This window comes from Croceicoccus naphthovorans (genome assembly GCF_001028705.1).
Lineage (GTDB): Bacteria > Pseudomonadota > Alphaproteobacteria > Sphingomonadales > Sphingomonadaceae > Croceicoccus > Croceicoccus naphthovorans.
Genome location: NZ_CP011770.1, coordinates 127,501 through 240,751, shown reverse-complemented (window position 1 = coordinate 240,751; position 113,251 = coordinate 127,501). Strand labels below are relative to the sequence as shown.

At 61.8% G+C, this 113,251-nt stretch carries 119 protein-coding genes, 4 tRNA genes, 2 rRNA genes and 1 pseudogene (1 of these 126 cut by a window edge); 50 read left to right on the top strand and 76 right to left on the bottom strand.

The window, feature by feature from the left end:
• From AB433_RS01230 to cobA, 18 genes are all read left to right on the top strand, one after another.
• Positions 1–576: the final stretch of an ABC transporter substrate-binding protein gene (locus tag AB433_RS01230; protein WP_053058924.1), read on the top strand. The gene continues 735 nt to the left of window position 1, outside the view; the window shows 576 of its 1,311 coding nt (coding positions 736–1,311); the start codon falls outside the window, past its left edge; it ends in the stop codon at positions 574–576.
• On the top strand, positions 573–1,496 hold the full coding sequence (locus tag AB433_RS01225; RefSeq protein ID WP_047819606.1) for a carbohydrate ABC transporter permease: 924 nt from the start codon (positions 573–575) through the stop codon (positions 1,494–1,496). The genes AB433_RS01230 and AB433_RS01225 overlap by 4 nt, the downstream gene beginning before the upstream one ends.
• Entirely contained in the window at positions 1,493–2,326 is an 834-nt protein-coding gene (locus AB433_RS01220) for a carbohydrate ABC transporter permease (RefSeq protein WP_047819605.1), read from the top strand. The genes AB433_RS01225 and AB433_RS01220 overlap by 4 nt, the downstream gene beginning before the upstream one ends.
• A 3-nt stretch (positions 2,327–2,329) precedes the next feature.
• Complete coding sequence (locus AB433_RS01215) at positions 2,330–3,367, top strand: ABC transporter ATP-binding protein (protein ID WP_047819604.1); 1,038 nt, start codon at positions 2,330–2,332, stop codon at positions 3,365–3,367.
• On the top strand, positions 3,345–3,584 hold the full coding sequence (locus AB433_RS01210) for a hypothetical protein (protein WP_156170635.1): 240 nt from the start codon (positions 3,345–3,347) through the stop codon (positions 3,582–3,584). The genes AB433_RS01215 and AB433_RS01210 overlap by 23 nt, the downstream gene beginning before the upstream one ends.
• A 176-nt stretch (positions 3,585–3,760) precedes the next feature.
• Complete coding sequence (locus tag AB433_RS01205) at positions 3,761–4,336, top strand: ANTAR domain-containing response regulator (protein ID WP_047819602.1); 576 nt, start codon at positions 3,761–3,763, stop codon at positions 4,334–4,336.
• 1 nt (position 4,337) lies between these two features.
• A complete protein-coding gene (locus AB433_RS01200) occupies positions 4,338–5,546 on the top strand; it encodes an ABC transporter substrate-binding protein (RefSeq protein ID WP_047819601.1) in 1,209 nt (402 codons plus the stop codon).
• A gap of 228 nt (positions 5,547–5,774) precedes the next feature.
• Positions 5,775–7,205, top strand: a complete 1,431-nt coding sequence (locus AB433_RS01195; RefSeq protein ID WP_047819600.1) for a CmpA/NrtA family ABC transporter substrate-binding protein — start codon at positions 5,775–5,777, stop codon at positions 7,203–7,205.
• Between the two features lie 44 nt (positions 7,206–7,249).
• Positions 7,250–8,323, top strand: coding sequence for an ABC transporter permease (locus AB433_RS01190; RefSeq protein ID WP_047819599.1), 1,074 nt, complete (start codon positions 7,250–7,252; stop codon positions 8,321–8,323).
• 22 nt (positions 8,324–8,345) lie between these two features.
• The gene (locus AB433_RS01185; RefSeq protein WP_047819598.1) at positions 8,346–10,028 is read left to right on the top strand and encodes an ABC transporter ATP-binding protein; all 1,683 of its coding nucleotides are present in this window, start codon (positions 8,346–8,348) and stop codon (positions 10,026–10,028) included.
• Positions 10,029–10,277: 249 nt separating this feature from the next.
• Positions 10,278–11,504, top strand: a complete 1,227-nt coding sequence (locus AB433_RS01180) for a hypothetical protein (protein WP_047819597.1) — start codon at positions 10,278–10,280, stop codon at positions 11,502–11,504.
• 25 nt (positions 11,505–11,529) lie between these two features.
• Positions 11,530–12,360 carry a formate/nitrite transporter family protein gene (locus AB433_RS01175; RefSeq protein WP_047819596.1) on the top strand — a complete coding sequence of 277 codons (831 nt, stop codon included), beginning with the start codon at positions 11,530–11,532 and terminating at the stop codon, positions 12,358–12,360.
• 48 nt (positions 12,361–12,408) lie between these two features.
• Positions 12,409–14,220: a bifunctional protein-serine/threonine kinase/phosphatase gene (locus AB433_RS01170; RefSeq protein WP_082134730.1), complete on the top strand. Its 1,812-nt coding sequence runs from the start codon at positions 12,409–12,411 to the stop codon at positions 14,218–14,220.
• Positions 14,221–14,246: 26 nt separating this feature from the next.
• Complete coding sequence (gene cynS, locus AB433_RS01165) at positions 14,247–14,690, top strand: cyanase (RefSeq protein ID WP_218916907.1); 444 nt, start codon at positions 14,247–14,249, stop codon at positions 14,688–14,690.
• Positions 14,691–14,927: 237 nt separating this feature from the next.
• Complete coding sequence (nirB, locus tag AB433_RS01160; protein ID WP_047822997.1) at positions 14,928–17,432, top strand: nitrite reductase large subunit NirB; 2,505 nt, start codon at positions 14,928–14,930, stop codon at positions 17,430–17,432.
• A complete protein-coding gene (gene nirD / locus AB433_RS01155) occupies positions 17,432–17,791 on the top strand; it encodes a nitrite reductase small subunit NirD (protein WP_047822996.1) in 360 nt (119 codons plus the stop codon). The genes nirB and nirD overlap by 1 nt, the downstream gene beginning before the upstream one ends.
• An 8-nt stretch (positions 17,792–17,799) precedes the next feature.
• The gene (locus AB433_RS01150; RefSeq protein ID WP_047819594.1) at positions 17,800–20,379 is read left to right on the top strand and encodes a nitrate reductase; all 2,580 of its coding nucleotides are present in this window, start codon (positions 17,800–17,802) and stop codon (positions 20,377–20,379) included.
• Complete coding sequence (gene cobA, locus AB433_RS01145; RefSeq protein ID WP_047819593.1) at positions 20,376–21,164, top strand: uroporphyrinogen-III C-methyltransferase; 789 nt, start codon at positions 20,376–20,378, stop codon at positions 21,162–21,164. Before AB433_RS01150 ends, cobA begins: the two co-directional genes overlap by 4 nt.
• Before the next feature lie 286 nt (positions 21,165–21,450).
• Here the strand turns inward: cobA and AB433_RS01140 are convergent, their stop codons facing one another.
• From AB433_RS01140 to AB433_RS01130, 3 genes are read right to left on the bottom strand one after another with little or no spacing between them, the layout of a single operon-like run.
• A complete protein-coding gene (locus AB433_RS01140; protein ID WP_047819592.1) occupies positions 21,451–22,344 on the bottom strand; it encodes a plasmid partitioning protein RepB C-terminal domain-containing protein in 894 nt (297 codons plus the stop codon).
• The gene (locus AB433_RS01135) at positions 22,341–23,234 is read right to left on the bottom strand and encodes a plasmid partitioning protein RepB C-terminal domain-containing protein (protein WP_245626547.1); all 894 of its coding nucleotides are present in this window, start codon (positions 23,232–23,234) and stop codon (positions 22,341–22,343) included. Before AB433_RS01135 ends, AB433_RS01140 begins: the two co-directional genes overlap by 4 nt.
• Positions 23,235–23,236: 2 nt before the next feature.
• Entirely contained in the window at positions 23,237–24,808 is a 1,572-nt protein-coding gene (locus tag AB433_RS01130) for a recombinase family protein (protein WP_047819591.1), read from the bottom strand.
• A gap of 65 nt (positions 24,809–24,873) precedes the next feature.
• Here AB433_RS01130 and AB433_RS01125 point away from each other — a divergent pair, with 65 nt between their 5' ends.
• Positions 24,874–25,236, top strand: coding sequence for a hypothetical protein (locus AB433_RS01125; protein ID WP_082134729.1), 363 nt, complete (start codon positions 24,874–24,876; stop codon positions 25,234–25,236).
• Positions 25,237–25,351: 115 nt separating this feature from the next.
• On the opposite strand, the gene AB433_RS01120 is transcribed toward AB433_RS01125, so the two are convergent.
• The 3 genes and pseudogenes from AB433_RS01120 to AB433_RS20290 form a co-directional block, all read right to left on the bottom strand.
• Positions 25,352–26,254, bottom strand: coding sequence for an ArdC family protein (locus tag AB433_RS01120; RefSeq protein ID WP_047822989.1), 903 nt, complete (start codon positions 26,252–26,254; stop codon positions 25,352–25,354).
• Positions 26,255–26,615: 361 nt separating this feature from the next.
• Positions 26,616–27,725 (bottom strand): Fic family protein, encoded by a 1,110-nt coding sequence (locus tag AB433_RS01115; RefSeq protein WP_047819590.1) that lies wholly within the window; start codon positions 27,723–27,725, stop codon positions 26,616–26,618.
• Positions 27,726–27,868: 143 nt separating this feature from the next.
• Positions 27,869–28,689 (bottom strand): annotated as a pseudogene (locus AB433_RS20290) (IS5 family transposase).
• Between the two features lie 72 nt (positions 28,690–28,761).
• Here AB433_RS20290 and AB433_RS01100 point away from each other — a divergent pair.
• Complete coding sequence (locus AB433_RS01100) at positions 28,762–29,031, top strand: hypothetical protein (RefSeq protein WP_047819589.1); 270 nt, start codon at positions 28,762–28,764, stop codon at positions 29,029–29,031.
• 15 nt (positions 29,032–29,046) lie between these two features.
• On the opposite strand, the gene AB433_RS01095 is transcribed toward AB433_RS01100, so the two are convergent.
• From AB433_RS01095 to AB433_RS01030, 14 genes are all read right to left on the bottom strand, one after another.
• Positions 29,047–31,641, bottom strand: coding sequence for an AAA family ATPase (locus tag AB433_RS01095; protein ID WP_047822983.1), 2,595 nt, complete (start codon positions 31,639–31,641; stop codon positions 29,047–29,049).
• An 18-nt stretch (positions 31,642–31,659) separates the two neighbouring features.
• Entirely contained in the window at positions 31,660–34,182 is a 2,523-nt protein-coding gene (locus AB433_RS01090) for a GIY-YIG nuclease family protein (RefSeq protein ID WP_232468697.1), read from the bottom strand.
• Between the two features lie 19 nt (positions 34,183–34,201).
• The gene (locus AB433_RS01085) at positions 34,202–35,782 is read right to left on the bottom strand and encodes an Eco57I restriction-modification methylase domain-containing protein (protein ID WP_047819587.1); all 1,581 of its coding nucleotides are present in this window, start codon (positions 35,780–35,782) and stop codon (positions 34,202–34,204) included.
• A complete protein-coding gene (locus AB433_RS01080; protein ID WP_047819586.1) occupies positions 35,779–36,429 on the bottom strand; it encodes an N-6 DNA methylase in 651 nt (216 codons plus the stop codon). The genes AB433_RS01085 and AB433_RS01080 overlap by 4 nt, the downstream gene beginning before the upstream one ends.
• Before the next feature lie 6 nt (positions 36,430–36,435).
• Positions 36,436–36,765, bottom strand: a complete 330-nt coding sequence (locus tag AB433_RS01075; protein ID WP_047819585.1) for a HigA family addiction module antitoxin — start codon at positions 36,763–36,765, stop codon at positions 36,436–36,438.
• Between the two features lie 9 nt (positions 36,766–36,774).
• Positions 36,775–37,065, bottom strand: a complete 291-nt coding sequence (locus tag AB433_RS01070; protein ID WP_047819584.1) for a type II toxin-antitoxin system RelE/ParE family toxin — start codon at positions 37,063–37,065, stop codon at positions 36,775–36,777.
• A 50-nt stretch (positions 37,066–37,115) separates the two neighbouring features.
• A complete protein-coding gene (mobF, locus tag AB433_RS01065; protein WP_047819583.1) occupies positions 37,116–39,881 on the bottom strand; it encodes a MobF family relaxase in 2,766 nt (921 codons plus the stop codon).
• The gene (locus AB433_RS01060) at positions 39,881–41,716 is read right to left on the bottom strand and encodes a type IV secretion system DNA-binding domain-containing protein (protein ID WP_047819582.1); all 1,836 of its coding nucleotides are present in this window, start codon (positions 41,714–41,716) and stop codon (positions 39,881–39,883) included. Before AB433_RS01060 ends, mobF begins: the two co-directional genes overlap by 1 nt.
• Positions 41,713–42,084 (bottom strand): hypothetical protein, encoded by a 372-nt coding sequence (locus tag AB433_RS01055; RefSeq protein WP_047822980.1) that lies wholly within the window; start codon positions 42,082–42,084, stop codon positions 41,713–41,715. The genes AB433_RS01060 and AB433_RS01055 overlap by 4 nt, the downstream gene beginning before the upstream one ends.
• Positions 42,085–42,291: 207 nt before the next feature.
• A complete protein-coding gene (locus AB433_RS01050; RefSeq protein WP_179944949.1) occupies positions 42,292–42,897 on the bottom strand; it encodes a hypothetical protein in 606 nt (201 codons plus the stop codon).
• Positions 42,898–43,009: 112 nt separating this feature from the next.
• Positions 43,010–43,216 (bottom strand): helix-turn-helix transcriptional regulator, encoded by a 207-nt coding sequence (locus AB433_RS01045; protein WP_047819581.1) that lies wholly within the window; start codon positions 43,214–43,216, stop codon positions 43,010–43,012.
• Between the two features lie 127 nt (positions 43,217–43,343).
• Entirely contained in the window at positions 43,344–44,294 is a 951-nt protein-coding gene (locus tag AB433_RS01040; RefSeq protein WP_047819580.1) for a hypothetical protein, read from the bottom strand.
• The gene (locus AB433_RS01035) at positions 44,291–45,454 is read right to left on the bottom strand and encodes a tyrosine-type recombinase/integrase (RefSeq protein WP_047819579.1); all 1,164 of its coding nucleotides are present in this window, start codon (positions 45,452–45,454) and stop codon (positions 44,291–44,293) included. The genes AB433_RS01040 and AB433_RS01035 overlap by 4 nt, the downstream gene beginning before the upstream one ends.
• 140 nt (positions 45,455–45,594) lie before the next feature.
• Positions 45,595–45,684 (bottom strand) — tRNA-Ser (locus AB433_RS01030).
• A 170-nt stretch (positions 45,685–45,854) separates the two neighbouring features.
• Between AB433_RS01030 and hspQ the strand changes: the two genes are divergently transcribed.
• Positions 45,855–46,298 carry a heat shock protein HspQ gene (gene hspQ, locus AB433_RS01025; protein WP_082135005.1) on the top strand — a complete coding sequence of 148 codons (444 nt, stop codon included), beginning with the start codon at positions 45,855–45,857 and terminating at the stop codon, positions 46,296–46,298.
• A 42-nt stretch (positions 46,299–46,340) separates the two neighbouring features.
• Positions 46,341–46,991, top strand: coding sequence for a hypothetical protein (locus AB433_RS19270; protein WP_053058923.1), 651 nt, complete (start codon positions 46,341–46,343; stop codon positions 46,989–46,991).
• Here the strand turns inward: AB433_RS19270 and AB433_RS01015 are convergent.
• Complete coding sequence (locus AB433_RS01015) at positions 46,948–47,802, bottom strand: ABC transporter permease (protein WP_047819578.1); 855 nt, start codon at positions 47,800–47,802, stop codon at positions 46,948–46,950. The genes AB433_RS19270 and AB433_RS01015 overlap by 44 nt on opposite strands.
• A gap of 101 nt (positions 47,803–47,903) precedes the next feature.
• Between AB433_RS01015 and AB433_RS01010 the strand changes: the two genes are divergently transcribed.
• The 3 genes from AB433_RS01010 (at position 47,904) to AB433_RS01000 (ending at position 49,179) form a co-directional block, all read left to right on the top strand.
• Complete coding sequence (locus AB433_RS01010; RefSeq protein WP_047819577.1) at positions 47,904–48,566, top strand: GcrA family cell cycle regulator; 663 nt, start codon at positions 47,904–47,906, stop codon at positions 48,564–48,566.
• A gap of 92 nt (positions 48,567–48,658) precedes the next feature.
• Positions 48,659–48,928: a hypothetical protein gene (locus AB433_RS01005; RefSeq protein ID WP_047819576.1), complete on the top strand. Its 270-nt coding sequence runs from the start codon at positions 48,659–48,661 to the stop codon at positions 48,926–48,928.
• A complete protein-coding gene (locus AB433_RS01000) occupies positions 48,925–49,179 on the top strand; it encodes a hypothetical protein (protein WP_047819575.1) in 255 nt (84 codons plus the stop codon). Before AB433_RS01005 ends, AB433_RS01000 begins: the two co-directional genes overlap by 4 nt.
• Positions 49,180–49,194: 15 nt before the next feature.
• Here the strand turns inward: AB433_RS01000 and AB433_RS00995 are convergent, their stop codons facing one another.
• The 7 genes from AB433_RS00995 to rbfA all read right to left on the bottom strand — a co-directional run bounded on the left by AB433_RS00995 (position 49,195) and on the right by rbfA (position 55,359).
• The gene (locus tag AB433_RS00995; RefSeq protein ID WP_047819574.1) at positions 49,195–49,863 is read right to left on the bottom strand and encodes a spermidine synthase; all 669 of its coding nucleotides are present in this window, start codon (positions 49,861–49,863) and stop codon (positions 49,195–49,197) included.
• Positions 49,864–49,937: 74 nt separating this feature from the next.
• Positions 49,938–52,247, bottom strand: coding sequence for a polyribonucleotide nucleotidyltransferase (gene pnp / locus AB433_RS00990; protein ID WP_047819573.1), 2,310 nt, complete (start codon positions 52,245–52,247; stop codon positions 49,938–49,940).
• Positions 52,248–52,474: 227 nt separating this feature from the next.
• Positions 52,475–52,744: a 30S ribosomal protein S15 gene (gene rpsO / locus AB433_RS00985; protein ID WP_047819572.1), complete on the bottom strand. Its 270-nt coding sequence runs from the start codon at positions 52,742–52,744 to the stop codon at positions 52,475–52,477.
• 23 nt (positions 52,745–52,767) lie between these two features.
• Complete coding sequence (gene truB, locus AB433_RS00980; protein WP_047819571.1) at positions 52,768–53,652, bottom strand: tRNA pseudouridine(55) synthase TruB; 885 nt, start codon at positions 53,650–53,652, stop codon at positions 52,768–52,770.
• A complete protein-coding gene (locus tag AB433_RS00975; RefSeq protein ID WP_047819570.1) occupies positions 53,652–54,335 on the bottom strand; it encodes a site-2 protease family protein in 684 nt (227 codons plus the stop codon). Before AB433_RS00975 ends, truB begins: the two co-directional genes overlap by 1 nt.
• A 24-nt stretch (positions 54,336–54,359) precedes the next feature.
• Positions 54,360–54,938, bottom strand: a complete 579-nt coding sequence (locus tag AB433_RS00970) for a thymidine kinase (protein WP_047819569.1) — start codon at positions 54,936–54,938, stop codon at positions 54,360–54,362.
• 22 nt (positions 54,939–54,960) lie between these two features.
• Positions 54,961–55,359, bottom strand: a complete 399-nt coding sequence (gene rbfA, locus AB433_RS00965) for a 30S ribosome-binding factor RbfA (RefSeq protein ID WP_047822972.1) — start codon at positions 55,357–55,359, stop codon at positions 54,961–54,963.
• Positions 55,360–55,581: 222 nt separating this feature from the next.
• On the opposite strand from rbfA, the gene AB433_RS00960 reads away from it, so the two are divergent.
• A complete protein-coding gene (locus AB433_RS00960; protein ID WP_245626546.1) occupies positions 55,582–55,980 on the top strand; it encodes an RcnB family protein in 399 nt (132 codons plus the stop codon).
• Positions 55,981–56,198: 218 nt separating this feature from the next.
• Positions 56,199–56,645 (top strand): RcnB family protein, encoded by a 447-nt coding sequence (locus tag AB433_RS00955; protein ID WP_047819568.1) that lies wholly within the window; start codon positions 56,199–56,201, stop codon positions 56,643–56,645.
• 42 nt (positions 56,646–56,687) lie between these two features.
• On the opposite strand, the gene AB433_RS00950 is transcribed toward AB433_RS00955, so the two are convergent.
• From AB433_RS00950 to dinB, 6 genes are all read right to left on the bottom strand, one after another.
• Positions 56,688–57,224, bottom strand: coding sequence for a DUF1697 domain-containing protein (locus AB433_RS00950; RefSeq protein WP_047819567.1), 537 nt, complete (start codon positions 57,222–57,224; stop codon positions 56,688–56,690).
• A gap of 77 nt (positions 57,225–57,301) precedes the next feature.
• On the bottom strand, positions 57,302–59,860 hold the full coding sequence (gene infB / locus AB433_RS00945) for a translation initiation factor IF-2 (protein WP_047819566.1): 2,559 nt from the start codon (positions 59,858–59,860) through the stop codon (positions 57,302–57,304).
• A 74-nt stretch (positions 59,861–59,934) separates the two neighbouring features.
• Positions 59,935–60,654 carry a DUF448 domain-containing protein gene (locus tag AB433_RS00940; RefSeq protein ID WP_047819565.1) on the bottom strand — a complete coding sequence of 240 codons (720 nt, stop codon included), beginning with the start codon at positions 60,652–60,654 and terminating at the stop codon, positions 59,935–59,937.
• Entirely contained in the window at positions 60,635–62,284 is a 1,650-nt protein-coding gene (gene nusA, locus AB433_RS00935) for a transcription termination factor NusA (protein WP_047819564.1), read from the bottom strand. Before nusA ends, AB433_RS00940 begins: the two co-directional genes overlap by 20 nt.
• Before the next feature lie 2 nt (positions 62,285–62,286).
• A complete protein-coding gene (rimP, locus tag AB433_RS00930; protein ID WP_047819563.1) occupies positions 62,287–62,862 on the bottom strand; it encodes a ribosome maturation protein RimP in 576 nt (191 codons plus the stop codon).
• A gap of 137 nt (positions 62,863–62,999) precedes the next feature.
• Positions 63,000–64,133: a DNA polymerase IV gene (dinB, locus tag AB433_RS00925; RefSeq protein ID WP_082134727.1), complete on the bottom strand. Its 1,134-nt coding sequence runs from the start codon at positions 64,131–64,133 to the stop codon at positions 63,000–63,002.
• A 180-nt stretch (positions 64,134–64,313) separates the two neighbouring features.
• On the opposite strand from dinB, the gene AB433_RS00920 reads away from it, so the two are divergent.
• The gene (locus AB433_RS00920) at positions 64,314–65,504 is read left to right on the top strand and encodes a multidrug effflux MFS transporter (protein WP_245626545.1); all 1,191 of its coding nucleotides are present in this window, start codon (positions 64,314–64,316) and stop codon (positions 65,502–65,504) included.
• Positions 65,505–65,508: 4 nt separating this feature from the next.
• Here the strand turns inward: AB433_RS00920 and AB433_RS00915 are convergent, their stop codons facing one another.
• Positions 65,509–66,921: a helix-turn-helix domain-containing protein gene (locus AB433_RS00915; RefSeq protein ID WP_221403490.1), complete on the bottom strand. Its 1,413-nt coding sequence runs from the start codon at positions 66,919–66,921 to the stop codon at positions 65,509–65,511.
• Positions 66,922–67,105: 184 nt separating this feature from the next.
• Between AB433_RS00915 and AB433_RS00910 the strand changes: the two genes are divergently transcribed.
• Positions 67,106–68,704, top strand: coding sequence for an isocitrate lyase (locus AB433_RS00910; protein ID WP_047819560.1), 1,599 nt, complete (start codon positions 67,106–67,108; stop codon positions 68,702–68,704).
• A 78-nt stretch (positions 68,705–68,782) separates the two neighbouring features.
• Positions 68,783–68,953, top strand: coding sequence for a hypothetical protein (locus AB433_RS20750; RefSeq protein WP_169749285.1), 171 nt, complete (start codon positions 68,783–68,785; stop codon positions 68,951–68,953).
• Between the two features lie 121 nt (positions 68,954–69,074).
• Here AB433_RS20750 and AB433_RS00905 read toward each other — a convergent pair whose 3' ends face one another.
• The 9 genes from AB433_RS00905 to leuC form a co-directional block, all read right to left on the bottom strand.
• Positions 69,075–69,812 (bottom strand): NUDIX hydrolase, encoded by a 738-nt coding sequence (locus AB433_RS00905; protein WP_047819559.1) that lies wholly within the window; start codon positions 69,810–69,812, stop codon positions 69,075–69,077.
• A 189-nt stretch (positions 69,813–70,001) separates the two neighbouring features.
• Positions 70,002–70,334, bottom strand: a complete 333-nt coding sequence (gene grxD / locus AB433_RS00900) for a Grx4 family monothiol glutaredoxin (protein ID WP_047819558.1) — start codon at positions 70,332–70,334, stop codon at positions 70,002–70,004.
• Between the two features lie 33 nt (positions 70,335–70,367).
• Entirely contained in the window at positions 70,368–70,601 is a 234-nt protein-coding gene (locus tag AB433_RS00895; RefSeq protein ID WP_047819557.1) for a BolA family protein, read from the bottom strand.
• A gap of 50 nt (positions 70,602–70,651) precedes the next feature.
• Positions 70,652–70,969 carry a DUF1476 domain-containing protein gene (locus AB433_RS00890; protein ID WP_047819556.1) on the bottom strand — a complete coding sequence of 106 codons (318 nt, stop codon included), beginning with the start codon at positions 70,967–70,969 and terminating at the stop codon, positions 70,652–70,654.
• Between the two features lie 24 nt (positions 70,970–70,993).
• Positions 70,994–71,590, bottom strand: coding sequence for a 3-isopropylmalate dehydratase small subunit (gene leuD, locus AB433_RS00885; protein ID WP_047819555.1), 597 nt, complete (start codon positions 71,588–71,590; stop codon positions 70,994–70,996).
• An 83-nt stretch (positions 71,591–71,673) separates the two neighbouring features.
• Positions 71,674–71,838: a hypothetical protein gene (locus tag AB433_RS20285; protein ID WP_156170633.1), complete on the bottom strand. Its 165-nt coding sequence runs from the start codon at positions 71,836–71,838 to the stop codon at positions 71,674–71,676.
• Positions 71,839–71,876: 38 nt separating this feature from the next.
• On the bottom strand, positions 71,877–72,353 hold the full coding sequence (locus AB433_RS00880) for a DNA-deoxyinosine glycosylase (RefSeq protein ID WP_342670056.1): 477 nt from the start codon (positions 72,351–72,353) through the stop codon (positions 71,877–71,879).
• A 23-nt stretch (positions 72,354–72,376) separates the two neighbouring features.
• On the bottom strand, positions 72,377–72,784 hold the full coding sequence (locus AB433_RS19780) for a GFA family protein (protein WP_082134724.1): 408 nt from the start codon (positions 72,782–72,784) through the stop codon (positions 72,377–72,379).
• Complete coding sequence (leuC, locus tag AB433_RS00870; protein ID WP_047819554.1) at positions 72,781–74,205, bottom strand: 3-isopropylmalate dehydratase large subunit; 1,425 nt, start codon at positions 74,203–74,205, stop codon at positions 72,781–72,783. Before leuC ends, AB433_RS19780 begins: the two co-directional genes overlap by 4 nt.
• Before the next feature lie 65 nt (positions 74,206–74,270).
• On the opposite strand from leuC, the gene AB433_RS00865 reads away from it, so the two are divergent.
• A complete protein-coding gene (locus AB433_RS00865; RefSeq protein WP_047819553.1) occupies positions 74,271–74,795 on the top strand; it encodes a sterol desaturase family protein in 525 nt (174 codons plus the stop codon).
• 13 nt (positions 74,796–74,808) lie between these two features.
• Here the strand turns inward: AB433_RS00865 and AB433_RS00860 are convergent, their stop codons facing one another.
• The 9 genes from AB433_RS00860 to AB433_RS20280 form a co-directional block, all read right to left on the bottom strand.
• A complete protein-coding gene (locus AB433_RS00860; protein WP_047819552.1) occupies positions 74,809–75,060 on the bottom strand; it encodes a hypothetical protein in 252 nt (83 codons plus the stop codon).
• Between the two features lie 164 nt (positions 75,061–75,224).
• Complete coding sequence (locus tag AB433_RS00855; protein ID WP_047822965.1) at positions 75,225–75,635, bottom strand: SufE family protein; 411 nt, start codon at positions 75,633–75,635, stop codon at positions 75,225–75,227.
• A gap of 53 nt (positions 75,636–75,688) precedes the next feature.
• Positions 75,689–75,934, bottom strand: coding sequence for a hypothetical protein (locus AB433_RS00850; protein WP_047819551.1), 246 nt, complete (start codon positions 75,932–75,934; stop codon positions 75,689–75,691).
• Positions 75,935–75,956: 22 nt separating this feature from the next.
• Complete coding sequence (locus AB433_RS00845; RefSeq protein ID WP_047819550.1) at positions 75,957–76,217, bottom strand: coiled-coil domain-containing protein; 261 nt, start codon at positions 76,215–76,217, stop codon at positions 75,957–75,959.
• A 12-nt stretch (positions 76,218–76,229) separates the two neighbouring features.
• Positions 76,230–76,520 (bottom strand): hypothetical protein, encoded by a 291-nt coding sequence (locus tag AB433_RS00840; protein ID WP_047819549.1) that lies wholly within the window; start codon positions 76,518–76,520, stop codon positions 76,230–76,232.
• 23 nt (positions 76,521–76,543) lie between these two features.
• Positions 76,544–76,924 (bottom strand): envelope stress response membrane protein PspC, encoded by a 381-nt coding sequence (gene pspC / locus AB433_RS00835; protein WP_047819548.1) that lies wholly within the window; start codon positions 76,922–76,924, stop codon positions 76,544–76,546.
• On the bottom strand, positions 76,921–77,217 hold the full coding sequence (gene pspB / locus AB433_RS00830; protein WP_047819547.1) for an envelope stress response membrane protein PspB: 297 nt from the start codon (positions 77,215–77,217) through the stop codon (positions 76,921–76,923). Before pspB ends, pspC begins: the two co-directional genes overlap by 4 nt.
• Positions 77,218–77,222: 5 nt before the next feature.
• Positions 77,223–78,095 (bottom strand): phage shock protein PspA, encoded by an 873-nt coding sequence (pspA, locus tag AB433_RS00825; protein WP_082134723.1) that lies wholly within the window; start codon positions 78,093–78,095, stop codon positions 77,223–77,225.
• Positions 78,092–78,250 (bottom strand): hypothetical protein, encoded by a 159-nt coding sequence (locus AB433_RS20280; protein ID WP_156170632.1) that lies wholly within the window; start codon positions 78,248–78,250, stop codon positions 78,092–78,094. Before AB433_RS20280 ends, pspA begins: the two co-directional genes overlap by 4 nt.
• A 155-nt stretch (positions 78,251–78,405) precedes the next feature.
• Here AB433_RS20280 and pspF point away from each other — a divergent pair, with 155 nt between their 5' ends.
• From pspF to AB433_RS00805, 4 genes are all read left to right on the top strand, one after another.
• Positions 78,406–79,431, top strand: coding sequence for a phage shock protein operon transcriptional activator (gene pspF / locus AB433_RS00820; protein ID WP_047819546.1), 1,026 nt, complete (start codon positions 78,406–78,408; stop codon positions 79,429–79,431).
• Positions 79,432–79,800: 369 nt separating this feature from the next.
• Positions 79,801–80,607: a DUF1883 domain-containing protein gene (locus AB433_RS00815; RefSeq protein ID WP_218916905.1), complete on the top strand. Its 807-nt coding sequence runs from the start codon at positions 79,801–79,803 to the stop codon at positions 80,605–80,607.
• A gap of 26 nt (positions 80,608–80,633) precedes the next feature.
• Positions 80,634–80,831 (top strand): hypothetical protein, encoded by a 198-nt coding sequence (locus AB433_RS00810; RefSeq protein WP_156170631.1) that lies wholly within the window; start codon positions 80,634–80,636, stop codon positions 80,829–80,831.
• Positions 80,832–80,843: 12 nt separating this feature from the next.
• On the top strand, positions 80,844–81,041 hold the full coding sequence (locus AB433_RS00805) for a hypothetical protein (RefSeq protein WP_047819544.1): 198 nt from the start codon (positions 80,844–80,846) through the stop codon (positions 81,039–81,041).
• An 86-nt stretch (positions 81,042–81,127) separates the two neighbouring features.
• Here the strand turns inward: AB433_RS00805 and AB433_RS00800 are convergent, their stop codons facing one another.
• On the bottom strand, positions 81,128–82,276 hold the full coding sequence (locus AB433_RS00800; protein ID WP_082134722.1) for an McrC family protein: 1,149 nt from the start codon (positions 82,274–82,276) through the stop codon (positions 81,128–81,130).
• Positions 82,277–82,348: 72 nt separating this feature from the next.
• Here AB433_RS00800 and AB433_RS00795 point away from each other — a divergent pair, with 72 nt between their 5' ends.
• Positions 82,349–83,281: an IS5 family transposase gene (locus AB433_RS00795; protein WP_047822938.1), complete on the top strand. Its 933-nt coding sequence runs from the start codon at positions 82,349–82,351 to the stop codon at positions 83,279–83,281.
• Between the two features lie 223 nt (positions 83,282–83,504).
• Here AB433_RS00795 and AB433_RS00790 read toward each other — a convergent pair whose 3' ends face one another.
• Positions 83,505–84,434: a LysR family transcriptional regulator gene (locus tag AB433_RS00790; RefSeq protein ID WP_169749284.1), complete on the bottom strand. Its 930-nt coding sequence runs from the start codon at positions 84,432–84,434 to the stop codon at positions 83,505–83,507.
• A 110-nt stretch (positions 84,435–84,544) separates the two neighbouring features.
• Here AB433_RS00790 and AB433_RS20960 point away from each other — a divergent pair, with 110 nt between their 5' ends.
• The 8 genes from AB433_RS20960 to AB433_RS00755 all read left to right on the top strand — a co-directional run bounded on the left by AB433_RS20960 (position 84,545) and on the right by AB433_RS00755 (position 90,630).
• On the top strand, positions 84,545–84,835 hold the full coding sequence (locus tag AB433_RS20960; protein WP_218916904.1) for a carboxymuconolactone decarboxylase family protein: 291 nt from the start codon (positions 84,545–84,547) through the stop codon (positions 84,833–84,835).
• Positions 84,836–84,919: 84 nt separating this feature from the next.
• The gene (locus tag AB433_RS20955; protein WP_218916903.1) at positions 84,920–85,102 is read left to right on the top strand and encodes a hypothetical protein; all 183 of its coding nucleotides are present in this window, start codon (positions 84,920–84,922) and stop codon (positions 85,100–85,102) included.
• A complete protein-coding gene (locus tag AB433_RS20275; RefSeq protein ID WP_047819543.1) occupies positions 85,099–86,088 on the top strand; it encodes an ornithine cyclodeaminase family protein in 990 nt (329 codons plus the stop codon). The genes AB433_RS20955 and AB433_RS20275 overlap by 4 nt, the downstream gene beginning before the upstream one ends.
• A 24-nt stretch (positions 86,089–86,112) precedes the next feature.
• A complete protein-coding gene (locus tag AB433_RS20270) occupies positions 86,113–87,210 on the top strand; it encodes a cupin domain-containing protein (protein ID WP_053058921.1) in 1,098 nt (365 codons plus the stop codon).
• Positions 87,210–88,052: a 2-oxo-hept-4-ene-1,7-dioate hydratase gene (hpaH, locus tag AB433_RS00770; protein ID WP_082134721.1), complete on the top strand. Its 843-nt coding sequence runs from the start codon at positions 87,210–87,212 to the stop codon at positions 88,050–88,052. Before AB433_RS20270 ends, hpaH begins: the two co-directional genes overlap by 1 nt.
• Positions 88,053–88,076: 24 nt before the next feature.
• Positions 88,077–88,874, top strand: coding sequence for a 4-hydroxy-2-oxoheptanedioate aldolase (hpaI, locus tag AB433_RS00765; protein ID WP_281177783.1), 798 nt, complete (start codon positions 88,077–88,079; stop codon positions 88,872–88,874).
• A 2-nt stretch (positions 88,875–88,876) separates the two neighbouring features.
• The gene (locus AB433_RS00760) at positions 88,877–90,280 is read left to right on the top strand and encodes an NAD-dependent succinate-semialdehyde dehydrogenase (protein WP_047819541.1); all 1,404 of its coding nucleotides are present in this window, start codon (positions 88,877–88,879) and stop codon (positions 90,278–90,280) included.
• Complete coding sequence (locus AB433_RS00755; RefSeq protein WP_047819540.1) at positions 90,277–90,630, top strand: hypothetical protein; 354 nt, start codon at positions 90,277–90,279, stop codon at positions 90,628–90,630. Before AB433_RS00760 ends, AB433_RS00755 begins: the two co-directional genes overlap by 4 nt.
• A gap of 5 nt (positions 90,631–90,635) precedes the next feature.
• Here the strand turns inward: AB433_RS00755 and AB433_RS00750 are convergent, their stop codons facing one another.
• The 12 genes from AB433_RS00750 to AB433_RS00695 form a co-directional block, all read right to left on the bottom strand.
• Positions 90,636–91,568, bottom strand: coding sequence for an IS5 family transposase (locus AB433_RS00750; protein ID WP_037486851.1), 933 nt, complete (start codon positions 91,566–91,568; stop codon positions 90,636–90,638).
• The gene (locus AB433_RS19265; protein WP_156170630.1) at positions 91,516–91,800 is read right to left on the bottom strand and encodes a VOC family protein; all 285 of its coding nucleotides are present in this window, start codon (positions 91,798–91,800) and stop codon (positions 91,516–91,518) included. Before AB433_RS19265 ends, AB433_RS00750 begins: the two co-directional genes overlap by 53 nt.
• Before the next feature lie 11 nt (positions 91,801–91,811).
• Positions 91,812–93,269 (bottom strand): aldehyde dehydrogenase family protein, encoded by a 1,458-nt coding sequence (locus AB433_RS00740; protein WP_047819539.1) that lies wholly within the window; start codon positions 93,267–93,269, stop codon positions 91,812–91,814.
• Between the two features lie 66 nt (positions 93,270–93,335).
• On the bottom strand, positions 93,336–94,214 hold the full coding sequence (locus tag AB433_RS00735) for a VOC family protein (RefSeq protein ID WP_051585687.1): 879 nt from the start codon (positions 94,212–94,214) through the stop codon (positions 93,336–93,338).
• Positions 94,215–94,471: 257 nt separating this feature from the next.
• Entirely contained in the window at positions 94,472–95,269 is a 798-nt protein-coding gene (locus AB433_RS19260; protein ID WP_169749283.1) for a TetR/AcrR family transcriptional regulator, read from the bottom strand.
• Between the two features lie 209 nt (positions 95,270–95,478).
• The gene (locus AB433_RS00725; protein ID WP_245626708.1) at positions 95,479–96,177 is read right to left on the bottom strand and encodes an SDR family NAD(P)-dependent oxidoreductase; all 699 of its coding nucleotides are present in this window, start codon (positions 96,175–96,177) and stop codon (positions 95,479–95,481) included.
• Between the two features lie 159 nt (positions 96,178–96,336).
• A complete protein-coding gene (locus AB433_RS19255) occupies positions 96,337–96,783 on the bottom strand; it encodes a nuclear transport factor 2 family protein (protein WP_053058918.1) in 447 nt (148 codons plus the stop codon).
• Positions 96,780–97,760 (bottom strand): dihydrodipicolinate synthase family protein, encoded by a 981-nt coding sequence (locus AB433_RS00715; RefSeq protein WP_047819538.1) that lies wholly within the window; start codon positions 97,758–97,760, stop codon positions 96,780–96,782. The genes AB433_RS19255 and AB433_RS00715 overlap by 4 nt, the downstream gene beginning before the upstream one ends.
• 38 nt (positions 97,761–97,798) lie before the next feature.
• Complete coding sequence (locus tag AB433_RS00710; protein WP_047819537.1) at positions 97,799–99,004, bottom strand: Gfo/Idh/MocA family protein; 1,206 nt, start codon at positions 99,002–99,004, stop codon at positions 97,799–97,801.
• An 11-nt stretch (positions 99,005–99,015) separates the two neighbouring features.
• Positions 99,016–100,005: an ABC transporter substrate-binding protein gene (locus AB433_RS00705; protein WP_047819536.1), complete on the bottom strand. Its 990-nt coding sequence runs from the start codon at positions 100,003–100,005 to the stop codon at positions 99,016–99,018.
• A gap of 13 nt (positions 100,006–100,018) precedes the next feature.
• On the bottom strand, positions 100,019–100,540 hold the full coding sequence (locus tag AB433_RS00700; RefSeq protein ID WP_047822943.1) for an aromatic-ring-hydroxylating dioxygenase subunit beta: 522 nt from the start codon (positions 100,538–100,540) through the stop codon (positions 100,019–100,021).
• A gap of 25 nt (positions 100,541–100,565) precedes the next feature.
• Positions 100,566–101,762 (bottom strand): aromatic ring-hydroxylating dioxygenase subunit alpha, encoded by a 1,197-nt coding sequence (locus AB433_RS00695; RefSeq protein WP_245626707.1) that lies wholly within the window; start codon positions 101,760–101,762, stop codon positions 100,566–100,568.
• Here AB433_RS00695 and AB433_RS21145 point away from each other — a divergent pair.
• The gene (locus AB433_RS21145; protein WP_245626739.1) at positions 101,655–101,954 is read left to right on the top strand and encodes an ATP-binding protein; all 300 of its coding nucleotides are present in this window, start codon (positions 101,655–101,657) and stop codon (positions 101,952–101,954) included. The genes AB433_RS00695 and AB433_RS21145 overlap by 108 nt on opposite strands.
• A gap of 315 nt (positions 101,955–102,269) precedes the next feature.
• Here AB433_RS21145 and AB433_RS00690 read toward each other — a convergent pair whose 3' ends face one another.
• Positions 102,270–102,872, bottom strand: a complete 603-nt coding sequence (locus AB433_RS00690) for a TetR/AcrR family transcriptional regulator (protein ID WP_047819535.1) — start codon at positions 102,870–102,872, stop codon at positions 102,270–102,272.
• Between the two features lie 162 nt (positions 102,873–103,034).
• Between AB433_RS00690 and AB433_RS00685 the strand changes: the two genes are divergently transcribed.
• The 3 genes from AB433_RS00685 to AB433_RS00675 all read left to right on the top strand — a co-directional run bounded on the left by AB433_RS00685 (position 103,035) and on the right by AB433_RS00675 (position 106,215).
• Positions 103,035–103,841 (top strand): SDR family NAD(P)-dependent oxidoreductase, encoded by an 807-nt coding sequence (locus tag AB433_RS00685; protein WP_047819534.1) that lies wholly within the window; start codon positions 103,035–103,037, stop codon positions 103,839–103,841.
• A 68-nt stretch (positions 103,842–103,909) separates the two neighbouring features.
• Positions 103,910–105,154 carry a dienelactone hydrolase family protein gene (locus tag AB433_RS00680; protein WP_218916901.1) on the top strand — a complete coding sequence of 415 codons (1,245 nt, stop codon included), beginning with the start codon at positions 103,910–103,912 and terminating at the stop codon, positions 105,152–105,154.
• A 128-nt stretch (positions 105,155–105,282) separates the two neighbouring features.
• Positions 105,283–106,215, top strand: coding sequence for an IS5 family transposase (locus AB433_RS00675; RefSeq protein WP_047822938.1), 933 nt, complete (start codon positions 105,283–105,285; stop codon positions 106,213–106,215).
• A gap of 5 nt (positions 106,216–106,220) precedes the next feature.
• Here the strand turns inward: AB433_RS00675 and AB433_RS00670 are convergent, their stop codons facing one another.
• From AB433_RS00670 to AB433_RS00660, 3 genes are all read right to left on the bottom strand, one after another.
• The gene (locus tag AB433_RS00670) at positions 106,221–106,505 is read right to left on the bottom strand and encodes a hypothetical protein (RefSeq protein WP_047822936.1); all 285 of its coding nucleotides are present in this window, start codon (positions 106,503–106,505) and stop codon (positions 106,221–106,223) included.
• Positions 106,506–106,573: 68 nt separating this feature from the next.
• A complete protein-coding gene (locus AB433_RS00665) occupies positions 106,574–107,041 on the bottom strand; it encodes a GNAT family N-acetyltransferase (protein WP_245626542.1) in 468 nt (155 codons plus the stop codon).
• A 46-nt stretch (positions 107,042–107,087) separates the two neighbouring features.
• Positions 107,088–107,387, bottom strand: a complete 300-nt coding sequence (locus AB433_RS00660; protein WP_047819531.1) for a type II toxin-antitoxin system TacA family antitoxin — start codon at positions 107,385–107,387, stop codon at positions 107,088–107,090.
• A gap of 302 nt (positions 107,388–107,689) precedes the next feature.
• Here AB433_RS00660 and AB433_RS00655 point away from each other — a divergent pair, with 302 nt between their 5' ends.
• Positions 107,690–107,881, top strand: a complete 192-nt coding sequence (locus tag AB433_RS00655; RefSeq protein WP_245626541.1) for a hypothetical protein — start codon at positions 107,690–107,692, stop codon at positions 107,879–107,881.
• A gap of 19 nt (positions 107,882–107,900) precedes the next feature.
• Positions 107,901–109,553, top strand: coding sequence for a recombinase family protein (locus tag AB433_RS19770; protein WP_082135001.1), 1,653 nt, complete (start codon positions 107,901–107,903; stop codon positions 109,551–109,553).
• Here the strand turns inward: AB433_RS19770 and AB433_RS00640 are convergent.
• From AB433_RS00640 to AB433_RS00620, 5 genes are all read right to left on the bottom strand, one after another.
• A tRNA-Met gene (locus tag AB433_RS00640) sits at positions 109,510–109,586 on the bottom strand. The genes AB433_RS19770 and AB433_RS00640 overlap by 44 nt on opposite strands.
• Before the next feature lie 114 nt (positions 109,587–109,700).
• A 5S ribosomal RNA gene (gene rrf, locus AB433_RS00635) occupies positions 109,701–109,815 on the bottom strand.
• A gap of 116 nt (positions 109,816–109,931) precedes the next feature.
• A 23S ribosomal RNA gene (locus AB433_RS00630) occupies positions 109,932–112,722 on the bottom strand.
• Positions 112,723–112,997: 275 nt separating this feature from the next.
• A tRNA-Ala gene (locus tag AB433_RS00625) sits at positions 112,998–113,073 on the bottom strand.
• Between the two features lie 18 nt (positions 113,074–113,091).
• A tRNA-Ile gene (locus AB433_RS00620) sits at positions 113,092–113,168 on the bottom strand.
• Positions 113,169–113,251: the final 83 nt, after the last annotated feature.

Genomic DNA, 113,251 nt, shown 5'->3' with positions numbered 1-113,251 from the left:
ATCGCCCCGCGCGGGGTGCTGAATTACGACGAGGAAGCCTCTCGCGGCGTTTTCCAGACCGGCAACGCGGTCTTCATGCGCAACTGGCCCTATGCCTGGGCGTTGGCGCAGGGCGCGGAAAGCCCGGTTCGCGGCAAGGTTGGCGTCGTCGCCCTGCCGAAAGGACCGGATGGCAAGAGCGCGGCGGCGCTGGGGGGCTGGCACCTTGCCGTATCGCGCTACTCGCGCCACCGCGAGGAAGCCATCGATCTCGTCCGCTATCTCACCCGCGCCGAAGAGCAGAAGCGCCGCGCCATCGTCGGCGCCTATAACCCGACGCTGACCGCGCTTTACGACGATCGCGAAGTCATCGCGGCGAACCCGTTCTTCGCCACGCTTTATCCCGCGTTCGAAAATGCCGTGGCCCGCCCCGCCCGTCCGGCAGGTGCCCGTTACAATCAGGTATCCGACGCGATCTGGCGGGCGAGTTACGACGTGCTGCAAGGCGACAGCAAGGCCGGCCCCGCGCTGACCCGGCTGGAGGACGAGATCGCGCGCATCGCCTATCGCGCGCGCTGGTCGGAGCAGGCCGAATGAGCCGCCGCTCCGCCATAGACGCCGCCCGCGCACGGTCTGCGTGGCTGTTCGTCACGCCGATGCTGGTGGTGCTAGCCGTTGTCGCCGCATGGCCGCTGGCGCGCACGATCTGGTTTTCGATGACCAACGCCACCCTGGTCGATCTCACCACTTACGACTTCATCTGGTTCGACAACTTCGTCGTCCATGCCGAAGGGCGCTGGTACGGTATTTTCACCGATCCGCAGTGGCTGCGGGCGTTGTGGAACACGCTGGTCTTTGCTGCGGTTTCGGTCAGTCTCGAACTCGTGCTGGGCGTGATCGTGGCGCTGATCGTCAATGCCTCGCTGCCGGGGCGGGGCCTGATGCGTGCGGCGATGCTGGTCCCGTGGGCGATCCCGACGGTGGTTTCGGCGAAGATCTGGCAGTGGATGCTGAACGACCAGTTCGGCGTGGTGAACGCGATGCTGGAAGGCGCTGGCTTCACCGACGGGCCGATCGCGTGGCTGGGCGGGTCGAGCCTTGCGATGGTCTCGATCATCATGGTCGACGTCTGGAAGACGACACCCTTTGTGGCGCTGCTGGTGCTGGCCGCGCTCCAAACCTTGCCGAAGGAAATCTACGAGGCCGCCAAGGTTGACGGCATCCACCCAGTAAAAGTGTTCTTCAAAGTTACACTGCCGCTGATCAAACCCGCGCTGGTCGTCGCAGTGATCTTCCGCCTGCTCGACGCGATGCGCATGTTCGACCTCGTCTACGTGATGACCGGATCGAGCGAAGAGACGATGACGCTCTCGGTCTTTGCACGGCAGGCTCTCGTGTCATTTCAGGACGTCGGTTACGGGTCCGCCGCATCGACCGGACTGTTCCTGATCATCGCGATGATCACCGTGATCTACATCATGACGCTGAAACCTCTGGGTCAGGAGAAGGCGGCATGAAATCGAACCGCCTGATCAAGAATGGCGCACTCGTCCTGCTGTGGATCGTCGTCGCGCTGTTCCTGCTGTTCCCGTTCTATTACGCGGTAGTCAGTTCTTTCCGCGAAGGTTCCGCCATATTCGAGGCTTCGCTGTGGCCCGGCGATCCGACTTTGGCGAATTATCGCGCGGTGATGACCGATCAGCCGTTTGCAAAGAACATCCTGAACTCGCTGATCGTCGCGTTCTCGGTCGTCGTGCTATCATTGGGGCTGGCGACCTTCGCGTCTTATGCTTTCGGGCGGGCGAAGTTCAAAGGGCGACGGCTGCTGCTCTACACCATCCTTGGCGTGTCGATGTTTCCGCAGGTCGCGGTGCTGTCGGGCCTGTTCGAGATCGTGCGCCTGTTCGGGCTCTACAACAACCTGCTCTCGCTCGTATTCAGCTACATGATCTTCACCCTGCCCTTCACGGTCTGGGTGCTGACCAGTTTCATGCGCGACCTGCCGGTGGAGATCGAGGAGGCCGCGATCATGGACGGCGCATCATCGTGGACCATCGTGACCAAGGTGTTCCTGCCCCTGCTCGCCCCCGCGCTGGTCACGACCGGCCTGCTCGCCTTCATCGCGGCGTGGAACGAGTTCCTCTTCGCGCTGTCGTTCACGCTGACCAACGAACAGCGCACCGTGCCCGTCGCCATCGCGCTGATCACCGGGGCCAGCCAGTACGAACTGCCTTGGGGCAACATCATGGCTGCGTCGGTCATCGTGACGGTGCCGATGATCGTGCTGGTGCTGATCTTCCAGAGAAAACTCGTGGCCGGGCTGACCGCAGGCGCGGTGAAAGGGTAACGCATGTCTTCCGTCCGCCTAGAGGGTATCGCCAAACGCTTCGGCCCGACCGAGGTGATCAAACAGGTCGACCTTGCCATCGAAAGCGGCGAATTCGTCGTCTTCGTCGGCGCGTCGGGGTCGGGCAAGTCCACCCTGCTGCGCATGATCGCCGGGCTGGAACAGCCGAGCGAAGGCACGATCCGCATCGGCAACCGCGACGTCACTGATGCGCCGCCATCCGAACGCGGCGTGTCGATGGTGTTCCAGTCCTACGCGCTCTACCCGCACATGACCGTGCGCGAAAATATCGCCTTTGGCCTAAAGCTGAAAAGGATCGGCAAGACCGCCACCGAAGAGGCCGTGCAACGGGCTGCGACGATGCTGGAGATCGAGGCGCTGCTGGATCGCAAACCCGGCCAGCTATCAGGCGGCCAGCGGCAGCGTGTCGCCATCGCTCGCGCCATCGTTCGCGAACCTGACGTGTTCCTGTTCGACGAACCGCTGTCCAACCTGGACGCCGCGCTGCGCACCCGCACCCGCATGGAGATCCGCCAGTTGCACAAGTCGCTGGGCGCAACGATGATCTATGTGACGCACGATCAGGTAGAGGCGATGAGCCTGGCCGACCGGATGGTCATCCTGCACGACGGGCATATCGAACAGGTCGGCCCACCCGCCGAACTCTATCACCGCCCCGCAACAGCCTATGTCGCGGGCTTTCTCGGCATGCCGACCATGAACTTCCTGGCAGTCGAACGCGTCGAAGGGGGCGATGCCGTACTGTCCGGGGGAGAGCGCATAGCCCTGCCGTCAGGCGCAAAGCCCAGCCAGATCGCAATCCGTCCGGAGGACCTCGAAATCGCCAACGAAGGCCTGCCCGCGACGTTGACGGGGATCGAGGAACTGGGCGAAACGCGCATCGTCCATGCCGAACTGGCGGACAAGACCGCCATCGCCATTCGCAGCAGCGGCTATTCCGGCAGCGAAGGCGATAAGCTGTCGGTCCGCGTCCCGACCGACAGGCTGCACCTGTTCGATGCCAGCGGCAAGCGGCTGTAAACGCCTACTGCCCGGCCAGCGGGCGGGCGGATCGGGCTTGTCGCGCGGGCAGGGCCGCTCGGTCGGCGGCACGCGGTTGCAGGACAAGATCCGCGCGTCGTTCGGTACACAATTCGTGGAGGTGCGGGTACACGCCGAATACCTGATTCCGGTGAACGCCGATATAAACTCGGTCGACGCGATGCCCGAACGCGATCCCGATCTCAGCGGGCTGTGAAACAAGGGCATTGGCGAGCCGGGCATTACGGGCATGAACGCGGCGGTGGCCAACGCGGTGATCCACGCCACCGGCACGCGCATTCGCAAGTAGCCGTGCACGACCGACGGCCTGATCTAGGTTTTCAGGACAGTCTCCCGCTTGTCAAAGCCGATGGTGCGCTGCACAAGACGCGCATGCGAATTGCCATCGTCGACGAAAGCGCCATGCGCGCCTCGATCATGGAAGATGGCCTGGCCGATCTTCCAGGGTGCGAGATATTCGTCGTTTCGCAGCGCAACGGGCTGCTGGCCCGCATTGCCGAGATCGAGCCCGATGTCGTCCTGATGGACCTCGGCAACCCTTCGCGCGACGTTCTGGAAGAATACTTCGCGGTCAGCCGCGCGCTGGCCAAGCCCATCGCGATGTTCGTCGACGAAAGCGACGACGATGCCATTGCCGCGTCCATCGATGCGGGGGTTTCCGCCTATGTTGTCGACGGGCTGGCGGCGGGGCGCATTCGCCCGCTGGTCGATGTTGCGATCAAGCGCTTCAACGCTTTCGCCCGGCTTCAGACCGATCTTGACGAAGCGCGCGGCAAACTGGCCGAGCGGGATACCATCGACAAGGCGAAGCGCATCCTGATGAACACCAAGGGCGTAACCGAGCCAGAGGCCTATGCCGAGCTTCGTCGCAAGGCGATGAGTTCGTCGCGCAAGATCGTGCACATAGCAGAAGCGGTGGTCACCGCTCACGAACTGATGGGAGACTGACGTGACCGAAACGCTGACCATCGGGTTCCTGCCACTTGTCGATGCCTGCCTGCCGATCCTTGCGCACGAACACGGATTCGCTGCCGACGAGGGGCTGGACCTGCAATTCGTGCGCGACGTGTCTTGGGCGACGGTGCTCGATCGTTTGCTGTACGGGCATACCGACGCGGCACATCTCGTCGCCCCGCTGGCCTTGGCGACGACGCTGGGGCGCGGGCGGCCTGCGCAAAAGCTGGCAGTACCCTTCGTGCTGGGCCTGAACGGCAATGCGGTCACGTTGTCGAGCGAGCTTGCAACGCGTATCGCCGAGCCGGGTGCGCTGGGCGATCCGCGCAAGGTGGGCGAGGCGCTGGCCAAAGTCGCCAAGGCGCGCGGCGAAGCCGGACGGCGGCTGCGCTTCGGGGTCGTCCATCGCTATTCCAGCCACAACTACATGTTGCGTTACTGGCTCTCGGCCTGCGGTATCCGCCCGGACGAAGATGTCGAGATCGTCACCGTCGCCCCGCCGTTTACCGCCGATGCGCTGGCCGGCGGAGAGATCGACGGGGCCTGCGTGGGTGAGCCGTGGAACAGCATCGCGGTCGACCGCGGGGTCGGCGTCATCGTGCTGGCCACCGCGCAGATCTGGCGGCGCGGGGTAGAAAAGGTGCTGGCCATGCGGGAGCCTGTGCTGGACGAGCGACGCGACGCGACAGAGGCGCTGATCCGCGCGATGCGCAAGGCTGGCAAGCACTTCGTCGATCCGGCAAACTGGGCGGAGAATGCCCGCATCCTCGCCCGCCCCGAATATTGCGACGCCGATGCAGAGGTGATCGGCCGCGCCATTTCGGACAAGCTGGTATTGAGCAAGGGCAGCGCGCCGATCCACTATGGCGATTTCATGTTTCAGCACAGTGAGGCGGCGAACTTCCCGTGGGTCAGTCAGGCGATGTGGCTCTACAGCCAGATGAGCCGCTGGGACCACCTGCCCTATACCGCCGCAGACGCCCTAGCCGCCGCCGGCGTGTTTCGCCCGGATGTTTACCGCAGCGCACTAATCGGCACCGGCGATCCGCTTCCCGGCGCCAGTTCGAAAGTTGAAGGCAGTGTTGCCGGACCGCTGGCTGTGGGCACACAGCAAGGTGATATCACCTTGTCCGCGAACACTTTTTTCGACGGCAAGGTGTTCGACCCCGACCGGGTTGAAGCCTATTTGGCCGAGGGCGGCTAAGCAATTGAAGTCGGGCAATTTCCTGCTGCAATGCAAAAAGGGCTTTACCGCGATGCCGCGAATCGCATAGAAAGATGGCCGAGCGATCGATAGCCACCACGGATGGTGGCCCTGATCATCGCCGCTCACCAATTTCATCACGCGTGGCACCGTAGCCGCCCGATACGATCCCGTTGGGGTCTGATCGAGGCGGCTTTTTCGTGTTTGCGTCAGGACGGGGAAGTAACAATGCGTTCAGCGAACGGTTTCGGTTTCAGCAGGCGGGTCGCCCTGGCAGGCATCGGTGCAATTACCGCCAGCCTTGCCCTTGCAGGCTGCGGGTCGAGCAGCGACGCCCCCGCCGCGCAGAATGTCACTGCGGCCAGTGTCGACGGCGCGATCGAAAAGCCGAACCTGAAGCTGGGCTTCATCAAGCTGACCGACATGGCCCCGCTCGCCATCGCCAAGGAAAAGGGCTTTTTCGCCGACGAAGGCCTGAACGTCGAACTCGAAGCGCAGGCGAACTGGAAAGTCCTGCTCGACGGCGTGATCGGCGGGCAGCTTGACGGCGCGCACATGCTGGCCGGTCAGCCAATTGCGGCGACAATCGGTTACGGCACCAAGGCCGACCTGATCGCCCCGCTGTCGATGGACCTCAACGGCAACGCCATAACCGTGTCAAACAAGGTCTGGGACGAGATCAAGGGCGACCTTCCGATGGAGGGTGGGAAGGTCAAGCACCCGATCAGCGCCAGCGCGCTGAAGCCGGTGGTCAAGGCCCGCAACGAACAGGGCAAGCCGTTCAAGATGGGCATGGTCTTCCCGGTCTCGACCCATAACTACGAGCTGCGCTACTGGCTTGCCGCCGGTGGCCTGAACCCCGGCTATTACACAGATGGCGATGTCGGCGGCACCGTCGATGCCGATGTCCAGCTTTCCGTCACCCCGCCGCCGCAGATGCCCGCCACGATGGAAGCGGGCACCATCGAAGGATATTGCGTCGGTGAGCCGTGGAATCAGGCCGCCGTCTTCAAGAAGATCGGCGTGCCCGTCATCACCGACGATGAAATCTGGAACGACAACCCGGAAAAGGTCTTCGGCATCCGCAAGGACTTTGCCGAGAAATACCCGGCCACCACCGCCGCGATCCTGCGTGCCATGATCCGCGCGCAACAGTGGCTGGATGCCGACGGCGGCGCGAACCGGCCCGAAGCGGTGAAGATCCTGTCACAGTCGAACTACGTCGGTGCCGATTACGACGTGATCGCCGCGTCGATGACCGGCAAGTTCACCTTTGCGCCGGGCGACACCCGCGACGCGCCGGGCTTCAACATCTTCTTCGACAAGTACGCAGGCTATCCCTATTATTCGGACGCGATCTGGTACCTGACCCAGATGCGCCGCTGGGGCCAGATTTCGCAGGACCAGACCGACCAGTGGTACGCCGATACCGCGAAGGCGGTCTATCGCCCCGATCTCTATCTTGCCGCCGCCAACAAGCTGGTTGAAGATGGCGTGATCCCGGCGGCCAGCGTGCCCGAAACGGACGGCTATCGCGGTGAGCAGAGCGGCTTCATCGACGGCATCACATTCGATGGCAAGACGCCGAACGCCTACCTTGCGAAGTTCCCGATCGGCCTGAAGCAGGGCCAGACCGTGACCGCGTCGGGCGTGAAGTAACAACCGGGACCGACACCCGGATATTGCCTCAGGAGTTATCGATCATGGCCACCGTATTCGCAGACAGGCACGACCCTGAAACCCCCACGATGGAAGGCGCTACCGGCTCCGGATCCGTCTCTGTCGGGGGCAAGGTCGCCGTGCCAGACGCGGAAACCGCAACGGCAGAGCCGAAGAAGCCGAACCCGGCGGTGGCGAAGGGTGCGGCCCTTGCCAAGGGCCTGATCGCCCCGGTGCTGGGCGTGCTCGCCTTCCTTGCGCTGTGGGGCGTGCTGGCGCCGCAGGTCGATACCTCTCTGGGGGCGCTTCCAGGGCCGGTCGAAGTCGCCGAACAGGGCGTTGCGCTCTATGACGAATGGGTCGCGGGCAAGGAAGCCGAGGCGCAGTTCTACGCCGATCAGAATGCCCGAAACACCGCCGCCATCGCCGCGGGCAACCCGGCGGGCGTGCGCGACTTTACCTATGCCGGTGCGCCGACCTTCCTCGACCAGATCTTCACCTCGCTGAAGACCGTGGCGCTGGGCTTTATCCTTGCCACGCTGGTTGCCGTGCCGATCGGACTGGCGGCAGGCCTGTCGCCACTGTTCAACGCTGCGATCAATCCGCTGATCCAGATCATGAAGCCGGTCAGCCCGCTGGCATGGCTGCCCATCGTGACGATGGTTATCTCGGCCATGATCACCAACGCTGATCCGCTGCTGCCCAAGGCGTTCGTGATTTCCGCGCTGGTCGTCATGCTCTGCTCCCTCTGGCCCACCCTGATCAACACCGCCGTCGGCACGGCCAGCATCGACAAGGATCTTCTGGCCGTGGGGCGCGTGTTGAAGCTGGGCACTTTTGCCAAGCTGACCAAGCTCGTCCTGCCTGCCTCGCTGCCCTACATCTTCACCGGGATGCGCCTGTCGCTGGGCGTGGGCTGGATGGTGCTGATCGCGGCGGAAATGCTCGCCCAGAACCCCGGCCTCGGCAAGTTCGTGTGGGATGAGTTCCAGAACGGGTCCAGCCAGTCGCTCGCCCGCATCATGTTCGCCGTCGTCGTCATTGGCTTCATCGGCTTCGGGCTCGACCGGATCATGATGGCGCTGCAGGCACTCGTTTCCAAGAACCGCACGATCTGATCGGGGGCGAAGGAGAACCGTGATGGAACAGCCGATCCTTTCGCTGCAGGGCGTGACAAAAAGCTATACCGGCAAAACCGGCACCACGACCAACGTGCTGGGCGGCATCGAGCTGGACGTCGCGGAGGGCGAATTCATCGCGATCCTCGGCTTTTCCGGCGCGGGCAAGACCACGCTTATCAGTACGGTCGCCGGTCTGGTCGAGCCTGACGATGGCCAGATCCTGCTACGCGGCGAGCCCATCGACGGGCCGGACAAGGAACGCGGCCTCGTGTTTCAGTCCTACTCGCTGTTCCCGTGGCTTTCGGTGCAGCAAAACGTCGCGCTGGCCGTCGATGCCGTGCACAAGGACAAGTCCAAGGTCGAGCGCGCCGCACTGGTAAAGCAGAAGGTCGAGCTCGTCGGCCTTGGCCACGCGATGGATCGCAAGCCCGCGCAGCTTTCGGGCGGCATGCGCCAGCGCGTTGCCGTGGCCCGTGCGCTGGCGATGGAGCCGGAAATCCTGCTGCTCGACGAGCCACTCTCTGCGCTCGACGCGCTGACCCGCGCCAAGCTGCAGGACGAGATAGAGCGCATTCGCGAGGAGGAGAAGCGCACGATCATCCTCGTTACCAACGACGTGGACGAGGCGCTTTTGCTCGCCGACCGTGTCGCGGTGCTGACCCCGGCCCCTGCGGCCCGGATCGGGAAGATCTTCGAAGTCGACGTGCCGCGCCCGCGCGACCGCGAAGGCGTGAACGACGATGAGCATTTCAAGGCCCTTCGAAATCGGATCGTCAACTATCTCTCGACGCTGAACGCCGAGAGTTCGACCGTGGGCGAGAGCGCCACCGCGCTTCCGGGCGTCGCCCCGCTCGACCTTGCACCTCCACCGAAGGCCTATCAGGAAGCCGGCAAGACCAATGTCGAGAACCGCTATCTGGAATTTTTCAAGCTCGACAAGGTCTACCCTACGCCGAACGGCCCGCTGAAGGTCGTCGACGATTTCAACCTGATCATGGACAAGGGCGAGTTCGTCTCGCTCATCGGCCACTCCGGTTGCGGCAAGTCGACCGTGCTGACCATGGCGGCCGGCCTGAACGAGATCAGCGGCGGCGGCATCGTGCTGGATAACCGAGAGATCAGCGCCGCCGGTCCCGACAAGGCCGTCGTTTTCCAGGCCCCCAGCCTGATGCCGTGGCTCACGGCCAGGCAGAACGTGGCGCTCGGCGTAGAGAGGGTGTACCCCCACGCATCCCGCGCCGAGCGCCGCGACATCGTCGACTATTATCTCGACCGGGTCGGGCTGATCGACGCGAAAGAGAAGATGGCGGCGGAAATGTCGAATGGCATGCGCCAGCGCGTCGGCATCGCCCGCGCCTTCGCGCTCAGCCCGCGCCTGCTGTTGCTCGACGAACCTTTCGGCATGCTGGACTCGCTCACCCGCTGGGATTTGCAGGATGTGCTGGTCGAAGTGTGGAACCGCACCAAGGTCACTGCGATCATGGTCACGCACGACGTGGATGAGGCGATCCTGCTGGCAGACCGCGTGGTGATGATGACCAACGGCCCCAATGCCACCATCGGCAAGGTGCTGAAGGTCGACCTGCCGCGTCCGCGCGACCGCAAGGCGCTGTTGGAGCATCCGCAGTTCTACCAATACCGGCAGGAGGTTCTGCATTTCCTTGCCGAATACGATCATGGTCCGGCGGCAAAGGCCGCCTGAACCGAACTCTCCACCCGGTCGGTGACGGTCGGGTCGCGGAGCCGCTAGACCCCTCGGCTCCGCCATATCACACCGCGCCCTGCGACCTGCGGGGCAAGGGACGGGCAATGGCGCCCCTTCTGATGCGGTCCTGAAACGGACGGGCGATGCCGCCCGATACCCCCGAAACAGCGGCGGGCAACGATGCCCTGCCATCATTTTCAGGACACCCGGGCATGAGGGACCGCCCGGTCAGATGGAGGCGAATACATGAGGAAAAGCATTCTCTTGCTTACGGCGGCGGCATCGGGCCTCGCCATGTCCGGGACGGCCTATGCCAAACCCGGCGACCCGATCGCCATTGGCGACGGCGTGACGATCGACCCGATCATCGAAGGCGTGCTGCGCTATGAAGCGGTCGATCAGGATGACATCGACCTCGATGCCGATGCGGTCACGGTGAGTGTCAGCGCCGGTGCGGAGATCAAGGCGAGCGGTTTTTCGGTTCTGGCCGAGGCCGAGGGCACTCTGGCTATCGTCGACAACTACAACGCCTATCCCTTTCCCATCGACGCCAGCCAGCGTCGCCCGGAATACTCGGTCATCGCCGACCCGGAGAATGTCGAGTTGAACCGCTTGCAGGTCGGCTATTTCGGCAAGTTCGGATCGGTGACCGTGGGCCGCCAGCGGATCGTGCTGGGCAACTCGCGCTTCGTCGGCAACGTCGGCTGGCGCCAGAACGAGCAGACCTTCGACGCGGCGCGCGCCACGGTAAAAATCGGCCCGGCCTATCTCGATGGCACTTACGCCATCTCGCAACGCTCTATCTTCGGCATGGACGCCGATGCCCGCCGCGCGATGGAGGGTGAGCACATCCTGCTGAACGCGGGCGTCAAGGTCGCGGGTGTCGACCTGACCGGCTTCGCCTACATCCTCGACTACGATGATGACGAACCCGCCCCTGCGCGCTCCAGCCAGACCTATGGCGCCATTGCAAGCGGCAAGATCCCGCTGGGCGACCCGATCGCCCTGACCTTCACGGCCAGCTATGCCAAGCAGTCCGACCTTGATGGCGACACCATCGATTACAGCGCCGATTACCTGAACGGCGAACTGGGCACCGTGATCTCCGGCGTCAAACTGCTCGCCGGATACGAAAAGCTGGGCAGCGACGACGGGCTGATCGGGTTCTCCACCCCGATGGCCACGTTGCACAAGTTCAACGGTTTCGCCGACCTGTTCCTCAACACCCCCGCCACGGGGATCGAGGATTACTATGGCTCGCTCGGATACGCCTTCAAGGGCGTGACCCTGGGCGTCACCTACCACAAGTTCGAAAGCGATGTCGGCGGGCTTGATTACGGCAGCGAATGGGACGCGACGGCGGGCTTCAAGCTTGGCGGTTATCCCTTCCTGATCAAGTACGCCAACTACGATGCCGAAGACTTCGGCACCGATACCGAGAAGCTCTGGGTGCAGGTGAGCTTCGCCTACTGAAAACTGAAGAAAAGGAGTAAGTGCAATGTCTTACCTTGCGCCTTCGGAATTCGTGCCGAAGCTGATCGATAGCGGCGAAACGAAGATCATGATGTCCACCAAGGACACGCTGGTCCGCGCCTATATGGCCGGTGCCACGCTGGCCCTGGCCGCCGCCTTTGCCGTCACCATCAACGTACAGACCGGCCAGCCGCTGGCCGGGGCCATCCTGTTCCCGGTCGGCTTCTGCATGCTCTACCTGCTGGGTTACGACCTGTTGACCGGCGTGATGGTCCTCTGCCCCCTCGCCGTCTGGGCCAAGCGTCCGGGCTGCACATGGGGCGGCGTGTTCCGCAACTGGGGGCTGGTGTTCACCGGCAACTTCGCCGGGGCGCTGACCACGGCGGTGATGATGGCGATCTACTGGACCTATGGCTTTGCCGCCGAAACCAACCCCGTCGGCATGATGTTCGCGACGATGGGTGAGGCGCGAACGGTCGGTTACGCCGAATACGGCCTTGCCGGTTGGATCACGATCTTCGTGCGCGCCATGCTGTGCAACTGGATGGTCGCGACCGGTGTCGTCGGTGCCACGATCTCTACCACGGTGTCGGGCAAGATCATCGCGATGTGGATGCCGATCATGCTGTTCTTCTACATGGTCTTCGAACACTCGATCGTGAACATGTTCCTGTTCCCGTCGGGCCTGATGATGGGCGGCGATTTCTCGATCGGCGACTACCTGCTGTGGAACGAGATTCCGGTCGTCCTCGGCAACCTTGTCGGCGGCCTGACCTTCGTCGGCCTGATGCTCTATTCGACGCACTATCGCACGTCGAAGAGCCGCACGCCGGCAGACCTGAAGATCGCGGCCTGACGGCTGGACGCCGCGATCGGGAATGAGCGGGGAGGATAGGCAATCCGAATGGGTCCTCCCCGTCATTCCTTCCTCGATGCGGACAGGGCTTTTGCCGTGACCCCCGGCAGCCGGGCCCTGTCCGTTTCGATCGGCCAGCATTCGACCGCTGGCAGCAAGCCTGAAAACCAGGATTTTCATGGGTGTTGGGCGCCCGACGGCGACGACCTGGTCACCAAGGGCGTGGCCGTCGCCATTGCCGACGGTATCTCCACCAGCGCGCTGGGCGCGGCGGCGGCAGAAACGGCGGTCAAAAGCTTCCTCTCCGACTATTATTCCACGTCCGGCGCATGGTCGGTGCGCCAATCGGGTGAGCGTGTCATCGCCGCCACGAACAGCTGGATGCACGCGCAGAATACGCGTCACGGCCCGACCAGCGACGAAAGCCGCGAGGCTGAAGGGCTGATCTGCACACTGTCGGCGATGGTGCTGAAATCGCGCAGTGCACACCTTTTCCACGTCGGCGATGCGCAGATTGCGCGGATCGTCGGCACTACGCTGGAACCCTTGACCCAGCCGCACCGCGTATCGGCGGGTGGGGGCAAGTTCTACCTCGCCCGCGCGATGGGCGTAACGCGAAACGTCCAGATCGATTACGTGAAAGTGGCGGTGCAACCGGGCGACCTGTTCGTGCTAACGACGGACGGCATTCACGAGGCATTGTCCGGCAACGAAATCGCGAAGATCATCATTGCGGCTGACACGCTGGACGACGCCGCGCGCGCACTGTGCGATGCGGCACTGGCGGCGGGCAGCGACGACAATCTGACCGCGCAACTCGTGCGGATCGAAACGCTGCCCAGCGGTGAAATTACGGACCTTGTCGGCGCCGACGCGGCGCTACCACCTGCGCCGCATCTGGAAGCGGGTGAGCAGTTCGAAGGCTATCGCGTGCTGCGACGGCTCTATACCGGGTCGCGCAGCCAGGTCTATCTGGTCCGCGACGAATTGACCGGCGCCAAGGCAGTGATGAAGGTGCCGTCGACCGAACACGGCAGCGACCCGGCCCAGCTATCGGCGCTGATGCTGGAAGAATGGGTGATGCGGCGCATGGCGCACCAGAACGTGCTCGCCCCGCCGCCGGGCCCGCAACGCGCGCGGCAGCATCTTTTCGCGGTGTCTTCGTTCGTCGAAGGGCAGTCGCTGGACGAATGGATCGCGGATCACCCCGCGCCAGAACTGAACACCGTACGCGACATCGTACGCCAGATCGCATCGGGCCTGCTGGCCATGCACCGCAAGGAAATGGTGCACCGCGACTTGCGGCCCAAGAACGTGATGATCGACGGCGACGGCACGGTGACGATCATCGACTTCGGATCGACATCGGTTGCGGGGATCGAGGAATTGGCCCCCGGCACGGCGGGCGAGGCGATCTTTGCCGGCACCGTGCAGTTTGCCGCACCAGAGGTTTGGTTAGGCGAAGATGCAAGCGCGCAAAGCGACATCTATTCGCTGGGCGTCATCGCCTATCACATGCTGACCGGCGGAGAACTGCCCTATGGCCCGCGCCTTGCCAACGCGACGACGCCAGCGGCGCAGAAAAAGCTGAAATACCGCCCGATCACGGAAACCGCGCCAGATGTGCCCGCGTGGATGGACGCCGCCATCGCCCGTGCCTGCGCCATCGATCCGACGCATCGCTACACCGAGCTGAGCGAGTTTACCTACGACCTTGCCCATCCCAACCGCGCGCTGGTGACCGACACCCGCACGCTGATGGAGCGCGGCACTGCGAACGACTGGCGCACCATCGCGATGCTGCTGGCCGTGGCGCTGGTGCTGGCGATCCTGACGCGGCCGGACCTCGCCCTGTCCTGACCTTATCGACGAAGGAGACCCGAACCATGATGACCAAGCCCGACGTAACGACGATGATCCGCGCGAAAATGCGCGAGAACAAGGTGAAATGGGCCGAGATCGCGGCGGCGGCAGGCCTTTCGGAAGTATTCTGCACTTCCGCATGCCTCGGTATGAATTCGCTGTTGCCCGATGCCGCGGGCAAAGTCGTCGACTTCCTCGGCCTTCCGGCAGAGGCCGCCGTGGTGCTGAGCGAGTATCCGACGAAACTTTTCGCCCAGAAAGTGCCGACCGATCCGTGCATCTATCGCTGGTACGAGATTACCGGCGTTTTCGGCGAGGCGTTCAAGGAACTGGTACAGGAAAAGTTCGGCGACGGCATCATGTCGGCAATCGATTTCGACATGCAAATCAACAAGATCGAACATGCGAAAGGCGACCGCGTAGAGGTGGTGATGAGCGGAAAGTTCCTGCCTTACAAGAGCTGGTGAGAGGGCGTGCGCGGCAGGCGGGGCAGGTCGCAAGGTCTGCTGCAATGCAAAAAACGGCTTGCCGCGCACGACGCGAATCGGATATAGTTAAGCCAACGCAGTGATTGCGCCGCCCATCGTAGGGTGCGCCGAAAGCGATCCGCTGCAATCCAACCAACATTGCGTGGCAACGTCGCCGCCCGAACCTCTCGCAGGATCGTGGCGGCTTTTTTGCGTGCGCATGGAACGAGGACCATGATGAACGTGACCGTAGCGCAGGACAGGATCGAGGCGACCGGGGCCCCTTCACGGGGGCGCAAGCTCGTCGTGATCGGCAACGGGATGGCAGGCTGCCGCGCGGTGGAGGAAATCCTCGCGCGCGACGGAACCCGCTTCGACGTGACGATCTTCGGCGCAGAGCCGCGAGTGAACTACAACCGCATCATGCTCTCGCCGGTGCTTGCGGGCGAAAAGACCTTCGAGGAAATCGTCATCAACGGCCAGGACTGGTACGACGATAACGAGATCCAGTTGATCTCGGGCGACCCGGTCGTCGGCATCGACCGTGCGCAAAAGCATGTCGTGACCCGTTCGGGCCGGATCGAGAATTACGACACGCTGCTGATCGCGACCGGTTCGGACCCCTTCATCATACCGGTTCCGGGCAAAGACCTGGACGGTGTCTTCACGTTCCGCGACCTCGACGATGTCGACAAGATGCTGGCCGCTGCCGAAATGGGTGGTTCGGCGGTGGTCATCGGCGGCGGGCTCTTGGGTCTGGAGGCCGCCCATGGCCTGTCGCTGCGCGGGATGGACGTCACCGTCATCCACCTGATGCCGACCCTGATGGAACGCCAGCTGGACGAGGCGGCGGGCTACCTGCTCAAGGCCGAGCTGGAAAGCCGCGGCCAGACAATCCTAACGAGCGCCAACACCAAGGAGATCGTCGGCAAGGACGGCAAGGTCAGCGCCGTATTGCTGGAAGACGGCACCGAGGTTCCGGCAGATATCGTGGTTATGGCTGCTGGCATCCGGCCCTCGACCGGGCTTGCCAAGGAAGCGGGCCTCGATGTCGAGCGCGGCATTCTGGTCGACGATCACATGGTCACATCGGACCCCGACGTGCTTGCCGTCGGCGAATGCGTCCAGCACCGGGGCCTGTGCTACGGCCTTGTCGCGCCGCTGTGGGAAATGTGCCGCTCTCTCGCCGACTATGCCACCGACAGCCCTACCGGATATGGCGGTTCGGTCACGTCGACCAAGCTCAAGGTATCGGGCATCGATCTGTTCTCGGCAGGCGATTTCTCTGGCGGTGACGATGCAGAGGACATCGTCCTGCGCGATGCCAGCCGCGGCGTCTACAAGCGTGTTGTCGTCAAGGACAACCGCATCGTCGGCGCCGTGCTCTACGGCGATACCGCCGACGGCAACTGGTACTTCGACCTGCTCCGCAAGCAAGAAGACGTTTCCGACATTCGCGAGGCGCTGATCTTCGGCCAGGCCTTCGCCAGCGGAGGAGCCGCGCTGGACCCTAGCGCCGCCGTTGCATCGCTTTCCGAAGACGCGGAGATCTGCGGGTGCAACGGCGTGTCGAAGGGGCAGGTCGTCGCGTGCATCGATGGCGGGGCGCACAGCCTCGACGCGGTCCGGTCCACTTGCAAGGCATCCGCATCGTGCGGCTCGTGCACCGGGTTGGTCGAAAGCCTGCTGGCCCTGACGCTGGGGGCCGACGCGGTCGACAGCGGGCCGAAGACGATGTGCAAATGTACCAGCTTTACCCACGACGATGTGCGGGGGCTGATCGTCGAGAAAGAATTGAAGGTCATCCCGCAGGTCATGCAGGAACTGCACTGGACCACGCCCGACGGCTGCTCCAGCTGTCGCCCGGCGCTGAACTACTACCTGCTATGCGCATGGCCCGGCGAATATGTCGATGACGAGAAGAGCCGCTTCGTCAACGAGCGACTTCACGCCAACATCCAGAAGGACGGCACCTATTCGGTCGTGCCGCGCATGTGGGGCGGCGTGACCAGCCCCAAGGAACTGCGCGCGATCGCCGACGTGGTCGAAAAGTACGAGGCACGCATGGTCAAGGTGACCGGCGGCCAGCGGCTCGACATCTTCGGCATCCGCAAGGAAGACCTGCCCCATGTCTGGGGAGACCTGAACGCGGCGGGCATGGTTTCCGGCCATGCCTATGGCAAGGCGCTGCGCACGGTGAAGACTTGCGTCGGGTCCGAATGGTGCCGCTTTGGCACGCAGGATTCGACCGGCCTTGGCATTCAGATCGAGAAGATGACCTGGGGCAGCTATATGCCGCACAAATTCAAGATCGCGGTCAGCGGCTGCCCGCGCAATTGCGCAGAGGCGACTATCAAGGACTTCGGCGTGGTCTGCGTCGATTCCGGATACGAACTTCATGTCGGGGGCAACGGCGGCATCCACGTCCGCGCCACCGACCTGCTCTGCAAGGTAGAGACCGAGAAGGAGGCGATGGATGTCTGCGCCGGTTTCATTCAGCTCTATCGTGAGGATGCCCGCTATCTCGAACGCACCGCCCCGTGGGTGGAGCGTAAGGGCCTCGACTGGCTCAAGGCCGCGCTGTTCGAAGACCCACAGACGGTAAAGACCCTCGCCGCGCGGTTCCGGTATTCGCAGAAGTTCTGGCAGGACGACCCTTGGGAAAAGCGGGCCGGCGGCCACAACGAGAAACTGCATCAGCACCTTGCCGAAGTGCGCCCCCTTGCGCTGGAGAAAGCATGATGCCCAAGATTAACGACGTGGGCACCTGGCTCGATATCGGCCCCGCCACGCAGATCGACCCCGGCACCGCGCGCACCATCCCTGTACAGGGCGGTGACGAAATCGCGGTGTTCCACACGATGCGCGGCGAATTCTACGCCCTCGTCAACAAATGCCCACATAAACAGGGGCCGCTGTCCGAAGGAATCATCCATGGCGACAGCGTCTCGTGCCCGCTCCACAACTGGCGCATCTCGCTGCGCAGCGGCGAGGCGCAGGGCGATGACGTGGGCTGCACGCCGACGATCCCGATGAAGGTCGACGGCGGTCGCCTGTTCCTGCTGCGCGAAGCCGTGATCCCGGCACCGAAGGCCGCCTGAGCCGCCCCGTGCGCGCCGTCCGTACCACGTGTGCCTATTGCGGTGTCGGTTGCGGCATTACGGCGCGCGTGGGCGACGGGCGCGAAGTAGAGATCGGTGGCGATACCGCGCACCCGGCCAATCGCGGCGGGCTGTGCTCCAAGGGCACGCATCTTGGTGAAACCGTCGGTCTTGGGGGCCGTCTGCTGTACCCGATGATCGGCGATGCGCAGGCCGATTGGGACGAGGCGCTACGGCTGGTTGCGGCGCAATTCCGCCAAGCCATCGCCGAGCACGGACCGGATTCTGTGGCCTTCTACGTTTCCGGCCAGCTGCTGACCGAAGACTATTACGCCGCCAACAAGCTGATGAAGGGCTTCATCGGCAGCGGCAATATCGACACCAATTCGCGCCTCTGCATGGCTAGCGCGGTCGCCGCGCACAACCGCGCCTTTGGCGAGGATTTCGTGCCATGCAGTTATGACGACCTCGACAAGGCCGACCTCATCGTGCTGGTCGGATCGAACACCGCGTGGTGCCATCCGGTAATCTGGCAAAGGATCGAGGCCGCGCGCGAGGCGAAGGGCACGAAACTTGTCGTCATCGATCCGCGCCGCACAGAAACGGCGGAGCGGGCCGATTTGCACATTGCGATTAAGCCGGACGGCGATGTCGCACTGTTCAACGCGATGCTGCTGGATATGCACCGCCGGGGCATGACCGACGATGCCTTCATGGCGCGGCACGTCACCACGCCGGACCGGTTCTGGGACGATCTGTCTGCGGGCGAAACCGTCCTGCCCGATGGTTTCGACGAATTCTGCGACCTGTTCGCCGCACACCCGCGCACCGTCACCCTGTTCAGCCAAGGTGCAAACCAATCGGCCTGCGGCACCGACAAGGGCAATGCGATCACCAACCTGCATCTTTCCACCGGACGCATCGGTGTGCCCGGCGGGGGGCCGTTCTCGATCACCGGTCAGCCCAATGCCATGGGCGGGCGCGAAGTCGGCGGGCTGGCCAACCAACTGGCCTGCCATCTCGGCTTTTCCGAACAGGAACGCGCAGCTGTCGGCACCTTCTGGAATACCGATACGGTCGCGCAAGGCCCCGGCCTGAAAGCGGTGGACCTGTTCAACGCGGTTCACGACGGACGGATCAAGGCGTTGTGGATCATGGCGACCAATCCCGCCGTATCGCTGCCCGATGCGGGCTTCGTGCGAGAGGCGCTGCAACGTTGCCCCTTCGTCGTCGTCTCCGATTGCATTACCGACACCGACACGGCGCTTATGGCCGACGTGCGCCTGCCCGCTCTCGCATGGGGTGAGAAGGACGGCACAGTTACCAATTCGGAACGCATGATCAGCCGCCAGCGCGCCCTTTTCCCCGCACCGGGCGAAGCGCGCGCCGACTGGCGGATCATCGCCGATGTCGCGGCCCGCATGGGCTGGGCCGAAGACTTCGCGTGGCCAAACCCTGCGGCAGTATTCCGCGAATATGCCGCGATGACCGCGATCTCGGCGGAACGCGGGCTGAAGCTCGACCTGACCGACCGCGCGATCATGACCGACGTTTCCTATGAAGCGATGGAACCTTTCCGTTGGGGCGCGCACCAGCCGCTGCTCGAAGCCGGATTCTCGCATCCCGATGGCAAGGCTCGCCTGATCAGCATCGCCCCGCCCGCCCCGCGTGCCTTCGATCCCGCCTTCCCGCTGCGGCTCAACACCAATCGCTATCGAGACCAGTGGCACACCATGACGCGTACCGGGTTGTCGCCAAAGCTCTCCCGCCATCGCCCCGAACCGCTGCTCGACATCCACCCCGAGGATGCGGCCGGCGCAGGCGTCAACGCTGGCGGACTGGTGCGGGTCTCGACGGCGCAAGGCGAAACGGTGCTGCGCGCCCGCATTACCGAGGCGCAGGCCAAGGGCACGATTTCCGCCCCGATGCACTGGACCGATGCCTTTGGCAGCGCAGGTCGCAGCAACCGGCTGACCCAGCGGCGCACCGATCCAGTGTCCGGCCAGCCCGCGTTCAAGGACACGCCTGCTAAGATCGCGGTGGTCCTGCCCGATTGGCGCGCCTTCCTCGTCACCTGTGACGAACCGGCAAGGCCAAACGTCCTCTACTGGGCCAAGGCTCGGCAGGAAAACGGCTGGCTGGTCGAACTGGCTGGCATGGGCAACGTCGATGTCGAAACGCTGCTGCCCGCCGGGCAGCGGCTGGAAGCGGCGGACATGGCGCGCGGGATGCGCCGGATCGCGGTGGTCGATGCCTCCGGCAAGTTGCTTTCTGCCCTCTATCTCACCCGATCCGGCACATTGCCCGCCCGTGAGTGGATCGCGGCGCAGCTAGGGTTGAAGGACGGCGCAGCCCAAGAGCTTCTGGCCGCCCGCTCTGCGACCCCGCTGCCCGACACCGGCCCCACTGTCTGTATCTGTCACGACGTCGGCGAAATCACGATCCGCGAGGCGATAGAGGGCGGCGCGGGCACCGTTGCCGCCGTCGGCCAATGCACCAAGGCGGGCACCAATTGCGGGTCTTGCCGGCCGATGATCGCAAGCCTGACCGCGCAATTCGCACCGACTGCAAAGGAGCCTGCCGAATGATCGCCCGAGGAGAAGTTTGGCTGGTCGGCGCAGGCCCCGGCGATCCCGACCTGCTGACCCGCAAAGCCGAACGCCTGCTCAATGCGGCCAGCGTCGTTTTCTACGATGCGCTGGTCGGCCAGGGCGTGCTCGACCTGATCCCCGCCACTGTCCGGCGCGAACCGGTTGGCAAGCGATCGGGACGCCATTCGAAGGATCAGGCCACCATCGATCGCCTGCTGGTCGAAGCGGCAATGGCAGGCGAACGCGTCGTGCGCCTGAAAGGCGGCGATCCCGCAATTTTCGGGCGAGCGACCGAAGAAATCGAGGCCTGCCGCGCCGAAGGCATTCCGATCCGCATCTGCCCCGGCATCACCGCGGCCAGCGCGGCAGCGGCTGATCTTGGCATATCGCTGACCCTGCGCGGACTGGCGCGCAAGCTGACCTTCGTAACCGCCCATTCTCGCAACGGGGCAGCGCTGGATCTGGACTGGTCCACGTTGGCCGATCCGCAGGCGACGCTGGCCGTTTACATGGGCAAAGAGGCCGCCGCGATGGTGTCGCGCGAGTTGATCGCAGCTGGTCTACCCGCCGACACGCCGGTCGCTTTGGTGGAAAATGCCAGCCTTGGCGACGGAAACCGCCTTGTCACGCGGCTCGACCTGCTGCCCATCGCGGCAAAAGCGGCCTTTACCGACAAGCCGGCGATGATTCTGATCGGACAGGCAATGCGGTTAAGGGCTACTGCGGCCCTGACGGCCCGTTCCCGGTCTAACGCAAGCCCAACGGATCACAAGTTACACTAGTCAAACTAGCGCCGCGAAATGGGCCGGTTGAGACAATCGATAAGGTCAGATCGTGGCGGAGAGGGTGTCCGCCAAAAATCAGAAAATATCGTTTATTTTCTGATACTTTTACGAAGAAAGGGCGAATTTTGCTCCCACATTCGCTCCCACACAACGCGGATCGACATCCAAACTATGCCTGAATTGAAGGCATCCGAAAGCGGAAAAATCGTGAATATCGCGAACTCCCCAGACCCGCTCTCATATGATGCAATCACCGCACTCGCAATCGTGATGCCGTGCAACGCTACGCCGCTTCACGAAGCTGCACGATCCGCTGAAACTCGGCCAGCAGTTCGGGATGGTGGCGGGCAAGATGGTGAACCACGCGCACGTTCTCCGTCAAGCGGGCCAGATAGCCGGTCGCCAGCACCAAATCGAGGTGGTCCATGCCGTAGCTCTGCTCGATCATGCGGAACTCGCGGTCGATATTGGTCGCCTCGCGCTCCATATGCTCGATCTGTTCGTCACTGAGGCCGCGCACCGCTTTGCGCTTTTCGCTAGTCAACAGGTGCTGCGGTGTGGCGGCAACAAGCGATTTGGCATAGGTCCATGAAAACCGGTTCATCGCCATCATGGTTTCGGCGACTTCGATCTGCCGCATCGGGCGCAGCTTCTTCATCTCGCGAAAGGTGTTGAGCGGCACCATCCGGTCCTGCAACAGCTTCGCCACTTCATCGCAAATTCCATCCAGCAAGCGCCGTTTGCTGCGGATGCTCGATATGTTGACATTGAGCGCCCGCGCGAGGCGTTCCTCCGATACGCCCTTCTCAAGCGCCTTCAGGATCATCTTGTGCTCCTGAACGATAGCCATGCGGCTGATGCGCTTGTTGTAGGTGATGGCTTCATCGTCGGTGGCCACAAGGCAGACAACATCGTCGTCACCGCGCGCTTTCAGAACGTCGATGCGGATATGTCCATCAAGCAGCCGGTATCGCTCCGCCTCTCCCGCCACGCGAACCACGACTGGCGGCTCTATGATACCGACTTCGCGGATAGACGCTGCGATCTGGCCATATTTGGGCGACTTCCGCGTTGATTCGGGCATCGTGCGCAGAAGCTCGATTTCGCCAAGCGGAATCCGCAGGCTGGTCGGCTCAAAGGCCAGCTTGATTTTGCGCCATCGATTGGCCCGGCTCATTGCGCGCTGATCCTGACTTTTTGAATCCGATCCGCGAGGCTGGTCGGTATCGTCGCCAGACCTTCATCTTCGAGCAGCGCGACGAAACTCTCGTCGTTTGATAGCTGGCTCAATGCTTCGACGATAAAAACGAGGCGGTTGCGGGTCGCCTCTGTCTTTCGGATCATCATGCGCTTGCGTTCGGTGTCCTCCTGAAAGGCTTTGACCAGCCCCTCGGGCGTCGTTGCCGCATCCTTGCCGACAAGCCGGTTTAGCTTGGCCGCTTTGCCAGAGCGTTTGCGAACCTCGACCAAGCGGCGTGCGGCGATAAGTGCGCGTCCGCGTAGCAGATTATCTTCATAGGCCTTGTGAAGCGCGGCCTGCACGCCCTGATCGTCGGCTTCGCAGATTTCGAGGGCGACGGATATGGGAAGATAGCCAGCCTCTACGGCGGCAACGAGACGCCGCTCGCCGCGTTCCAACAGCCTTCCCACAATATAGACATAGTTGGCGGAAAGGCCGGTCATGGCTGCAATTTCGTTGTCGGAATAGCCGCGCCCGCGCATCCCGAGGATGTCTTGCAACAGGTCCACGGCCTGATGCTGACGGCGGGCGCAATTCTCGACGAGACTGGCAACGAAGCAATCTTCCTGATCGGCGGTCACGATCAGGGCGGGCACTTCGGCCTGGCCGAGTTGGCGGAAGGCTTCAAGGCGACCCTGACCACAGACAAGATCGTAGAGCGGTCCATCGTCTCCATGACGGCTGGTGACGGTTATCGGACGCTTGAGGCCGACTTCGGCGATGTTCTCGACGATGCCCTTGAAGACCTTCTTGTTGCGAAGGCGCGGATTGACGACGGTGATCCGGTCAATCGGGATCATCTCGACGCGCTGGCCGGGCAGTGCCACAGCTATGCCGCCTGCCGGAATGGCACGCGCTTCGCCAAGGCGAACAAGCCGTCCAGCGTGTCGAAACGGAAAGCGTCAAGCGACAGGCCATTATGATCGGCCAGCCGCAGGACGCCTTCGACAAGGGTCATGCGCGGCAAAACATAGAAGTCGTGCGCGGTCATGTTGTCCTCATCCATCCTGACGCAGATTGTGAGGTCGGGTCGCAAGCTCTCGTCGAGCCGGATTTTCCAGCGACGAAAGCCGCTGCGCGTCAGCTTGCACCGGGCGATGACGATGGAAGCGGTGATCTCGTCGTTGATTGTCAGCGTGTCATCTACGAGATTCTGGATCGCGCTGCCGCCAATGGCGCGCACGCCCTCAATCACGTCCCGAACAATCGACGGGTGCATCCGGCGCAAGGCGCGGTTGATCTCAATGTAGCGATAATCGTGGTCGGGAATGAAACCGACCAGCGAATAGGCGCGCAACAGGCTGCCAAAACGGGACTGATAGGCACTGCTGGACGGCCCATCCTCGAACTCGTCGATGATAAGGCCGGACAAGTATCCGTTCTTTTTCAGAATCTTCGACAGCATCGCCAGCAATTCATCGTCAGTCAGGCGCTTCGACCGCTCCTCAATGATGCGCCGGGCTTGGTCGAACAGCTCCTGCGACACGATGGCGGGAAACGCTTGGTCGTGCCTGATCCAGTCCGATGGATCATTGCGAACATGCCGGTTTTTCAGCTTGAAGGATGTGCGACCCCAGACGTTGTGACCGGCATATTTGTCGTTGATGAGGATTTGGTGCACCGCACCGCGTGTCCATTCACGCCCCAGGTCAGACAGGATACCCTGCCCATTGAGCCATTCGGCGATCTGCCTTTCCGAGCTGCTGTCCTCGACGAACAGACGATAAATCTCGCGGACGGTGGCGATTTCCTCTTCTGGCCCATGCACCAGCACGACGCGATCCGTGGCGATGCTCTTGTGTTCGCCCCGCTCAAGCACGCCCTTGTGCTGGCCGCGTTCATCGACAAGCATTCGACGAAATCCGAAACCGGGCGCGCCACCTTGCCGATAGCCAAGGCTGATGAGGCGGCATTGGCCCGCGAACACCTTGACCGACAATTCGCGGCTATATTCCCCGGCCATCGCTCGCTTGACAGTCTTGATGATCGACGAGCCGATGGTGCCGTCATTCTCGAACTGCTCGGCGATATAATGAACGGTGATCCCGGCGCGTTTGCAGCGCAATTCGTAATAGGCGGCTTCGTCGGGGTCTTGGAAACGGCCCCAGCGGCTCACATCATAAACAAGGATCGCCTCGAAATCGACGTTGCCGCCGTCAATATCAGCGAGAAGCTGTTGCAGGGAATCGCGCCCGCCAATCTGGAGGCCGCTTTTACCTTCATCGGCATAGGTGCGGACAATCTCGAATCCGCGCTTCTCGGCATAGGCGCGAATTGCTGTCGCCTGATTGTCAGTCGAATATTGCTGATGATCGGTGGACATACGGACATATTCAGCGGCCCGCTTTGGCGTCTGGCCGTCTGATTGAATATCGCCGGTTGTCCTCCATTCTATGACCATCGCGGTCGCGCCTTCATTTTGCCCAGTTATTTTCTCGCTGTCTGCTCGGGCCTCCCTAACAGCAAATGGGTGGCAACATGTTTCCAAAGAAGGGCAGTTCTTTTCCGGTCGGTCGCGACGCACTGACCGATTCCGAGTTCGCGCAAGTGATCGCTTCCGCCTTGAAGATCGAGTTCGGATCGACGCGCAACGGCGCGAAGATGATTATGAAGTGGACAGGTGTTAGCCAGCGCACGGCGAAAAACTGGCTGAACGGCACCAACGCGCCGAGCGGCGTGCATCTGATCCTATTGGCGCGAGAATCCAATGCAGTGCTGAAAGCCATAATGCTTTTGGCCGAAAGACCTGAAATGTCATTAGGGGCCAGCCTGCTATCGTTGAGGCGCGTGCTGGCGGAAACGATGGCCGCGCTCGATCAAATGATATGATCTGACCAAACTTCTTGCCGTAGGCGGCGACCAAGGGGAGCAGCCCAAACAGGGGTTGGGTGGGCGGGTCAAATGAAGTGGCCGCCCGTTGGGGCGGCCTCTATCATTGGCAGTGCTATGCCGCCTGTGGCACTTCCTCCGAGTGTGCAAACTGGTGAAGATAGGCAACGGCGCGTTCGGCATGGGCCGCTGCCTGCACAATGGCGCGGGTATCGTTTTGCAGCACCTTTATCCAGTTCGCGATATAGCTGGCGTGATCCGGGCGCGGCTCGATGCAAAGCCCAAGGTCGGCAGCAAGAAATGCCGCGCCAAGTTCGGCACAAAGTTCCTCGCGGGCATACCCTTCATCGCCCCATTTCTCACGGCCAAAGCTGCGATCAAGGCGGCTCTCGTGCCGAGTCCAATGCACGGTTTCATGCCCCCTTGTGGCGTAATATCCGTGGGCGTCATGGAAGGCCGCAAAGGGCGGTAGCTGGATGCGGTCGGCTGACGGCATATAATATGCCTTGTCGCCGCCGTGGTTCACGGTCGCGGGGATGCTGGCAAAGAACGCCTCGGCGGCTGCAATGCGCTCCACTTCCGGCGCTGGTTCCGGCACGATATGAAATCGCTCGGGCAGGCCGTCGATCTGCGCCACGTTGAACACGGTGTAGGTTTTCAGGAACCGGAACGCCTGTTCCCGGTCCTCTCCGCTGGCATCGTCATGCACGGTCTTGGTGCTGTCGCCATAATAGACCACGGTTGCGCCGCGCTCGCCCTTGCGCACCTGCGCGCCCGAGGCTTGCGCCTGCTTGTAGGTCATCCATGACGGGGTGACGAAACCGGATGCCTGCGCCTCGATCCACAGTAGCAGCACATTGATTCCGCGATAGGGCTGGCCGGTGGCGCGCAAGGGGCGGGTCCGCCCCGATGCGGCCATGTCGCCGCCGCTCCACGGTTTCAGCCAAGGACGGGTGCCCTGCTCAAGTTCGGTCAAAATACGGTCGGTGATGCGGCTATGGGGGTCTTGCTTGGTCATGGTGTTTACTCCCTTCAAATCCGCGCAGCGGGTCATGCCGCGCATGACCCCTGCCGACCCGGCGAGGGGCGGAGAGAGAGGGAGCAAGGTCCGGTGCCGGGGGTGGTGCGGGCGCAGCGCAGCGAGCCACGGCCCCAAAGCGGCACCTTGCAGGGAGAGAGAGGCAGCGCCTCTTTCTTCCTCGGGTATGGAAAAGTTTGCGCCGCTGGCGGCGCTCAATGCAGAGCGGGCGTGCCCGCCCTATCCCGCGTCAGGGATGGCAACCCGAATGGGCGGAAACCGCGAAGCGGGTTCCGTTGCGCCAGCGATACAGCCCGGCCCGCAGGGGACGCTCAAAAACCTGCTGAACTGAAATCCAAGTTCAATCCGCAGCGTCCAACACCAGCGAATAGCTCGTGCTGCGCCCGCCAGCAGGGTCTTTTGCAAGGATGCCCCGCTGCACCAGATCGTTGATGTCCCGCAAGGCCGTGTCGGACGATGCCTTGGTGGTCGCCGCCCATTTAGCATTGGTCAGCTTGCCCTCGAAGCCATCGAGTAGCCGGTTCAACACCTTGCGCTGACGGTCGTTCAAAGGCTGTCCCGCAACCGATTCCCAAAACCGCGCCTTGCGCATCACGCTGGCAAGGATGGTTTCGGCCCCGTCGAACGCCCGATCAAGGCAGCCGATAAACCACAACAGCCAGGGCGTGATGTCCAGGTCGCCCTTCTGCGTCGATTCCAGCATATCGTAGTAGGCTTTGCGCTCGGTGCGGATTTGCGCGGACATGCTGTAGAATCGCTGCGCAGTTCCCTCAGCGCGCGCCAGCGCAAGATCGGCGATGGCGCGCGCGATGCGTCCGTTGCCGTCGTCGAAGGGGTGGATGGTGACAAACCATAGATGCGCAATTCCGGCTTTCAGGACTGGATCGGGCGTTGCCGTCTCAAACCACTCAAGGAAGCGCGCCATTTCATCATCCAGCCGCTCGGATGCCGGGGCTTCGTAGTGGACGCGCTCACGGCCAATCGGCCCTGAAACAACCTGCATCGGCCCGCCTTCGGGTTTGCGCCACGCGCCCACGGTGATGCGGCTCATGCCGCTGCGCCCGGTGGGAAACAGGGCTGCGTGCCAGCCGAACAGCCGTTCGGCGGTTAGCGACTGGCCATAGTTCTGCGTGGCGTCGAGCATCATTTCCACGACGCCTTCGACGTTTCGATCCGCATCGACCAAGCCGCCGATGTCCATGCCGAGACGGCGGGCGATGGAAGAACGCACCTGCTCCCTGTCCAGCACCTCACCCTCGATTTCGCTGGATTTGATGACGTCTTCGGTCAGTGCATGAAGCACGGCTTCCGCGCGCAACGGAAAGCCAAGCGCCTCCATGCGCCCGATCAACCGCCCCTGCCGGTGCCGCACGGCGGCAAGCGGCTGGGCAAGCTGCTCGTCGCTCCAATGCAGGTTAGGCCAGTCTGTCAGTTCGTGGATATATGCCATTATCACCGCATCCTTTGCAGTGATTATAGGGGCCATTCACCGCAGAGGGCAAGAATATTCACCGGATAAAGTGCGGTGAATAAATCGACTAATCGCCGCAACAAAGGTATCAAGATGGCCTGCGCTGGAAGCCTGTCCTACCCCTAGGCGGCGTGGACAAATTTTAGCCAGTATCTGGCAGTAGCGATATGGACCATTCCGAGGAAGCTGTTGGCAAGCTGGTCGTAACGCGTGGCGATGGCGCGATTGATCTTGAGGTGGCCGAACATGCGTTCGATCCGGTTGCGCTGCTTGTAGAGCGTGCGGTCGTGCTCGATTTTCACGCGGCGGTTTGACCGGCCAGGAATGACGGCCTCGATCTTCCGTTCGGCAAGGTCGGCACGGATGGCGTCGACATCGTAGCCCTTGTCGGCAAGCAAGGCGATCGGTGCACGCTCGGGCAGACCGATGAGGGCGTCGTAAGCCTTGCAATCTGCCGCCTCGCCGACCGTCAGATGGAAGGCGAGCGGTCGTCCAAGGGCATCAGCCAAGCAGTGAAGTTTACTGGTAAACCCGCCCCGCGAGCGGCCAAGAGCGCGTCGATGAGTCCCCCTTTTCCGCCCGCTGCCGAGACGTGGGCGCGAACGGTGGTGCTATCGATGCTGTAGTGGCCGCTGTCCGCCATGATCTCAGCCAGCGTCACTGCAACGGTCTCCCAGACCCCGGCTTCGCTCCATCGCCTGAACCGGCGATAGATGGTGTTCCAGCTACCATATTTGGGCGGCACGTCGCGCCACGGAGCGCCGCAGCGGAGCCGCCACAGGATGCCATTGATGATTGAGCGGTTCTGCTCGGGCGGCCTGCCGCGACCACGGTTCTCGGGTTCAATCGGCAACAAGTCTTTCAAAATACGCCATTCCGCTTCAGTCAGATCGCCCCTGCTCAAGCCTGCCTCCAAAAAGCAGCCTTGAATCAATCCCTGCACGCCCCGTCAATCGTTTCTGCTCCCCGAGAGCCCTGTTTCGCGATAGGTATGCAAGAACCGGAGCATCGACACATGTATCGCATCACTTTGGAATGCCATGATGTTCCCGCCGCAGCGGGAGACGAAGCGGCGCGCGACATCACCGAAGCGTTTCGGCTTCACTACCCGCACGAACACAACGTCAGTTGCACCTTTGTGGACGGCAAGCTGAGGCTGGTAGCCGAGAACGACTATGATCCAGAAGGGCTCAATCTGATGGACGAGTTCTCGGACAACATCTGCGCATACGTCGAGCCCTTCGACGGCGACCTCAAGCTGGTGAACGTAGAAACGCTTCGCTGAATTTGTCCACGCCGCCTAGGGCAATCGGACCGAATTTTGCCGTTGTCGCAGATCGTTGGCCCAAATGGCCAGTGCGTTGATTTCATCGGCAAGGGCATCTGGTCTTGGAAGGGGCCGGTTCAATGCCGGTGCAGCGCTGTGCAGTAACTCCGAACACCGCTGAAATCCGTCGCGCATGGATTCGCAGTCGGCGACTGTGATTGCGGTTAGCTTGACGAGGCCTGGCGTTTTAACCTCGTTGGACAGACGGCGGATCACATGGCCGACAGCTTCCTCAACCGCGATTTCCCATGTGTCTCGCAGTGATCCGGCAATGGATTTTACAGTTTCGCGCCACTGGTCCTGATCGCCCTGATCGAAGTGATAGCGTTCGTTGCCAAGCTGGTTGGTCAAGCTGGCGGTAATGTCTGTGACGCGCCGCGCCTTGAATGGAGGCTCACTGCGACAAAACCCGGCCTTGTCGCTCCCACGACTGACGGAACTGACCGCAACCTGCGGCGTCGGGTCCACCTCTTTCGCGGCTCGATCCAGCTCGAACAGAAAAGCAAGGTCATGCGTGAACACGATAACCTGTCGGTTCGCGGCCTCCGCGATCAGCCGTTTGGCGACGGCCTCGCGATGCATGTGGTCGAGCGAAGACACAGGATCGTCAAAGACGATGCCGGATTTGTTCTCGGTCGTGGCGAGTTCCGCCATGAACGCGGCCAAGGCGACGCATCGATGCTCGCCCTCGCTCAAGACCTGCCCCACCGATGCAGTCGGTTTGCGAGTCAGTGCAACCTTGAAGCGTGGCGCGCCCTGCACGCTATTCTGCTGGCGCAACTCGACGGCAAGCCCTGCAATCTCGAAACTCGCCACCTCGCGTGCAAACTGCGCGCGCAGCGCGTCCGTTACCAATGCCTGCGCAACTTCCGTGCTTTTAGTGGTGATGCGGTTGGTTGCGGTGTCGCGCTGTGCTGCTTCAAGCGCCTTGATCTGTTTCAGGCGCTCGATCTGCGCCAGCACGTCTGCCTTGATGCCGTTAAGCCATTGGCGATCGGCAAGCTCGGTGCGCTCGGCGATCAGCGCCTCGCGCGCAGGGGAATCGGCCTCTACCGCAAGCGCTTCGCCTCGCGCATCAAGGTCCGCCACCTGATCGACCAAAGCCTTAGGCGGCAAAGCGACCAGTTTCGCATCGATGATGGCGGTGGGGTCGGCATGACGGCGGCGGATCTGACGATGACGCCAGAGGGCGTGTACGCCCGCACGTCTGACTTCGGTGGCCAGCGCATCCTGACGCAAATCGTCACGGATGGTCGCCACGATGGCGGTGAGTTCGGCCAGAGTCAGTCCGCTTCCCGCGAATGCCGTAACGGCGTCGTCATAGGCTGCGCGTGCGGCATCGGCTCGCTGCTGGCTGTCGTCGCGCACGAAATTCTCGAAGCGATTGAGGCGGTCGGCGGCTTGCGGGGTCAGTTCCTGCTGGCACAGAACGCAAACGCTGCCGGCATCGGTGACGGGAAAATCCCGCTCGGGATAGGCCGCCTCAACCGAAAAGGCCCGCGCGCTTTCCCACAGCGATTGCCACACCTCGGAGCCAATATGGGGTAACGGCTCGCCTGCAAACAACGCGCCCGACGCGGCCTCCGCCGCTCGCCGCGCCGCTTCACTATCGTTCGCCAGTCGGCGGAGCGAGGTGACGCCATCATCACTGATGGCAGCAACCAGTACGTCCAGCTGAGCAATATATCCTTCGACCTTGGCTTTAAGCGCGGCAAGCTGGCGGGCAGCGCGCGCAGGATCACCGGCGAGGTCGGCGGTGAGTTGCGCCAGCCGGTCCTGTTCGGCCTGCGTAAGAGTCGCCAGCGCCTCCACGGCGGCTGGATCGGTATTTGCGGCAAGGCGCGCAAGAAGCTGACCGACTTTGCTGGTGGGCGTGTTAATGCTCTGCGGCGTCTGCGCCTGTAGCTGGGTGATCTCAGCGGCGAGCTTATCTTTCACCGACTTACAAAGCTGGGCTAGGGCGCTCAGCAGCTTGAGCGGGAATGGCGTGTAGGCTACGTCGTTGGTTTCATCGACATGGATGTTGGCGGTGCGGGAGTCAAAAACGCTTACAGCGGATAACGCCGTATCGGCGGGCTGGCCAAGCTGCCATGCGCATGTGCGGTTCTGGCCGCTGATCGCGTATTCAATGGTGGCGCTCGGGGTGCCGGGCTGGGCGTCATAGATGTCGGGTATGATCTCCTCGCCACGCCCCGAGATGCGTGCCCGACATGCGCGTTTCAGGATACGGGCGTAACCGGATTTTCCTGATCCATTATCGCCATAGATTATGGTCAGTCCAACACGGTGAAGAGATAGCCTCTGATCGGGAGCCAAGGCGTTAACATTTCGCACGTCATGCACCTGCCGCAGATAGACTTCTCCTTGATCGCGGTTGGGGTCGCGCAAGTGTGCCGCTTCTAACGGTACTGCCTGACCGTCGCCTTTGCAGATGGCTACAAGCTCATCGAGCCCGGCGGCATCAACACTACCCTCTGCCGCAAGCCTGCGCAACGCATCGCGTTGCCAGCCTGGGCTGTCTGCGGTCCATGCAAGGATATTGGCCAACGCCTCGGCTTCGGTCGTCATGCAGCCCCCAAAATCCATTCACTCCTTCGCCACTACGGTGTCATACAGGCCATAATGCGTTAGCCCTTCGTGGCTCTCGATGCCGGTATAGCGTAGCGAGGCATCTTCGTAGCGGCGGAACGCGAAAACCGCTTCATTCATCCGCTCGGTGTTGAACACTCGAAGGCGAACCAACAGGTGGAAATCCGCCACGGTCAGGCCAGTAACCGCATGGAAAAGGTCCGGTTCCAGCTTGGTAATCACGTCCTGTAGCTTGTTTTCGCGGAAGTCGGTCAGATACATGAAGGCCGGGATGCGGGTGGCGAACTTTATCAGCTTTTCCTGAACCAGCTTGCGCTTGGTTTTGAACTCCTTTTCCTCGGCGGTCAGTTCCTTCTTCTCTTTCGGGGTCAGCTCCCCGTCATTGGCTTTGGCCTTGTCCTTGATGTCCTTGATCTTCTCGCTCTTGTTGATAATCGTTTCGATGATGTTGTCGCCCAAGGCGCGCCAACCTTCGATCCGCTCAACAGCAGCCATCGCTTCGGGGTTTTCGAGAACGCGGCGCAACGTGTCGTTGTCCACGTTCACCAGCATGGCCGATTCCCATTTCCGGGCCAGCAGGGTCGCGGACGTTCCCGCCATCGCAATGTCGAGGATGCCGCCCGCGTCGATCTGCATCATCTTCGCGCCGTCATAGGCCAGCACGGGCAGGAACGAGACAAGTTCCTTCACGGCGTTTTCCGGGTTCGCTTCCCCCGGTGAAAGGCCGATGCCATATTCCGACAACTGCCGCAGCGCCCTAGTCGGGGCGAAATCGAACACGAAGCAGACCGGCTTGATGATCTCTTCCTCGTTCGGATTGTCCCCGTTGGGATTCTTGATCGACCAGGGCGACTGCACCCGGAACGCCGCCTGAAAATATGTTTCCGGCGATTGGAGATTGCGCAGCATCAGGATCGACGACCATTGCTTGACCGTAACCCCGGTGGTCAGCTTGCCGCAGGAAAGCGTGATGGTCTTAGTGTCGAAACCGCTGCCAACCTTGTCCCGAACGGGCGGCAAGGCATCAAGGCCGATGCCCGCCGATGCGCCTGCGGCCACGATCACCTGATAATCGTGCCAGAACGTGTTGTGTTTCTCTTCCAGCAAGTTCGCCATAGCATGGCAGGCGGCGACATTAGGCAGGAACCAGAAGCTATGCTGCAAGTGAGGCAGAAGCCGCGTGTCCGAATAGGGCCACGGCGGAACAACGCCCGTCTTGATGCTGTCGAATGATCGCGGTGCATCTGGCGAGTTGCGAATGACGTTGAGCCATTTCTGCACCTCGTCCTTGTGCTTAAACTGCGCGAGAACGCCTGTGCCGTTTGCCGCGAAAAACTCATTGAGATCAAACTCGTCCAGCTCGCCGCCGCTGGCAATGTGAGTAATTTCCGGCGGCATCTGGTAAGTCAGCAGGCGCATTTGCGGCAATGCGCCGTAAGGATTGCGCTGCCCCGGATGCTGAGCGGCAAATTCTTCCTTGGCGCGCTGCTCGTCCGTGTAGGTCCAGTTGAATATCTGCTCTTCGATGAACTCGCCCGTGGCCAGCGCCTTGAAGGGTGTGCCAGAAAGATAGAGGTATGCCCGCGTGGTAATCGGCAGAAAGTCGGTTTCGCTTTCCGACATGACACCAAGGTCTTCGTTCACATCGTCCAGACCATCGGCATATTCCAGCTTGGCTTCCTTCTTGGCCTCGCCTGCATCCTCGCCCTCGAAAAGCTCCTTGGCCGTCTCGCGCCATGCGCCGAAATGATATTCGTCGAACACGACCAAATCCCAGTTGATCGTGTGGAGCCATTCGTTGCGGGCCTTGATGTTCCCCGCCTTGTCGCGCCCCAGCAGGTCCTGGAACGAGCCGAAATAGACCACCGGCTTGTCACCGTCGATCTGGCTGGGATCGCGCCCGGAATTGCGGGAGAGATACTGCCACCCGTCGAAATCGACATGGGATTCAAGATCCGTCTGCCAGGCATCTTCGACGGCGGGCTTGAAGGTCAGCACCAGGACCCGCTTCGCGCCAAGCTTCTTGGCAAGCTGATAACTGGTGAAGGTCTTCCCGAAACGCATCTTGGCGTTCCACAGAAAGCGGGGAACGGCATTGGCATCCTGCTGCCAGCGCGAGTGATAATAGGCGTAGGTCTGCTCGACCGCTTCCAACTGCTCCTTGCGCGGCGGGAAGTCCTCATGATGCGTGCCGGTGAATTTCTGCCCGCTGCGCAGTTCGGCCAGCACGGTTTTCACATCGGCCAGCGAGCATCGCATCCATTCAAGCTGCGGATTGGCAAAACCCTTGCGTTTGAGCGCATCGCGCACGGCGTGGTCAGTGATGATCGACCCGTCATCGGCCTCGCCGGGTTCGTCTAGTTCAATGGTGTAGTTGGCAATCGCTGCTGTCTTTAACTGCTCGGCAATCCGCTGCTTCACGTCGCGCGTTGTCTGGCCGACCTTGAGCAAGCCGTCATGTGCTTCATCCGCGATAGAATAAGCGTAGATGCGCGGGCGCGCATCGGGTTTGGCGGTCAATATCTGATCAATAGAAGGCTTACTCGCCATCGTCGACGCTCATGGATCGCACTTGAGATTCAATATAGGCGCGCTCTTCATCTGAAATTCGGTATTTTTCGTAGAGCACTTCATCGGTCCAAGTGCGATCCCACGTCTGCATCGGCACCCAAGCGTATGTTGAGTTCAAAGCGTGCTGGGTAATTTTCCGCTGTGAGACAAGAAACCGGAAAAATCGTGTCATGTAATATGACTGGATGCTTGCAGCTTCGTCGGGTGTAGCCACATCAAATACGAGATAAGACTGCGTGCAGGCAGATGGGGCCGGTGCGATCAGGGGTTTTCCCAAAATCTGGTGAGGCAGCCCATCACCTCCATTGTATGCCTCAGGAACAAGTAGCTTCCAACGGTCGATCAAATGAACGTTTTTCGATATTGCTTCGCGAGGAACGTAGCCGATACCCCTCTTCATCCTGCGAATATAGAAAAGTGGTATGTGCCCCGACTTTTCGGTTTCAGAGTATCCGTCAAAGTTTGATGCTAGGCCGAATGTGGTATCGCGAGACAATATCGAATTAATCGGCAGCTCCTCGCGCTCAAGGACCTTGTGCAGTATCGAGATTGCACGACCGTCACGAACAAAAATGTCATATTCATCGAGCTTGCGTGAAACTGGTCCAAGTGCTTCCCCGCCTCGGAAAGTGGTCACGTTGCAGTTGCCCTGGTGCGCACTATCCCAAAGGAAATAGCAAACACCGGCCTTAATCTCGACTCCAGGAAACACTTCGCTCGATGCAGGGAAATCCGATAGTTCCCGCAGGTGTCCACCTCCAAGGAAAGACTGCCGAAATCCATCCATTCCACGCCCACCAGCCATCCAACGAGAAGGGATAACCATGCTGACAAAGCGCGGTTCAAGTTTGGCTGCCTGCTCCACGAACAAGTGATAGATTGAAGAGTCGCTTGTTCCGCCTGCGCCGCCCGTCATCTGATATGGCGGATTTCCAATAATTACATCGAACTGCATGTCGGCTCCGAACAACTCGCCGAGGCGAGCTTTTATGTCGTTGGTGTGGATGAAGGCGTAAGCATGGTTTTCCAATTCCGGTTCGCGATCGAAGATTGCACGGGGAGCACCGCAAAATTGGCATTTTGAGCCATCCCAAGAATGCTCGGTGCGCTCAAACCAGATATTGCCATCGTCGTTGGCAAATGCCGTGGCGACGGAATGCTCGCCGGTCGCGTGCTTGGAGCAATAGAGGCTGCGGCGCGCCAGCAGGCTGGTCAGCCGGGTGATACCGATGCCGAAAACCTGCTGGGTCAGGATGTGGTCAACGCGGGTCTGCAAATCCGGGATTTCGGTTTCCAGCCCAGCGATTAGCCGCTTGGCAATTTCCCGCAGGAAGACACCGGATTTCGTGAACGGGTCCAGAAACCTGACCGAATTGTCCGCCCAGATGCTCGCGCCACCATTGTCCGCCGCCCATGCCTCTGCCAGCGTATCCAGCATCCGGTTGGCGAACTCCGGCGGCGTGAACACCTCGTCGTTTGACAGGTTGGCGATGCAGGTCAGCACATCGGGGTTGCGCCCGCGCAGTGCAAAGCTGGCCTGTTCAATCATGCGCTCGTCCCCGTCCCATCATTCGCCGCCGCAAGATAGCGCACGCTCATCGGCGGATATGTCTGTGAAGGCGTGAAAATTTCGTGCTTGCCCAATGCTGAAAACAGGGAGTCTTCGGCGCTGAAACTTGCCATGCCGGTCAAGACATCAAGCCGGAAATCGCGGCGCTGGAATTTCCCTTTGCCCAGATAGCCCCACTCGACCACGCGGATCGGTGCGTCATCAATCGCGCGCATCGTCATCGCATCGCCGTGAACGAGATTGAGCGAGAGGACGTGAGAGGCGGCACGGTAAACATCGTCTTCCGCATCCAGCGCCAGATAGTCCGCGAAAACCTCCAGCATATTCGCGCGGCATTCCGCGATATTATCGGCCAGCAACTCAATGCCGTAGCAGCACATAAGCCCCAGCAGTGCATGATGCCGCTTCTCGAAGTCGGATTTGCCGAATTTGAATTCCACGGCGGCCAGCTTGCGTTGCAGGATCGGAACAAGGAAATTGCCGCTGCCGCAGGCGGGTTCAAGGAAGCGGGAATCAATCCGCTCCGTCTCACCCTTCACAAGATCGAGCATCTTCTCCACCAGCCAGGGCGGTGTGAATACCTCTCCATGATCGGCAACGCGCTGCTTGGACTTGATTAGGTTCATGTGATGTCAGGCCGCTGCATATGGCTCCAACGGCTTGCCCTTGAACGGCATCACCTTGATTTCCGCCTCCCGCTTGCGGGTCTGGGCAATGTCATAGCTGTTCTGCATCCGCATGAGCGTGTCCATTGACACGCCAAACGCCTTTTCGATGCGCAGCGCCATTTCCGGGGAAAGGTGGGCGCGTTCGTTGAGCAGGGTGGACAGGGTTGCCCGCGTCACGCCCAGCGCCTGCGCCGCTGCCGTCACCGAAAGGCCCAGCGGTTCGACAATCTCATATTTGATGAAGCTGCCCGGATGCGCCGGGTTCTTCATGCGGATTCCTGAAAGCGCGGCCATCGCCACCTCCTAATGGTAATCTTCATAGTCGAGGTCGATGATCTCGATCTCGCCACGATCAATCCGAAACGTCATCCGCCAGTTCTTGGTGACGAACAGGCTCCACGTTCCCTTGCGGTTGCCGGTCAGCATATGCGCCTTCCAGCTTGGCACGGTGCGCAATTCCTCTTCGCGCTCCATATCCTGAAGGAAAGTGACCATACGCCGGACCTTGGCGACAGCGGCAGGTTGTATGCCGCTTTCATCGTCATTCTCGATGAATCGCCGCAATCCCTTGTGGATCACGTTTCTGATTTTCATGGCTTTCCCTACCTCAATTGTTCGTTCGGCGTCAAGTGACGCCATACGATCTAACCCAACCCGGCTCCCGCTGCCTTACTCGCTGCTGGCGTAGGCATTGCCGCCTGAGCGATGGCGGCTTGGACCTGTCCGGCGCGTTCGTTGATGGCAGACACCAACTTGGCCCGGTCGTTAGTGAAGATCGCAACCGACTCCTTGGCGCGGGATATGCCGACATAGAAGCTCTTCTGATCGACAAGGTTTGTCGCCTTGCTGTCGGCGTGGATCATAACATGATCGGCGGTGCGACCTTGGGCGGCAAAGGCGGTATCGACATAGGCATGGGCAATGTGCTGGTCGCGGGCAGCATCAAGGTTCAAGGTCTGGGTCTGGCCGCGCGGGTTGCGGATTTCCGCCGTGCGGGCCTGTGCATCAATCGCTGTCACTTCACCGCGCGCGCCATTGATCCGTCCTGCTTCCCGGTCATTGCGGGTGAACCGAATGCTGTCGCCGGTTTTGAGTTCGAGCGACTGCGGTGCAAATGTCTGGCTGTTGCCCGCGCCCCATTGCCGCAAGCGCCAATCTACCTCGCGGCCATCTTCCGATTTGAGCGCAATTGCGGATTTGGTCGGGTCGATGGATTCGACGCGGTAAGCTTCGCCGCGCGCAACGCCCTTGTCGGCATAGTCACGGGTAAACCGGACAACATCGCCCTTGTCATAGCTCATTGGGTCGCGCGCCTCGGCGCGGGTCAGCCCCTTGTTGGCGAGGCTCTGCATGGTTACACCGGGACCGGTCAGCGCGCCGGATTTGGCAAGTGCATCGCGTATGTCGGCGGTCAGCGCATCGCGCCCCTCTCGCGATGGCTCGATGACAAGGGTTCTGGCGCGGCTGGCCTTGTCCAGTTTCGCATACTGTTCTGCGATGGCGGCGAACCGCTCGGCCCGGTCGGCATTCTCCACGATCCTGCCGCCACCGCGATCCAGCGCGGCCAGCGCCTTCTTGGCATCCCCTTCGATGGACGCCAGCACCGCGTCCTTGGTCGCTGTGTTGGTCTGCCGGACGATCTCGCCCAGCTTGGCGGTTTCCATGCCCGCGCCCTGCAACTGTGCGAAGGCCGCGCCTGCCTCAACCGATCCTAGCTGTTTCACGTCGCCGACAAGCACGACGCGGGCATTCTGCTTCTCGGCCAGGTCGAACAGCCGGGCGGTATCACGCGCCGACAATAATGATGCCTCGTCCACGATCCATGCGGCGGCTTGGCCCGGACTTGGGCGCTCCGGTGATAGCATGTGCCGGGCAACGGTATCGCCGCGCGTGCCCAAGGCATCCCCCAAAACCATCGCCGCCGCAGCGGTCGGGGCCAGCGCCGTCACCGCCATTCCCCGCGCCTCGGCCTCACGGGCGAAGGTCGCAAGAACGGTGGTGGTCTTGGCGGTGCCTGCATAGCCCTGCAAGCCGGTGACGCGGTTGCGGCTGGCCAACAGTTGTTCGGTGGCTTGGCGCTGGTCGGCATTCCAGCCCAAGCCCGCGCGTTCCGCCTGCGCCGCTGCGCTGGCGACGGCCTTGGCCGCGGCGAGCGGCGACGCGATGGGCGAGAGCGTGCCGCGCCCTTCCGCCTCGATCCGCAGCATCTTGGCTTCAGTTTCGACATTCTGGCGGGTAGTGAACCCGGCAAATTCCGCACCGCGCCGATCGATATGGGTGCGGTCGATCAACTCGCCCTGCTTGGTTGCCGATGCAATCGCCTCGCCGATCTGCGCATAGCTAACCTTGCCCAGCCCGACGCGCCCCGCTTCCTCGTGTAAAGCGGCGGTGGAAAACACCGATTGCCGTTCGCCCAGCTTGTCGGCGGCATGGGCAACGGCGTGGCTTGCGGCGCTGTCGCCCTGCAATTCCATTGTGGTGCGATGATCCTTGCTGGCAGCTATGGCCTCGGCCTCTTTGACCATGGCCAGCCTTGCTTCCGGCCCGAACCCGGCTGCACTGGCGGTATCGCGCCAGTCCACGACAAGCGCCGCCGGATCGGCGGCAACTTTGGCTTGCCGGGTGTCGAGCGCAGCAACCTGCTTCTCTGCGGCGGTGGCCGCATCGCGGGAGGTGCCGCGTTCGTCAAGCGCGGCCTCGATCTCGGCGCTGCGGGTGCTGAATGCGGCCATGACCTCAGGGGAGACACCCTTGATCTCGAACGTCGAGCCTTTGCCCGTCTCGATCTCGTAGCCCAGCTCGCGCACCTTCAACGCCAGTTCCTGCCGGTAGATCGCGCCAATCTGCTTTTGCAGTTGGTAGATCGCGCGCGGCTCAAGGCTGCGCCAAGTGCCGTCCTCGCCCTTGGTCGCGTTCAGGATGACATTGTGGGTGTGAAGCTGCGGGTCTTGCGCCCGGCTGGTGCCGTGCTGAAAACTGGCAACCACAAGATTGCCGGTAGCCTCGCGGTTCACCGTGCCAGCATCCCGGATGCGGGTGGCGGACATATGCTGCTCGACATGGGCAAGCGCGGTTTTCACCGCTGCCCCGTGCGCCGCGATCAAACGCCGGTCGCCCGCCACCTCGACCATGATCGACACGGACTTGGGTGCGCTCAAGGTCACATCCCAGCCAGGGCGATGCTCCAGCTTGCCCTCGCGCATGGTGCCAAGCTGCTGGTCGGCCACCTTACCGTCCAGCAAATCGCGAAACTGGTCGCGGTCAATATCGCCGGACAGCCCAAGCGCCTCCGCGCCCTTGCCCTGCCATTCGGACGGGGACTGGCCTCCGTCCGCATAATATTCGCCTGCGGATTCATAGTAGCTGGCGGCCTGACCTGAACTGGTCAGCGCGGACACGGACGCGACCATCAGACCGGCCCCTCGTTGCTGGAAGATGGTGTGGGTGGCGGTGCTGTTGCTGGCGCGGCGGTCGATGCTTGTTCCCAAAGGGTGGTCTTGGGATCGCCCGCAACATAACCCGGCTGACAGGCTGGCCCGCGCTGCGCGACGTGATCGGCTGTCAGCCTGATCCGCGCCACCGGCAGGCCGTCCGGAAACAGCAGATAGCCCTCGAACTTGGGCAAACGCAGTTCGCTTTCCAATATGGCGGGGCGCATCTTGCGGATTTTGCCAAGCGTGGTCCGGGGCTTGTCGTCGCCCTCGGCCAGCGCATCGGTCATGGTCTGGATTTCGACCTCGCACTCCCCGATGGTCTGGCTGGCCCACGCGCGCGTTTCGGCGTCGATGGTTTGCAGGAACAGTTTGGTATTGCAGCAACCCAGCATGGATTCGGCGATCTGCGGGCCATACCGGTGCCGCATCTGGCCCAGCGCCTGAAAGGTCAGCACAACCGCCGCGCCGAATTTGCGCCCTTCGGGCAAGAGCCGCGCTAGATTATCGACACGAGGAAGATCGGCCAGTTCGTCGAGAACGAACCAGATGCGCCGGTCGGGCGATGGGGACAAGCCCAGAACGGCGCTCGCAGCGCATTCCAGCCAGCAGGCGAGCAAGGGCTTGGAGGCTTCGAAATAGTCCTCCTTGCGCGGCACGAATATCCAAGGGCGGGCACCTTGCCGCTTATCCAGCCCATGAATGAAGTCCCGGAAGGCGAACGGGAAACCGCCGCTGTCTTCGGTGCGAAGGAACTGGATCAGGTTCGCAGCCTTGGACAGCATGAACAGCACGCTGCCGGTCGCCCGGTCGGCATCATCGGCGAAGGTCCGCGCCGACGAACTGCCTGCCAGCCACGCTTTCAGGTCGTCCTTGGTGCGGTCCTGCAAGGCGTTGAGCAAGTCGGGCAAGGTGCATTTGCCCTCGCGCCACAATGCCCGGATCATGTTGGCGACAAGGATACGGCTGGTGTCCAGCCATACGTCGCTGTCCTGTTGTCCGGTCTCGGTGATAAGCTGATGCGCGATACGGTCGGCGTCGGCGGGATGGCCGATCTCGGCGAACGGCGACCAGTAGACACAGCGGGCGTCGAACGGATTGAGGATCACGTCGCCACGTTCGGGCTTGTAGTAATGTGCGACGAACTCGCCGCTGGTGTCATAGACCAAGGCGGCTTCGCCCCGCGCCTCGATCCCGTCAAGCAACTGGCGCAGCGCGGTGGTCTTGCCGCTGCCTGTGGTGCCGATCATCGCCGTGTGCCGGGTTTCCAACCGGTTCGGAATGGGAACCGTGCCGATGGCCAATGCGCGGGCGTCAGTCTCCGCGCCGGTCAGATTGGCAAGCTGCTTCTCGGTCGTGACAAGGGTTCCCGCGATCACCCTGTCCTGCAAGGCGCGCTCGCGCCGCCGGGTCGTCGCCCCACGCAGCAGGAAGAGGCTCGCCAGCCATCCGTCAAAGCCAAGCGAACCACCCAACATCGTGTAAGTGACGATGCTGGATGCCGGATCGGCATAATAAGGATGCCCGACAACGGCGCGGGCCGGAACGGCATAGGCTTGACCGTCCACATTTATCGTCATTGCCGGATCGACCACCGATCCTTGGGCAAACCACAGTTTTGCCTTGGCGATGGCATAGGTGCCCGCTGTCTTTATGGCCTGCTGGTCCAGCATCACATAAGGCGTGGCAACCGCCCCCAGGGCGATTGACGCGAGCATGATGCCTGTCTGCCGCCTGAAACGTGCGAACTGATTGTTGCGGTTGTGGCGGCGCAAGGCATCGGCATGGGCGCGCCGGTCATGGGGCTGGTTCATTTGCGCCCCTCATGCGAGAGCCGCCGCTGGCGATCATAGGCAGCGTTGATTTCGGCGGTGATGACCTCATCGCTTTTGCGCGTTGCCTGCGCCGCGCTGCGGGCATAGCAATAGGCGGCGCAGGCCGTGAACAGCGCCCGGTCAAGCATCCGCTCGACATCGACGATGCGGGTGCTGACCGACGCCAGTTCGGTGACGATTTCGCGGGTGTTGATGTCAGGCACAGGCGGATTGGCGAGCGTGGCGATTCCAGTTTTCACGCTGCGCTGGAGCATCGCGTAAACGCTGATACCGTGCCGCTCGGCCAACGCCCGAAGCGCCTTGTCGTGCGAAACGGGGAGGCGGATGGAGTGGTGGATCGGTTTCATCACACCGTCTCCGTGAGGGTGCGCGGCGCACCCTCGAAAAGCGACAGAAATGCGCCATTTCCGAAAACGGAAAATCCCGCGCACCCTTTGCGCACCCTCGAAAAATGGCTTAAAAGCTGGATGCACCCGTGCGTGAGGTGTGTATCCAATTTGCTGGCTCGATGCGTAGCATCGCAGCCCCACAACATTGCCCTTCTCAATATCGGATCAGTCATGGTCCGGCCCTTTCCGGCAACCAGTGCAAAGGGCATGGGTGGTGTCGTCCGAACTGCTCTCGCCAGTATCGGCGCGACCGCTTTCGGGGGCAGAGCCAGCTTCTTGTTCAACCGCCCATGCGGCGATCATCGCTTTGGCTTTGCGGTCGGCCTTGCGCCTGTCGAACTGTTCCGGGACCGGCGGCAAGGAATAGAGGTCATGCTCCCTGACCCACACGACAATGGCATCTTCAATTGCCTGCCGTATATGATCCCGAAGCGCGTCCGCCTCGAAAGGGTTGAGGTGCGCTGTCACGCCGGGCGAAAGGATCAACCCGCCCAAAGGCAATGGCGTATCGTCCGCCCATTGGAGCGGGCCGTCGATCCGGCAGAAAGATGTATGGCCCTGATAGATGTCGAGCGGCGGGCGCTCGGTGCGATGCCAAGCGACAATCGCCGTTCGGTAGGCTTCGCCGTCTTCGTCCTCGGCAAGCAACTTGTTGATGAGCGGCACCGCGTAGCAGGCGGTCCGGTATTCAGCGGTAAAGCGCAGAGTGACCTTCCGGCCTGTCCAGATGAAATCGGCAAGCCGGTCCATCGCGCGAAGGAAAATGGACATGGGAAATCCTTTCGTGATTCCACGATTGCGGTTGTTCGTGAGGTTGAGGATGGGACGCAGGCGCGGAGCGGTTCACCCAGCAATCAGGCTGGGTCCGGGGAGCGCCTTCTGGTCAGGCGTATCGCTGGGTGGGTAAGCCCTGTAGCCAATGCTCGATCTCGCCGGATCGCCAGCGGACCCTGCCGCCCCCAATAACAACGGGCGGCGGACAACGGTTTTGACGGACGAGGCGATAAATGCTCGACCGGCTCTTGTAGCCGGTGAGGCGCATCACATCGTCAATGGTGAGCAATTGCGTCTGGGGATCGTGGGGCAGCATGGGGCATTTCCTGTATGAGCGAGATGCCCCCAAGCTGCACGCGCCCTGCCATCACACGCAATTTGGCTACCGGAAAACTTGGCCTTGGTAATCTGGATGATATTGAATCAATTCATATTATTTTCAATCATCCTACCTGATCGTTACCAACTTGGGCCGCCTCCGCGCTCTTGCGCACCCAGTCGTAATCATGCTCGCCTGACTTCGCGATCAGCTTGCGGACGGTTTCAGCGGAAAGTCGCGGCGTTCTGGCGTTCCTAGCAAAGCCATTGACGTTGAATTTTTTACCCACCTGCGCATCGCTTTCCGCCTTTCTGCGAGCGGCGTCCAGGACTTGCCCGACTTCGATCTGCGTCAGCACATCCCAAGGGCCACGCTGCTGCACACGGGCGTTCCAATCCGCAAATCGATCTGACGGGATTTTTGTAATCCAGTGCATTTCGATCTTTGGCCTCGATGGCAACGGCTCTCGTCGTTCTTCGTCCGGCGCTTTGACCACGTAGATCGGTCGGTCCAAGGTGCCACCCCAAGGCATCCACAAGGCGGCATAATCTTTGGGATTGGCCAACAGCAGGATCGGCGCGAAACGGTTGGCAAATGTGCCGGGCGCGATTTCCGTATCGAAAAGTTGGCCATCGTTCGCGCGCAGCGCACTCGTGCTGACTGGCCCATATCCCTTTGACATCACCGCCCGCAAGCGTCCTGCGGCAAGGTCGGTCAGCAATGTCTCGAATTCTGGCGGAAGGGAAATGTCATAGGGACGCTTGGCGACGAAACGCTTGCGCCGCTGGATCAATCGTCCGCTCAACCAGCTCATCATGACCGTGGTTGCCCCGCCCACTGCCAAGGCTTGCGCGCCCCATTCGCTGGAATGCGGCGGAGAACCGGCGACAATGGCAAATCCCGCGACCGCCGCAATCGCGCCTATCGTTCCGATTACGGATCGCCCTGCGTTGATCGCCCCCAACCTCCGGCGAAGCGGTCTAACCAGTCTTTCAATCTCGGCCCGCCCGGTTTCAATATCGTCAGGCGCAAGGCGGAGCGCGGCGACATCGCTAAGCAGATCGACCTCGATCACGAGGACGGTTCCTGCGATCCCGGAAAGCAATACGCTCCCCATGCATCCATAAGCGCCCGCCGTTTTTCCAGCAGATTGCCGCGCCGGTAAGCAGCCTCAACCTTGTTCTCGATGGTGTGCGCCAGCGCCATTTCCGCAACGTCACCGTCGAAGTCGGTTTCCTCGGCAACCCAGTCGCGGAAGCTGGATCGAAAACCATGCGGCACGGCGGGAATTTCCAAGTCACGGCAAATCTTGGTCAGCGTCATATCCGACAAAGGCTTACCGTAGCGAGCGCCGGGAAACACAAGATCGTTGCGAACCTCCCGGTAGGTTACCGCCCGCTGGAAGGCACTGACGGCGGCATCCGACAGTGGCACCACATGTTCCCGCCCTGCCTTCATCCGGTCCGCCGGGATCGTCCAGAGCTTTTTCTCAAGATCAAGCTCACTCCATGTCGCACCGCGAATTTCGCCCGAACGCGAAGCGGTCAGAATCAGTGCCTCAAAGGCGAGCCGACCAACCGATTCCCGTTCGCGCAACTTGGCAGCGAAGGCCGGAACATCGGCATAGGGCAAGGCACTGTGATGAACCGGCTTTACCTTCACCTTGGGCAGCGACTTGTTCATGGCTGCAATCGGCAGGGGCAAGTCCCGATAACCCTTAGCGATAGCCCAGTCGATCACGGCAACGATTCGCTGGCGCACCCGCCGTGCGGTTTCCGGCTTTTCGAGCCAGATGGCTACAAGAGCATCGCGGACGTGCGGCCCTTCAACCTTGCTCACTGCCATGTCGCCGAAAAAGGGGAAGGCATATGTCGTGAGGGTCGAAAGCCACTGATCGCGATGCTTGGCGTTGCGCCAGCTCTTCTTGTTCTCGGCAAATACGATGGCGGCGGCTTCGCGGAATGTCGGGATACCCGCCTCCTTGCGCCGCTCGGCGATGGGATCGAGGCCGACTTCCACCTGACTGCGCACCTTGGCCGCGCGCTCGCGCGCCACGGCCAGCGAAACCTTCTTCGCACTGCCAAGGCCGATATCGCGTCGTTTGCCGTCTTTCTGCACCCGGCAGACCCATGAGCGGGCACCTGCGCGGCTGACCAGCAGATACAGACCGTCTCCGTCGCCATAGCGTCCGGGCAGCTTCGCTGCCTTCACCGCCGTAGCCGACAACCGGCCCATTATTTTTCTCCCACATTTATTACCACATGAGGTGTGGGATACCATGCAATTTGAGAATACGCAATCAAACACGAATCCGCAGAAAATCGACTAAAAACAGCCGATTATGCTACGGTTTGGGATATGGTGAAATAGGCTGCTGGCGGAGAGGGTGGGATTCGAACCCACGGTACGGTTGCCCGTACACCGCATTTCGAGTGCGGCGCATTCGACCTCTCTGCCACCTCTCCGCTGATCGAGGTTCGCGTTAAGCGGCACTGCCGCCGGTCGAACGAAGCCGCGCGGTTAGCCGATGCGCGGCGGCTTGCCAAGGGCGAATCCGCGCCAAATCGATTGCTTGCTGTCGACAGGTGCTACGCCCCCATTGTTTCGCACCCGCACAACCATTATGTTGCAGGGCATGAGCGCAGATTTCCGTAGCAATCCGGACGCCGGATATCCGGATAAGGGGCACAAAGACGGCGCACCACGCGCCACCTATTTCTCTCCGCAAGCAGGGCGGGCGATTTCCGCCCCGGCGGTGGCCAGAACCCGCTTTGCGGTTGGCGATATCGTTCGCCACCGGCTCCACGATTTTCGCGGTGTGATTTTCGACATCGACCCGGTCTTCGCGAATAGCGAGGAATGGTACGATTCGATCCCCGAAGCGATGCGCCCGGCGCGCGAGCAGCCGTTCTATCACCTTTTCGCGGAAAACGACGAATCCAGCTACGTCGCCTATGTAAGCCAGCAGAATCTGATCGAAGATGGCGAAGGCGGACCAGTCGATCACCCGTCGATCGACATGGTTTTCGGCGAGTTCTTCGACGGGCATTACGACCTGCACCAAAGCCTGAAGCACTAGTGCTAGCAGGACAGTAACCATTCGCTGCTAGGGCCGGGGGCGATGGCGAGCGAACACTTTCACGAGATCAAGGCATTTGGTGCGGATCAGCTCGATTCGGCGCTGCGCAGCGTGTTGGCACAGGATGAGCGGGTTTTGTGGAAAGGGCGGCCGGACGCCTTCCTCGATTTCTCCGCTTTCCTGATCTGGATATTTGCGCTGCCGTGGACGGCATTCTCGGTTTTCTGGGTCTATAGCGCGTGGTCGATGACCAAGGTGAACCCGGCGGACGGGATCGGGGTGCAGACCGCGGCCTTGCTCTTTCCCGCTTTCGGATTGCCGTTCGTGTTGATCGGGCTGGTCATGCTGGCCGTTCCGTTTTTTGCCCTCACCATGCCGGGGCGGACATTGCACGCGGTGACAGACAAACGGATCGTGCGCATCGTCGGCGGCCGGAAGACATCGCTACGCGCCGTTCCCGGCGACAGGGTGACGAACATCCGAATCCGCGACCGCAAAGACGGTTACGGCGACCTGATCGTGGAATACGACCGGACCGTGAAAGAGTTGCCCGCAGGAGCGCGGTCACAGCTGGCCAACCGCAGACGGCACGTGTTCCGTCACCTGCCCAACGTCCGCGCCGCCGCCCGCGCGGCAGAGCGGATGCGAATCAACTACGCAGCTTCCAGCCCGTCCGCAGTACGAGATAAGTGAGCACCGCCAGCACCGCGTTCAGCACGCCAAGGCCCAACGCCCCGTGCAGCACCGCCATGTTGGTATCGCCGATGTCGCTTTGCCCCAGAAAGCCGAAGCGGAAGCCAGAGATCACATAGAAGAACGGGTTCAACCGGCTGATCGATTGAAAGAACGGGGCGAGGTTGTCGATAACGTAGAACGTACCCGACAGCAGCGACAACGGCGCGACGATGAAATTCGTAACCGCCGCGTTGTGGTCGAACTTCTCCGCCCAGATCGACGTCAGCACGCCCAGCAGCGACAACATGATCGCGCCCATCAACCCAAACCACACGACGGCCCAGGGGTGGTGCAGCGTCAGGTCGACACCGGGATAGAGCGACATCGCGATGTAGACCGCGATACCGACCAGCACGCCGCGCGTAACCGATGCACCGACAAGGCCGAGCAGCAATTCGAGGTTGCTGAGCGGCGGCATCAGGTAATCGATGATCGTGCCCTGCACCTTGCCGCCCAGAAGAGAAAAGCTGCCGTTGGCGAAGGCATTCTGCATCATGCCCATCACGATCAGCCCCGGCGCGACGAAGGTGGCGAAGTTCACGCCAAGGATTTCGCGATCACCGCGCCCCATCGCGATGGTGAAAATCACCAGAAACAGCATCGTGGTGATCGCCGGGGCCCAGATCGTCTGCAGCTGCACCTTGAAGAACCGGCGCACCTCTTTCATATAGAGAGTCCACAGCCCGAGCCGGTTGATCCGGCCCATGACGGGTTGCCCCGGTGGCGGAAATGCGGCTTCGTCGTTGCTGTTTGGGGCGGATTGGGTCATGGGCAGGCCGGTTACCGGCTGGACCTCCTTTAGGCAAGCGCGCGACAAGGCACTGGCCGCCACGCGTCCGCCCGCCGGGCATGATTTGAAACGGAGTTTGCATGAGCTGGACCGACGAACGGATCGAGAAGCTGACCAAGATGTGGGAAAGCGGATCGACTGCCAGCCAGATCGCGGAAGAACTGGGCGGCGTCAGCCGTAATGCCGTCATCGGCAAGGCGCACCGCCTTGGCCTGAAGGCGCGCCCATCCCCCGTGAAGGAAAAACCTGCCAAGGCGAAGCCCGCCGCGCCAAAGGCCGCCGCGCCGAAGCCTGCTGCGCCAAAGCCTGCCGCCGCGCCCGCACCACGTCCGGCACCGGCGGCCCCTGCCGCCGCGCGTCCCGCTGCCCCGGCCCAGCCGCAGCAGCCCGCACCGCAAAGCAACCAGCCGCGCATCGTATCGGTCGGCCCCGGCGGTTTCCTCCGCCAAGGCCCCGGCGATCAGCAGCCGCCGATCCCGCCAGCGCCGCCGCGCCGCCTTGTGCCCGCAAAGCCCAGCCCGGAAATCGCGGACAAGACTTCGCTGCTCGATCTTTCGGACCGCATCTGCCGCTGGCCGATGGGCCATCCGGGAGAGCCGGACTTTCACTTCTGCGGCGAAAAGGTGAACCCCGGGTTCCCGTATTGCGTCGAACACTGCGGCAGGGCCTATCAGGCACAGCTGCCGCGCGGTGCGCGCCGTCCGCCTCCGCCCCTGCCGTTCGGCGGCCCGCGCGTGCGCTGACCGCAGCCGGATATTCCAGATAGAGAGAGCCGCCCGTCACACCCGACCGGCGGCTCTTCTTTTTGGGGGCTCTGCCGTGGTAAGGTCAGGCCATGAGCGAGAACGCGGACAACTGGTATCGCCGCAAGATCGGGCGGCGGATAGAGCGGGGCATGAATCGCCTGATCGCGGGCGTGCTGGCCGCAGCGGGGTTCCTTGCGGCCTATTTCTCTCTGCCGCCCGGCAACGCGGATGGCGAAGTTCGCTGGTTCGGCCTGATCTTTGCGCTGATCCTGTTCGGACTGGCGCGTCAATGCTTGGTGGCGCGCGGGTCGGTTATAGAGGGGTTCGGCGATGAAGCCGACCCGCCGCGCCGGAAATGATCCGCAAACGCATGATCGCGGCGGATCGCAAGCTGGGCCGGTTCTGGGCGCGGGTCTGCGGCACGGTTTTCCTGATGATCGGTTTATTTGCGCTGATCTCGCTGATCGATAGCCAAGGGTTCAGCGTCACGACGCACTGGCCGGGGCTGGCGATCGCCGGGCTGTTCTTTCTCGCCGCCGTCGGATGTTTCCGGTCGCGGGCAGGATTGGCAGATACGCTGTCCGATAACCTGCCCGGCAAACGCCGCTAATCAGCGCGTGTATTGTCAGCGAGGTCTGGCGAACCAGATCGTATGGCGCGGCCCCTTGCCGTTGGGACGGGCGCGGACTTCCAATTCCTCTACGTCATAGCCAGCGCGTGTCAGCTGGCGGGTAAACCTGTCGTCCGGGCCAGCCGACCAGATCGCCAGCACGCCGCCCGGACGCAGCGCGCGCATCGCTGCGGCCAGACCGCGATTGGCATAAATATTGTCGTTCTCTGCCCGCACCAACCCGTCGGGGCCATTGTCGACGTCGAGCAGGATCGCATCGAAACTGCGGTTGGCCTTGGCGATGACATGCGAGACATCGGCGACCTGAACCGTGACGCGCGCATCGTCGAGGCAGCCTGCCGCAACCTCTGCCATCGGGCCGCGTGCCCAATCGATGATTTCCGGCATCAGTTCGGCAACGGTCACCCGCCCCTTCGGCCCCAGCCGCGCCAGAGCCGCGCGCAAGGTAAAGCCCATGCCGTAACCGCCGACCAGAATGTGCGGATCGGCGCATTCCAGGCGGTCCAGCGTCAGTTCGGCAAGCTGTTCTTCCGAATAGCGCATCCGGGTGCTCATCAGGTCATGCCGGTCCAGCATGATGTAGAAATCGCGCCCGTGGGAATAGAGATGCAGTTCGGTCCCGCCCGGCACCATGGCCGATCCCAGCAGCTTGCGTTCCAGCATGTTCGTCGTTCCTTCATGCGAAAGGGGCCGCCGGATCGCTCCAACGGCCCCATTTCACTGGCTGTCCGAATGGATCAGTCGTCCTTCAGGAACGCGGGCATGTGGTCGGGGTTACCGCCCGACTTGCCTTCGCCGTCGTCCCGGTCACGACCGCCGCTGCGCGGGCCGCGATCACCGCGATCGCCACCACGTCCACGGCCGCCACCGCCGTCGCGGCGCGGGCCACGACGATCGCCGCGATCACCGCGCGGTTCACGCGGCTCGCGAGCGGGGCGCGTGTCTTCCAGCTCTTCGCCGGTTTCCTGATCGACGACGCGCATCGACAGGCGGACCTTGCCGCGGTTGTCGATCTCGAGGACCTTGACCTTAACTTCCTGGCCTTCGGAAACGACGTCGGTCGGCTTTTCAACGCGCTCGTTCTTCATTTCCGACACGTGGACTAGACCGTCCTTGCCGCCCATGAAGTTCACGAATGCGCCGAAGTCGACGATGTTGACGACCTTGCCGGTGTAGATCTTGCCGACTTCCGCCTCTTCGACGATACCTTCGATCCACTTCCTGGCGGCTTCGATCTGCGACAGATCGCTGGACGAGATCTTGATCACACCCTCGTCGTCGATGTCCACCTTGGCACCGGTTTCCGCGACGATTTCACGGATGACCTTGCCGCCGGTGCCGATGACGTCGCGGATCTTCGACTTGTCGATCTGCATCGTCTCGATACGCGGCGCGTGGGCCGATAGTTCGGTGCGGGCCGTGCTCAGCGCCTTGGTCATTTCGCCAAGGATGTGCGCGCGGCCGTCCTTCGCCTGCTTCAGTGCAGCAGCAAAGATTTCCTGCGTGATGCCGGCCACCTTGATGTCCATCTGCATCGTGGTGATGCCGGCCTCGGTGCCAGCGACCTTGAAGTCCATGTCGCCGAGGTGATCCTCGTCGCCAAGAATGTCCGAAAGGACGGCGAATTCATCGCCTTCGAGGATGAGGCCCATGGCGATGCCCGACACCGGACGTTCGATCGGAACGCCTGCGTCCATCATCGACAGACAGCCGCCGCAAATCGTCGCCATCGAGGACGAGCCGTTCGACTCGGTGATGTCCGACAGGATGCGGATGGTGTAGGGGAAGTCTTCCTTCGACGGCAGCACCGGGTGCAGCGCGCGCCATGCCAGCTTGCCGTGGCCGATTTCGCGGCGGCCCGGGGCGCCAAAGCGGCCCACTTCGCCGACCGAGTAGGGCGGGAAGTTATAGTGCAGCATGAAGTTGGAGTAGGTCAGGCCTTCCAGCCCGTCGATCATCTGCTCCGATTCCTTGGTGCCCAGCGTGGTGGTGCAGATCGCCTGCGTCTCACCGCGCGTGAACAGCGCCGAACCGTGCGTGCGGGGCAGGAAGCCGGCAGTCGCCTCGATCGGACGAACCTGATCCAGCTTGCGACCGTCGATGCGCGATCCGTCCTTGAGGATGGCGGTGCGAACGATTTCCGCTTCCAGCTTCTTGACCGCCTTGTTGGCAACCATCTGGGTTTGCGGTTCTTCGCCGGCAAACGCTTCCTTGGCCTTGGCGCGGGCGGCGTTCAGAGCTTCCGAACGGGCCGACTTGTCGGTCAGCTTGTAAGCGGCGGCGATGTCGTCGCCGACGATGCCGCGCAGCTTTTCCTTGATCGCCGAGGTGTCGTCCGAAGCATCGATTTCCCACGGAGCCTTGGCGGCCTTTTCGGCCAGCTCGATGATCGCGCCGATGACCTTCTTCGATTCCTCGTGCGCGAACATGACAGCGCCGAGCATTTCGTCTTCGGTCAGTTCCTTGGCTTCGGATTCGACCATCATCACCGCGTGGTTGGTTGCGGCGACGACAAGATCCAGACGACCGTCTTCAAGCGCGGCATCCTGCTTCGGGTTCAACGTGTATTCGCCATCGACATAACCGACGCGCGCAGCGCCGATCGGGCCCATGAACGGCACGCCCGAAATGGTCAGCGCAGCCGAAGCGGCGATCATCGCAAGGATGTCGGCCTCGGTCTCGCCGTCATAGGACATAACCTGGCAGATGACGTTGATTTCGTTGTAGAAACCTTCAGGGAACAGCGGGCGGATCGGACGGTCGATCAGGCGGCTGGTCAGCGTTTCCTTTTCGGTCGCGCCGCGTTCACGCTTGAAGAAGCCACCGGGGATACGGCCGGCAGACGAGAATTTTTCCTGGTAGTGAACGGTGAGCGGGAAGAAGTCCTGCCCTTCCTTCACCTTCTTCGCGGCCGTGACGGCGCAAAGAACCACGGTTTCGCCATAGGTGGCGAGGACCGCGCCGTCAGCCTGACGGGCAATGCGGCCGGTTTCGAGGGTGAGGGTCTTTCCGCCCCACTCCAGCGATACAGTTTTGGTGTCGAACATTTGATTTCCTTTATCTGGTCGCATCGCGAACCGCGAAACCGGTTTCCCCTTTCGCTGCGATACTCCCGAACCCGCGTGCCCTATTGCATCGCGGGGCCTACTTGCCGGGGGTACCGTCCCGGTCCGGTGTGGGGCCATTGATCGTGCCCCGGGCGCGGTCCGCCGAATTGCGTTCCGAACCGTAGATATGAAAAGCGGCCCTCGTGGGGCCGCCTTCCGGTTTCAGCTTACTTACGCAGGCCGAGCTTTTGGATGAGGGCGTTGTAGCGCGCCACGTCCTTCTTCTTGAGATAGGCCAGCAGCGAGCGCCGCTTGTTGACCATCACCAGCAGACCGCGCCGCGAGTGATTGTCCTTGTGATTGGCCTTGAAGTGCTCGGTCAGGTTGCGAATACGCTCGGTCAGGATCGCGACCTGTACTTCCGGGCTGCCCGTGTCGCCATCGGCGCGGGCGTTGTCCTGGATGATTTCCTGCTTACGTTCGGCGGTAACCGTCATTCATTTTACTCCGCGACATCCAGTCATAGGTTAAAGCCCCGAAGGACCCTTGCCTCGCCATCGGTCACTTCCATCAGGGCAACGGGCGTATCGCCCTCTCTTCCCCAATAGGTGCCGTCTGGTTCAGGCAACCCGGACAGTTTCCGGCCCTGTCGGACCGCCCCTGCCGCGTCCGGGGAGAGTATCAGGGCCGGGATGTCGTCCAGCCCCGCCTCCAACGGCAGGATCATATCTTCAAGGGGCGCGCCCTTACCGATTTCGTTGAGCTTGTCCAGCGAAATCGCGGATTCGAGAGTGAAGGGCCCGGCCTTCACGCGCCTGAGCATCGTCACGTGGCCGACCGTTTCCAGCGCCCGCGCGATATCCCTTGCAAGGGACCGGATATAGGTGCCCTTGCTGACCTTTGCCATCAACGTGACCGAATCCGCCGTGCAATCCGTGATGGACAGGGTGTGGATCGTGACGGACCGTGTCTTGAGCGTGACCTCTTCGCCCGCCCGCGCAAGGTCGTAGGCGCGCTTGCCGTCGACCTTCAGCGCCGAATAGGCGGGCGGCACCTGCGCGATCGGACCGATGAAGCTTGGCAGCACCGCCTCGATCCGGTCGCGCGTGGGCCGCACATCGCTCGTCTCTGTCACCTCACCCTCGGCGTCGAGCGTCGTCGTTTCCGCCCCGAAGGCCAGCGTGAATGCGTAGGCCTTGGTCGCATCGAGCATCCGGCCAGCCAGCTTCGTCGCCTCACCGACCGCGATGGGCAGCACCCCGGTCGCCAGCGGGTCCAGCGTGCCGCCGTGGCCGACCTTGACCTTGCCGTACCCCGCCTGCCGCAAGTTGCGCTTTACCGCGGCCACGGCCTGCGTCGAGCCGAGTTCGAGCGGCTTGTCGAGAATGATCCAGCCGTGCGGCATCACAACGCTTCGATGGTGCGCGCGATGTCGATGAAATATTGGCTCAGCCACTCGACCGGCGGCAGGATCAGCCGTTCGACCAAGCCCCACTGCGGAAAGGCCCATGTCGCGGCGATGATCAGCACGATCACGATCATGCCGAGAGGGCGCAGCTTCTCATACCCTGCCGCCCAGCTGCGCGGCAGCAAGCCTTCAAGGATGTGCGACCCGTCGAACGGCGGGATCGGCAACAGGTTGAACAAGGCCAGCACAAGGTTGATGAAGATCGCGTATTGCAGTCCGGTCAGCGTCCATTCCGTCGCCGCCCCCACTGGCGGCACGATCCCGCGCGCCACCAGACCCAACACAACCGCAAACACCGCCGCCAGCGCAATATTCGTCGCCGGCCCGGCAGCAGCCACCGCCATCATGCCATAGCGCGGATTGCGCAGCCGCTGCTTTATCACCGGCACCGGCTTGGCCCAGCCGAACGGTGGTCCGCCCATAAGCGCCAGACCGCCTGGCACCAGCAGAGTCCCCACCGGATCGACGTGCTTGATCGGGTTCAGCGTCAACCGCCCCAGTCGCGCTGCGGTATGATCGCCCAGCGCCCGCGCCACCCAGCCGTGCGCGACTTCGTGGAACACGATGGAGACGACGAGGATCGGGATCAGGATCGCCGCAAATATCAGGGTGTCGGTCATGTCCGTTAGATAGGACTTGCGAGCCTAACCCGCCAGCGCCTCGCTGAAATGACGGCGGCACAGCGCCACATAGCGGTCATTGCCGCCGATCTCGGTCTGCGCACCCTCTGCCACCGCACCGCCGCTGGCATCGACGCGCAGGTTCATCGTCGCCTTGCGGCCACAGTGGCACACGGCTTTCAGCTCGATCAGTGCGTCGGCAATGCCGAGCAGCGCCGCCGCGCCCTCGAACAGTTCGCCCTGAAAATCGGTGCGCAACCCATAGCAGAGCACCGGGATGCCGGTTTCGTCCGCCAGCCGCGCGCATTGCCAGACCTGATCTTTCGTCAGGAACTGCGCCTCGTCGATCAACACGCAGGCCAGCGGTTCGACATGATGCGCAGCGGTGACGCGGGCGTGCAGGTCGGTATCACGTTCGAAACGGTAGGCATCGGCCTCCAGCCCGATCCGGCTGGCGATGGGCTTGCCTTCCGACCGGTCGTCCAGCGCGGCGGTCCAGACCATGGTGGTCATGCCCCGCTCGCGATAGTTGAAGTCGGCCTGCAACAGCGTGGTCGACTTCCCCGCGTTCATACTGGCGTAGTAGAAATAGAGCTTCGCCACGCCCCAGGTCCTTTTTGGCTACTCAGTCCTCGTCGGAAATGTCGCGTTTTACGCGCGGATCGTCGAGCAGACGGTCGATCCGCGTTGCCTCGTCGAACGTCTCGTCCGCGCGGAATTGCAGCTTGGCGGCGTTTTTCAGGCCCAATCGCTTGGCAACCTCGCGCTGGAAAAATGCGGTGTTGACCTGCAACGCCTTGAGCACCTTGGCTTCGTCGGCACCCAAAAGGGGTTTCACGTAGACATTGGCCTGCCGCAAATCGGGCGACATCCGCACTTCGGTCACGCTGACGGTCGTGCCCGACAGGGTATCGTCGTGCACCTGCTGCCGCGTCAGCAGCTCTGAAAGAACGTGGCGCACACGCTCGCCCACCTTGAGCAGGCGGACGGAGCGATCTTCGGGGCTGGAATGCTGGCGGGCCATGGCCGCGATTTGGGGCAGCCCGCGACAATTTGCAACAAACCGCCGCCCCGCCCGCGCGCTTTCGCCGCCGAGCCGGGTCTGCGCACCAATCCGCCAAGGACGCGGCGCCCCCATTTTCCTGAACGGCAGATAAGCATCAGCCCGCGACAAATTCGCGCAAGCTGAGACACTTATTCCCGGCAGAAAGGCGTAGATTGAGTGGGTGAGGAAAGGAGATCCAAAATGAAAACCTTCACCAAGAATATCGTTGCCGGGGCGGTCGCCACCGCCATGCTGCTACCCGCCGTTCCCGCCATGGCCAAGCATCGCGATCACGACCGGTACGAACACAGCTATCGCGACAACGACCGGCACGACAGCCGTTACGACCGTCGCGACAGCCGATCCTATCGCGGCGACAACCACGGCAAGTACGTATCCCGCGCCGCGCACAAGTGGCGCAAGGGCGAGCGGTTCGACAGGCGCTATGCCCGCGACTACCGCGTGGTCAGCTATCGCGACTATCGCGGACTGCGTGCTCCGCCGCGCGGATACCATTACGTCCGTTCGGGCAATGACGTCCTTCTGGTCGGCATTACCAGCGGCATCATCGGTGCGGTGATCGGAAACATGATCCGCTAAATCCTGGATCGCCTGCGGGTCATACCGGCCCGCAGGCGGCGCTTTGCAGATGAGCGCCCGATTAACCGAGGCATATCAACGCTCAACTGATCCCGCCACGGGTGCGACAGGCCGCGAACGGCCTGTCGTTGCGCGCCTGTTGCTGTAGTCTCCCAACCTGCGACCTCCCTTGCGCGGACACGCTGCGTTTGGGTTCCATCAGAACCGGGAGACACCACTTGAGAAAACTGATCGCTGCCGCCCTTGCCGCGGCCATGATCGTCCCGATGACCACCGCACCCGCCGAAGCGCGCGGCAAGGACCGTTGGGAAAAGCACGACCGATACGATCGCCATGACCGGCATGATCGCCGTTATCGCGACCGCCACGCGTCACGCGACCGGTATGACCGGCGTTACGACCGCCGGGATCGCCATAGGTACCGCGACCGGGATCGCTATGTCCGATACGACCGGCGCGATTATCGCCGTTCGTGGCGACGCGGAGACCGGTTCGACCGGCGCTATGTCCGCACCTATCGCCCGGTCTATTACCGCGACTATCGCAGCCGCCTCTATGCCCCGCCGCGCGGCTATCGCTGGGTACGGGCGGATAACGACGCGCTGTTGATCGGCATTACCAGCGGCATCGTATCGGCCATCGTGTCGAACGCGTTTTACCGCTAGAAACAAGAAAAGGGCGGCCCCGGTGGGTCGCCCTTTTTCGCGTCAGACCATTTTTTCGTGGATGCGTTTGAGAGAGCGCATGTTTCGCCCGGTCGCCATCCGGTCCAGCTTGCGTTCGATAAAGACACCGGTCAGCTTGCTGGTCCCGACGCTCTCGACATAGTCGACGTAGAGGCATCGGTCGCCCAGCGCCATCTTCTCCGGCCCGCGCCCTTCATAGGCGGCCAGAAGGTCTTCGAACGCGGCCTTTTCGGCCTGGGCATCCAGAAACAGCGTGTGGACGAACTTGTCCTCGCCTTTGCCGTGAAACGGATTGTCCTCAAACGCGGCCCGCACTTCGTCCGCGCTGCGCACGGCGGCGAAGGTTGGAAAGCCGAATCGGTCCTTCACGATGAAGGCCAGCATTTCGGACAGCCCGTCGGTGGGGCGATCATCGAAAGAAAACAGCACGTTGCCGCTGGCGACGACCGTCTCCACGTCCTCCATATCCTCCCGCTCCAGCGCGTCGCGCAGATCGGTCATCTTAAGCCGATGGCCGCCGACATTCATGCTGGCGAAGAAGGCGCAGAAGCGGGGCATGGATCGGGCTCCTTAAAATGCAGCAGGGCGCCGAACAGAAGTCCGACGCCCCGCGTGTAACCAAACGGTCGTGTGGATTACAGAACCCGCTCGCGCTCCTCGACCTCGAAGACTTCCAGCTGGTCGCCAGCCTTGATGTCGTTCGTATCTTCCAGAACCACGCCGCATTCCAGGCCCGCGCGGACTTCGTCGACGTCGTCCTTGAAGCGCCGCAGCGAGGCGATGGTCGTGGCCGAGACGATGACGTCGTCGCGGGTAAGACGCGCGAACAGACCCTTGCGGATGACGCCTTCTTCCACCAGCAGACCGGCGGCCTTGTCCTTCTTGCCCGCAGGGAAGACCTGCTTGACCTGCGCACGACCGACAACGTTCTCGATACGCTCCGGCCCAAGCTCGCCAGCCAGTTCCTTCGTGATCTCCTCGGTGAGGTGATAGATCACGTCGTGATACATCAGGCGAACCTTGTCCTTCTCCATCTGCTGACGCGCCTTGGCGTTGGGGCGGACGTTAAAGCCGATGATCGGCGCACCGCTGGCCGAGGCAAGCGTCACGTCGCTTTCGGTAATCGCGCCCACGCCCGAATGGAGCACGCGGACCTTGATCTCGTCGTTCGAGATTTTGGCCAGCGCGTTGGCGATCGCTTCCACCGAACCCTGCACGTCGGCCTTGATGACCACGGGGTATTCGATGACGTTGCTCTTCAACGCGGAGAACATGTTCTCGAAGCTGGCCGGGGCCATTGCAGTGCGCTTCTCGTTCGCCTTTTCGGTACGATAGGTCGAAACTTCGCGGGCGCGCTGTTCGTTCTCGACCACAGTCAGGTGATCGCCAGCGTTCGGCACGCCGCCAAGGCCCAGAACCTCGACCGGCATCGACGGTCCGGCTTCCTTGATCTGCTTGCCCTTGTCGTCGTGGATCGCACGCACACGGCCCGATTCGGTGCCGACGACGAAAATGTCGCCCCGGCGCAGCGTGCCGCGCGTGACGAGCACGGTGGCCAGCGGACCCTTGCCCTTGTCCAGCTTCGCCTCGATCACGGTCGCATCGGCGTCGCGGTCCGGGTTGGCCTTCAGCTCCAGCAGTTCGGCCTGCATGTTGATCGCGTCGAGCAGCTTGTCGAGACCGGCCTTGGTCTTCGCCGAAACCTCTACGTCCTGCACTTCACCGCTCATCGCTTCGACGACGATCTCGTGCTCCAGCAGGCGTTCGCGGATCTTCTGCGGATTCGCCTCGGGCTTGTCGCACTTGTTGATCGCAACGATCATCGGCACGCCAGCCGCCTTGGTGTGATTGATCGCCTCGATCGTCTGCGGCATCAGCCCGTCGTCGGCGGCGACCACCAGGATCACGATGTCGGTGACGTTGGCACCGCGCGCGCGCATCTCGGTAAACGCCTCGTGGCCGGGCGTATCGAGGAAGGTGATCTTCTGCTTGTCCTTGGTGGTGATCTGGTAAGCGCCGATGTGCTGCGTGATGCCACCGGCTTCACCGCGAGTCACATCGGTGCCGCGCAGCGCGTCCAACAGGCTGGTCTTGCCATGGTCGACGTGGCCCATGATGGTCACGACCGGCGGGCGAGCCTTCAGCGTTTCTTCCGGATCGGTATCCTCGGTCGTGTCGATGTCGACATCGGCTTCGGACACGCGCTGGATGTTGTGGCCAAATTCCTCGACCAGCAGTTCTGCGGTGTCTTGGTCGATCGTCTGGTTGACGGTGACCATCATGCCCATGTTGAACAGCGCCTTCACAAGGTCGGCGCCCTTTTCGGCCATGCGGTTGGCAAGGTCCTGCACCGTGATCGCCTCTGGCACCACGACGTCGCGAACCTGCTTTTCGCGCGGCTTGGAAGAACCGCCACCGTGGATGCGGCGTTCCTTCTCGCGCGCACGCTTCAGCGCGGCGAGGCTGCGGGCGCGGCGACCCTCGTCCTCGTTCAACGCTTTCGAAACGCTCAGCTTGCCGCTGCGGCGGCGGTCCTTGGCATTGCCCTCGCCCTCACGCTCGGGCGCAGCCTTTTCGGCTGCGCGCGGGGCCTTCTTCTCGGGCTTCTTCGGCTCGGGCCGCTTGACCGGGGTGAACCGGCGCGGCGCAGGCGTAACTTCGCCCTGCTCGGGCTCGGCTTCGGGCTCTGCTGCCGGCTCTGCCTTGGCTTCGGGCGCAGGTTCTTCCTTGGCCTCTTCCTTCGGCGCTTCGACAGGCGCGGCGGCGGCGGCCTTCTCGGCCTCTTCCTCAGCCTTGCGGTTTTCTTCGGCGCGCTGCTTTTCTTCTTCCAGCGCGCGCTGCTTCTCTTCCTGCTCGCGCCGGTTGGCTTCTTCCAGCGTGGCAAGGCGCGCCTCTTCAGCCTCGCGCAGCAGGCGAGCCTGCATTTCCTGGCGCGATTCGCGGCTGGCGGCGGGCCTTGGCGCGGGCGTCGGCGGCGGGGCCTTCGCGACCGGGGCGGGGGGCGGAGCCGGGGTGGGCGCGGGTTCGGGCGCAGCCGTTTCGCCCGGCTTCAGGATCTTGCGACGGCGCTTGACCTCGACCGCGACCTTGTTGGTGCGGCCGTGGCTGAAGGTCTGCTTGACCTCGCCCGCGTCCACGCTGCGCTTGAGGCCAAGCGGCTTGCGGGTGCGGGGGGTGTCGTTGGTGTCACTCATACGGTCGAAACGTCCTTCAAAAATTCTCTTCAGTCCTCACGCGCCGCGGAAACGGCGCACCCGGCATCGGCCTCTTACGCGGTGCTTTCCGCGCCAGCCTCTTCGCTGTCTTGCGGCGCTCCGCCGCGGCCAAGGAAACGAAGCAATCGCGCCAGCAGGGATGAAACCCGCTGCGTCGCGGCACGATCGGTCAACGCCAGGTGGACGACATTGTCGCGGCCCAATGCCACAGACAGCGCCGCCCGGTCCAGTGGCAAGCGTATGCCCGCCAGCCCGGTGCCCTCTTTGTCCTCACCCACGCGCCACGCCTGGTCCAGCTTGCGCGCGCCGTCGTCGCTGGCATCGGCGGCATGGGCCAGCCACGTGACCTGCCCGCCGCGCGCCTTGTCTGCGATGCGGTCGGACCCGGCAATCAGGTTGCCCGATCGCCATTCGATTCCCAGCCGATCGGCGAATGCGCGGGTCAGCGCAGCCTCGGCCCGGTCGGGCAGATCGTCCGGAATGGTCAGCGGCGCACCCTTGAAGCCGCGCGCCAGCGCACCCCTCAGATGGCCCTTGGCGATGGCTTCTTCAAGCATGGCGCGATCGCAAACGATCCACGCGCCGCGACCGGGGGCCTTGGCGTGCGCATCGGGCAGGACGATGCCATCGGGGCCGATGGCCAGACGCAGCAGGTTTTCGCGCTGTGCGGTCTGCCCACTCAGCACGCACCGGCGCTCCGGCGCGCTCCTGCTGGAACGCGCCGCCCCGTCATCGAAACTGTCGGTTAGCGGCTCATTGTGAGGATTCCGCATCGGCGGCCTCCTCTGCAACCGGAGCGGCCTCAACCGGCTCCTCGTCTTCGAACCAATGCGCACGGGCGGCCATGATTATCTCGTTACCCTGCTCTTCGCTCAGGCCGAATTCACCCAGAACGCCGCCCTTGTCCTGCTCGCGCAGTTTGCGCTTCAGCGGCGGACCGTCTTCCTTGTTACGGCGACGCGGCGCCTCGCGCTTCTTGGCGATCAGTTCGTCGGTGGCGAGGTCTGCCAGATCGTCCAGCGTCTTGATCCCGCCCTTGCCCAGCACGACCAGCATTTCCTCGGTCAGGTGCGGTATCTCGGCCAGCGCATCCTCGACGCCCAGTTCACGGCGGGCTTCACGGTACGTGGCTTCGCGACGCTCCAGCGCTTCGATCGCACGCGACTGAAGTTCTTCGGCGAGTTCTTCGTCAAAGCCTTCGATGCCGGCCAGTTCGTCACGCTCTACATAGGCGACTTCTTCCAGCTCGGTGAAGCCTTCGGCCACCAGCAGCTGGGCCAGCGTCTCGTCGACGTCCAGCTCTTCTTCGAACATCTTCGAACGCTCGGCGAATTCCTTCTGCCGCTTCTCGCTCGATTCCTGTTCGGTCATGATGTCGATCTGGCTATCGGTCAGCTGGCTGGCCAGACGCACGTTCTGACCGCGGCGACCGATGGCAAGCGACAGCTGATCGTCGGGGACGACAACCTCGATGCGGCCTTCTTCCTCGTCCAAGACGACGCGGCTGACCGTGGCGGGCTGCAGCGCGTTGACGATGAAGGTAGCGGTGTCCTCGCTCCACGGGATGATGTCGATCTTCTCGCCCTGCAGTTCCTGCACGACGGCCTGAACGCGGCTACCCTTCATGCCGACGCAGGCGCCGACGGGGTCGATGCTGCTGTCGTGGCTGATCACGCCGATCTTGGCGCGCGAGCCCGGATCGCGGGCGGCGGCCTTGATCTCGATGATGCCGTCGTAGATTTCGGGCACTTCCTGCGCGAACAGCTTCTTCATGAATTCGGGGTGCGCGCGGCTCAGGAAAATCTGCGGCCCGCGGTTCGAGCGTTCCACCTTCATGATCCAGGCGCGGATACGTTCGCCGACGCGGGCCATTTCGCGCGGGATTTGCTGATCGCGGCGGATGATGCCTTCGGCGCGGCCGAGGTTGACGATCACGTGGCCGAACTCGACCGACTTGATTACGCCGGTGATGACTTCGCCCGCGCGGTCCTTGAACTCGTCGAACTGACGCTCACGCTCTGCATCGCGGACCTTCTGGAAGATCACCTGCTTGGCCGACTGCGCGTCGATGCGGCCAAGGTCGACTGGGGGCAGCGGGTCGACGATATAGTCGCCCACGACCGCGCCAGCCTGAAGCTTCTGCGCCTGCTCGACCGAAACCTGCTTGAAGTAGTCCTCAACCTCTTCGACAACCTCGACCACGCGCCACAGGCGAAGGTCACCAGTATTCGGGTCAAGCTTGGCGCGAATGTCGTTTTCCGCACCGTAACGATTGCGAGCGGACTTCTGGATCGCCTCTTCCATCGCCTCGATGACGATCGACTTGTCGATCATCTTCTCGTTCGCCACCGAGTTGGCGATGGCGAGCAGTTCGGCGCGATTTGCGGAAATCGGGCTGGCCATTATCAGTCTTCCTGTTCCTGAAGATCGTCTTCGGTTTCAATAATTTCGTCGGCGCCGGTGGTATCCAGCGGCACGGTGGCCTTGATCAGCTTGTCGGTAAGGACAAGCTTGGCCGAATGAATGGTATCGAGCGGGATGTCGACCCGCCCGTTCTTGCGGTCTTCGATGGCGACCAATTCGCCATCGATGCCGATCAGGTCGCCATGAAACGTGCGGCGATTGCCGACCGGCGCTTCGGCATCCTTGGAAATGTTGATCCGCGCCTCGTGCCCGACCCAATTGGCATAATCCTTCGCGCGGGTCAGCGGACGGTCGATGCCGGGGCTGCTGACTTCAAGGCGATAGGGGCCATAGATCAGGTCGTCGCCCGCTTCCTCGCGCGCGTCCATCTCGTTCGAAATGCGGCGCGACAGGGCCATGCATTGTTCGATCACCAGCTGGCCCGTCGCCGGGTCCTCTGCCATGATCTGCAGCGTGCGTTCGTCATCCTGCCCGAACAGCTTCACGCGCACGAGGTCGAAGCCGGAAGCGGTCGCTTCCTTCTCCACCAGTTCGATTACGCGCGTCAGGTCTGCCATGCGGTCTCCAATTGGGCAGTCTTCATTTGGCCCTTTGCCACAAATGCAGAGAAGCGCGCCGGGGCGTTACCGCCTCGGCCCGGCCTTGCAAGTGACAATGTCGGGATGACTCGCCAGATAGGCCGGTGGGCGCGAATTTACAAGAGCGAAAGCTGCTGCGCCCCGCCGCCCCCGACATCGCCACGTCCGCCGCCTTTCGCATCCACCCCGTCCAGCTTCGACAGCGTCAGCCCCATCAGCCGGATCGGACGTGGCAGCGGCAGCATTTCCGCAAGCAATGCATGACCCAGCCGCCCGAACTCGGCCTTGCCCTCCACCGGACGGTTCAAGGTGGCGGCGCGGCTGACGATGGTGAAGTCGTTGTACTTCAGCTTCATCGTCACCGTGCGCCCCACAGCTTCGGCCCGCTCTATCCGTTCCCAAACGATGTCGACGATGCGGTCCATCGCCTCGCGCAGCTCGGTAGGATTCGACAGGTCCTCGTGAAACGTCCGCTCCCCGCCAACCGACTTGCGGACGCGGTGCGCGCGCACCTGCCGCAGGTCGATACCCCGCGCCGCGCGGTAGAGATAATCGGCGAAACTGCCGAAGTTGGCGCGCAGGAACGCCAGGTCCTTCGCGGCAAGGTCGGCCCCGGTCTCGATCCCCAGCCGCGCCATCTTTTCCGAACCTTGCGGCCCGACGCCGTGGAACCGCGTGACCGGCAACTTGGCGACAAACGCCGCTCCGTCCCCGGGTCGGATCACGCAGATGCCGTCGGGCTTGTTCTGATCGCTGGCCAGCTTGGCGAGAAACTTGTTGTAGCTGACCCCGGCGCTGGCGGTCAGTTCGGTCTCGGCCCGGATTCGGCGGCGGATGTCCTGCGCGATGCGGGTGGCGGAACCCAGGCCATGGCGATCCTCGGTCACGTCCAGATAGGCCTCGTCCAACGACAGAGGCTCGACCAGCGGCGTGTAGTCGTGGAAAATTGCGCGAATCTGCTGGCTGACTTCGCGATAGACGTCGAACCGCGACTTGCGAAAAATCAGGTCGGGACACAGCCTCTGCGCCGTAACCGATGGCATGGCCGAACGCACCCCGAACAGCCTCGCCTCGTAACTCGCCGCCGCGACGACGCCGCGGCCCGACGATCCCCCCACGGCAACCGGCTTGCCCCGGATCGTGGGATCGTCGCGCTGTTCGACACTGGCGAAAAAGGCATCCATATCGACGTGGATGATCTTCCGCAGGCCTTCCGCCTCGTCGTCATTTATGTCGCCTTCCTGCTCCACGTCACCCGTTATACAGCGCCCGTTGGCAATTGGGCAGGCTTTGCGAAAGGTGCATCTGCCCACGACCAATTAGCATTTGTGCGTTCACATTATCGCACTATCTAGCCGGTCATGTCCGGTGCAGCGCGTTCCTTCCTTCCCACCCCTCCGAAAGATCTTAGCAGAGGCGAATTCGTCGTCATGCTGGCCATGGTCATGGCTCTCCAGGCGCTTGGCATCGATGCGATGCTGCCCGCGCTGTCGCAGATCGCGCAGGAACTGAAGGCGCCTGATCCCAATGACCGGCAATTGGTCATTGCCAGCTACCTGATCGGCATGGGCGCAGGTGCGCTGGTCTTTGGTTTTCTGGCGGACCGCTTTGGCCGCAAACCGATCATGCTGGCGGGAATCGGCACCTATTGCCTGTTCGATTTCGCCTGCATCATCATTGAGGACTTCAACGCGCTGATCATGTTTCGCTTTGTAAACGGCATGGTCGCCGCGGCGGGCAGCGTGGTGGCCGGCGCAATCGTGCGCGACCGGTTCGAAGGCGACGCCATGGCGCGAACCACGTCGCTGATCGCGGTGGTGTTCATGATCGTGCCGGTCATGGCCCCGACCGTGGGGCAGACGATCCTGCTGTTCGCCGGGTGGCGATCCATCTTCGGGTTGATGTTCGTATTCGGGGTCGTGATGTTCATCTGGGTGCTGTTCCGCCTGCCCGAAACGATGGAAAAAGGGCACAGGCAGAAACTGTCGATCGGGCGGGTCGCGCACAATTTCCGGCTGGTTGTCACCAATCGCGATGCCATTGGCTATACTTTTGGGGCCGCGCTCGTTTTCGCGGGGCTGTACGGCTACATCAACTGCTCCGAACAGCTGGTGGCAGAGCACTTTGGACTGGGCGACAAGTTCGCCTATGTCTTCGGTTTCATGGCCCTGTTCATGGCGGCTTCGAACTTCGCCAATTCGCGCATCGTCGAACGGTTCGGCGCGCGGCGGGTCAGCCATACGGCCTTGCTGGCCTTCGTGGTGACCGGTGCGCTGCAATGGGCTTCGGCAACCTATGCTCCTGACAATTTCTGGCTGTTTCTGCCGTTGATGACGATCAACCTTGGCCTGATCGGATTTCTGGGCAGCAACTTCAGCTCCATCGCCTTGCAACCGTTCCGGCACTTCGCGGGTTCGGCCTCGTCGTTGCAGACAACGGTGCGCGTTGGCGGCGGGGCGGTTTTGGGCGCGGTCGTGGGCGCGGCCTATGACGGGACTGCGCGCCCCTTGGGCATGGCACTGTTCGGGCTATCGCTCGCAGGGCTGCTGCTCATTCTCTATAGCGAGCGGGGCAAGCTGTTCCGCCGCCGCAAGGAGACCGTGCCGCAGGTAGAGGGCTAAGACCCTAGTCCGAGGCGAAGGCGAAGGGCACGCCGGTATCGCGATTGTCATCGGGCCGCATCTCGCGCCCGATCGGCGGAGCGGAGCGGGCGATGCAATGCGGGCGGTGGCAGAGGCGGCAGGCGACACCGATCGGCGTGGCATCGCCGCTGTCCAATGCCTGCGCGTAGACGATCCGGTCGGCATGTTCGGCAGAGCAAGCCAGCGCCACCGCGCGTTGGGCGCGTGGCGCATCCCACGATCCACCCCCGGCCTCTACCGTCCGCGCGATCGAGAGGAATTTTTCCCCTTCCGGCAGTTCGAGCCACTGCGGGCGAATGCGGCCCGGTGTTTCGAACACGCCATGCACGTTCCACAAGGGGCACGACCCACCGGTTCGCGCGAAGGGGAAGCCCGCGCCGTCCAGCCGCTTTGACACGTTGCCCGCGCGGTCGACCCGCAGGAAGAAGAACGGCACCCCCTCCTCCCCCGGACGGCCCATTGTGGTCAGGCGGTGAGCGACTTGTTCGAAGCTGGCCGCAAAGCGTCGGGACAGGGTTTCGAGGTCGTGCCGCACGTCCCGCGCCGCCCGCAGAAACGGGCGATAGGGCATCAGCAAGGCCGCCGCCCAATATCCGGTCAGCGCCCGACCGGCCAGCCGCCGCGCATTTTCGCCGGAGAATCGCCCGCCGCTAAGCTGCCCCGCGATCACGTCGCGCGCCTCCAGCAAACCGATCTGCAACGCCAGCTGAAACCGTCGGCCCGGATGGTCGAGCCGGTTCGAGATCAACACCTGTTCGCGGTGCCGATCATGCCATCGCAGCGAGCCGAGAATCAGTTCCGGGTCGCCGAACCGCACTTTCTGCCCGTGCCGCCGCGACAACCGCGCAACCAGCGCATCGGTCCAGATCGATTCTTCGCGCGGTCGATCCTCCGCCAACTCCTGCGCCACTTCCGCCGCATGGTCGTCCAAAGCCGGAAAACAGTTGCGCCGTGCGGCCAGAAACGCGCGCGCCTCGCCCACTGGATCGGTCGTAGAGGTCGCGGCTGGTCCCGCTCCTTCCGCCATTTCGCGCCGCTGGGCATGGGCCATCTGCTCTTCGGTAAACGCCGTGTGCAGACGCAGCAGGGCCTCGGCAAAGCCGGGATAGCTGGTGGCGATATCGGCGCTGTCCAGAGCGGGCAAATCGATGTCAGAGAAGATCGGCTGCTTGAGTGTTGCCTGCAATCGCTTGGCCAGATCTTCGCTATCGTCATCGGCAAGGCTGGCGATATCGATGCGATAGGTGCTGGCCAGTTTCAACAGGAGGTCCGCCGTAACCGGGCGCTGATTGCGCTCCATCAGGGCGACATAGCTGGGCGAGATGTCCAGATCGGCCGCCATGTTCGCCTGTGTCAGACCCAGATCGCGCCGGACGCGTTTCAGTCGGGGCCCCATGAACAATGCCTTGCGTGCCACTTCGCCACCCTTCCACCAATCCGCGAGTCAGCATCATTACAACATTACAGAGGATTTTTGTAAAGGTTGACAATGCGACACCGAGACCCCTCCCGCACTGCAACATCGACGCGTATTTCGAAGCCATCAGTTCACCAAACTTCGAATCGTGAGGGCTTCGACCATGACCTACCAGCAGAACATCGCTGCTCTGAAGGACACCATCGCCACCAACGGTGCGCCGTGGAATGCCATCGATGCAGAGAGCGCGGCGCGTATGCAGCTGCAAAACCGGTTCAAGACCGGCCTCGACATTGCCAAGTACACCGCGAAGATCATGCGCGCCGACATGGAAGCGTACGATGCCGATCCCGCCAAATACACCCAGTCGCTGGGCTGCTGGCACGGGTTCATCGGGCAGCAGAAACTGATCTCCATCAAGAAGCACTTCGGCACCACCCGTCAGAAGTACCTCTACCTCTCGGGCTGGATGGTTGCCGCCCTGCGTTCCGAATTCGGCCCGCTGCCCGACCAGTCGATGCACGAGAAGACCAGCGTTCCGGCCCTGATCGAGGAGCTTTACACGTTCCTCAAGCAGGCCGACGCCCGCGAACTCGGCATGATGTTCCGCGACCTCGACGCAGCGCGTGAGCGTGGTGACGAGATCGAGGCGAAGCGCATCGAGCAGGCGATCGACAACTACGAAACGCACGTCGTTCCGATCATTGCGGACATCGACGCCGGTTTCGGCAACCCGGAAGCGACCTATCTGCTGGCCAAGCAGATGATCGAAGCCGGTGCTTGCGCACTGCAGATCGAGAACCAGGTGTCCGACGAAAAGCAGTGCGGCCATCAGGATGGCAAAGTCACCGTTCCGCATGAGGACTTCCACCAGAAGATCCGTGCGATCCGCTACGCCTTTCTCGAAATGGGTGTGGAAGACGGCATCATCGTCGCCCGCACCGACTCGCTGGGCGCTGGCCTGACGAAGCAGATTGCGTTCACCAAGGAACCGGGCGACCTCGGCGATCAGTACAACAGCTTCCTCGACTGCGATGAAGTCGATGCCTCGAATCTTGGCAACGGCGAAGTCCTGATCAGCCGCGACGGCAAGCTGCTTCGTCCGAAGCGCCTGCCCAGCAACCTCTACCAGTTCCGTTCGGGAACGGGCGAGGACCGGTGCGTGCTTGACGGCATCACCTCGCTTCAGGCCGGCGCCGACTTGCTGTGGATCGAGACCGAAAAGCCGCACATCGGCCAGATCGGGGGCATGGTGAACCGCATCCGCGAAGTCATTCCGAATGCGAAGCTGGTCTATAACAACTCGCCCAGCTTCAACTGGACGCTGAACTTCCGCCAGCAGGTGTTCGACGCCTGGGCCGCAGAAGGCAAGGACGTGTCAGGTTACGACCGTGCGAGGCTGATGAGCGTGGACTACGACGGCAGCGATCTGGCCAACGAGGCCGACGAGCGCATCCGCACCTTCCAGAAGGACGCGGCGGCACAGGCCGGTATCTTCCACCACCTCATCACGCTGCCGACGTACCACACGGCTGCGCTGAGCACCGACAACCTCGCCAAGCGTTACTTTGGCGAAGAAGGCATGCTCGGCTACGTCCTGAACGTTCAGCGCGAGGAAATCCGCCAAGGCATCGCCTGTGTGAAGCACCAGAACATGGCCGGATCCGACATCGGCGACGACCACAAGGAATACTTTGCCGGCGAAGCGGCCCTGAAGGCTGGCGGCAAGGACAACACGATGAACCAGTTCGCCGCCGCATAAAGGCAGCGGACCGGACCAGAAATGAGCAAGCGAACGTAAACGCCGCCCGAGGGCGGACACGATAAAGGAGCGAATACCATGAGCACCGAAACCGAAAACCGTCCCGAGCAGCGTCCCCGTGCGATCTTCAGCAACGCGGATTTCCCGATGCTGAAGACCGCCGTCGCCCACTATGCCCGGACCTGCGAGGATCCGGCCGAAGCGACCCGCTATGCCAACCTTCTCCACCGTCTCGGCCGCGCCGGCTGACCCGGTCAGAACAGAACAACCTTCGCGGCCCGCTTGAGGGAGAGGGTCGCGAAACCTTTGAAAGCGCGGGGGCACCATGCCTCCGCGCTATTTTTTGACGCGCTATTCTTAGGGTTAACCGCTATTGACGGCGGGTTTTCAGCGGAGCCGGTTCTGTGGGATAGCCATAGCCTTCCTCAACCCGCCCATACCGCACACCGTCGTTCATCACCCAACTGATGCCAACGATTCGCGGTTCGAACGCCTTTGCGTCTGCCTTCGCCTCATCGAAATTTGCCATGTTGGCCAGCCGCCGCAAGTTCATCAAAGTTGGGAAGAGAAGCGACACCTCGCCCCGGTCGGCGCGAGACAACATCGCATTGGCCGATGTCCACAAATGGTCGGTCGTTTCCGACCCGTCGGCCCGGAGCGTCAGATTGCCCGAACCGACATCGGCAAGGAAGAACCGCGTGTCGAACTTACGCTTGATCCCGTCGGGCGGGCACCAGCGGGCATAGGGCACGAAGGCCTGCGGATCGAAGCGCCAGCCTTCGGAATGCAGGATCTGCGAAAACCGTTCGCCATCCTGCAATCGGGCGCGGGCCCGCTCTGCATCCTTGGCCGCGACCGGGCCTTCGATACCGATCAGCAATCCGATTTCTTCCAGCGTTTCGCGGGCTGCACAGACCGAGGCGACACGCCAGGGGTCGTCGCTGTTCGCCGCAATAGCGTCGTCTTCGTCGACAGAACCGCCGGGAAAGACATAGGCCCCGCCGCCAAAGGCCATTGCTGCCGAGCGGCGGACCAAGAGTATTTCGGGGGCAGGCTCCGCATTGCGCAGCACGATCAGCGTTGCAGCTGGACGCAGTTCCGCGCTCACGCCATCACCTGTCGAAATCTTTTACAAGCTCGTCCGGTAAAATGCGCGGGACTTTCAACGAACCGTTGTAAAATAAGAAATTTTCGAAACTGGCACGAATTCTGCATTGTCATGCCTAACACCCGAAATTCCATCGCGGGGCTGTCGTACTGGTCTCCGACGGCCCCGCCATCGAACGGGTCTATCCGCTCAATTCTCGGCCTTGGCCACCTGCTTTTCGGCCATCAGCTGATGCAGTTCGCCCGCCTCGAACATCTCCATCATGATGTCGCTGCCGCCGACGAATTCGCCCTTTACGTAAAGTTGCGGGATGGTCGGCCAGTCGGAAAAGCTCTTGATACCCTGACGGATTTCCATGTCCTGCAACACGTCGACAGAGCCGAAGGCCACGCCAAGATGGTCAAGAATCGCGACCGCCCGGCTGGAAAAACCGCATTGCGGGAACAGCGGCGTGCCTTTCATGAACAGGACGACATCGTCGGCCTTGATGATATCGCTGATGCGGTCGTTAACTTCGGCCATGTTTATCTTATCCGGTTTAGCTTTGTTCCAACCTCAGTTGGGAACCGCGGTGGTCAGTTGCAAGGCGTGGAGTTCCCCGCCCATGCGGCCGCCCAGCGCCTCGTAAACCGCCTTGTGCTGCGCGACGCGAGTTTTTCCGGCAAAGCTGGCCGAAACGACGTGCGCGGCATAGTGGTCGCCATCGCCTGCAAGGTCGGTAATCGTGACCTCTGCATCGGGAAGGGCGGCGCGTATCATCGCCTCGATCTGGTCGGCCTGCATCGCCATCGCGGCGGTCCTTTCAATCTGGGTGTCGGAAAATCTGACAGGTCTGCTCGTCAGCCCATCAGCTGGCGGCGCGCCTCGATCATCTTTTCTTCAAGCGCGGCGCGAACCATCGCATCGTCGACCTCAAGTCCCGCAGCGGTCATGTCGCCCAAGACCTTGCGGATCACGTCTTCGTCGCCCGCTTCCTCGAAATCGGCTTGAACCACGGCCTTGCGATAGGCATCGGTTTCCACCTCCGACAGGCCCATCTTGCCAGCCGCCCATTCGCCCAGCAGACGGTTGCGGCGGGCGGTCACGCGGAACAGCGTATCCTCGTCCATCGCGAACTTGGCTTCCTCGGCACGCTCACGGTCGTTGAAATTGGTCATCGTCGTCGTCCTTCAGTCAGGGGCTCAGGCCGCAAGGCGACCGGAGAGAAACGGGAGTTCGGATGCGGCCTTCGCTTCATAGGCTGAAATCGCCTCGTCACGCGCCATCGTCAGGCCGACTTCGTCGAGGCCTTCGAGCAGGCAATGCTTGCGGAACGGGTCGATCTCGAACGTGAAGCGGTCCTGAAACGGGGTCGTAACGCTCTGTGCCTCGAGGTCGATGTGAACGTCGTCCTCTGCGGCGACTTCCATCAAGCGATCGATCTGTTCCTGCGGCAGCGCGACGGTCAGGATGCCATTCTTGAAGGCGTTGCCCGAAAAAATGTCGGAAAAGCTGGGCGCGATAACGGCCTTGATGCCAAGATCGAGCAAGGCCCATGCGGCGTGTTCGCGGCTGGACCCGCAGCCGAAATTGTCGCCCGCAATCAGGATCGGCGCGTTTTTATAGCGTTCGGAATCGAACAGGTTGTCCGGGTCCTTGCGGATCGTTTCGAACGCACCGCGGCCCATGCCTTCGCGCGTGATGGTCTTCAGCCAGTGGGCCGGGATGATGACGTCGGTATCAACGTTCTTCGCGCCGAACGGGATGGCGCGGCCTTCGATGGTGCGGATCGGTTCCATGCGGAAACGCCTAGATCAAGCGGGCCGCCGCCTCAATGCCTGATTGCGCCCCATTTCACTGCGCCAGTTGCGCGCAATCCGGATCAGTCGGTTTCGGGTGGATCGATCGGCGCGGCAGGCTTCTTCGCCTTCTTCTCCGCCCGCTCTTTCCGGCGCGAGGCATAGAGCATCGCCGCCGCCAGCGCCGCCGATCCGATCGCGGCCCCGGCCATTGCCGCCTTGCCCGTCCAGTCCTTGTCGTCGCTCACCGTAAATTCCTCTTTTCGCGTCGCGGCATGCGACCCGATCAGGAAAGACCCAGATAGGGTCGAAGCGCAAGCCAGCGTGTCGTCTTTTCCGCAAGGCTCATCGCGGCATGGGCGGGACTGCTGGACGGCAGGTCGAGCAGGGCAGGTCCCACCGAATCGCCAAGTTGCTTGCGCCCTATGCGCGCGGCGGTACCGCCGTTGAAGCCGATGGCGCGCAGGTCGGGAAGCGACGCGATTAGCGCGGCAAGGTCGTTGCCCTCCACATCGCGCAGGGCGGCATCGAGGCTGCCCTTCCGCGAACCGCTCTTCACCACGTCCCAAAGGCCGATGCCCCGATCCGACAGACACCCCAGCCGCGCATCGTAGTCGAAATCGGGAAGGTTGGGTTGCCGCATCACCGCACCGACCAGATGCCAGAACCGGTTGCGCGGATGGGCGTAATAGCGCGCCGCCGACAGCGAAGCATCGCCCGGCAAGCTGCCGAGGATCAGAACGCGGGTGCGAACATCGACGATGGGCGCGAAAGAGGCCTTGCGGTTCAGAATGCTTTGCCGTCGCCGATATGGCCCGTGCCGGTAACGGTGAAGCGATCGTTTTCGTCCTCCACCCCTCGGCCATCCTGCCATTTGACGGGAACGCCTGCCAAATCATCCTGCGCAAAGAGCCGGGTGTTCATGCCAATCCTGTCCGACGGATGCTCTGGCGTAGCGTCATAGTGTGTAGTGGTACCGCAAGTCCGGCAATAATGAATCGATAGCCAGTTGTCTTTGATATCCTCTCGCCGATATTCGTGCGTAACGCCGGTAATCTCGACCTCGCCACGCTCAAAATAACTCCAGGCGGCGCCGCTTGCGCGGCACAGGCGGCAATTGCAAAGGTTGATATAGTCAGGCAGGCGCTGCAGGCTGACGGTGACTCGCCCGCACAGGCAGCGCCCGTCGATCACAACTCGCGAACGTCGGTCAGGTGGCCGGTCACCGCCGCAGCCGCAGCCATCGCCGGACTAACAAGGTGAGTACGCGATCCCGGCCCCTGCCGTCCGACGAAGTTGCGGTTGCTGGTCGATGCGCAGCGTTCGCCGGCGGGCACCTTGTCCGGATTCATCGCAAGGCAGGCCGAACAGCCCGGTTCGCGCCACTCCAGACCGGCTTCGATAAAGACCTTGTCCAGGCCTTCGTCCTCGGCCTGCTTTTTCACGAGGCCGGAGCCGGGGACGACGATCGCCCATTTCACGCCATCGGCCTTCTTGCGACCGCGGACGACATCGGCTGCGGCGCGAAGATCCTCGATCCGGCTGTTGGTGCACGACCCGATGAAGACGTTCTCTACCGCAACGTCCGACATCTTCGTGCCGGGGGTCAGGCCCATGTAATCGAGGCTGGCTTGCGCGGCGCGCTGCTTCGACGGATCGGCAAAGCTGGAGGGATCGGGCACGACCCCGCCGATGGCGACGGTATCTTCGGGGCTTGTGCCCCATGTCACCGTCGGCTGAATATCAGCGGCATCGATATGCACCGACTTGTCGAACTTTGCGCCGGGATCGGTCTTCAGCGTGCGCCACCACGCCATTGCCTTGTCCCAATCCGCACCCTTGGGTGCCATCGGGCGGCCTTCGACGTAGGAAAAGGTCTTTTCATCAGGCGCGATAAGGCCCGCGCGCGCGCCGCCCTCGATCGCCATGTTGCAGACGGTGATGCGCCCTTCGACGCTCATCTCTTCGAACACGTTGCCGCGATATTCGACGACGTGGCCGGTGCCGCCCGCCGTGCCGATCACGCCGATGATGTGCAGGATGACGTCCTTGGGCGTGACGCCGGGGCCAAGCTGACCGTCGACGCGCACTTCCATCGTCTTCGACTGCTTGAGCAACAGGGTTTGCGTGGCCAGCACATGCTCGACCTCGCTGGTCCCGATACCGAAGGCCAGCGCGCCCAGCCCGCCATGCGCAGCGGTGTGCGAATCGCCGCAAACAATAGTCGCGCCCGGCAGGGAAAAGCCCTGTTCGGGGCCGATCACGTGGACGATACCCTGTTCGATATCGGCATCGCCGATCAGACGCACGCCAAACTCTGGCGCATTGCGTTCCAGCGCGGCAAGCTGCTGCGCGCTTTCGGGATCGGCGATGGGAATGCGGTTGCCATCGGCATCGCGGCGCGCAGTCGTCGGCAGGTTATGGTCCGGCACGGCCAGCGTCAGATCGGGACGGCGCACCCTACGCCCGGTAAGTCGAAGCGCTTCGAAAGCCTGCGGGCTGGTCACTTCGTGGACGAGGTGACGATCGATGTAGATAAGGCAGGTGCCGTCGTCGCGGCGTTCCACGACGTGGGCATCCCAGATTTTGTCGTACAGGGTGCTGGCTTGTGTCATGGCGGTGCATCTGCGCGTGCGCGCATCGAATTGCAAGAACCGCGCGAATTGGTTAAGACGAAGCCATGTTGGGGGTGGAAAAATTCTTGGTCGTTATGGCCAGCGTCGCGGCGATGGAATTCGTCGCTTGGGGCGCGCACAAGTATGTCATGCACGGCTTCGGCTGGGGCTGGCATCGCGATCATCATCAGCAACACGACGGGTTCTTCGAAAAGAACGATCTCTATGCCTTGGTCGGCGCGGCGATGAGCATTTCGATGTTCGCCGTCGGCAGCCCGCTGGTCATGGGGGCCGACGCGTGGGAACCGGGGACATGGATCGGCATAGGCATCCTGATTTACGGGATCATCTATACGCTGGTTCACGACGGCCTAGTTCACCAGCGCTGGTTCCGATATGTGCCGCGGCGCGGGTACCTGAAGCGGTTGGTGCAGGCGCATAACCTGCACCACGTCACACATGGCAGGAAAGGCGGGGTCAGCTTCGGCTTTGTCATCGCCCGTCACCCGGACAAGCTGAAGCAGGAATTGATGCGTCAGAAGCGGCACGGCGAAGCGCGCCTTCGCAAGTCGCGCTCCGCTCGCAACTGAATTCGACCGGGCGTCAACCCGCGCTCAGCTCCATCACCATACCGTCATAGGAATGCGCGTCGAAACGCACGTGCCCGCTCTTGTCCCTCGACCGATAGGGGGCCGCATGCCGTTCGATCCGCTTGGCGGCGGCAAAAGCTTCCTTGCAATGCAGGCGCCGGTCGTCCTCGCTATGCGCGCACTGCGCCAGCAAGAGCTCGACCTGCTCTTTCAGCAGGAGTGCATTGAGATCTTCCACGGTGCCGCTCTCCACTTCGGCAAGCATGGTACGCGAAGTTCCGCCCCGCACAGACGGATGCAGTATTCTGTTTTATGGCTTGCTGATCTCTCCATTCGCGCGCCACGGGCCTTATAGCACAAATCTTGCGCCGAGTCCCGGCCTTTGCGCACGAAACCGCCGCGCTGGAAGGGCGGTCCGTCCAACCCGCGTTAACGTTCCGCCGCGATCCGGCCAGCGGTTTCCCGGATCAGCGCAATCATGTTGGGCACGCCCTGCGTACGGTTTGAAGACAACTGGTTTTTCAGATCAAACGGTTCGAGCGCGGCGGCGATGTCGGTATCGGCCACCTCAGCTGCGGGCCGATCCTGCACGGCGGCGATCACCAGCGCGACGATGCCCTTGGTGATGGCAGCGTTGCTGTCGGCCAGGAAATGGAGCCGGTCACCCTCCCGCGTGGGATAGACCCAGACGGCGGCGGAGCATCCCTTGACCTGAGTCGCCTCGGTCTTGAGCGCATCGGGCATCGGCTCCAGCTCTCGGCCCAGTTCGATCAGCAGGCGATAGCGTTCGTCGCCATCGAGGAAATCGTATTCTTCGGCAATATCGTCGATCGTTCGCATGGCCGACGCGCTAAACGGGCGCGGCTTGCGGATCAACGCCTGAAATCGGAGCGTTACAGATCGACCCCGGCGGCTATCGCCTCAAGCTGGCGGACGCGTTCGCGCAAGTCGGCGATTTCAATCCGCGCACCCGCTTCCGCGTCGTGGCCGATGCCGCTTGCATTGCCGTGTGCCGCGCGCCGGTGCAGTTCCTGCATCTTCAGCGCCAGCCACCCTTGCCACCCGCGCAATGCGGCCATTGTCACGATGGCCACGGCGGCCAGGGCGACAAGCGCGATCGTCAGTGTTTCGAATGCCATCGTTCCCCTTTCCGCCGCGCGATCAGTCGCGCAGGCTCTCGATCTCATCGGCAAGGCCCAGACGCTTGCGGTCGTCATAGGCGATGCGTTCGAGCACCTTGATGCGTTCTTTCAGTTCTTCGACCTCGGCCTGCAGGCGCTCTGCATCCCCATTGTCCGGGCGCGGCACGGCATTGCCATCCTGATCGGATCCGAAGCCAGCCATCGCGTTATGGCGCGACTGGATGACCTTTCCCAATGCAACAATGGCCACGATGATGACGATGGCGGTCCAGAAACTCATTATTCCCCTTCCTCAATTCACGATCTTGTCAGGCGCAGGCGCACCAAGCCGCTTGTCGCTATCTTCATGCCGCAGCGCCTCGATCTGGCTGGCGAGGTCGTAGCCACGGTCGGTCACGATACGCTCCAGCACGCGGACACGCTCCTCAAGCTGCGCCGTATGCTGGGCGTATTGCGCGGCTTTTTCGGCGGAAAGCTCGCTGGTCATCTGCAGTTCTTTTTGCTTGTGCTTGGTCCAGATGAACAAGCCACCCAGCATGAACGGTGCCAGCGGGATCAGCAGGGTAAGTATCTCAGGTCCCATGGTTACGTCCCCTTGATTGAAATTTAGCGCAGGCTTTCGATCTCTGCCGAAAGCGCACGGTTGCCGCTCACATAGTGCTCTTCGACACGAGCGAGGCGACGGTCTATTTCACGAAAGCGGCCACGAACTTCCCGAGCCGAGCGCGACGGCGACTGACGCACGCCCTGCCAGAACTTCTCCTCCTGCTTGTCGGCATAGAGTTCGACTGGCTTGGTCGGGGCCATAAACCCAATCAGGATATAGCCCAGCACCGCGAAACCGCTGATCGGCGTGCAGAGCGAGATGAGCAGTCCGATGCGAACCCACATCACGTCGATGCCGGTATAGTCGGCGATGCCAGCACAGACGCCCAGCCACTTTGCTTCCGCCTTGTTGCGGTAAAAGCGAGTACGAAGGCTGTTCATCGTGCGGTCCTTTCCTTCAATTTGCGCTCTATCTCGGCAAGCGCGGCGTTGTCGTCGGCGTTGTCCGCGATCAGGCGCGGTTTCTCGAAATCCGGGCTATCGGCGGCGACAAGGCGCTCGACCGTGTCCATCCGTTCATCCAGTCGGCGCGCCAACTGGTAGAGTTCCTCCAGCATCTGCTCATCGCCATCGGTCAGTTTCGGCGCGGTTTTCCACTTGGTGACATAGTGCAGAACCAACCATGGAAGCGCGACGAAAAGCGCGATCATCACAATAACCCAATCCAGCTCCATGGCCGTCAGTCCTCCTTCGAGCCGCCCTTCAGGGCGCGCTTCATGTCTTCAAGTTCGGCATCGACTGTGTCGTCGATGTTCAGGGCGTCGATCTGCTCGGCAAGGCTCATTTCGCCCTTCGCCTGGCTCAGGCTGATCGCCTCGGCCCGGCCCTCGGCATAATCGACGCGGCGTTCCAGCTGATCGAACCGGGCCATCGCCTCGTCCACGCGTTCGGTGGTGAGCAAAGACCGCAGCTTGTATCGGTTCTCGGCGCTCTCAAGCCGTGCCGCAATCTGCGTCTGACGGCTCCGCGCTTCACGCAGGCGGCTCTGCAGCTTCGAGATGTCGGCTTCATAGGCCCGCAGCGATTCGTCGAGCAAGTCGATCTCTGCCTTCAGCTGCGTCGACAGGTCGCCCGCCTTGCGCTTTTCGACAAGCGCGGCGCGGGCAAGATCCTCACGCTGTTTCGAAAGCGCCAGTTCGGCCTTTTCACCCCAGTCGCTCTGCAGCTTTTCCAGACGCAGCTGGTGGCGTTGCATTTCCTTCTGGTCGGCGATGGTCCGGGCCGCACTGGCGCGAACTTCAACCAAGGTCTCTTCCATTTCGACGATGATCATGCGGATCATCTTGTGCGGATCGTCGGCCTTTTCGATCAGGTCGGCAAAATTCGCAGCGATAATGTCTCTTGTGCGAGAGAATATGCCCATCAAAGGCGCTCCATACTGGGGGGACTTGGTGTTCCGTGGGGAAGAGGGGCGAACCGCCCCGTCATCTGACTTATCCGTGTCGGGCTTGTTGCGCAGCCGGGCGACCTCGTTATCGATGCGCGAGGTTACGCGCGCCGAACGGCGGCGCTTCTCGTCACGCTCGGGTTCGAGGTCGAAAGGCTCGCTCATGCCAGCTGGCCCTGAACGATTGAGGCGGGCGCGGCATAGCGCGGCGCTTCGTGCACCTGCTGGCTCAGCGCAAAAACATTGAGCGCGAGCATGGCGACAAGGCTGATGGCGGAGGCCACGGCCAGCGGGCTTTGCTTGCTCAGGCGGTCGAACATGATTTTCTTAATCCTTGAATGCGGTTCGACCAACGAGTAGCAAGGTGCGTGCCATTTCGATATATCTGTTTTATTTCAACTGTTTATGCATTTTCTCGAAAGCGTGTGATCGACGAGTATTGCCGAGAATTGGGGGATTTCGCTAATATTTGGGTATGGAGCGGGACAATCAGTTCGTCGGACAATCGCAGTCGATCCTAGATGCCGTCGAACGCGCAAGCCGCGCGGCTGCACTCTCCCGCCCTGTCCTCGTCATCGGCGAACGCGGGACGGGCAAAGAATTGATAGCCGAACGCCTCCACCGCTTGTCAGAACGCTGGGGCGAACCGCTCATCATCATGAACTGCGCCGCGCTGCCCGAAACGCTGATTGAAGCCGAACTTTTCGGCCACGAAGCTGGCGCATTCACCGGCGCGTCGAAAGCGCGAGCAGGCCGTTTTGAAGAAGCCGACGGCGGGACGCTGTTCCTCGACGAACTCGGGACCCTGTCGATGGCGGCGCAGGAACGGCTCTTACGCGCCGTGGAATACGGGGAAGTAACACGGATCGGCGCGTCGCGGCCGCTACGCGTGGATGTTCGTATCGTTGCAGCAACGAACGAAGATCTGCCGGCATTGGCCGAGCGCGGCGATTTCCGAGCCGATTTACTCGACCGACTTTCGTTCGAAGTCATCACCTTACCACCCCTGCGCGCGCGCGATGGGGATATTCTGGTACTGGCCGATTTTTTCGGGCGGCGCATGGCATCCGAACTGAACTGGGAGGAATGGCCTGGCTTTTCGGAAGCCGTGATGGACGCCCTCGAATCCTACGCATGGCCGGGGAATGTGCGCGAGCTGCGTAACGTGATCGAGCGCGCCGTCTATCGCTGGGAATTCTGGGATGCGCCGATCGGCGAGGTCGTTTTCGACCCGTTTGATAGTCCCTGGGCCCCAAAAGCGCCGACCAGACCGATTAGGAAGATCGAGCAACCGGATCAGAGCGTCCGCGCATGCGAACCGCAATTGGATCTCACGGCCATCACGGATTTGCGCGGCGCTGTTGAAGAGCATGAACGCGCCATCGTTTCGGCGGCCCTTGATCGACACCGCTGGAATCAGCGCAAGACCGCCGAAGCACTCGGCGTGACCTACGACCAGCTCCGCCATTGCATGAAAAAGCACGACCTTTCGGCGAGCTAATCCCGGCACCGTCCAATCACCGGCCCCAAACGCAAAAAAGCGCCTCGACCGATGGCCGAAGCGCTGAATATTGGTTGCGGGGGCTGGATATGATCATAACTTGCGCCCCGAGCAAGTTAAGATGGTTGCGGGAGAGCGCAACCATCTTTGCTTGCGCTACAGCGCTAGCCATCCCTTGAAGGCGACAGCCGCACATGAAGTAGCAAAAACAGCGGTCGTGCCTGCCAGTTTTCTCACAATGCTGTTCCAAGCTGCCGCCTAGGGCCGTCAGAAATCTCTACTTTCATAGGGTGTCTATTTTTGACACCCTCGCGTGCGAACCTGTCGTCATCGAAAAGCCGGAGACTCAGATCTCCTGACCTGGAGTAGATGATGAACTTTACGCACTACAATTTAGGTCACGTGGAGCGAGGAAGCGTGGTCGCCGTCACGCTCAGCGGAAATGCTGCCAACGTCCGCCTCATGGATGGTTCGAACTTCAACAACTATAAATCGGGCCGACACCATCGCTACATTGGCGGTCTTGCGAAGCGCTCACCGGTCCGACTGACAGTGCCACACTCTGGCATTTGGCACGTCGCGGTAGACATGCAGGGACTTCGTGGCTCAGTCCGAACTGGTGTTCGGGTAATCCCGAGTAAGGTATTTGGCCCACTGCCAGCGATCAATGAGGCTCCGCTGCGGAGCGTGCCGACGCTTGTACGCAACGAAGACGATGACGATCTCGCGCCCGCACCTACGTCTCCGGATGGGCGAGTGTTTGACGTCTTCATCTCCCATGCCTCCGAGGACAAGGACGAAGTCGTTCGGCCGCTAGCAACTGCCTTGCGCGACGCTGGTCTGTCAGTCTGGTACGACGAGTTCGAGCTGCGCATCGGTGACAGCCTTCGACGGAAGATCGACCGCGGACTGGGAAGCAGCCGTTTCGGCGTGGTTGTGCTGTCACAGGCATTCTTTGGCAAGGGGTGGCCGGAGTACGAGCTGGACGGGCTGGTGACCCGCGCCGTCTCGGGCGAGCAAATCTTGCTGCCGATCTGGCACAACGTCTCGAAGCGCGAAGTGATCGGGTATTCGGCTTCACTCGCCGACCGATTGGCAAGAAGCACCGCTACCCACACTGTTGAGGAGATCGCTGCGGAGATCGCGGACGTGGTGCGTCTGCCTAAAGCAGCATGACGTTTAGCGCACGCGAGGAGGTCTACATGACTCGGCAGGTTGAAGATGAGTGGACAGGCTGGGATGGCGACACCATCGTCCGGCTCACGGATGGATCAGTTTGGCGGCAGGAGGAGTATCACTACGAGTATCGATACGCCTATCGCCCCTACGTTAACCTTTCAGGCAACGTCATGCATGTCGAGGGAATGAGCCGTGGCATTCGCGTTCGCAGGATCGACTAGGAGCAGGTGGATATGCAATCGCGCATCGAAGGATCCTGGACAGGCTGGAGCGGCGATACGATTGTCAGGCTCGCCAACGGAACGGTCTGGCGTCAGGATCAGTATTATTATCGCTACCAGTACAAATACCGGCCACGTGTCACAATCGACGGTCGCTACATGCACGTCGAGGGCATGTCTAAGCCGGTGCGGGTGCGCAGAATCGACTAGCCCCTCCCACAGGACTGCCCGTGATTGCGGGGGCTAAATGGTCGCAGACCGAAGTGAGATCGGCGGGAGCATTTCGCAGGCTCGCGCTATTCTGCGGAAACCGACTCGTCAGCCAGTAGCAGGCGGCGAAGCCGCAGCAGAATGTCGGCATTGTTTGACACGTCGATGGTCGCGGTCTCCAGGATGGTGTCGTGTCCCGTGATGCGATGGCGGGCGTGAACCAGGTCTTCGGGGCCGAGGCCCGGGTGATGGGGATAGAGCAGTGTCAAGCGCGGAGCACTATAGAGCTGCGCATATGCCATCATCTGATAGACATCGGCCTGCGAGACCCCTTGCTTGGGATCATCGATACGAGAGGAAATCCGCTTCCACTTGGTGTCGATGACATGGGTGATGGCACCTCCCCGGCGGATTAGGATGTCTGGTTTGGTCTGAAACAGGCCCCGTTCGCCGTCCTGCGCAGTAAGGCAGAACAGCCGCCCCCCTTGTAGGGACACGGTGAGACCGGTTCCTGCAAGTGAGCGAGCAATCAGCCGCCCGACATACTCTTCAAAGAGCGCATTCATCTCGAACAGCATCGCGGTACCCTGACCAGCGCCGCCCGTGGTCGTCTGATAGCGGTCCTGCAAAAACAGGCGAGCCATGGCGAAGAGTTCCTGCCAGGACCGATTGGTGCGATCGATGACAACATCATCCCAGCGGAGTGCTGAAGCCGATACATCGGCAATCTCAGCGTAGACGAAGGCCAACTCGCGGAGGCGTTGCTGGTTGGCACTGCGCCGTGAGACGCGGAGAAGACGCACCACCGCCGCCTTCGTGATCCGGTTGAGCGCGATATCTTCGGACAACAGATCGAACCGGCAGGCAACGCGCGAGGGGTTGACCGCATGCCGGGAGAACTGTCGGGTGATGTCGAGCTGGCCGCGCATGGTCGGCAAGTCTTCCTCTTGCTCGACATACTGGCGCGGCATCCCCTTGCGCATGGCCGTGGTTAGCTTGTCGCAAAAGATGCGGATCAGAATTTCGAGCAGAGTCTCGCGCTGCCAGGCGAGTTCGGTGATGACGCCCAGGTCAATCTTGAGATCAAGCGCGAAGGCAAGCATATGGACCAGGCGCTTACGGATCGCCGCGTTCCGGTGATTAGGAGTTTCACCGGGCGCCACATCGATCTTGGGCAGTATCTCCAGGCTCGCATCGCCCGCTGCCAGAATCCCGACCACGCCGCGTGCGCGCAAGGCATGCCGGGGCTTTGTTGCATATCAAAGTGATGGATTCCCTTGAGGAATCGGAAGACGTAGATGGTCGGGATGCCCAAGCCGACGCCCACGAAGTATCGCACGACCAACTGGCCCGAGTATAACGCTGCGCTGAAGAGGCGCGGGTCGCTGGAGGTTTGGTTTGATCCTGGGATGGCGTGGTTTGCGGTTCCGGACGGGCGTGCAGGACGTCCGCTGCGCTTTTCCGCTCAGGCGATCGAGTTTTGCCTGACGCTGAAGGGGTTGTTCCAGCTTCCTTTGCGTCAGGTGACGGGGCTGGTCCAAAGCCTGCTCAGGATGACGGGTCTGGACTGGCCCGTACCGGATTATACGACACTGTGCCGCCGCCAGCGGACCTTGCCGGTGGAGTTGGGCGGACGCCCCAGTTCAGGCGGCCTGCACCTTCTGGTGGACAGCACCGGTATCAAGATGATGGGCGAAGGCGAGTGGAAGACGAGGAAGCACGGCGCGTCCCGGCGTCGCCAGTGGCGCAAGGTGCATATCGGGATCGACGCCGGGACCCTCGACATCCGGGCGATTGAAGGGACGACCAATGCCGCCGGCGATGCGCCGACCCTGCCGGACCTGCTGGCGCAGATCCCGGACGAAGAGCGGATCGTCAACGTCGGTGGCGACGGTGCCTATGACACCAAAGACTGCCATGCGGCCATTGCCGAACGCGGCGCCGATCCGATCATCCCGGTTCGCCGCAACGGCCGATCATGGACAAAGGACGGTCCCGGCGTCGATGCCCGCAATGAGACGCTGCGGGCGATGAAATATCTGGGTCGGACAATCTGGAAGAAGTGGAGCGGCTATCATCGCCGCAGTCTGGTCGAAACCAAAATGCACTGCTTCAAGCTGCTGGGCTCCCGCCTCGCAGCGCGCACCTTTGAGCGTCAGATAACCGAGCTCAAAGTCCGTGCCGCAATCCTCAATCGCTTCTCACAAATAGGAACGCCCAATACCGTCCGCGTCGTATAATATTATCAAGTAATCATAGGTTTAAGGCATTCCAACGTTATGCAACAAAGCCTATTGTGTCGCAAAGGCCTGTCCATGGCTGTCTCATTACAGACTGCACCGCAACACTGCATTTCTAACTGGGAAAAACCTAATTCGGGCTGGGGGATTCGAGAGGCGATGGCGATGGTAGCGCCGCGCCGCGGCCGGATCGAGGTTCATATGACGCCGGGCAGGCGCCTGATTATCGTCCGCCATCTCGCATGACCTGAGCGTCCCCGGTCGGGTCCGGCCCTGGCGTGGCAAACACCGAATCGATGAATTTGCGCGTGGTCGCCCCGAGTTCGCCGGCACGCCAGGCCAGCGCAAAGCGCACCACTGCCAGTTCGGCGGTGGCGTCGGGAACCTCAAGCGGGCGGAAGGCAACCCCGCGCATCCGCAGGCGCTCGGCCGAAGCGGGCACGATCGCAACGCCTTCGCCGCAGGCGACGATGCCGATGACCGCCTCGGTGGTCGGCGCCTCATGCGCTATTTCGGGATCGAAATTCGCGAGGCGGCACAATGCGAGCAGATCGGCCTGGAAGTTGAAGCCGCGCGTGGATTCATAGGTCACGAACCGGCTCGATCGCAGATCGGCGGGTGTCACAGCGCCGCTGTGTGCTAGCAGCATATGCCCTATCGGCAGCGCCGCAACCAGCGGTTCGCTGTACACGAACCGGGTTTCGATCATTTCGTCGAATATCGGCAGGCGGACGATACCGACGTCGATTTCGCCATTCCGCAGCGCTTCGATTTGATGCAGAACGGACATCGCGCTGAAGCGGACTTCGACGTCCGGCGTCAACTCGCGAAACCGACGCATGAGGGCAGGCACGAGTGCGTAAACGGTGGAGCCGCCGAAGCCGAGGGTCAGGGTCCCGCTTAATCCCATGCCCGTTCGCCGTGCGAGGTGGATGCCGTCGTCGAGCGCGGCAATCGCCTTGCGGGCGCTGGCGACAAGGCTGGCGCCGGCGGGCGTCACCGCGACATGATGCTTGTCGCGTTCGAACAGCTTTGTGCCAACCTGGTCCTCCAGCTCGCGGATGGCGCGGCTGAGCGGCGGTTGCGATATGTTGCACCGTTCGGCGGCGCGCGTGAAGTTCAGTTCCTCCGCGACCGCAATCAGATAGCGCATCTGCCTGATATCCAGAGCCATACCTCCAGAGTATTGCCAATGCTCTGATAATGTATTTCCGAAACGATGGCAAAGAAAGGATGATCCGTGCACGCAGAAGGAGACGCGATATGAGCGCGCGCATCGAGAGGCTTGGCTTCGAGCAATTGGCGCCGGGGGTGCAGTATGTCCTGCGCTCCAAATATGAACGGCTGGGCTATCTCGGCGAGTTCTTCCAGGTGACCGGCGTCCAGCCGGTGGTCCTGACCTCCTTCATGGAAATGACCGACGCGCTCAAGGTCGCTCTGCCGGAACATTTGACCGAGCTGGGCGCGCTGACCGTCGCAACGTTGATGGAAAACCGCTACGAACTGCACCAGCATGAGCGGCTTTCGAAGCGGCTGGGCTTCGGCGAAGCCTAGATAGCGGCCGTCGAGCAGGCGGATCCCGATGTCGCGCCGGAGCTTTCGGATGCCGAGCGCGATGTCCAGCGCCTGATCATCGCCATGCTGCGGCGGCGCGGCAAGGATGTGCAGGCCGAACTTGATAAGACGATCGAAGCGATCGGGGCGGAACAGGCGATCGCGGTGATGTTCCTCGTGGGCCGTTACGTCACGCACGCGCTGATTGTGAACTCCCTCGATCTTCAGCCGCCTGTTCCCTCGATTTTCGATCGGACCGTGAAATGAGCGAAGGGCTTTGGATTTCCGAGGCGGAAGTCGTCTCGCTGATGGCGCTGCCGCAGGCGATCGATGCGCTGCGCGACGGGCTTCGCGAAGAGGCGGCGGGCGGCGCATCGAACATGGTCAAGACGCACGCGAGCTGGGCGAACGGATCGACGTTGCACGCGATCGGCGCGGTGTTCGACGGGTGGGGAACCGTCGGCACCAAGACCTGGGCGCACACGGCCGGGGGCGCGATGCCGCTGCTGATCCTGATCGACAGCGAAAATGGTTCGGTTCAGGCGATCATCGAGGCTTTCGCGCTGGGGCAGATGCGCACGGGCGGCATCAGCGGCCTCGGCACCGATGTCATGGCGCGTCCCGATGCCAGCCGGATGACCATGATCGGAACCGGCAAGCAGAGTATCACGCAGGTGGCGGCGGTGGCGGCTGTACGGCCGCTGACGCGCGTGACCGTGTGGAGCCCGACGGCTGTGAATCGCGAGGCGCTGGCCGAAAAAATCGAAGCGAAGCTCGGCGTGGAAGCGATTGCGACGCAGACGCTCGACGAGGCGCTGGATTCGGCCGATATCGTCACGCTTGCGACCCGCGCGCGATCCCCCTTCCTCAGCGCGGACTCCCTCCCTCGCGGGGTTCATGTGAACGCGGTCGGCGCGATCACGCCCGAGCGCGCCGAATTCGACCCGGCGCTCATCGCCCGCGCTTCGGTGATCGCGGCGGACAGCGTGCCGCAGGTGCGCAAGCTCAGCCGCGAATTCGTCGATGCGTTCGGCGAGGATGAGGCCCGGTGGCAGCGACTGCGTCCCTTGTCGACGCTCGTTGCCGAAAATGCGGTGCGGCCCGCGGACGCCGACCTCACGCTCTTCAAGGCGATGGGCATGGGAATTTCCGACCTGTCGCTCGGTATCGCTCTCTTCAAAGCCGCGCGCGAAGCCGGAATCGGCCGGCCGCTTCCCACCATTACCCGTCAGGCACCGCGCCTGACCCTCTGAGATTCCAAGGAAAGGTTTGCGCCCATGTCCCAGCCTCTTTTCATCGAAGCCAGCGGTCCGCTGCCCGAGCGCGACGCACCCTGGGAGCCCATCGTCATCACCAAGGAGCAGATCGACGCCGAGGTTCAGCGGCTCGCGGCGATGCCGTGTCCCGCCAACGGCCGCCGTCGCTCCTATTTCCAGCATCCGCGCAACGAGCGGTCGATCGGGCTTGCGCCGGGGATTCAGGTGTCGCTTGACGTGCTTCTGCCCGGCGAGGAAACCGCGACTTTCCGCCAGAATTCGACGCAGGTGAACTTCGTCATCGGCGGCCGCGGCGAGACCGAGATCAGCGGCCAGCGCCGCGAGACCGCGCTCTATGACGTGTGGAACACGCCGTCGATGCGCATCTATCGTCACAAGAATATCGACGACGACCTTTATGTCCGCCTGACCTATTCGAACGGCGCGCTGCTCGACATGATGAATATCCATGTCGTCGAGGAGAATCCGCAGCCGCTGTTGAAGTCGATCGACCGCGAAGACGAGCACGAGGCGGCGGACAGCACGCGCGTCAATCCTTACGGCACCTTCCAGCTGCACGAGGAAGGCGCGTGGATGATGCCCTATGAGCGTCTGATCAACCCGCCATCGGTGACCAGCCCCGCGCTCTACTGGCCGTGGGAGCAGGTCAAGGAGCATCTCGACAAGCTGGAAGCGCTGGGCAAGGATTATGTCGGCCGCCGGCTCTATCTGCTCTATAATCCGATGACCGGGCGTACCAACGGCACCACCCCCAATTTCTTCGCGACGATGACGTTGCGCCCGCCGAAGATCGTCGATCGGCCGCATCGCCACTCGTCCGCGGCGGTGAACTATTATTTCTCGGGTTCGGGGCGGTCGACCGTCGAGGGCAAGGTCTATGAATGGAAGGCGGGCGATCTGATGCTTTCCGCGCCGGGCTGGTCGGTCCATAATCATGCGAGCCATGACAATGGCCCGGTCTATGAACTGACGATCCAGGATCAGCCGCTCAACATCGCGATGGAATCGCTGCTGTGGCAGGAAAGCCTGAAGGAGCCGCCCGCGCTTCTCGGCGCCGAGGAAGGCTTCGCGACCAATCGTGAGGCGGTCGGCGGCTGATGGCCGGGGCGCGGCGGATCGATGATTTCGGCGGTGTGACGCTGGATGGCGACGCCATTGCGGCGGCCGCGCGGGCGCTGGACGAGGCGGAGCGGACGGGGCGGCAGATCCGCCTCCTCAGCGAGACCTATGCCGGCCTGACGATGGACGATGCCTATGCCATCCAGACGGAATGGGTGCGAATGAAGGCGGCGGCGGGCGATCCCGTGATCGGGTGGAAGATCGGGCTGACGTCGAAAGCGATGCAGGCGGCGCTGTCGATCGACATTCCGGATTCGGGGGTGCTTCTGCGGAGCATGGCGTTCGACAATGGCGCCCACATCGCCCCAGGCCGCTTCATCCAGCCGCGGATCGAGGCGGAGATTGCCTTCGTCATGCGCACCGGCCTTGAGCCGGAAGAAATTTCGGCCGAAGCGATCCTCGCGGCGACCGATTATGTGGCTCCGGCGCTCGAAATTCTCGATACCCGGATTACCCGCAAAGATCCGGAAACGGGTCGGCTCCGCAACGTATGCGACACCATCTCGGACAATGCGGCGAACGGCGGCATCGTCCTGGGTGCGCCGGTCCGCGACCTTGCGGCGCTGGACCTCCGCTTTGTCGGTGCGATCGTCTCGAAGGACGGCGAGGTTGAGGAGACCGGGCTGGGCGCCGGGGTGCTGGGCGATCCGCTCGTCTCGATGGCATGGCTCGTCGAGCGCCTCGCCACGTGCGGCGACCGGGTCGAGGCGGGGCAGGTCATATTGTCGGGCTCGTTCATTCGCCCGATCGAAGCGCCGCCGGGCAGTGATATCGCCGCCGATTTCGGACCCTTTGGGCGGGTCGAGTGCCGGTTCGGCTGACCGATGGCGAATGGGGAGAGTGACGTGAATGCGTTCAAGCAGGCGATCGGCGAGCATCGTGCGCAGATCGGTTTCTGGCAGGCGCTGGCCTCGCCCTACACGTGCGAGATTTCGGCGGGGGCCGGCTTCGACTGGCTGCTGATCGATGCCGAGCATGGCCCGAGCGACGTTCCGCTCGTCCTCGCCCAGTTGCAGGCGGCGGGCGCCTACCCGGTAGAGCCCGTTGTCCGCTTGCCCATAGGCGATCCCGTGCTGATCAAGCAATATCTCGACATCGGCGCACGATCGCTGCTGATCCCCATGGTCGAGGACGCCGCCGCGGCCGCCGCGATGGTTCGCGCGACACGCTATCCGCCGCACGGCATCCGCGGGGTCGGGACGGCGATCGGGCGCGGCAGCCGGTGGAACCGCACGCCGGGCTATATCCACAATGCGGCCGATGATATCTGCCTGCTCGTGCAGGTCGAAAGCCGGGCGGCGCTGGCCCATGTCGATGCGATCGCGCGAACCGAGGGGGTCGATGGCGTATTTATCGGTCCGTCCGACCTCGCCGCCGATCTGGGGCATCTTGGCGACGCCGCGCATCCCGAGGTGCAGGAGGCGATCGAGGGCGCGATCGCCGCGATCCGCGCGGCGGGAAAACCCGTCGGCATGCTGATCGCCGACGAGGCGTTGGCGCGGCGCTATCTGGAAATCGGGGCAAGCTTCGTTGCGGTCGGAACCGACGTGACGATCCTGGCGCGCGGCGCCGAGGCGCTCGCTGCGCGCTTTTCCCGCGGCGTCCAGCATCCGGATAATGGCGGCAAGGGCAGCGTATATTGATCATGACGGGCGCTTCGGAAAACCAACCCGCGTATCTCGGCTCGCTTTCGGTCAATCCGGCGACGGGCGAGACGATCGCGCTGCATCCCTGGCTGGACGAGCGCCAAGTGGGCGAGGCCGTCGACGCCGCATCGGCGGCGTTCGAACAGTGGCGGCATATACAGCATCGGGAACGCGCAGCGGCCCTCCGCAAACTCGCAGACGCGCTGGAGGCGCGGGCGGAAGCGCTCGCCCAGCTGATCTCGCTGGAAATGGGCAAGCCGATCCTCCGCTCTCGCGGCGAGGTTGCCAAATGCGCGGCGCTCTGCCGGTGGTACGCGGACCATGCCGAACGGCTGCTCGCCGATGAACCGGTCGATATGGGCGGCGACGGCAAAGCCGTTGTCCGCTATCGCCCGCTCGGCATCGTGCTTGCGGTGATGCCGTGGAACTTCCCGCTCTGGCAGGTCTTGCGCGCTGCGGTTCCCGTGATCGCCGGCGGCAATGCGATGCTGCTGAAGCACGCCGACAATGTGCAAGGGTGCGCCAACGCATTGGCCGACTGTTTTCGCGCGGCGGACTTTCCCGCCGGACTGTTTGCAAACATCCATGTCCCGCGCACGCAAATCGCGTCGTTGCTCGCGGATCCGAGGGTGGTCGGCGTATCGGTGACTGCAGGAACGGCGGCTGGCGGTGCGATCGCCGCAGAGGCAGGGCGTAATCTCAAGAAATCGGTGCTCGAACTCGGCGGATCGGACCCTTTCATAGTCTTGGCGGACGCTGACCTCGACCGCGCCGTTCCCGCTGCGATCGAAGCGCGGTTCCAGAACAGCGGACAGGTTTGCATCGCCGCCAAGCGGCTCATCGTGGAGGCGCCGATCGCCGAGGCCTTTACGGCGCGCTTCGTCGCCGCAGCCGAGGCGCTGGTGTGCGGCGATCCGCTCGACGACGCCACGGACCTGGGGCCGCTTGCGCGCGCGCGCGCGCGCGACGAACTCCATTCGCAGGTGGAGCGCAGCCTGGCGATGGGCGCGCGGCTGCTTGCCGGCGGCCAGACCCCCGATGGACCCGGCGCTTTCTATCCTCCAACCGTGCTTGCGGAGGTCACGCCTGCGATGCCGGTATTTCGCGAAGAGACGTTCGGGCCGGTCGCGGCAATCATCGTGGCTGACGATTCCGACCATGCGGTGCGCCTAGCTAATGACAGCGATTTCGGCCTTTCGGGAGCGATCTGGAGCGGCGACAGGGCGCGCGCGACCACGCTCGCCCGGCGCATCGAAACCGGTGCGGTTCATGTGAACGGGGTTCCCGTTTCGGATCCTCGGGTGCCGATCGGCGGCGTCCGGCAAAGCGGTTATGGTCGCGAACTTTCCCACTTCGGAATCCGCGAATTCTGCAACGCCCAGCTGGTCTGGGAACATGGATGAAATTCAAACGAGTGGGGACGGGAACGACGTCGCCGCGGACGGAAGAAAATGAGATGACGGTCTCCGAACCTGCCGGAAATTATTCTGTCGCGCGTGCCTGGACCACCGTCGTGATGCTGTTCTTCGTCCAGACGATCAACCGCGCCGACAAGGCGGTACTCGGCCTTGCCGCCACCGCGATCATGGCGGACCTCGCCATGTCGCCGGTGCGTTTCGGCCTGGTCGCGAGCAGCTTCTATTTTCTCTACGCGGTGACCGGGATCATCGTCGGCTATTTCTTCGCATCGCGTTACCGGCCGCGGCGGCTTTGTTGCATAACGTTGGAATGCCTTAAACCTATGATTACTTGATAATATTATACGACGCGGACGGTATTGGGCGTTCCTATTTGTGAGAAGCGATTGAGGATTGCGGCACGGACTTTGAGCTCGGTTATCTGACGCTCAAAGGTGCGCGCTGCGAGGCGGGAGCCCAGCAGCTTGAAGCAGTGCATTTTGGTTTCGACCAGACTGCGGCGATGATAGCCGCTCCACTTCTTCCAGATTGTCCGACCCAGATATTTCATCGCCCGCAGCGTCTCATTGCGGGCATCGACGCCGGGACCGTCCTTTGTCCATGATCGGCCGTTGCGGCGAACCGGGATGATCGGATCGGCGCCGCGTTCGGCAATGGCCGCATGGCAGTCTTTGGTGTCATAGGCACCGTCGCCACCGACGCTGACGATCCGCTCTTCGTCCGGGATCTGCGCCAGCAGGTCCGGCAGGGTCGGCGCATCGCCGGCGGCATTGGTCGTCCCTTCAATCGCCCGGATGTCGAGGGTCCCGGCGTCGATCCCGATATGCACCTTGCGCCACTGGCGACGCCGGGACGCGCCGTGCTTCCTCGTCTTCCACTCGCCTTCGCCCATCATCTTGATACCGGTGCTGTCCACCAGAAGGTGCAGGCCGCCTGAACTGGGGCGTCCGCCCAACTCCACCGGCAAGGTCCGCTGGCGGCGGCACAGTGTCGTATAATCCGGTACGGGCCAGTCCAGACCCGTCATCCTGAGCAGGCTTTGGACCAGCCCCGTCACCTGACGCAAAGGAAGCTGGAACAACCCCTTCAGCGTCAGGCAAAACTCGATCGCCTGAGCGGAAAAGCGCAGCGGACGTCCTGCACGCCCGTCCGGAACCGCAAACCACGCCATCCCAGGATCAAACCAAACCTCCAGCGACCCGCGCCTCTTCAGCGCAGCGTTATACTCGGGCCAGTTGGTCGTGCGATACTTCGTGGGCGTCGGCTTGGGCATCCCGACCATCTACGTCTTCCGATTCCTCAAGGGAATCCATCACTTTGATATGCAACAAAGTCATGTCGATGACATGGACGACGGGATGATCGCCGCGATACAGCCATGCCCCCGGCACGTCGAAGGGCGGGCGCGGGCCGGATCGCATGCCCAGCGCCCGTTCGTAGAAGCGCACGGTTTCATCCAGCTTGCGCGTCAGGATATTATAATGGTCGAGCAGTCCGACATCCATCTCCATGGCTCCTAACGCCGCAAGGCGATATTGTAGACCTTCTGTTCGGTATAGGAGAGCATTTCCTCCAATCCCTCCTCGCGCCCGGTGCCGCTATTCTTATAACCGCCGTAGTTCATCGCGGGATAATGCGGGCCGACCGAATTGATCCAGACGTAGCCGGCGCGCACGCGTCGTGCGGCGCCGAGCGCATCGTCGATATTGTTGGTCCAGATCGACGCGGTAAGCCCCAGATCGACCGCATTGGCGATCTCCAGCGCCTGATCGAAAGTCGACCATTTCATGACGGAGAGAAGCGGACCGAACACTTCCTCATTGGCGATGCGCATGTCCTGGGTCACGTCCCCGAACAATGTCGGACGCACCCAGAAGCCTTTTTCAAAACCCGGACCGGTCGGGCGCTGACCACCGGCAAGCAGCGTTGCGCCTTCGCGCTTCGCCATCTCGATATAGTTCAACACCTTGTCATACTGGACCTTCGAGTTGATCGCCCCCATCTGGCTGGTTTCGTCCATCGGATCGCCGACCCGGATCGCGTTGATCCGTTCGACCAGACCCGCCACCACCTCGTCATAAATGCTCTCGTGAAGGAGCAGCCGGCTGGTCGATCCGCATGACTGACCCTGCCACGAAAAGTTCATGCCGGCGATCGCCGATGCGATGATCGATTGCGGATCGACATCGGGGAACACGATCATCGGGTTCTTGCCGCCCAGTTCCAGCGTCACATGCTTGACCGCCACTTCCGCCGCCATCCGCTGGATCGCCATGCCGGTGCCCGCCGAGCCGATGAACGCGATGCGCTTGACCGCCGGGTGCCGCACCAGCGGCGCGCCCACGCCAGCGCCGGTACCGGTCACGATGTTGAACACGCCGGGCGGCAGCGCTTCCCGTGCGATCTCCGACAGGATCAAAGCCGAAAGCGAGGCGGTTTCGGGCGGCTTCACCACGACCGCATTGCCTGCCATCAGCGCGCCCGCGGTGCGCGCCGTCGCGAACATCACCGGATGGTTAAAGGGCACGATCCGCGCCACGACGCCGTAAGGTTCGCGCACTGTGAAGTGCAGATTGTCCGGGGTAGCGGGGATGGTTTCGCCCTTCAGTTCATAACCAAGCCCCGCATAATAATCGATACTCGCCACGCCATGCTTCACATCGCCTCGCATCGGCGCGATCGTGTTACCGGTGTCGCGCACTTCGACCTCAAGCAGCTCGTCAGCCCGTTCCAGGATCTTGCGGCCGAAATTGCGCATGGCTTCGGCCCGCGCGGCGACGCCCATCGCATTCCATTGTGGCCATGCCCTGTCCGCCGCGTCCACCGCCTTCGCAACGTCGCGATCGTTACCCGCAGGAAAGCGACCGATCACATCTTCCGTCGCAGGGTCAATCGCGTCCATCCACGCGCCACCCTCGCTCTCCACAAGTTCACCGCCGATCAACATGCGGGTGGATTTCGTCAGGCCATTCATAACATTACTCCGTTGCCGCATCGCCATGCGGCCTCATCAAATCAGCAGAGAGGCGGACGCCGGGCGCTATTCGCGAAAGGCCAGCGGGGGGATACCGGCGACCCCCCATATGTCACCCTTATGCTCCGGCCCCCAGATCCGGGCTTCAACCAGATCGTCGACCGGAAATACTTCCATGTCGCCATAATATTCGACGAAATTGCCCGCCGGATCGGCATAATAGCTGAATATATTATTGCCCGGCCCATGCCGTCCGACACCCCAGGCGCAATCCAGCCCCTGATCGCGCAGCCGCCCGAAATTGCGCATCACATTGTCCAGCGACCCCACATCGAAGGCGATATGCTGCACGCCCGTCCGCCCGGTCTTGCTTTTCATCAGCGCCAGCGTGTGATGGTCCGCATTGCAGCGCAGGAAGGACATGCCCGCATGGGTCCGGTCGGTCACCTGAAACCCCAGAAGCCCGTAAAATTGTTCAGCGGCCGGCTGATCGGGCGTCCACAATACGACATGGCCGATGGCGAGCGGGCCGAGAGGATCGATGTCGCCTGACGCGGGAGCCGTATCCCCGGCTGGCACGACCAGCCTCACTTCCCGGCCGTCCGGGTCCGTCACCGCAATGGCCGCCGCGTCGCTGCGCGGCAGCGCATCTCCGGGGACCGACACCCGAAAGCCGGCTGCCGCAAGCCGCGCGGCAAATCCGTCCAGTGCCTCCATCGAAGCGACGGCGAAGGCCAGATGCGCAATCCGCGAAGGCCCCTGCTTCAGCAGGAAATCGTCATGCGCGCAATCGGCCGTGCGAAAGGCGTGATACTCACCATCCTTGCCCGCCGGTCGCAGCTTCCAGGTGTCGCGATAAAAACGCACGGCCTCGGCCATGTCCGGCATTTGCAGGGCGATCCTGTGGATGCCTGCGACACGATCTGAACTGTTGCTGCGCGTCATTATGCCTTCGCTCTCCAAATCCCGAACCGCCGGTTTTCGGCCGGATAGATCATATATTAATTATGAACACGTCCATTTTCGGCCGGGCTTTTGCCCATGTCAAGATCGATCGCTCTTACATAATGAACATGTCCATATTTTCAATAAAATATGGCAGAGACCCTGAATGAGATTCCGCAGCTTTTGCCGCTGCTGTCCCTTGCACGACTACCAGCTGTCAGGCCCGGCGATCCCGGCGCATTCGTACTGACCGCTGATCATCCCCGGCGCGACGGCGGCAACGTGGCCCCTCCCGGAAATATCGCGTCGCGCGGCAAAGCAAGCTGGGGACGAGCGCAGTCCATATGGCAACGGCCGGGCACCCCGCCCGCTTCCCGCCTGTCGCGATAGATCAATCGTCCATTCGGGCTTTTTTCGCCTGACTGCGGGGTCGCCCGGCTGCTGATCGGCCTGGGCTTCAATCCAACGATCTGCAACTTTATCAATCGTCCGAGATAGGCGATGCCCTCGTCGGCCACCGGATCGTCGCCACCGATCCAGAAACGGGCCGTCGCCGAAAAGATAAGGAAGAAATTCTGGGCGATCATCTCGGTCGTTTCGCCGGGATTGATCTCTCCTTTACGGATCGCATCCTCCACCAGCAGTTCAACCTGCCGTGCGACGGCGCGGCGTGTGCGCTGATATTCCTCGCCGTGCATGCCGCCGGAATAATAATTGACCTGAAGAAAGATGCGGGCGAGACGCGGATTGCTGGCCCAGTCACGATAAAAGGGGCTGAAAAAGGCGAGGATACGCTCATCGAGCGGCTGGTCCGCCGCCCTTACCAGATCGATCGCATGTTCCATGATCTCAAGGGTGATTTCGTTGAACACCAGCAGCGTCAGGTCACGCTTGTCCGCAGCATATAGCGACAATGTACCCAGGGCCACATGCGCTTCGTGCGCCACGTCGCGCAAGGTCGTGGCGTCATAGCCACGTTCGGCAAACAGCTTCAGGGCCGCCAGCCTTATGCGCTCCCTTTTCTCAGCCTTGTTTCGCTCCCTCACATGCGTCACGGTCAATCTCCAGTCTAGGCATCCGTAGGTCTTGGAATTCCCCTGTCATATCCATAGTCCCGATACACACATGTGAAAATCCTGCGGATCCAAATGCAATGACCGCGCGACCGGCATAGGTCAATCGGGCACTGATCGCGCGCCCACAGGTGCGGGCGGAGAGTGATTGCCCGCGCCTGACCTGTCCGCCGGACAGGCCGCGCGATCGATCAGCCGGCCAATTCTCCTCCATCGACGGGAATGACGCTGCCGGTCACAAAGCCGGCCATGTTCGACGCGAGGAACTGGACGACACGCGCAACGTCGTCGGGCCGCCCCGATCGTCCCAGCGGCAGGCGGCTGGCAAACATGTTCAACCCGGCGTTCACCTCCTCGCCACGACGGCGCATGGCCGCGACGCCGTCCGTTTCGGTCATCGTCGGGGCGACGCCAACCACGCGAATGCCCTTGTGCCCCAGTTCGACCGCAAGGCTTTTGGTCAGGCCCACCACCGCATGTTTGGACGCCACATAATGAGCAGGGTTCAGGCCGTTGGTGCAATCAAACCCGGCAGTCGACGCCAGATTGATAATCACGCCCCTGTTCTGCTTCATCCGCAACGCCGCCTCACGCGCGCCGAAAAACGTGCCCCGCAGGTTGATGGCGAGCACCGTCCCCCAATCGCTGTCGGTGATTTCGAGCACGCCGCCGGCGGGGAAGATGCCGGCATTGTTCACCCAGATGTCGAGCTGGCCCGTCCGTGCCACAGCCAGATCGGCAAGCGCCGTGATCGAGTCATGGTCGCGCACATCCATGCCGACGCCATGATGCTGGCCGCCGAACTGCGTCAGATCGGTCGCGACCGCCTGCGCTTCGGCCTGATTAAGGTCCCCGATGACCAGCGTCGCGCCCGCTTCCGCAAGACGCAGCGCTATCGCGCGGCCAAGCCCTGCGCCGCCGCCCGTGACAACGGCGGTGCGGCCGGCGAGCGATACCAGTTCGGTCAGGCTTTACCCGGAAAAATCCGTATAGGCCATAACAACTCTCCTTGAAGATGCTCCGCGCTTCCGGCGGATGAACCTGTATGATTATTTGGCTTTGTGGGCTTCGGATTCGAACGACAGGACGATCCGGCGTTCGCGGATGCGCCATACGCCCTCCGCTTCGCGCCGGTAGATGTCATGTGCGTCCGCCAGCGCAATCGGCTCCGCCGGGGTCAGGTCCGGGCCGCTCGACCGGAACAGCATGATGAAGCACACGCCCCTGATCTGATCGGCGCCATCTTCCCAGAATCGGAAATTGGTCGCCACATGGCGGGCACGACGCGTCCGGACCTCAGCCCGGCTGCGACCATAGGCATTGACCGCCTCGCGTCCGATACAGTCCGGCCCGGCACCGATCAGGCAGCCATCTTCCGTGTAGAGATCGCCCAGATTTTCCGACAGATGAAAATCCAGCCGATAGGCATGCTCGGCGATCAGTGCTTCCAGTTCGGCGCGGATAGCGGGATCCTTGACAGGCGTCCCGATGCTCACAGCGCTGTCTCCTTCATTGCAGCCACTTCTTCGCGCAACAGTTTCCAGCGACGGCCACACTCCCGCGACGCTTCGGCATATTCCTCCGGGAACACGTCATAGGGTGGGCGACACGGGCCGGGCACGCTGTAACCGGCCTCGGCGATGCGGGTCTTTTCGACCTGGATATTATAGCTGGCGAACAGCTCGGCATTGCTCAGCATCGGTCCCAACGGCGCATTGGCCCATGCAAGCCGCTCGGCCAGCAACGCCGTGCGACCGGCATCCTGCGCCAGTATTGCGTCGATCAACGCCCTCGACGGTTCGGGGCCCATGGCGGCCGCCGTCGCCCAGCAGGATGTGGTCGCGTCCGGCGCGATCGCCTGAAATTTGGTGACGACCATATCGCTGGGCATGAAATGCACCCGCCCTTCCGTTGCCGCGATATTTTCCGCCAGATTGGTCGGCTGCGATGCCTTCACACTCGTCACGGTCGGCGCCGATCGGGCGACGCGGCCCCAGAAGTCGGTGGGGAAGGAAAAGCGGAATGCGCGGGCATTGGCGTAGATCATGATAGGCAGCCGGGGAAAAGCCGCCGACACCTCCGTATAGAAGCGCACCGCCATGTCGGATGTGCAGGGCTGCCACATCGGCAAGCCCAGCATCGCGCAATCCGCGCCCTGCGCCTGCGCGAAATCGAGCCGTTCGGCCGCCTCATGCCCGCCCATCGCGGTCGCGCCGACGACGAGCGGCACCCGCCCCGCCACCGTACTGATCGCGCAATCGACAAAGGCGCGATAATCTGCGGCGGAGAGCGTCGCACATTCGCCGGTCGTGCCCAACATGATGAGGCCGCTGACGCCGTCCGAGATCAACTGGTTCAGCAATCGTTCCGTCTCGTCGAGATCGACGGTGTTTTTCGCAGTCAGCGCCTGCGCACCTGCTTTGGCGGGCGTGTGAATGATGCCGTAAAGGCCCCTGAAATCTGTCGCCTGCATGGCCGTCTCCTAAAATTATGTCAGTCCCCCGCCATTTTTCAGTCCCGCACGGGCACCTGATGGGAGAGGAATATCTCGCGGCTTTCCTGCGCGGATCGCAGGATCGCCTGGCACACTTCCATCGTCGCCCGGCCCCATGCCCCGTCATGGATCACCGGACGGACCCCAGTGAAGGCATCGTACATTTCATCGATGACCCCGCATTTGTCAGGAAAGGCGCGAGGGGGATCGATCGGAATCTCGCGCCGCCCCTCCTTGCCGTACAGCAGCACGCCGCGGGCGGACTGGCGCAGATCGCCGTCCGGGCCACTAACGATGGTGATACCGAAATGCGGCTGGTTCCATTCCGCCTGCGGGGGCGTGGCCAGCTTGCGATCGCCGCCAAAGCCGCCCGCCGCCTTCAGGTCGATCTCCGCCTGCGTATCGCTGATCCGGGCCAATGCGATGCGGGACGCGCCCTGCCGACCGGGCGCCCTGGGTTCGCCCAGTTCCCCCACCCATTCGTGAAATTCGTCCGTGTCGAAATAATCATAGGCGCTGTAGGCGAGCGACGCCGCAGCCCCGTCTTCAAATTGCAGGAAAGTCGTATGCGCGCCCTCTGTCGGCCGTTCCGGGTCCAGCGTCCACACCATCGAACGCACCGAACGCACCATGCCGCCGCCCAGTAACCGCACGATATCGACCTGATGCGGCACCTGATTATAGATGATGCCGCCGCCGTCCTGCGTCCGCAATTCTTCCGGTCGACGGGGACGGTATAGGAAATTGCCATAGGTCCAGTTGTTGATCATGGACACCGGGCCGATGGCCCCGGCCCGGATCATGGCGCGCATCTTCATGATCGGCGCGTTGAAACCATGCGTGTGCCCGACGACCAGATGCACATTGTTGGCGGCCGCCACATCGATGATGTCGCCACATTCCTCCAGCGTCAGCGCCATCGGTTTTTCGATGATGACATGCTTGCCCGCCAGCGCCGCCTGCGTCGCATGATCCCTGTGCATCTGGTGCGGGGTCGCGACATAGACGACATCGACGTCGGGGGAGGCACACAGGTCCGCCGCCTGGGCAAAGGACCGCCCGCCCAGTTCCTTTTCAAAAGCCGCCCGCGCCTCGGCGCGTGGATCGGCCGCTGCCGTTATCGTGACATGGGGGTGGCTGGTGAAACTGGGCAGCATCTGCTTGGCCGCGCCGCCAAGGCCGATGATGCCCAGTCGCATGACGGGATGCCCTGTGGAGGTCATGACGATCCGTCCTACAGCTTGATCTGACCAGCGGCGTGGATCGCCTCGGCGAACAGTTCATCGACCGCAACGCGTCGCTGGGCGATCCCCTGATCGTGCAGGAACCCGCACAGCGCGTCGATCGTCGTCCGGTTCTTCTCCACGCCATAGGGCCAGAAATCGTCGCCGAAGACCTCACGGATCGACTGCACATACTGGCCGATCCACGGCAACGATATGGGCAGCGGTTCGTCGATATTCAGCTCGGCCATGCAGTTCGCCTTGCTCTTTTCGAACGCATCGAGGAGGCTGACGGCGATCCACGGGTTTTTCTCATAGACATCCTTGCGGATGACGACCGTGTGCATGATCGGGAAAATGCCGGTCTTACGAAAATAATCTCGTTCGACACCGGGCACATCGGCGAACAGATAAGCGATACGATCATCACCCTGCCGCAGCGAGGGCGGCGTCTGCGGCGCGATCAGCGCATCGATCTCGCCGGTCAGCAGCATGTCGTTCAGCCCGCGCGTGTCCTCATGCTCGATGCTGACGCCGGGGATCGACGTTTCGACCAGCGGCCGACGCCCCGGACCCTGCAAGCCGCCGGTGACCCAGCGTATCTGCGCGGGGTCGACGCCATATTCCTGCATCAGCGCACCGCGCGCCCAGACGGCGGCGGTCATCGCATATTCGGGCACGCCCACTCGCTTGCCCTTCAGGTCCTCAGGCGTCGCGATCCCGGCGGCGCGGTTCACATAGATATTGCCGTGACGAAAGGCGCGCGAGGGAAAAACCGGGATCGCGACAAACGGCAACGCGCGCTGAGCGGCCTTGATCACATAGGTGGAGAAGGACATTTCTCCGCAATCGAATTCACCGCGCAGCATGCGGTTGAACGCCTGCACCGGCGACATGGGAATGAAATGCAGGTCGATACCTTCGGGTGCGACCACACCGTGGTAGAGGTCACGTACCCGATCGGACAAATGCCCGGCATAGCTGAGGGAAAGCTTGGCCAATTGCCCTGCTCCTTTACAAAAAGATCGAAAGGGATTCCAGGCCGAGCACTGCCGTATCCAACACCGCGACCCGCTTGACGAGGCTCACCGCGCCGTCGCTTACCCGCAGACTGTCGAACCGTTCGGCAGTCAGGATATGCGGATGCGGCGCATCGCCCCGGTGGCAGAAGATCGCAACATTGCTGCGCACCGCGACCCGTGCGCCATCATCCGACCATCCGCCAAAGCGGATATTGCCGACCATCCGCCGCGTGCGGGTGGCCGGGCTTTCCGACCAGGCATAGCGCGACCCCAGCCGCTTCACCCGCATCTCGATCGAGGGATAATCCTCTTCCAGATAAAAGGCCGTTTTGCTGATGCCGTCACCATCCCAATTCTCACGGGACGTGCGCACCGGCGCGGTATAGTCAATCTCCGGATCGATCATGCCCAGCCAGTCGCCGAACCGGCGATCATCGAGATACTCGGCCTCCTGCAACAGGAAAGCCGTGCAGGCCCGCTCGGTATCGAGATCGACGGACTTATGGTTTTGCATAGTTCCCACCGGGTTGCGTCGCGCTTCAGTGGTCATGATGGTCGAGTTCGAGCTTGGAGTTGGTCATTCGCTCGTACCATGTGTGGTGAAAGGTCCGCAGACCGCCCTCCCCCGCATTGGTCGAGTTGGCGACGCCGGGGCCGACCCAGTCCCTGATCGGTTCGGACGAACTCATGTCGCCAAGCCCCATCTGGTAATTGAAGCGCATATTATTGATTTCAGCGAATATGGTGGCTGCCGTACGGGCAACACTGGGCCATACTGCGACATCATCCTGCTCGAAACTGCCCGACGGACTAAAGCTGCTCATCCCCACCTGATAGGCGCGGCGCTTATATTCCGGCGATGCTTCCACAGGCGCGAGAATCCAGTTCCAGATTTCCATCTGGTTCGGCCCCTTCGGCTGCCAGACCCGCAGCGTAAGGAACCCGGCATGGGGCTTTTGCGGACTGTCGCTCAAGCCGATGTGGAGGAAGGAAAAATTGGGAAACAACGTGCCGTTCTGCAAAAGCGACCGCTCGGCCAGGTCGAACTGATCCTGATTGAGCCGCCCCGGTTTGAAATGCTGCGTCACTTCGGGCGGATAGGATATGAACGGCGCCTCGCCCGGCAATTGCCGGATACTGATGGCATGACCGCTGCAATCATGGATGTGCAGACCAGTCCCTTCCTTGGGCGCGCCGGCCGACACCGGATCGATAATCCCCGTTTCCAGCACCGATTTGTGCGTCATCTGGGTATGCGAGCTGTCGCCGCAGAAATTCTCCGCGCCCTGCTTCCAGTTGGCATCGACGATCCAGCGATGCGGTTCGCCCAGAACCTCCATCCCGCCTTCCGACAAGGCGAACTGGATATCGAAATACCATTTGTAGTCGCCCATATACGCCTCGAACGACACGGCATCCGGGTCCAGATTGGCAAAAACCAGTCCCATATAGCTTTCGACATGCGGCGCGGAAAACAGCCCCCATTCCTTGAAATCCAGGGCGGCATAGCCCTGAGTACGCACCGGCACGCCCAGCAGGTCTCCACTGTTGCGGTAGGACCAGCCGTGAAAGGGACATACGAACGCCTTGCTATTCCCCGCCTGCACCCGGCAAACTTGGGCGCCGCGATGGCGACAGGCATTGAGCAGCACCTGAATCCTGCCCTTGTCATCACGCACCATGATGAAGGGGTCTTCCCCGATATTGCGCGTGACAAAATCTCCGCGGTTGGGAATCTCCGTTTCGTGACCAATGAAGACCCAGGACTTCGCAAAAATTCGGCGCAATTCCAGGTCATGGATCGCCCGGTTGTTAAACAGGCGAGCAGAGAAAAGCCCCTTTTTCAGGTCATCTCCCATATCTGCCAGCAGATCCCGAACAGACCCATCGTTATCGGTCAACCTGTTAAACTCCTGATCAATATTTAAACATACTGCTGGAATCAGCCATTCCCAGCCCTACGCCGGACCATCCAGCCACGAGGATCATTCCCGCACAGTAAATAACTTGGACATCCTCTCCGCTACCAGCAGCACATTCAAAGGTGCGTTCGTAGTACCCGTACCTGCTTCTAAATGGACATGTCCATAAATATCTCGCTTGTCAAGGGCGAAGGCATATTCACCTGTCAACCAGGCGCACGCGCGACAAATCCTCGGTCCCGGGCAGTGCCGTTCCTCATCGACAGACCGTTCAAGCCCATGGTCCCGTGACCGGGGCGGAGGCAGTCCGGCCTGAAGGCGCTACTGGAGTATCGCTCGCATCAGGTGGCGGAAGGCAAGTTTCAAGCGCGCCTTGTCGCCTTCGGGATTTGCCACCGTCCGCATCATCAGGCCTTCGAGCACAAGGACGAGCATTTCGACCCTGCATTCCAGTTCTTCAGGCCGTTCGGGCGGGAAATAAGGTTCCAGCAGGACACGAGCATTATGCCGCAGGCGATAGTCCTGATCGGCCACGATGCTGTTGATCTGTTCGCTACGCCCCGATTCGGCGAACACATCCATGACGTATCGCGCCTGGACCGGATCGACCAGCCAATCGAAATCATCGAGCGCCGTATCGACGACCGCATCCGTATCCATCTTCGTATGAACGGCAAGGCGGGGCGTATGACTGATATAGTCTGCGAATTTACGTTCGCACAGGGTGAGGATGATGTCCTCTTTATTGTCGAAATGACGATAGACATGTCCCACGCTCATGCCCGCCTCCGCCGCGATGCGATTTACGCTGGCGGCGTGAAACCCCTCCCGCTGAAAACACTGCTCGGCAGCCGCAAGCACCTGTTCGCGGCGCATCTGCGTGCGCTTCTGTTGCCTGGCGAGGGCTTCCGGATTTTTCGTCATGACCGATTTTCACTCTTACCTCGACGGATCTCAGCGTTGCTATCTTGACGCGGCATAACACGCAAATTAGGCTTTGAAATAAGGAGTGAGCAATCACTCTTTTTATTTCTAAGCCTGGATCGGCACCGAAAGCCGGCGGCAAATCATGCTAGGAGAGCGGATATGAGTAGCAGCATGAATGGAAAAGTCTGCGTCGTGACCGGCGCTGCCCAGGGCATTGGCCGTGGCTGCGCGATCGAACTGGCCAAGGCGGGCGGCCGGATCGTCGTTAGCGATCGCAACCCCGACGGTGGGCAGAAAACCGTATCGGAAATTCGGGATCTGGGCGGCGATGCCACGTTCATCGCCTGCGACGTGCGCAACAAGGCCGAGATCGAGGCATTGATGCAGCGTGCGGCAGATCATTTCGGTGGCATAGACGTGCTGCACAACAATGCCGGTACGCACGAAACCGATCTGGCCCAGAAAACCGCTGTGCATGAAATGGACGACGACATCTGGGACCTCGTCTACGAAGTCAATCTGCGGTCCATCTGGTATGCTGTGCGCGCCGCTCTGCCCTGGCTGCGCGATTCCAAGGGCGCGTCGATCATCAACACCGCATCAATGGCCTCTTTCACGGCCATGCCGGCATCGCCCGCCTATTGCGCGACCAAGGGCGGCGTATTGATGCTGACCAAGGCGATGGCGGTCGATCTGGCGCAGTTCGGCATCCGGGTCAATTGCATCAATCCCGGCACGATCAAGACGCCTCTGCTCGACAAATATTTCGACATCATCGAAGATCCGCAAGTCCGCGCCGCCGCGCTCAAGGGCTTTACCGGAGGTAACCTGATCCCGCGCATGGGAACGCCCGAAGAGATTGGCAAGCTCGTCTGCTACCTCGCGTCCGATGACTCCTCCTTCACCACCGGCGCATCACACATGATCGATGGGGGCATGACCATCTGGCGTGGCTCGGTCGACTGAACGGGCGGAGATGAGGGGCTGGGTGGCCTTTATGTTGATCCACCGCGAACGCCAAGGGAGTATGAGTGATGGGTAATCTGGTTGAAATCACTGCGGCCGATGGCGGCCGCTTCAACGCCTATGTCGCGATGCCGGAAGGCGGCAGCGGGCCGGGCCTTGTCCTGCTGCAGGAAGCGTTCGGCGTGACGCAGTTCATGCGCGACATGGCTGATCGTTTCGCAAGCGACGGCTATGTCGTCACTGTGCCAGATCTTTACTGGCGGATCGAAGCCGGGGTCGAACTGACCGACGCGCAATTCGACCGTGCGATGGACATATACCGGCAGTTCGACCTGAATCTGGCCATCGACGATATAAAGGCGACGATCGGCGCTCTGCGCGCGATGCCGGAACAGCGTGGCGGCGTGGGCGCCGTGGGTTTTTGCCTGGGCGGTCGACTGGCCGCGATGGCGGCCGCCCGCACTGACATCGACTGCGCCGTGGCTTATTATGGCGTCGGCATCACCGATCATCTGGCAGAACTGGAACAGGTCAAAATTCCGCTGGGCTTCCACTTCGGCACGGACGACCAGCATTGCGCGGCCGACATCGCATCGATCGCCGCGCTGGTGGAACGGCACGATCATATGTCGCTATGGATGTATAACGGCGCCGACCATGGCTTTGCCAACCCGCATCGCGGCTTCTTCTCCCCCACGGCGGAAGAACTGGCCTACATCCGCACCCTTGCGATCATCCGCGCCGCGATCGGCCCGAAATTCGATCTGGAGGGCATGTGGGAACAGCATATGTACCATGAATTCGTGACCAAGGATGCCCATGCCGTTCTGGATACGATGGTCGAGGATCCCTATGTCAACATCACCTCTACGGTGATGGGCGGCGTCGGCCATGACATGCTGCTGCGGTTCTACAAATATCATTTCTGCGACGTGCACCCGGCCGACACGCGGATCATTCCGATTTCACGCACCGTCGGTGTCAACCGCGTGGTGGACGAAATGATCATGTGCTTCACCCACGACACGGAAATATCGTGGATGCTGCCAGACATCGAGCCGACCGGACGCTATATCGAAGTGCCGATGATCGTCGTCGTATCGTTCCGGGGCGGCAAGATCTATAACGAGCATATCTATTTCGATCAGGCGTCGGTGCTGGTGCAGGCGGGACTGCTCGATCCGGCGAACCTGCCTGTCGGCGGTATCGACGTGTCCCGCAAATTGCAGGACAAGACCGTGATGCCCAACCGATTGATGAAAAAATGGTCCACCAGCGAAGGGCTGCCGCTCGATAAATATCCATCCGCATGACTGTGGATCGGTGTCGAAGCGAGAGTCCGTTGAATTTCTTCGATGCCGCTGTATTGCAACGAGAAAGGCTTTGTTGCATATCAAAGTGATGGATTCCCTTGAGGAATCGGAAGACGTAGATGGTCGGGATGCCCAAGCCGACGCCCACGAAGTATCGCACGACCAACTGGCCCGAGTATAACGCTGCGCTGAAGAGGCGCGGGTCGCTGGAGGTTTGGTTTGATCCTGGGATGGCGTGGTTTGCGGTTCCGGACGGGCGTGCAGGACGTCCGCTGCGCTTTTCCGCTCAGGCGATCGAGTTTTGCCTGACGCTGAAGGGGTTGTTCCAGCTTCCTTTGCGTCAGGTGACGGGGCTGGTCCAAAGCCTGCTCAGGATGACGGGTCTGGACTGGCCCGTACCGGATTATACGACACTGTGCCGCCGCCAGCGGACCTTGCCGGTGGAGTTGGGCGGACGCCCCAGTTCAGGCGGCCTGCACCTTCTGGTGGACAGCACCGGTATCAAGATGATGGGCGAAGGCGAGTGGAAGACGAGGAAGCACGGCGCGTCCCGGCGTCGCCAGTGGCGCAAGGTGCATATCGGGATCGACGCCGGGACCCTCGACATCCGGGCGATTGAAGGGACGACCAATGCCGCCGGCGATGCGCCGACCCTGCCGGACCTGCTGGCGCAGATCCCGGACGAAGAGCGGATCGTCAACGTCGGTGGCGACGGTGCCTATGACACCAAAGACTGCCATGCGGCCATTGCCGAACGCGGCGCCGATCCGATCATCCCGGTTCGCCGCAACGGCCGATCATGGACAAAGGACGGTCCCGGCGTCGATGCCCGCAATGAGACGCTGCGGGCGATGAAATATCTGGGTCGGACAATCTGGAAGAAGTGGAGCGGCTATCATCGCCGCAGTCTGGTCGAAACCAAAATGCACTGCTTCAAGCTGCTGGGCTCCCGCCTCGCAGCGCGCACCTTTGAGCGTCAGATAACCGAGCTCAAAGTCCGTGCCGCAATCCTCAATCGCTTCTCACAAATAGGAACGCCCAATACCGTCCGCGTCGTATAATATTATCAAGTAATCATAGGTTTAAGGCATTCCAACGTTATGCAACAAAGCCGTTCCGGGGTGTCATAGCCCTCCATGCGCAGCTTTTCCCCGTCAATCCAGATCGTGTCACCATCGACGAGGCAATATTCGTCGGCGGTGCGAGCCTGTCCGGGAACGCACTTCGCAATCTGCGGCCGAGGCTGAGCCTTGGCAGGTTCCGGCAGGCCGCCGACCGCCCAAAATAGGGCGAGGGAAAGCACGAACATCTGCCAGTGGAATGTGGACAATGGCGGAAGACGAATTTGCATGGGCGGATCTGATCTACTGCAATCTGGGTGAAGGGGCGGATCGCTACGATTGGAGGCCAGCCAAGCTTTCAACTTCCAGCCTCACCGAGCGACGCCGCGATGTCGCTGATCGACCGGAGCAGAACCAGGGGATCATCCCTGGACGGCTCGAAGCCTCGCCGCCTCCAGAATTCGGCGGCTTCACCATCGACGGCATTGACCAGCAAGGCCCGTCCGCCGATCAGCGAAGCGGCCTGAACGCAGCGCTGGAGGGCATGCTTCACAAGACCGGTCCCGACGCCCAGCCCTGCCCATCCAGTGTCGGTCGCGAGCTGGCCGAGCAGCATACAGGGGACCGGGTTGGGCGGCTGCCCCGTCCTGATCGAGCGCGGCAGAACCGAAGGCACCACACCGGTAGGCGCAAGGCCGTAGTAGCCGACCACGCGCCGGGCCTCATGAACGACGAGAACGGCTGTGAAGCCCTTCTGCTGATTGGAGAGGGCGCGCGTCTTCAGCCAGTGGTCAAGAGTCGGCTTGCCACAGGAGAACTCGGACACATCGTGTTCGGCGGAGAGCGGTTCAGGACCAGAAAGGAGCAAGAGCTTACCGCTTCGCCACGTAGCCGGGCTCCCATGGCGCGGGCCGCTTCAGGACTTCTACTATCTCCGGAACCGGAGCGGCCGGACGCGCCAGCACATCCATGAACTGGGCGAAGCCTTCCGGGCTCATCCGAATCAGCCCCTGCTCCATGACGACCTCCTCGGCCGCGCGCACGGCGGCGTCGCGCACGAAATCGGTGCGCGAGCGGCCGCGCAGGCTGGCGGCGCGGTCGATCATTGCGACATCCGCCTCGGGCAGGCGCATCGAGATCGGATATTCCTTGCGTTCGGCGGTCGTGGCCATGGCGAATCTCCTTGGTCGGCACATAGTGCCTTGTATCGCGAATTACAATACGCTAGGATTACATCAACAGTCAATGACCTTATGAGGAGGGGCGACGAGGCCAATGATGACCGGGCCAGCGAGGGATTCCGATAGGTTATTTTGCTACGCCATGGCTCGCCGGGACACGCTGGGCTACGCTACAGCCCGCTCACCCGCGCCAATTGTCGCCGAATATTCGCCATCAATTTCCGTTGCTTATGCTTCCTCCGGGGCGAATGCTGTAAGTTATGACCTTGCGAGCCCCAGGAAACACAGCAAAGATGACAGGAGGAGAGCGCGAAGCGCTGCTCGAATCCTTGCTGCTGGACGAGCCGGAGCTGGCGTTTACGCCGCGCGGCGCTCCAGACCCGCGCCTTCTGCGTCTGGTCGGCATCCTGGCGAGGCAGGCGGCGCAGGAGTGCTATGCAGAGGAAGTGAAGATGTCACGGCAAAGGAGGAAGCGCTCCTCCTGATACGGATGGGAGCCACATTTTGAACGTCGCGATCTACGCCCGCTATTCTTCCGACAATCAACGCGACGCTTCCATCGCCGACCAGTTCCGCATGTGCCGCCTCCATGCCGAAAAGCAGGGCTGGCATATCGTCGAGGAATATTCGGACCACGCGATCTCCGGCGCCTCGCTGATCCGGCCGGGCATTCAGGCGCTCATGGCCGATGCCATGGGTGGCCGCTTCGACCTGATCCTAGCCGAGGCGATGGACCGCCTCTCCCGCGACCAGGAAGACATCGCGGGCATTTTCAAGCGCATGTCCTATGCTGACGTGAAGATGTTCACCCTGTCGGAAGGCGAAGTGACGCATCTGCATGTTGGCCTCAAGGGCACGATGAATGCGCTGTTCCTGAAGGATCTGGCCGACAAGACTCGGCGCGGGCAACGTGGCCGCGTCGAGGCGGGCAAATCGGGTGGCGGCAATGCCTATGGCTACGATGTGGTCAAGAAGTTCGATGCGAACGGCGAGCCGATCCGCGGCGACCGCACCATCAACGAGTTCCAGGCCGAGGTCGTCCGGCGCATCTTCCGCGACTATGCCGCAGGCAAGTCGGCCAAGACCATCGCTTTCGCCCTGAACAAGGAAGGCATTCCCGCTCCGTCAGGCGGCGACTGGGGTTTCAGCACGATCAACGGCAACCCGAAGCGCGGCAACGGCATCCTCAACAACGAGATGTATGTCGGCAAGATCGTCTGGAACCGCCAGCGCTTCGTCAAGGATCCGAACACCGGCAAGCGGCAGGCCCGCCCCAACCCGGAAGAGGAATGGGTCATCCAGGAAACGCCGGAGCTGCGCATCCTCGATGACGATCTCTGGAACGCGGTGAAGGCGCGGCAGGAGAAGAACAAGATCGCGCGTAAGGAGAACGGCGAGGCCGATCTCTCCCGGATCAATACCCGCCGCCGCCCCAAATACCTCTTCTCGGGACTGACCAAATGTTCCTGCTGTGGCGGTGGATATTCCGCGATCTCGGCGACGCTGATCGGATGTGCGACGGCCCGCAACAAGGGGACATGCGACAACCGGGTCAACATCCGCCGCGACGAGTTGGAATCGCGCGTGCTGAACGCGCTGCGTACCAAACTCGTCGATCCGGAGCTCTTCGCCCATTTCTGTGAAGTCTTCACGCAGGAGATGAACCGGCTGCGCATGGAAGGTCGCGCCGAAATCGCGTCGGCTGAGGCGGAGATTGCGAAGATCGATCGGGAACTTGAGACGCTACTCAATCTGATTCTGAAGGGTGGGGCGGCTGACGCGCTCAACGCGAAGATGGTGATGATTGAGAAACGCAAGAAGGAACTTGAACTGTTCCTGGCCGAAGCCGACGAACCGCCACCGCTGCTGCACCCAAGTATGGCACTGCAATACCGCAAGCGGGTCCAACAGCTTTACGACGCCCTGCAGGACGAAGACGAGGGGAAGCGGATCGAGGCCGCAGACACGCTACGCTCGCTCGTGGATCAGATCGTGCTAACCCCGGTCGACGGCAAGGTGGAGATCGACGTTCAGGGCGATCTTGCTGGAATCCTTACGATTTCCACGCAAAGCAAAAACCCCGCAGCGGGTGCTACGGGGTCGCAAGTAAAGATGGTTGCGGGGGTTGGATTTGAACCAACGACCTTCAGGTTATGAGCCTGACGAGCTACCGGACTGCTCCACCCCGCGTCACCGATAAGGGTCATCTGGCAATGCAGAGACCAAAAAGCCGCCGCGCGGTAGAACCGGCAGCGGCTTTTGAATGTCAAAGTGAATGGGTCTCGCGCTCACGCCTGCTGCAATGCCTGGCGGCGTCCTACTCTTCCAACGCTTAAGCGTTAGTACCATCGGCGCTGTTTGGTTTCACGTCCGAGTTCGAGATGGGATCGGGTGGGTCACAAACGCTATGGCCACCAAGCAATGAAGCAGGCGTGTCGCGGATTTTAATCGATGCACTTGTAGTGATGTGGGTGATCTGGCTGCGATGACCGTCCGGTCAACAACAGCACAAGACTGTCGTTGATGGTGGGATTCATCAAGCGCGATCAGAACTATTAGGACCGGTTAGCTCCATACATTACTGCACTTCCACACCCGGCCTATCAACGTCGTGGTCTACGACGGTTCGAAGATACCTAATCTTAAGGGAGGCTTCCCGCTTAGATGCTTTCAGCGGTTATCCCGTCCGTGCATAGCTACCCTGCGGCACCCTTGGCAGGATGACAGGTACACCAGAGGCACGTTCACCCCGGTCCTCTCGTACTAGGGGCAACTCCTTTCAAGTATCGACGCCCACGGCAGATAGGGACCAAACTGTCTCGCGACGTTCTGAACCCAGCTCACGTACCACTTTAATTGGCGAACAGCCAAACCCTTGGGACCTGCTCCAGCCCCAGGATGTGATGAGCCGACATCGAGGTGCCAAACGATTCCGTCGATATGAGCTCTTGGGAATCATCAGCCTGTTATCCCCGGCGTACCTTTTATCCGTTGAGCGATGGCCCTTCCACGAGGGACCACCGGATCACTATGACCGACTTTCGTCTCTGCTCGACCTGTCGGTCTCGCAGTCAGGCAGGCTTATGCCATTGCACTCTTGCAGCCGGTTTCCAACCGGCCTGAGCCTACCATCGCGCGCCTCCGTTACTCTTTAGGAGGCGACCGCCCCAGTCAAACTACCCGCCACAGAGGGTCCCAACACCGGCTAACGGTGCGTGGTTAGACATCAGAAAACAGCAGGGTGGTATTTCACCTATGGCTCCACGAGAACTGGCGCTCTCGCTTCAAAGCCTCCCACCTATGCTACACAACTCTTTCCTAATGCCACTCTGAAGCTGCAGTAAAGGTGCACGGGGTCTTTCCGTCTAACCGCGGGTACTCCGCATCTTCACGGAGAATTCAATTTCGCTGAGCATATCCTGGAGACAGTGGGGAAGTCGTTACGCCATTCGTGCAGGTCGGAACTTACCCGACAAGGAATTTCGCTACCTTAGGACCGTTATAGTTACGGCCGCCGTTTACTGGGGCTTCAATTCGGAGCTTGCACTCCTCCTCTTAACCTTCCAGCACCGGGCAGGCGTCAGACCCTATACGTCGTCTTGAAGCCGACTTAGCAGAGTCCTGTGTTTTTGCTAAACAGTCGCTACCCCCTGGCCTGTGCCCCCCCTGACTGCTTGCGCAGAAAGAGGGCCTCCTTCTTCCGAAGGTACGGAGGCAATTTGCCGAGTTCCTTCAGGATACTTCTCTCAAGCGCCTTGGTATACTCTACCTGACCACCTGTGTCGGTTTCGGGTACGGTCTATATGAAGAGGCTATTTCCTGGAACTACTTGGCAGCCCAACCAATCCAATAAGGTTGAACTACTTCCGCAATCCGTCACACATCTTCAGGCCCACGAATATTAACGTGGTTCCCATCGACTACCCCCTTCGGGCTCGTCTTAGGGGCCGGCTCACCCTACGCTGATTAGCATTGCGTAGGAACCCTTGGTCTTTCGGCGACAGGGCATCTCACCCTGTTTGTCGCTACTCATGTCAGCATTCGCACTTCCGATACGTCCACCGTCGGTTACCCTTCGGCTTCACTCGCTTACGGAACGCTCCGCTACCGCTCATAGTAAACTATGAACCCTAAGCTTCGGTGCATCACTTTAGCCCCGATACATCTTCGCCGCAGGAACCCTTATTTAGACCAGTGAGCTGTTACGCTTTCTTTAAAGGATGGCTGCTTCTAAGCCAACCTCCTGGTTGTTTTGGGATTCCCACATGCTTTCCCACTTAGTGATGACTTGGGGACCTTAGCTGTAGGTTAGGGCTGTTTCCCTTTTGACGACGGACCTTAGCACCCGCCGTCTGTCTGCCGGACTAGACTCGATGGTATTCGGAGTTTGGTTAGGTTTGGTAGATCTCGCGACCCCCTAGCCCATCCAGTGCTCTACCCCCATCGGCAATCATCCGACGCTCTACCTCAATAGATTTCGCGGAGAACCAGCTATTTCCCGGCTTGATTGGCCTTTCACCCCTAAACACAACTCATCCGAGCATTTTTCAACATGCAACGGTTCGATCCTCCAGTGCGTGTTACCGCACCTTCAATCTGGTCATGCCTAGATCGCCGGGTTTCGGGTCTAATTCATCATACTCTGTCGCCCTATTCAGACTCGCTTTCGCTGCGCCTACACCTAACGGCTTAAGCTTGCATGATAAATTAAGTCACTGACCCATTATGCAAGAGGTACGCTGTCACTCCCTATGGAGCTCCAACTGCTTGTAAGCATTCGGTTTCAGGTACTGTTTCACTCCCCTAATCGGGGTGCTTTTCACCTTTCCCTCACGGTACTGGTTCGCTATCGGTCACATACGAGTATTTAGGCTTGGAGGGTGGTCCCCCCATGTTCAGACAGGATTTCACGTGTCCCGCCCTACTCAAGTCCTTCATCATCACTTTCGCATACGGGGCTGTCACCCACTACGGCCACTCTTTCCAAAGTGTTTTGCTAGTTGAAATGAAGGCACTGGCCTGGTCCGCGTTCGCTCGCCACTACTAACGGAATCTCGGTTGATGTCTTTTCCTCCGGGTACTGAGATGTTTCAGTTCCCCGGGTTCGCTTCACCAAAGCTATGTATTCGCCTCGGTGATACCTTATCCACCTCACTCAAACTGCGGCGAACCGCAGATCGAGAGAAATGGTGAAGGTGGGTTTCCCCATTCGGAAATCGCCGGATCAAAGTTTGCTCACAACTCCCCGACGCTTATCGCAGCGTGCCACGTCCTTCATCGCCTGTATGTGCCAAGGCATCCACCAAATGCTCTTACCTCACGCTTGAGAATCCACACCATCAACGACAGGCCTGCATAAAAGCCTGGTTGTTAACTAGGTGCGGACGATAATCTCAGCCAGATATTACATCTGTTGTGTGTCATGAACGTTATTCAGCCATATAGACCGAACACCGTCATGCCACGGCATCGATTAAAAAACCCATTCACAATGTCAAAGATGCGGCCAGATGCCGCGTACCGAGTCCAGATTGCTCTGGAACCGGAATTCCGTTTCTTCATCCCTGGAGTGCTTGGTTCGCTTGTTAAAGCGTATCAGGCTGGTGGAGCCTATCGGGATCGAACCGATGACCCCCTGCTTGCAAAGCAGGTGCTCTCCCAGCTGAGCTAAGGCCCCTTAAGCCTGATATGGAAATGGTGGGCCTGAGAGGATTTGAACCTCTGACCTCACCCTTATCAGGGGTGCGCTCTAACCAACTGAGCTACAGGCCCATTTCCGCACCCGGCTGGCCATAATGGCCGCGGGCGGCGTGAGCCAGCTCAGGCAGTACAGCATCTTCGCGATGCTGATCTCC

Coding starts and splice junctions, on each gene's coding strand:
- AB433_RS00795 (WP_047822938.1), top strand. CDS start 82,349: ATGCCCAAGCCGACGCCCACGAAGTATCGCACGACCAACTGGCCCGAG.
- AB433_RS19270 (WP_053058923.1), top strand. CDS start 46,341: ATGGCGAGCGAACACTTTCACGAGATCAAGGCATTTGGTGCGGATCAG.
- AB433_RS00810 (WP_156170631.1), top strand. CDS start 80,634: ATGACTCGGCAGGTTGAAGATGAGTGGACAGGCTGGGATGGCGACACC.
- AB433_RS20275 (WP_047819543.1), top strand. CDS start 85,099: ATGAGCGAAGGGCTTTGGATTTCCGAGGCGGAAGTCGTCTCGCTGATG.
- AB433_RS01075 (WP_047819585.1), bottom strand. CDS start 36,765: ATGGCCGCGCTTTCAGGAATCCGCATGAAGAACCCGGCGCATCCGGGC.
- AB433_RS00845 (WP_047819550.1), bottom strand. CDS start 76,217: ATGAGTTTCTGGACCGCCATCGTCATCATCGTGGCCATTGTTGCATTG.
- AB433_RS01095 (WP_047822983.1), bottom strand. CDS start 31,641: ATGACGACCGAAGCCGAGGCGTTGGCCAATATCCTTGCATGGACCGCA.
- AB433_RS01190 (WP_047819599.1), top strand. CDS start 7,250: ATGGCCACCGTATTCGCAGACAGGCACGACCCTGAAACCCCCACGATG.
- AB433_RS00960 (WP_245626546.1), top strand. CDS start 55,582: ATGAAAACCTTCACCAAGAATATCGTTGCCGGGGCGGTCGCCACCGCC.
- mobF (WP_047819583.1), bottom strand. CDS start 39,881: ATGGTCGCGTCCGTGTCCGCGCTGACCAGTTCAGGTCAGGCCGCCAGC.
- AB433_RS01210 (WP_156170635.1), top strand. CDS start 3,345: ATGCCAGCGGCAAGCGGCTGTAAACGCCTACTGCCCGGCCAGCGGGCG.
- AB433_RS01005 (WP_047819576.1), top strand. CDS start 48,659: ATGAGCGAGAACGCGGACAACTGGTATCGCCGCAAGATCGGGCGGCGG.
- AB433_RS01140 (WP_047819592.1), bottom strand. CDS start 22,344: ATGAGCCGGGCCAATCGATGGCGCAAAATCAAGCTGGCCTTTGAGCCG.
- AB433_RS20750 (WP_169749285.1), top strand. CDS start 68,783: ATGAGCACCGAAACCGAAAACCGTCCCGAGCAGCGTCCCCGTGCGATC.
- AB433_RS00735 (WP_051585687.1), bottom strand. CDS start 94,214: ATGACGCGCAGCAACAGTTCAGATCGTGTCGCAGGCATCCACAGGATC.
- AB433_RS01205 (WP_047819602.1), top strand. CDS start 3,761: ATGCGAATTGCCATCGTCGACGAAAGCGCCATGCGCGCCTCGATCATG.
- hspQ (WP_082135005.1), top strand. CDS start 45,855: ATGAGCGCAGATTTCCGTAGCAATCCGGACGCCGGATATCCGGATAAG.
- AB433_RS01045 (WP_047819581.1), bottom strand. CDS start 43,216: ATGCTGCCCCACGATCCCCAGACGCAATTGCTCACCATTGACGATGTG.
- leuC (WP_047819554.1), bottom strand. CDS start 74,205: ATGACACAAGCCAGCACCCTGTACGACAAAATCTGGGATGCCCACGTC.
- AB433_RS00915 (WP_221403490.1), bottom strand. CDS start 66,921: ATGGGGCCCCGACTGAAACGCGTCCGGCGCGATCTGGGTCTGACACAG.
- AB433_RS01120 (WP_047822989.1), bottom strand. CDS start 26,254: ATGACCAAGCAAGACCCCCATAGCCGCATCACCGACCGTATTTTGACC.
- AB433_RS00920 (WP_245626545.1), top strand. CDS start 64,314: ATGCTGGCCATGGTCATGGCTCTCCAGGCGCTTGGCATCGATGCGATG.
- AB433_RS00680 (WP_218916901.1), top strand. CDS start 103,910: ATGGGTAATCTGGTTGAAATCACTGCGGCCGATGGCGGCCGCTTCAAC.
- AB433_RS01055 (WP_047822980.1), bottom strand. CDS start 42,084: ATGAAACCGATCCACCACTCCATCCGCCTCCCCGTTTCGCACGACAAG.
- cobA (WP_047819593.1), top strand. CDS start 20,376: ATGATCGCCCGAGGAGAAGTTTGGCTGGTCGGCGCAGGCCCCGGCGAT.
- truB (WP_047819571.1), bottom strand. CDS start 53,652: ATGCCGCACGGCTGGATCATTCTCGACAAGCCGCTCGAACTCGGCTCG.
- AB433_RS00755 (WP_047819540.1), top strand. CDS start 90,277: ATGAAATTCAAACGAGTGGGGACGGGAACGACGTCGCCGCGGACGGAA.
- AB433_RS19265 (WP_156170630.1), bottom strand. CDS start 91,800: ATGGATGTCGGACTGCTCGACCATTATAATATCCTGACGCGCAAGCTG.
- AB433_RS00710 (WP_047819537.1), bottom strand. CDS start 99,004: ATGACCTCCACAGGGCATCCCGTCATGCGACTGGGCATCATCGGCCTT.
- AB433_RS01130 (WP_047819591.1), bottom strand. CDS start 24,808: ATGGTCATAGAATGGAGGACAACCGGCGATATTCAATCAGACGGCCAG.
- AB433_RS00655 (WP_245626541.1), top strand. CDS start 107,690: ATGACAGGAGGAGAGCGCGAAGCGCTGCTCGAATCCTTGCTGCTGGAC.
- rbfA (WP_047822972.1), bottom strand. CDS start 55,359: ATGGCCCGCCAGCATTCCAGCCCCGAAGATCGCTCCGTCCGCCTGCTC.
- rimP (WP_047819563.1), bottom strand. CDS start 62,862: ATGGCAGACCTGACGCGCGTAATCGAACTGGTGGAGAAGGAAGCGACC.
- AB433_RS00750 (WP_037486851.1), bottom strand. CDS start 91,568: ATGCCCAAGCCGACGCCCACGAAGTATCGCACGACCAACTGGCCCGAG.
- AB433_RS00760 (WP_047819541.1), top strand. CDS start 88,877: ATGACGGGCGCTTCGGAAAACCAACCCGCGTATCTCGGCTCGCTTTCG.
- AB433_RS00685 (WP_047819534.1), top strand. CDS start 103,035: ATGAGTAGCAGCATGAATGGAAAAGTCTGCGTCGTGACCGGCGCTGCC.
- rpsO (WP_047819572.1), bottom strand. CDS start 52,744: ATGACGGTTACCGCCGAACGTAAGCAGGAAATCATCCAGGACAACGCC.
- pspA (WP_082134723.1), bottom strand. CDS start 78,095: ATGAGCGAGCCTTTCGACCTCGAACCCGAGCGTGACGAGAAGCGCCGC.
- infB (WP_047819566.1), bottom strand. CDS start 59,860: ATGAGTGACACCAACGACACCCCCCGCACCCGCAAGCCGCTTGGCCTC.
- AB433_RS00895 (WP_047819557.1), bottom strand. CDS start 70,601: ATGGCGATGCAGGCCGACCAGATCGAGGCGATGATACGCGCCGCCCTT.
- AB433_RS00700 (WP_047822943.1), bottom strand. CDS start 100,540: ATGCAAAACCATAAGTCCGTCGATCTCGATACCGAGCGGGCCTGCACG.
- AB433_RS00690 (WP_047819535.1), bottom strand. CDS start 102,872: ATGACGAAAAATCCGGAAGCCCTCGCCAGGCAACAGAAGCGCACGCAG.
- AB433_RS00790 (WP_169749284.1), bottom strand. CDS start 84,434: ATGCGCTATCTGATTGCGGTCGCGGAGGAACTGAACTTCACGCGCGCC.
- AB433_RS00670 (WP_047822936.1), bottom strand. CDS start 106,505: ATGCAAATTCGTCTTCCGCCATTGTCCACATTCCACTGGCAGATGTTC.
- AB433_RS00940 (WP_047819565.1), bottom strand. CDS start 60,654: ATGCGGAATCCTCACAATGAGCCGCTAACCGACAGTTTCGATGACGGG.
- AB433_RS01050 (WP_179944949.1), bottom strand. CDS start 42,897: ATGTCCATTTTCCTTCGCGCGATGGACCGGCTTGCCGATTTCATCTGG.
- AB433_RS01225 (WP_047819606.1), top strand. CDS start 573: ATGAGCCGCCGCTCCGCCATAGACGCCGCCCGCGCACGGTCTGCGTGG.
- AB433_RS00850 (WP_047819551.1), bottom strand. CDS start 75,934: ATGGCATTCGAAACACTGACGATCGCGCTTGTCGCCCTGGCCGCCGTG.
- AB433_RS01080 (WP_047819586.1), bottom strand. CDS start 36,429: ATGAACCTAATCAAGTCCAAGCAGCGCGTTGCCGATCATGGAGAGGTA.
- AB433_RS01070 (WP_047819584.1), bottom strand. CDS start 37,065: ATGAAAATCAGAAACGTGATCCACAAGGGATTGCGGCGATTCATCGAG.
- AB433_RS00715 (WP_047819538.1), bottom strand. CDS start 97,760: ATGCAGGCGACAGATTTCAGGGGCCTTTACGGCATCATTCACACGCCC.
- AB433_RS01185 (WP_047819598.1), top strand. CDS start 8,346: ATGGAACAGCCGATCCTTTCGCTGCAGGGCGTGACAAAAAGCTATACC.
- AB433_RS20960 (WP_218916904.1), top strand. CDS start 84,545: ATGAGCGCGCGCATCGAGAGGCTTGGCTTCGAGCAATTGGCGCCGGGG.
- pspC (WP_047819548.1), bottom strand. CDS start 76,924: ATGAACAGCCTTCGTACTCGCTTTTACCGCAACAAGGCGGAAGCAAAG.
- nirD (WP_047822996.1), top strand. CDS start 17,432: ATGCCCAAGATTAACGACGTGGGCACCTGGCTCGATATCGGCCCCGCC.
- AB433_RS01195 (WP_047819600.1), top strand. CDS start 5,775: ATGCGTTCAGCGAACGGTTTCGGTTTCAGCAGGCGGGTCGCCCTGGCA.
- AB433_RS01220 (WP_047819605.1), top strand. CDS start 1,493: ATGAAATCGAACCGCCTGATCAAGAATGGCGCACTCGTCCTGCTGTGG.
- AB433_RS00910 (WP_047819560.1), top strand. CDS start 67,106: ATGACCTACCAGCAGAACATCGCTGCTCTGAAGGACACCATCGCCACC.
- AB433_RS01170 (WP_082134730.1), top strand. CDS start 12,409: ATGGGTCCTCCCCGTCATTCCTTCCTCGATGCGGACAGGGCTTTTGCC.
- AB433_RS00995 (WP_047819574.1), bottom strand. CDS start 49,863: ATGCTGGAACGCAAGCTGCTGGGATCGGCCATGGTGCCGGGCGGGACC.
- AB433_RS01115 (WP_047819590.1), bottom strand. CDS start 27,725: ATGGCATATATCCACGAACTGACAGACTGGCCTAACCTGCATTGGAGC.
- AB433_RS01175 (WP_047819596.1), top strand. CDS start 11,530: ATGTCTTACCTTGCGCCTTCGGAATTCGTGCCGAAGCTGATCGATAGC.
- AB433_RS01100 (WP_047819589.1), top strand. CDS start 28,762: ATGTATCGCATCACTTTGGAATGCCATGATGTTCCCGCCGCAGCGGGA.
- cynS (WP_218916907.1), top strand. CDS start 14,247: ATGATGACCAAGCCCGACGTAACGACGATGATCCGCGCGAAAATGCGC.
- AB433_RS21145 (WP_245626739.1), top strand. CDS start 101,655: ATGGCGACAGGCATTGAGCAGCACCTGAATCCTGCCCTTGTCATCACG.
- AB433_RS01085 (WP_047819587.1), bottom strand. CDS start 35,782: ATGATTGAACAGGCCAGCTTTGCACTGCGCGGGCGCAACCCCGATGTG.
- AB433_RS01000 (WP_047819575.1), top strand. CDS start 48,925: ATGATCCGCAAACGCATGATCGCGGCGGATCGCAAGCTGGGCCGGTTC.
- hpaH (WP_082134721.1), top strand. CDS start 87,210: ATGGCCGGGGCGCGGCGGATCGATGATTTCGGCGGTGTGACGCTGGAT.
- pspF (WP_047819546.1), top strand. CDS start 78,406: ATGGAGCGGGACAATCAGTTCGTCGGACAATCGCAGTCGATCCTAGAT.
- AB433_RS00865 (WP_047819553.1), top strand. CDS start 74,271: ATGTTGGGGGTGGAAAAATTCTTGGTCGTTATGGCCAGCGTCGCGGCG.
- AB433_RS00975 (WP_047819570.1), bottom strand. CDS start 54,335: ATGACCGACACCCTGATATTTGCGGCGATCCTGATCCCGATCCTCGTC.
- AB433_RS01015 (WP_047819578.1), bottom strand. CDS start 47,802: ATGACCCAATCCGCCCCAAACAGCAACGACGAAGCCGCATTTCCGCCA.
- AB433_RS00815 (WP_218916905.1), top strand. CDS start 79,801: ATGATGAACTTTACGCACTACAATTTAGGTCACGTGGAGCGAGGAAGC.
- AB433_RS00860 (WP_047819552.1), bottom strand. CDS start 75,060: ATGCTTGCCGAAGTGGAGAGCGGCACCGTGGAAGATCTCAATGCACTC.
- AB433_RS20955 (WP_218916903.1), top strand. CDS start 84,920: ATGCTGCGGCGGCGCGGCAAGGATGTGCAGGCCGAACTTGATAAGACG.
- pspB (WP_047819547.1), bottom strand. CDS start 77,217: ATGGAGCTGGATTGGGTTATTGTGATGATCGCGCTTTTCGTCGCGCTT.
- AB433_RS01215 (WP_047819604.1), top strand. CDS start 2,330: ATGTCTTCCGTCCGCCTAGAGGGTATCGCCAAACGCTTCGGCCCGACC.
- leuD (WP_047819555.1), bottom strand. CDS start 71,590: ATGGAACCGATCCGCACCATCGAAGGCCGCGCCATCCCGTTCGGCGCG.
- AB433_RS00675 (WP_047822938.1), top strand. CDS start 105,283: ATGCCCAAGCCGACGCCCACGAAGTATCGCACGACCAACTGGCCCGAG.
- grxD (WP_047819558.1), bottom strand. CDS start 70,334: ATGGCCGAAGTTAACGACCGCATCAGCGATATCATCAAGGCCGACGAT.
- AB433_RS01060 (WP_047819582.1), bottom strand. CDS start 41,716: ATGAACCAGCCCCATGACCGGCGCGCCCATGCCGATGCCTTGCGCCGC.
- AB433_RS00950 (WP_047819567.1), bottom strand. CDS start 57,224: ATGCCCCGCTTCTGCGCCTTCTTCGCCAGCATGAATGTCGGCGGCCAT.
- AB433_RS01125 (WP_082134729.1), top strand. CDS start 24,874: ATGGGTGGCAACATGTTTCCAAAGAAGGGCAGTTCTTTTCCGGTCGGT.
- AB433_RS00740 (WP_047819539.1), bottom strand. CDS start 93,269: ATGAATGGCCTGACGAAATCCACCCGCATGTTGATCGGCGGTGAACTT.
- nirB (WP_047822997.1), top strand. CDS start 14,928: ATGAACGTGACCGTAGCGCAGGACAGGATCGAGGCGACCGGGGCCCCT.
- AB433_RS00840 (WP_047819549.1), bottom strand. CDS start 76,520: ATGGGACCTGAGATACTTACCCTGCTGATCCCGCTGGCACCGTTCATG.
- nusA (WP_047819564.1), bottom strand. CDS start 62,284: ATGGCCAGCCCGATTTCCGCAAATCGCGCCGAACTGCTCGCCATCGCC.
- AB433_RS20270 (WP_053058921.1), top strand. CDS start 86,113: ATGTCCCAGCCTCTTTTCATCGAAGCCAGCGGTCCGCTGCCCGAGCGC.
- AB433_RS00660 (WP_047819531.1), bottom strand. CDS start 107,387: ATGGCCACGACCGCCGAACGCAAGGAATATCCGATCTCGATGCGCCTG.
- AB433_RS01180 (WP_047819597.1), top strand. CDS start 10,278: ATGAGGAAAAGCATTCTCTTGCTTACGGCGGCGGCATCGGGCCTCGCC.
- AB433_RS20280 (WP_156170632.1), bottom strand. CDS start 78,250: ATGTTCGACCGCCTGAGCAAGCAAAGCCCGCTGGCCGTGGCCTCCGCC.
- AB433_RS00805 (WP_047819544.1), top strand. CDS start 80,844: ATGCAATCGCGCATCGAAGGATCCTGGACAGGCTGGAGCGGCGATACG.
- AB433_RS01010 (WP_047819577.1), top strand. CDS start 47,904: ATGAGCTGGACCGACGAACGGATCGAGAAGCTGACCAAGATGTGGGAA.
- AB433_RS01035 (WP_047819579.1), bottom strand. CDS start 45,454: ATGGGCCGGTTGTCGGCTACGGCGGTGAAGGCAGCGAAGCTGCCCGGA.
- pnp (WP_047819573.1), bottom strand. CDS start 52,247: ATGTTCGACACCAAAACTGTATCGCTGGAGTGGGGCGGAAAGACCCTC.
- AB433_RS00890 (WP_047819556.1), bottom strand. CDS start 70,969: ATGACCAATTTCAACGACCGTGAGCGTGCCGAGGAAGCCAAGTTCGCG.
- AB433_RS00855 (WP_047822965.1), bottom strand. CDS start 75,635: ATGCGAACGATCGACGATATTGCCGAAGAATACGATTTCCTCGATGGC.